This window comes from Pseudobacter ginsenosidimutans (assembly GCF_007970185.1).
Lineage (GTDB): Bacteria > Bacteroidota > Bacteroidia > Chitinophagales > Chitinophagaceae > Pseudobacter > Pseudobacter ginsenosidimutans.
In genome coordinates, this window is the sequence record NZ_CP042431.1 from 173,014 (window position 1) to 288,356 (window position 115,343).

Annotated in this window: 100 protein-coding genes (2 of these 100 only partly in view); 42 read left to right on the forward strand and 58 right to left on the reverse strand. The window is 46.2% G+C overall.

Features of this window, described 5'->3' with window-relative positions:
• The 3 genes in view from FSB84_RS00685 to FSB84_RS00695 are tightly spaced (at most 11 nt apart) and all read left to right on the forward strand, a layout consistent with a single transcriptional unit that may run on beyond the window.
• On the forward strand, nt 1-53 hold the final stretch of the coding sequence (locus FSB84_RS00685; RefSeq protein ID WP_158643733.1) for a SusC/RagA family TonB-linked outer membrane protein. The gene continues 3,298 nt to the left of window position 1, outside the view; the window shows 53 of its 3,351 coding nt (coding positions 3,299-3,351); its start codon lies beyond the left edge, outside the window; its stop codon occupies nt 51-53.
• 11 nt (nt 54-64) lie between these two features.
• Nucleotides 65-1,624, forward strand: coding sequence for a SusD/RagB family nutrient-binding outer membrane lipoprotein (locus FSB84_RS00690; RefSeq protein ID WP_130543485.1), 1,560 nt, complete (start codon nt 65-67; stop codon nt 1,622-1,624).
• 6 nt (nt 1,625-1,630) lie between these two features.
• On the forward strand, nt 1,631-2,311 hold the full coding sequence (locus tag FSB84_RS00695; protein ID WP_207234323.1) for an N-acetylmuramoyl-L-alanine amidase: 681 nt from the start codon (nt 1,631-1,633) through the stop codon (nt 2,309-2,311).
• A 63-nt stretch (nt 2,312-2,374) separates the two neighbouring features.
• Here FSB84_RS00695 and FSB84_RS00700 read toward each other — a convergent pair whose 3' ends face one another.
• The 4 genes from FSB84_RS00700 to FSB84_RS00715 all read right to left on the reverse strand — a co-directional run bounded on the left by FSB84_RS00700 (nt 2,375) and on the right by FSB84_RS00715 (nt 8,795).
• A complete protein-coding gene (locus tag FSB84_RS00700; RefSeq protein ID WP_130543484.1) occupies nt 2,375-3,121 on the reverse strand; it encodes a DUF4397 domain-containing protein in 747 nt (248 codons plus the stop codon).
• Nucleotides 3,122-3,297: 176 nt separating this feature from the next.
• Nucleotides 3,298-4,347 (reverse strand): sigma-54 interaction domain-containing protein, encoded by a 1,050-nt coding sequence (locus FSB84_RS00705; RefSeq protein WP_130543483.1) that lies wholly within the window; start codon nt 4,345-4,347, stop codon nt 3,298-3,300.
• A gap of 153 nt (nt 4,348-4,500) precedes the next feature.
• Nucleotides 4,501-6,489 (reverse strand): sigma 54-interacting transcriptional regulator, encoded by a 1,989-nt coding sequence (locus tag FSB84_RS00710; RefSeq protein WP_130543482.1) that lies wholly within the window; start codon nt 6,487-6,489, stop codon nt 4,501-4,503.
• A complete protein-coding gene (locus FSB84_RS00715; RefSeq protein WP_130543481.1) occupies nt 6,486-8,795 on the reverse strand; it encodes a sensor histidine kinase in 2,310 nt (769 codons plus the stop codon). Before FSB84_RS00715 ends, FSB84_RS00710 begins: the two co-directional genes overlap by 4 nt.
• A gap of 293 nt (nt 8,796-9,088) precedes the next feature.
• On the opposite strand from FSB84_RS00715, the gene FSB84_RS00720 reads away from it, so the two are divergent.
• The gene (locus FSB84_RS00720) at nt 9,089-9,475 is read left to right on the forward strand and encodes a nuclear transport factor 2 family protein (RefSeq protein ID WP_130543480.1); all 387 of its coding nucleotides are present in this window, start codon (nt 9,089-9,091) and stop codon (nt 9,473-9,475) included.
• 198 nt (nt 9,476-9,673) lie between these two features.
• Here the strand turns inward: FSB84_RS00720 and FSB84_RS00725 are convergent, their stop codons facing one another.
• Nucleotides 9,674-10,117, reverse strand: a complete 444-nt coding sequence (locus FSB84_RS00725) for a nucleotidyl transferase AbiEii/AbiGii toxin family protein (RefSeq protein WP_207234322.1) — start codon at nt 10,115-10,117, stop codon at nt 9,674-9,676.
• 4 nt (nt 10,118-10,121) lie between these two features.
• Nucleotides 10,122-10,589, reverse strand: a complete 468-nt coding sequence (locus tag FSB84_RS00730) for a HigA family addiction module antitoxin (protein WP_130543479.1) — start codon at nt 10,587-10,589, stop codon at nt 10,122-10,124.
• A gap of 222 nt (nt 10,590-10,811) precedes the next feature.
• Between FSB84_RS00730 and FSB84_RS00735 the strand changes: the two genes are divergently transcribed.
• Together FSB84_RS00735 and FSB84_RS00740 are read left to right on the forward strand one after the other, a co-directional pair.
• A complete protein-coding gene (locus tag FSB84_RS00735; protein ID WP_130543478.1) occupies nt 10,812-11,156 on the forward strand; it encodes a hypothetical protein in 345 nt (114 codons plus the stop codon).
• 198 nt (nt 11,157-11,354) lie between these two features.
• Entirely contained in the window at nt 11,355-11,762 is a 408-nt protein-coding gene (locus FSB84_RS00740; RefSeq protein ID WP_130543477.1) for a hypothetical protein, read from the forward strand.
• Between the two features lie 49 nt (nt 11,763-11,811).
• On the opposite strand, the gene FSB84_RS00745 is transcribed toward FSB84_RS00740, so the two are convergent.
• The 7 genes from FSB84_RS00745 to FSB84_RS00775 all read right to left on the reverse strand — a co-directional run bounded on the left by FSB84_RS00745 (nt 11,812) and on the right by FSB84_RS00775 (nt 18,429).
• Complete coding sequence (locus tag FSB84_RS00745) at nt 11,812-12,159, reverse strand: YciI family protein (protein ID WP_127126391.1); 348 nt, start codon at nt 12,157-12,159, stop codon at nt 11,812-11,814.
• Nucleotides 12,160-12,216: 57 nt separating this feature from the next.
• The gene (locus FSB84_RS00750) at nt 12,217-12,993 is read right to left on the reverse strand and encodes an alpha/beta fold hydrolase (RefSeq protein ID WP_130543476.1); all 777 of its coding nucleotides are present in this window, start codon (nt 12,991-12,993) and stop codon (nt 12,217-12,219) included.
• Nucleotides 12,994-13,034: 41 nt separating this feature from the next.
• Nucleotides 13,035-14,012: an alpha/beta hydrolase gene (locus FSB84_RS00755; protein ID WP_130543475.1), complete on the reverse strand. Its 978-nt coding sequence runs from the start codon at nt 14,010-14,012 to the stop codon at nt 13,035-13,037.
• Between the two features lie 92 nt (nt 14,013-14,104).
• Complete coding sequence (locus FSB84_RS00760; RefSeq protein ID WP_130543474.1) at nt 14,105-14,422, reverse strand: phosphoribosylpyrophosphate synthetase; 318 nt, start codon at nt 14,420-14,422, stop codon at nt 14,105-14,107.
• Nucleotides 14,423-14,458: 36 nt separating this feature from the next.
• Nucleotides 14,459-14,665, reverse strand: coding sequence for a hypothetical protein (locus FSB84_RS00765; RefSeq protein ID WP_130543473.1), 207 nt, complete (start codon nt 14,663-14,665; stop codon nt 14,459-14,461).
• Between the two features lie 216 nt (nt 14,666-14,881).
• Nucleotides 14,882-15,637 (reverse strand): SDR family oxidoreductase, encoded by a 756-nt coding sequence (locus FSB84_RS00770; protein WP_130543472.1) that lies wholly within the window; start codon nt 15,635-15,637, stop codon nt 14,882-14,884.
• A 161-nt stretch (nt 15,638-15,798) separates the two neighbouring features.
• Nucleotides 15,799-18,429, reverse strand: a complete 2,631-nt coding sequence (locus tag FSB84_RS00775) for a sigma 54-interacting transcriptional regulator (RefSeq protein WP_130543471.1) — start codon at nt 18,427-18,429, stop codon at nt 15,799-15,801.
• A 376-nt stretch (nt 18,430-18,805) separates the two neighbouring features.
• Between FSB84_RS00775 and FSB84_RS00780 the strand changes: the two genes are divergently transcribed.
• The 4 genes from FSB84_RS00780 to FSB84_RS00795 all read left to right on the forward strand — a co-directional run bounded on the left by FSB84_RS00780 (nt 18,806) and on the right by FSB84_RS00795 (nt 25,001).
• Nucleotides 18,806-19,348, forward strand: a complete 543-nt coding sequence (locus FSB84_RS00780) for an RNA polymerase sigma factor (protein ID WP_130543470.1) — start codon at nt 18,806-18,808, stop codon at nt 19,346-19,348.
• A 121-nt stretch (nt 19,349-19,469) separates the two neighbouring features.
• Entirely contained in the window at nt 19,470-20,540 is a 1,071-nt protein-coding gene (locus tag FSB84_RS00785) for a FecR family protein (RefSeq protein WP_130543469.1), read from the forward strand.
• A gap of 485 nt (nt 20,541-21,025) precedes the next feature.
• Nucleotides 21,026-21,838: a FecR family protein gene (locus FSB84_RS00790; RefSeq protein WP_130543468.1), complete on the forward strand. Its 813-nt coding sequence runs from the start codon at nt 21,026-21,028 to the stop codon at nt 21,836-21,838.
• 70 nt (nt 21,839-21,908) lie between these two features.
• Complete coding sequence (locus FSB84_RS00795; protein ID WP_130543467.1) at nt 21,909-25,001, forward strand: SusC/RagA family TonB-linked outer membrane protein; 3,093 nt, start codon at nt 21,909-21,911, stop codon at nt 24,999-25,001.
• Between the two features lie 15 nt (nt 25,002-25,016).
• Here FSB84_RS00795 and FSB84_RS00800 read toward each other — a convergent pair whose 3' ends face one another.
• The 5 genes from FSB84_RS00800 to FSB84_RS00820 all read right to left on the reverse strand — a co-directional run bounded on the left by FSB84_RS00800 (nt 25,017) and on the right by FSB84_RS00820 (nt 28,427).
• Nucleotides 25,017-25,658: a glycoside hydrolase family 19 protein gene (locus FSB84_RS00800; RefSeq protein WP_130543466.1), complete on the reverse strand. Its 642-nt coding sequence runs from the start codon at nt 25,656-25,658 to the stop codon at nt 25,017-25,019.
• A 10-nt stretch (nt 25,659-25,668) separates the two neighbouring features.
• Nucleotides 25,669-26,181, reverse strand: coding sequence for a hypothetical protein (locus tag FSB84_RS00805; RefSeq protein ID WP_130543465.1), 513 nt, complete (start codon nt 26,179-26,181; stop codon nt 25,669-25,671).
• 1 nt (nt 26,182) lies between these two features.
• The gene (locus FSB84_RS00810; protein WP_130543464.1) at nt 26,183-26,395 is read right to left on the reverse strand and encodes a hypothetical protein; all 213 of its coding nucleotides are present in this window, start codon (nt 26,393-26,395) and stop codon (nt 26,183-26,185) included.
• Nucleotides 26,396-26,458: 63 nt separating this feature from the next.
• A complete protein-coding gene (locus FSB84_RS00815; RefSeq protein WP_130543463.1) occupies nt 26,459-27,229 on the reverse strand; it encodes a hypothetical protein in 771 nt (256 codons plus the stop codon).
• A 349-nt stretch (nt 27,230-27,578) separates the two neighbouring features.
• On the reverse strand, nt 27,579-28,427 hold the full coding sequence (locus tag FSB84_RS00820) for an RteC domain-containing protein (protein WP_130543462.1): 849 nt from the start codon (nt 28,425-28,427) through the stop codon (nt 27,579-27,581).
• Nucleotides 28,428-29,041: 614 nt separating this feature from the next.
• On the opposite strand from FSB84_RS00820, the gene FSB84_RS00825 reads away from it, so the two are divergent.
• The 4 genes from FSB84_RS00825 to FSB84_RS00840 all read left to right on the forward strand — a co-directional run bounded on the left by FSB84_RS00825 (nt 29,042) and on the right by FSB84_RS00840 (nt 31,586).
• Nucleotides 29,042-29,446, forward strand: a complete 405-nt coding sequence (locus FSB84_RS00825; protein ID WP_130543461.1) for a hypothetical protein — start codon at nt 29,042-29,044, stop codon at nt 29,444-29,446.
• A gap of 495 nt (nt 29,447-29,941) precedes the next feature.
• Nucleotides 29,942-30,352, forward strand: coding sequence for a hypothetical protein (locus FSB84_RS00830; RefSeq protein WP_130543460.1), 411 nt, complete (start codon nt 29,942-29,944; stop codon nt 30,350-30,352).
• Nucleotides 30,353-30,419: 67 nt separating this feature from the next.
• A complete protein-coding gene (locus tag FSB84_RS00835; protein ID WP_130543459.1) occupies nt 30,420-30,878 on the forward strand; it encodes a MauE/DoxX family redox-associated membrane protein in 459 nt (152 codons plus the stop codon).
• 267 nt (nt 30,879-31,145) lie between these two features.
• The gene (locus tag FSB84_RS00840) at nt 31,146-31,586 is read left to right on the forward strand and encodes a hypothetical protein (protein ID WP_130543458.1); all 441 of its coding nucleotides are present in this window, start codon (nt 31,146-31,148) and stop codon (nt 31,584-31,586) included.
• Nucleotides 31,587-31,618: 32 nt separating this feature from the next.
• Here the strand turns inward: FSB84_RS00840 and FSB84_RS00845 are convergent, their stop codons facing one another.
• From FSB84_RS00845 to FSB84_RS00885, 9 genes are all read right to left on the reverse strand, one after another.
• Complete coding sequence (locus FSB84_RS00845; RefSeq protein ID WP_158643735.1) at nt 31,619-33,112, reverse strand: TlpA family protein disulfide reductase; 1,494 nt, start codon at nt 33,110-33,112, stop codon at nt 31,619-31,621.
• A gap of 171 nt (nt 33,113-33,283) precedes the next feature.
• On the reverse strand, nt 33,284-34,648 hold the full coding sequence (locus FSB84_RS00850) for a RagB/SusD family nutrient uptake outer membrane protein (protein WP_130543456.1): 1,365 nt from the start codon (nt 34,646-34,648) through the stop codon (nt 33,284-33,286).
• Between the two features lie 35 nt (nt 34,649-34,683).
• On the reverse strand, nt 34,684-38,154 hold the full coding sequence (locus FSB84_RS00855; protein ID WP_130543455.1) for a SusC/RagA family TonB-linked outer membrane protein: 3,471 nt from the start codon (nt 38,152-38,154) through the stop codon (nt 34,684-34,686).
• Between the two features lie 927 nt (nt 38,155-39,081).
• Entirely contained in the window at nt 39,082-40,275 is a 1,194-nt protein-coding gene (locus tag FSB84_RS00860) for a FecR family protein (RefSeq protein ID WP_130543454.1), read from the reverse strand.
• Nucleotides 40,276-40,425: 150 nt separating this feature from the next.
• A complete protein-coding gene (locus tag FSB84_RS00865; protein ID WP_130543453.1) occupies nt 40,426-41,034 on the reverse strand; it encodes an RNA polymerase sigma factor in 609 nt (202 codons plus the stop codon).
• Between the two features lie 530 nt (nt 41,035-41,564).
• Nucleotides 41,565-42,329, reverse strand: coding sequence for an arylamine N-acetyltransferase family protein (locus FSB84_RS00870; protein ID WP_130543452.1), 765 nt, complete (start codon nt 42,327-42,329; stop codon nt 41,565-41,567).
• 75 nt (nt 42,330-42,404) lie between these two features.
• Nucleotides 42,405-42,929, reverse strand: a complete 525-nt coding sequence (locus FSB84_RS00875) for a hypothetical protein (RefSeq protein ID WP_130543451.1) — start codon at nt 42,927-42,929, stop codon at nt 42,405-42,407.
• Nucleotides 42,926-43,270 carry a hypothetical protein gene (locus tag FSB84_RS00880; RefSeq protein ID WP_130543450.1) on the reverse strand — a complete coding sequence of 115 codons (345 nt, stop codon included), beginning with the start codon at nt 43,268-43,270 and terminating at the stop codon, nt 42,926-42,928. The genes FSB84_RS00875 and FSB84_RS00880 overlap by 4 nt, the downstream gene beginning before the upstream one ends.
• Nucleotides 43,271-43,327: 57 nt before the next feature.
• Nucleotides 43,328-43,903, reverse strand: a complete 576-nt coding sequence (locus FSB84_RS00885; RefSeq protein WP_130543449.1) for an RNA polymerase sigma factor — start codon at nt 43,901-43,903, stop codon at nt 43,328-43,330.
• Nucleotides 43,904-44,153: 250 nt separating this feature from the next.
• Here FSB84_RS00885 and FSB84_RS00890 point away from each other — a divergent pair, with 250 nt between their 5' ends.
• The gene (locus FSB84_RS00890) at nt 44,154-44,537 is read left to right on the forward strand and encodes a LytR/AlgR family response regulator transcription factor (RefSeq protein WP_127126431.1); all 384 of its coding nucleotides are present in this window, start codon (nt 44,154-44,156) and stop codon (nt 44,535-44,537) included.
• Here FSB84_RS00890 and FSB84_RS00895 read toward each other — a convergent pair whose 3' ends face one another.
• Both FSB84_RS00895 and FSB84_RS00900 read right to left on the reverse strand, forming a co-directional pair.
• Nucleotides 44,538-45,899 carry a hypothetical protein gene (locus tag FSB84_RS00895; protein WP_130543448.1) on the reverse strand — a complete coding sequence of 454 codons (1,362 nt, stop codon included), beginning with the start codon at nt 45,897-45,899 and terminating at the stop codon, nt 44,538-44,540.
• A 255-nt stretch (nt 45,900-46,154) separates the two neighbouring features.
• Complete coding sequence (locus tag FSB84_RS00900; protein ID WP_130543447.1) at nt 46,155-46,580, reverse strand: VOC family protein; 426 nt, start codon at nt 46,578-46,580, stop codon at nt 46,155-46,157.
• A gap of 361 nt (nt 46,581-46,941) precedes the next feature.
• Here FSB84_RS00900 and FSB84_RS00905 point away from each other — a divergent pair, with 361 nt between their 5' ends.
• A complete protein-coding gene (locus FSB84_RS00905) occupies nt 46,942-47,469 on the forward strand; it encodes a hypothetical protein (protein ID WP_130543446.1) in 528 nt (175 codons plus the stop codon).
• A 303-nt stretch (nt 47,470-47,772) separates the two neighbouring features.
• On the opposite strand, the gene FSB84_RS00910 is transcribed toward FSB84_RS00905, so the two are convergent.
• From FSB84_RS00910 to FSB84_RS00945, 8 genes are all read right to left on the reverse strand, one after another.
• Nucleotides 47,773-48,984 carry a glycosyltransferase gene (locus tag FSB84_RS00910; RefSeq protein ID WP_130543445.1) on the reverse strand — a complete coding sequence of 404 codons (1,212 nt, stop codon included), beginning with the start codon at nt 48,982-48,984 and terminating at the stop codon, nt 47,773-47,775.
• A gap of 1 nt (nt 48,985) precedes the next feature.
• Entirely contained in the window at nt 48,986-49,855 is an 870-nt protein-coding gene (gene rfbD, locus FSB84_RS00915; protein ID WP_130543444.1) for a dTDP-4-dehydrorhamnose reductase, read from the reverse strand.
• Nucleotides 49,856-49,861: 6 nt separating this feature from the next.
• Nucleotides 49,862-50,419 carry a dTDP-4-dehydrorhamnose 3,5-epimerase gene (gene rfbC / locus FSB84_RS00920; protein WP_130543443.1) on the reverse strand — a complete coding sequence of 186 codons (558 nt, stop codon included), beginning with the start codon at nt 50,417-50,419 and terminating at the stop codon, nt 49,862-49,864.
• A gap of 40 nt (nt 50,420-50,459) precedes the next feature.
• Entirely contained in the window at nt 50,460-51,524 is a 1,065-nt protein-coding gene (gene rfbB / locus FSB84_RS00925) for a dTDP-glucose 4,6-dehydratase (protein WP_130543442.1), read from the reverse strand.
• Entirely contained in the window at nt 51,524-52,804 is a 1,281-nt protein-coding gene (locus FSB84_RS00930) for a nucleotide sugar dehydrogenase (protein WP_130543441.1), read from the reverse strand. Before FSB84_RS00930 ends, rfbB begins: the two co-directional genes overlap by 1 nt.
• Nucleotides 52,805-52,907: 103 nt before the next feature.
• Nucleotides 52,908-53,891, reverse strand: a complete 984-nt coding sequence (locus FSB84_RS00935; protein WP_130543440.1) for a UDP-glucuronic acid decarboxylase family protein — start codon at nt 53,889-53,891, stop codon at nt 52,908-52,910.
• A 3-nt stretch (nt 53,892-53,894) separates the two neighbouring features.
• Entirely contained in the window at nt 53,895-55,229 is a 1,335-nt protein-coding gene (locus FSB84_RS00940; RefSeq protein WP_130543439.1) for a UDP-glucose dehydrogenase family protein, read from the reverse strand.
• Nucleotides 55,230-55,368: 139 nt separating this feature from the next.
• Nucleotides 55,369-56,502 carry a DegT/DnrJ/EryC1/StrS family aminotransferase gene (locus FSB84_RS00945; RefSeq protein WP_130543438.1) on the reverse strand — a complete coding sequence of 378 codons (1,134 nt, stop codon included), beginning with the start codon at nt 56,500-56,502 and terminating at the stop codon, nt 55,369-55,371.
• A 137-nt stretch (nt 56,503-56,639) separates the two neighbouring features.
• Between FSB84_RS00945 and FSB84_RS00950 the strand changes: the two genes are divergently transcribed.
• Nucleotides 56,640-57,896, forward strand: coding sequence for a 3-deoxy-D-manno-octulosonic acid transferase (locus FSB84_RS00950; protein WP_130543437.1), 1,257 nt, complete (start codon nt 56,640-56,642; stop codon nt 57,894-57,896).
• Here FSB84_RS00950 and FSB84_RS00955 read toward each other — a convergent pair.
• Nucleotides 57,869-58,594, reverse strand: coding sequence for a hypothetical protein (locus FSB84_RS00955; protein ID WP_130543436.1), 726 nt, complete (start codon nt 58,592-58,594; stop codon nt 57,869-57,871). The genes FSB84_RS00950 and FSB84_RS00955 overlap by 28 nt on opposite strands.
• 73 nt (nt 58,595-58,667) lie before the next feature.
• Here FSB84_RS00955 and FSB84_RS00960 point away from each other — a divergent pair, with 73 nt between their 5' ends.
• Nucleotides 58,668-59,237, forward strand: a complete 570-nt coding sequence (locus FSB84_RS00960; protein WP_130543435.1) for a thymidine kinase — start codon at nt 58,668-58,670, stop codon at nt 59,235-59,237.
• On the opposite strand, the gene FSB84_RS00965 is transcribed toward FSB84_RS00960, so the two are convergent.
• A complete protein-coding gene (locus FSB84_RS00965; RefSeq protein WP_130543434.1) occupies nt 59,238-60,143 on the reverse strand; it encodes a DUF6263 family protein in 906 nt (301 codons plus the stop codon).
• A 114-nt stretch (nt 60,144-60,257) separates the two neighbouring features.
• Here FSB84_RS00965 and FSB84_RS00970 point away from each other — a divergent pair, with 114 nt between their 5' ends.
• From FSB84_RS00970 to FSB84_RS00995, 6 genes are all read left to right on the forward strand, one after another.
• Nucleotides 60,258-60,896: a heme exporter protein CcmB gene (locus FSB84_RS00970; RefSeq protein ID WP_225980129.1), complete on the forward strand. Its 639-nt coding sequence runs from the start codon at nt 60,258-60,260 to the stop codon at nt 60,894-60,896.
• A 273-nt stretch (nt 60,897-61,169) separates the two neighbouring features.
• On the forward strand, nt 61,170-61,841 hold the full coding sequence (gene ccsA / locus FSB84_RS00975) for a cytochrome c biogenesis protein CcsA (RefSeq protein WP_130543432.1): 672 nt from the start codon (nt 61,170-61,172) through the stop codon (nt 61,839-61,841).
• A gap of 6 nt (nt 61,842-61,847) precedes the next feature.
• Nucleotides 61,848-62,069 carry a CcmD family protein gene (locus FSB84_RS00980; RefSeq protein WP_127126467.1) on the forward strand — a complete coding sequence of 74 codons (222 nt, stop codon included), beginning with the start codon at nt 61,848-61,850 and terminating at the stop codon, nt 62,067-62,069.
• A gap of 48 nt (nt 62,070-62,117) precedes the next feature.
• Nucleotides 62,118-63,527 (forward strand): Glu/Leu/Phe/Val family dehydrogenase, encoded by a 1,410-nt coding sequence (locus FSB84_RS00985; protein WP_130543431.1) that lies wholly within the window; start codon nt 62,118-62,120, stop codon nt 63,525-63,527.
• 72 nt (nt 63,528-63,599) lie between these two features.
• Nucleotides 63,600-64,022, forward strand: coding sequence for a GNAT family N-acetyltransferase (locus FSB84_RS00990; protein ID WP_130543430.1), 423 nt, complete (start codon nt 63,600-63,602; stop codon nt 64,020-64,022).
• A 2-nt stretch (nt 64,023-64,024) separates the two neighbouring features.
• Complete coding sequence (locus tag FSB84_RS00995) at nt 64,025-64,519, forward strand: GNAT family N-acetyltransferase (protein WP_130543429.1); 495 nt, start codon at nt 64,025-64,027, stop codon at nt 64,517-64,519.
• Here the strand turns inward: FSB84_RS00995 and FSB84_RS01000 are convergent.
• Nucleotides 64,516-66,924: a DUF2339 domain-containing protein gene (locus tag FSB84_RS01000; protein ID WP_130543428.1), complete on the reverse strand. Its 2,409-nt coding sequence runs from the start codon at nt 66,922-66,924 to the stop codon at nt 64,516-64,518. The two genes, FSB84_RS00995 and FSB84_RS01000, sit on opposite strands and share 4 nt — an antisense overlap.
• A gap of 59 nt (nt 66,925-66,983) precedes the next feature.
• A complete protein-coding gene (locus FSB84_RS01005; RefSeq protein ID WP_130543427.1) occupies nt 66,984-67,421 on the reverse strand; it encodes a type I restriction enzyme HsdR N-terminal domain-containing protein in 438 nt (145 codons plus the stop codon).
• 49 nt (nt 67,422-67,470) lie between these two features.
• Between FSB84_RS01005 and FSB84_RS01010 the strand changes: the two genes are divergently transcribed.
• Entirely contained in the window at nt 67,471-68,241 is a 771-nt protein-coding gene (locus tag FSB84_RS01010) for an AMP nucleosidase (protein ID WP_130543426.1), read from the forward strand.
• Between the two features lie 8 nt (nt 68,242-68,249).
• Nucleotides 68,250-69,950: an ABC transporter ATP-binding protein gene (locus tag FSB84_RS01015; protein ID WP_130543425.1), complete on the forward strand. Its 1,701-nt coding sequence runs from the start codon at nt 68,250-68,252 to the stop codon at nt 69,948-69,950.
• Between the two features lie 59 nt (nt 69,951-70,009).
• On the opposite strand, the gene FSB84_RS01020 is transcribed toward FSB84_RS01015, so the two are convergent.
• Both FSB84_RS01020 and FSB84_RS01025 read right to left on the reverse strand, forming a co-directional pair.
• The gene (locus tag FSB84_RS01020; RefSeq protein ID WP_147122003.1) at nt 70,010-72,562 is read right to left on the reverse strand and encodes a hypothetical protein; all 2,553 of its coding nucleotides are present in this window, start codon (nt 72,560-72,562) and stop codon (nt 70,010-70,012) included.
• A complete protein-coding gene (locus FSB84_RS01025) occupies nt 72,559-73,923 on the reverse strand; it encodes a TraB/GumN family protein (protein ID WP_158643736.1) in 1,365 nt (454 codons plus the stop codon). The genes FSB84_RS01020 and FSB84_RS01025 overlap by 4 nt, the downstream gene beginning before the upstream one ends.
• A gap of 284 nt (nt 73,924-74,207) precedes the next feature.
• On the opposite strand from FSB84_RS01025, the gene queA reads away from it, so the two are divergent.
• Both queA and FSB84_RS01035 read left to right on the forward strand, forming a co-directional pair.
• The gene (gene queA / locus FSB84_RS01030; protein ID WP_130543423.1) at nt 74,208-75,257 is read left to right on the forward strand and encodes a tRNA preQ1(34) S-adenosylmethionine ribosyltransferase-isomerase QueA; all 1,050 of its coding nucleotides are present in this window, start codon (nt 74,208-74,210) and stop codon (nt 75,255-75,257) included.
• 112 nt (nt 75,258-75,369) lie between these two features.
• Entirely contained in the window at nt 75,370-76,506 is a 1,137-nt protein-coding gene (locus FSB84_RS01035; RefSeq protein ID WP_130543422.1) for a glycosyltransferase family 4 protein, read from the forward strand.
• A 552-nt stretch (nt 76,507-77,058) separates the two neighbouring features.
• Here the strand turns inward: FSB84_RS01035 and FSB84_RS01040 are convergent.
• Nucleotides 77,059-77,487: a hypothetical protein gene (locus tag FSB84_RS01040; RefSeq protein ID WP_130543421.1), complete on the reverse strand. Its 429-nt coding sequence runs from the start codon at nt 77,485-77,487 to the stop codon at nt 77,059-77,061.
• A 188-nt stretch (nt 77,488-77,675) separates the two neighbouring features.
• Here FSB84_RS01040 and FSB84_RS01045 point away from each other — a divergent pair, with 188 nt between their 5' ends.
• Entirely contained in the window at nt 77,676-78,584 is a 909-nt protein-coding gene (locus FSB84_RS01045; RefSeq protein WP_130543420.1) for an alpha/beta hydrolase, read from the forward strand.
• Between the two features lie 60 nt (nt 78,585-78,644).
• Here the strand turns inward: FSB84_RS01045 and FSB84_RS01050 are convergent, their stop codons facing one another.
• The 4 genes from FSB84_RS01050 to FSB84_RS01060 all read right to left on the reverse strand — a co-directional run bounded on the left by FSB84_RS01050 (nt 78,645) and on the right by FSB84_RS01060 (nt 82,476).
• Nucleotides 78,645-79,880, reverse strand: a complete 1,236-nt coding sequence (locus FSB84_RS01050; RefSeq protein WP_130543419.1) for a carboxypeptidase-like regulatory domain-containing protein — start codon at nt 79,878-79,880, stop codon at nt 78,645-78,647.
• A 27-nt stretch (nt 79,881-79,907) separates the two neighbouring features.
• Complete coding sequence (locus FSB84_RS30890; protein WP_225979950.1) at nt 79,908-80,417, reverse strand: ACT domain-containing protein; 510 nt, start codon at nt 80,415-80,417, stop codon at nt 79,908-79,910.
• Nucleotides 80,414-81,229: an amino acid kinase family protein gene (locus FSB84_RS30895; protein ID WP_225979951.1), complete on the reverse strand. Its 816-nt coding sequence runs from the start codon at nt 81,227-81,229 to the stop codon at nt 80,414-80,416. The genes FSB84_RS30890 and FSB84_RS30895 overlap by 4 nt, the downstream gene beginning before the upstream one ends.
• A gap of 158 nt (nt 81,230-81,387) precedes the next feature.
• On the reverse strand, nt 81,388-82,476 hold the full coding sequence (locus FSB84_RS01060; protein WP_130543417.1) for an Ldh family oxidoreductase: 1,089 nt from the start codon (nt 82,474-82,476) through the stop codon (nt 81,388-81,390).
• 116 nt (nt 82,477-82,592) lie between these two features.
• Between FSB84_RS01060 and FSB84_RS01065 the strand changes: the two genes are divergently transcribed.
• The gene (locus tag FSB84_RS01065) at nt 82,593-83,009 is read left to right on the forward strand and encodes a hypothetical protein (protein WP_130543416.1); all 417 of its coding nucleotides are present in this window, start codon (nt 82,593-82,595) and stop codon (nt 83,007-83,009) included.
• Nucleotides 83,010-83,039: 30 nt separating this feature from the next.
• Here FSB84_RS01065 and FSB84_RS01070 read toward each other — a convergent pair whose 3' ends face one another.
• On the reverse strand, nt 83,040-83,918 hold the full coding sequence (locus FSB84_RS01070) for a sugar phosphate isomerase/epimerase family protein (RefSeq protein ID WP_130543415.1): 879 nt from the start codon (nt 83,916-83,918) through the stop codon (nt 83,040-83,042).
• Between the two features lie 84 nt (nt 83,919-84,002).
• Here FSB84_RS01070 and FSB84_RS01075 point away from each other — a divergent pair, with 84 nt between their 5' ends.
• Nucleotides 84,003-85,295, forward strand: coding sequence for a hypothetical protein (locus FSB84_RS01075; RefSeq protein WP_130543414.1), 1,293 nt, complete (start codon nt 84,003-84,005; stop codon nt 85,293-85,295).
• Nucleotides 85,296-85,691: 396 nt separating this feature from the next.
• Here the strand turns inward: FSB84_RS01075 and FSB84_RS01080 are convergent, their stop codons facing one another.
• A complete protein-coding gene (locus FSB84_RS01080) occupies nt 85,692-86,147 on the reverse strand; it encodes a single-stranded DNA-binding protein (protein ID WP_130543413.1) in 456 nt (151 codons plus the stop codon).
• Between the two features lie 98 nt (nt 86,148-86,245).
• The gene (locus tag FSB84_RS01085; protein WP_130543412.1) at nt 86,246-88,831 is read right to left on the reverse strand and encodes a M14 metallopeptidase family protein; all 2,586 of its coding nucleotides are present in this window, start codon (nt 88,829-88,831) and stop codon (nt 86,246-86,248) included.
• Nucleotides 88,832-88,928: 97 nt separating this feature from the next.
• Between FSB84_RS01085 and mnmA the strand changes: the two genes are divergently transcribed.
• Together mnmA and FSB84_RS01095 are read left to right on the forward strand one after the other, a co-directional pair.
• The gene (gene mnmA / locus FSB84_RS01090; protein WP_130543411.1) at nt 88,929-90,035 is read left to right on the forward strand and encodes a tRNA 2-thiouridine(34) synthase MnmA; all 1,107 of its coding nucleotides are present in this window, start codon (nt 88,929-88,931) and stop codon (nt 90,033-90,035) included.
• A gap of 61 nt (nt 90,036-90,096) precedes the next feature.
• Complete coding sequence (locus FSB84_RS01095; RefSeq protein ID WP_130543410.1) at nt 90,097-90,864, forward strand: hypothetical protein; 768 nt, start codon at nt 90,097-90,099, stop codon at nt 90,862-90,864.
• Between the two features lie 38 nt (nt 90,865-90,902).
• On the opposite strand, the gene FSB84_RS01100 is transcribed toward FSB84_RS01095, so the two are convergent.
• The 3 genes from FSB84_RS01100 to FSB84_RS01110 all read right to left on the reverse strand — a co-directional run bounded on the left by FSB84_RS01100 (nt 90,903) and on the right by FSB84_RS01110 (nt 96,236).
• Nucleotides 90,903-92,099 carry an RsmB/NOP family class I SAM-dependent RNA methyltransferase gene (locus tag FSB84_RS01100; protein WP_130543409.1) on the reverse strand — a complete coding sequence of 399 codons (1,197 nt, stop codon included), beginning with the start codon at nt 92,097-92,099 and terminating at the stop codon, nt 90,903-90,905.
• A gap of 85 nt (nt 92,100-92,184) precedes the next feature.
• Nucleotides 92,185-93,435 carry a 2-oxoglutarate dehydrogenase complex dihydrolipoyllysine-residue succinyltransferase gene (odhB, locus tag FSB84_RS01105; protein WP_130543408.1) on the reverse strand — a complete coding sequence of 417 codons (1,251 nt, stop codon included), beginning with the start codon at nt 93,433-93,435 and terminating at the stop codon, nt 92,185-92,187.
• Nucleotides 93,436-93,476: 41 nt separating this feature from the next.
• Nucleotides 93,477-96,236, reverse strand: coding sequence for a 2-oxoglutarate dehydrogenase E1 component (locus tag FSB84_RS01110; RefSeq protein ID WP_130543407.1), 2,760 nt, complete (start codon nt 96,234-96,236; stop codon nt 93,477-93,479).
• A 524-nt stretch (nt 96,237-96,760) separates the two neighbouring features.
• Between FSB84_RS01110 and rpsT the strand changes: the two genes are divergently transcribed.
• Together rpsT and FSB84_RS01120 are read left to right on the forward strand one after the other, a co-directional pair.
• Entirely contained in the window at nt 96,761-97,018 is a 258-nt protein-coding gene (rpsT, locus tag FSB84_RS01115; protein WP_130543406.1) for a 30S ribosomal protein S20, read from the forward strand.
• Between the two features lie 161 nt (nt 97,019-97,179).
• The gene (locus tag FSB84_RS01120) at nt 97,180-98,910 is read left to right on the forward strand and encodes a M14 family zinc carboxypeptidase (RefSeq protein ID WP_130543405.1); all 1,731 of its coding nucleotides are present in this window, start codon (nt 97,180-97,182) and stop codon (nt 98,908-98,910) included.
• 55 nt (nt 98,911-98,965) lie between these two features.
• On the opposite strand, the gene FSB84_RS01125 is transcribed toward FSB84_RS01120, so the two are convergent.
• From FSB84_RS01125 to FSB84_RS01135, 3 genes are read right to left on the reverse strand one after another with little or no spacing between them, the layout of a single operon-like run.
• Complete coding sequence (locus tag FSB84_RS01125; RefSeq protein WP_130543404.1) at nt 98,966-99,424, reverse strand: carboxymuconolactone decarboxylase family protein; 459 nt, start codon at nt 99,422-99,424, stop codon at nt 98,966-98,968.
• A 60-nt stretch (nt 99,425-99,484) separates the two neighbouring features.
• Nucleotides 99,485-100,324, reverse strand: a complete 840-nt coding sequence (locus FSB84_RS01130) for a sigma-70 family RNA polymerase sigma factor (protein WP_130543403.1) — start codon at nt 100,322-100,324, stop codon at nt 99,485-99,487.
• Nucleotides 100,325-100,332: 8 nt separating this feature from the next.
• Entirely contained in the window at nt 100,333-105,729 is a 5,397-nt protein-coding gene (locus FSB84_RS01135) for an alpha-2-macroglobulin family protein (protein WP_130543402.1), read from the reverse strand.
• Nucleotides 105,730-105,964: 235 nt separating this feature from the next.
• On the opposite strand from FSB84_RS01135, the gene pbpC reads away from it, so the two are divergent.
• Nucleotides 105,965-108,289, forward strand: coding sequence for a penicillin-binding protein 1C (pbpC, locus tag FSB84_RS01140; protein ID WP_130543401.1), 2,325 nt, complete (start codon nt 105,965-105,967; stop codon nt 108,287-108,289).
• Between the two features lie 93 nt (nt 108,290-108,382).
• Nucleotides 108,383-108,637, forward strand: a complete 255-nt coding sequence (locus FSB84_RS01145) for a hypothetical protein (protein ID WP_130543400.1) — start codon at nt 108,383-108,385, stop codon at nt 108,635-108,637.
• 69 nt (nt 108,638-108,706) lie between these two features.
• On the opposite strand, the gene FSB84_RS01150 is transcribed toward FSB84_RS01145, so the two are convergent.
• On the reverse strand, nt 108,707-109,429 hold the full coding sequence (locus FSB84_RS01150) for a head GIN domain-containing protein (RefSeq protein ID WP_130543399.1): 723 nt from the start codon (nt 109,427-109,429) through the stop codon (nt 108,707-108,709).
• Between the two features lie 127 nt (nt 109,430-109,556).
• Between FSB84_RS01150 and guaA the strand changes: the two genes are divergently transcribed.
• The 5 genes from guaA to FSB84_RS01175 all read left to right on the forward strand — a co-directional run.
• Nucleotides 109,557-111,092 (forward strand): glutamine-hydrolyzing GMP synthase, encoded by a 1,536-nt coding sequence (gene guaA, locus FSB84_RS01155; protein ID WP_130543398.1) that lies wholly within the window; start codon nt 109,557-109,559, stop codon nt 111,090-111,092.
• Nucleotides 111,093-111,145: 53 nt separating this feature from the next.
• Nucleotides 111,146-112,366 carry an ABC transporter substrate-binding protein gene (locus tag FSB84_RS01160; protein WP_130543397.1) on the forward strand — a complete coding sequence of 407 codons (1,221 nt, stop codon included), beginning with the start codon at nt 111,146-111,148 and terminating at the stop codon, nt 112,364-112,366.
• A gap of 9 nt (nt 112,367-112,375) precedes the next feature.
• Nucleotides 112,376-113,488: a ligase-associated DNA damage response exonuclease gene (locus FSB84_RS01165; protein ID WP_130543396.1), complete on the forward strand. Its 1,113-nt coding sequence runs from the start codon at nt 112,376-112,378 to the stop codon at nt 113,486-113,488.
• The gene (locus FSB84_RS01170) at nt 113,485-115,080 is read left to right on the forward strand and encodes an ATP-dependent DNA ligase (RefSeq protein WP_130543395.1); all 1,596 of its coding nucleotides are present in this window, start codon (nt 113,485-113,487) and stop codon (nt 115,078-115,080) included. The genes FSB84_RS01165 and FSB84_RS01170 overlap by 4 nt, the downstream gene beginning before the upstream one ends.
• Nucleotides 115,081-115,266: 186 nt before the next feature.
• Nucleotides 115,267-115,343, forward strand: the 5' end (the start) of a protein-coding gene (locus FSB84_RS01175; RefSeq protein WP_158643737.1) for a c-type cytochrome. 1,306 nt of this gene lie beyond the right edge of the window; 77 of the gene's 1,383 nt are visible here — the first part of the coding sequence; its start codon is at nt 115,267-115,269; its stop codon lies off the right edge, out of view.

Below are 115,343 nucleotides of genomic sequence, written 5' to 3' on the forward strand. Positions count from 1 at the left end.
TGGGTATCCCTGCAACACGTGGTTTCGATTTCAGTTTGAAAGTAACGTTCTAAAATTCCGGATCATGAAAAAAACAATCAATCATATCATATTAGCTGTTTCATTTCTGGCAGTGGCGGGGTCTTTCAGCTCCTGTAAAAAATTCCTCGATGTAAATAAAGACCCGAACAATCCCACACAGATACCGGCGCATACCAGGCTGATCGGAGCTATCACTACTACCAATGGAGCATCCATGTGGAGAGGCGCCCGGGAGATGGTTGGCGTAATGCAATATGGCGCCACCAAACTAACTACCGGCAGTAACCGAAATGCCGAGACCTGGCGCTTTACAGCCAGCTATTTCTTCTGGCAGAATGCCTATGTTTTCACGATGCCCAACTGCGTGGACCTGATTGTTCTGGGTAAGAAAGAACAGAACTATCATTTCGCCGGCGCCGGTTCAGTGCTGCTGGCCGTGAACCTGGGCATGCTGGCTGACCAATACGGCTCCATCGTGGCAAGCGATTATTATGACGGTGTTTCGCAGATCAACCTGCTTCCTAAAATGGACGATCAGCAAACCGCTTACAAATACATCGATTCATTGCTGACCGAAGCCATCAAATTCTTCGGTATGTCCAATACTACTCCACTCAACTACAGCGGCGGCGATATCATGTTCAATGGAGATGTAAACAAATGGACCCGTTTTGCCTGGGCGCTGAAAGCGAGATACCTCAATCACCTTTCCAAAAAAGGCAGCCTCTATGATCCCGCTGCCATCATCACGGCCTGCGGCAATGCTTTCAATGCGGACGGCATGGATGCACAGTTCCCCTATATAGCAGGCGCGCAACAAACAGATGAGAATCCATTCGCCAGCTGGGGAGGCTTCACCAGCGCTACCGATCCCCGCTATTTCACCTGGACCCAGTTCTTCGTAAACATGCTCACTAAATTTCCAGTAACGGAAACAGCCTACGAAGACCCGAGGATCAGCAAGATCATGAAACCTGCCGCTTCAGACAGCAAATACAGGGGATTGAGATCAGGCGCAGGTTTGGCCGGAGGCATGGATGGAACCGGCACTTTCACCAATGAAGCAGATTACGGCCCATTCAGCAAAAGCGGCTTTTATACCAATGTGACTTCTCCCTTCCCATTCATTACCTATTCGGAAGTGAAACTGATCGAAGCAGAAGCCAGTCTCAGGTCCAGTAAAAAAACAGAAGCACTCAATGCCTACCGTGAAGGAGTAAGCGCCAATATGAGGAAACTCGGCGTGAGTGCAGGCGATATCAATGCTTACTGGACAGCACAAAATGCCGATAACCTGGAAGCGCATTTCGATAACCTCACTCAGGGCCTCAGCCATATCATGCGTCAGAAATATATCACGCAGTGCCTGAACCCGGAAACCTGGGTGGATATGCGAAGAATGGATTACAGCAACGATATCTATGGTCCTTCCTTACGCAGGCCCGCCAATATCAACACTGTGATCTTCGATCCCGCCAACAATAACCAATGGATACGCGGCATGGTGTATGAAACCAATGAGCAGAACAGGAATCCCCAGGCAGTAGGGGATAATTCAGAAAAGTTCAGATTACTTACACCACTGTGGTGGGATAAACCCTGATCTTCAATGATGAAACCAATATTGATCGTTCTGCTGTCAGCATTGGCCAGCCTTGCATCCTGCTCAAAAGCAAGTTTCCGGGTGCTTGAAAAGCCAATCGTTTTTGATGAAGAAAGAAAGCTGCTTTCTCTCGCCTATATGAAAGAACGTCATGGTATCAATACCAGTGAACCCACCATCCAACCCAGGATGGTGGTGTTGCACTGGACAGCCATACCATCACTGGAACAATCATACGATGCATTCTATGCGCCCACATTGAAAGGCGGGAGAAAAGACATAGCAGCATCAGGCAATCTCAATGTATCTTCCCATTACCTGATCGACCGCGATGGCACTATCTTCAGGCAATTGCCCGATACCGTTTTTGCCAGGCATGTGATCGGACTGAACTATTGCGCCATCGGCGTTGAAAATGTTGGCAGCAATAAGGAGCCGCTCACACGCGCACAACTGAAAGCCAACGAGGCTTTGATCCGCCATCTCAAAAAGAAATATGCCATCGAATATGTGATCGGGCATTATGAATACACATTGTTTGATGGCGATCCTATCTGGAAAGAAACAGACAAGAATTATCGCACGGTCAAAACCGATCCCGGCAAAGGATTCATGAAGAAGATCCGCCACCGGTTGAAGGACCTTGACCTGAAAGGACCGCCCGCAGCATCTTCAGAAAGAAAGTGAATAAACAAAAGCGCCTCAGACAAATATTGCTGAGGCGCTTCTGTTTTTCATTGAATGGATTTCTTAGCTCTTTGCAGGATCGTCTGTCAAAGTCCCATTCGTTACAAATTTGATCTGCACTTTACTCTTCTCATCGGTTTGGCCGGGTACACCGGAAAGTAGAATAGTGTACACTTTTTTGGCTTCCACTGAAATGGTCCTGTTCACATCAACACCGTTATTGCTTTTCACTGCAACGGTGATCTCACCAGGTGCAACTTCTTTGAATTCGCTTACTGTTGCATACACTGCATTGTCGTTCACAACAGAAGCGCCACCGGATGTGATGGTCACATTGGCTGTATTCACAGAATCCGTAACAGCATTGATATAACGTACGAATGCTTTGCCTGATGAAGCAGACAGGCTGTCGAAATTGTCAGTGGAGATCACATTTTTGTACTTGCCATCCAGTCCCACTACAAAAAGGGAATAATATTTTCCCTGCTCGAAACTGTGATTGGTAGTAACCAATGGATTGGAAGCAAGATAATCGAATGCGCCCACTGAACGGTTACCTGTGTAAATGTTCTGATAAACACCTGTGAAACTCTGGTATGCCAACGGTGAATTTGTAAGTGAATTACCGGATAAGCGGATCACAAGTGATTGCTGGTCCGGTGCAAGATTGAAAGCCATCAGGCCTGCTGCAGGGATCTGGGAATTGTCGCCATCATTATCTTTCAGACAGGCTGAGAACAACACTCCTGCTACAACCACCGCCACTACCGGCAACAGACTTTTCCGGAAGCAAGAAAGGATCTTGTTCATGTACTAAAATTTTTTAGATGAATGAATTGATTAAACACTACCGTAGCAGAAGAAATGGCTGACAGGAACTTAGCATTGATAAGGAATGTAAAGTTACTGCATGGTACAAGCTCATGACAACAGAAAGAGGCTTCAAAAAGTTAACTGAATGATAAATATCCTGCACAGTCTGATTTTCAAGCCATTCGGGGGCTTCCTGCCATGAACTTTTTGCCGATCCCCAGTTTGTTCATGCGGGATTTAAGGGTGGATGCATTGATGCCAAGCAATTCAGCGGCGCCGCCGGGACCGTACAATTTATGATTGCAAATAGACAAGGCTTTCAAAATATGTTCCTTTTCATTTTCTGCGATCGTTTTGATAGCGCCGCCTGATGATGGCCCCTCCGAATAAGAAGATGACAGTAATGGACAACCGGAAAGTTCCTTTCCTGTACTCATCAATACACTTCTTTCTATCACGTTCTCCAGTTCCCTGATATTGCCCGGCCAGTTGTAATTCATCAATGCGGCCATATAACGGTCCGGGATCTTCGTGATCTGCTTATTTTCCCTCCCGGCAAACTTTTGCAGAAAATGAGCAGCCAGTGCAGGAATATCCGAACGGCGCTCCCGCAACGGCAACACGGTGATGGGAAATACATTCAGGCGATAATAGAGATCCGGACGGAACCTTCCCTGCGCCATTTCTTTTTCGAGATCGCGGTTGGTAGCGGCAACAATGCGAACATCCACTTTGATGCTCGTTTTACCTCCTATTCGTTCCAGTTCTTTTTCCTGCAGCACCCGCAATAATTTTACCTGCAGCTCTACCGGCATCTCTCCAATTTCATCCAGGAAAATGGTGCCGCCCTGTGCCAGTTCAAATTTCCCGATACGTCTGTCGAATGCGCCTGTAAAGCTGCCTCGTTCATGACCGAATAATTCACTCTCGATGAGATTGGCAGGCAGGGCAGCGCAATTCACTTTGACCATCACTTTCTGAACACGTGACGAACGGTTATGGATAGCCCTTGCTATCATTTCTTTTCCTGTGCCTGTTTCACCCAGGATCAGTACAGTACTTTCTGAAGGAGCCACTGTAGTGATCAGTTGCTGGATCTCTTGCAAGCCTTCGCTGTTGCCGACAATTTCTAATTTCTTTGGAATGTCACCGGAAGTTCTGATGGGATAGATCCTTTGCTGCGTTGGCAGCTCAGTGGGCATGTGCAGGTTTGAGTGTAACATAACGGGTCGATTTCAATTTGTACAATCTACCTTCCTATTAGTGTGCCAAACTGTAAAAGCCCGTTGCAAGGCTGTTTTGGAGCGAAGATCATCCGGTTTGCTATGAAATTTTCGGAGTAATGAAAATGACTCCGAAAAATCCGGAGGAATATTTCAGCTGCCTGTTTCTTTATCTTTCAGAATATGCATTTTTTTGATGCCGAGTTTTTCCATTCTCGATTCCAGTGTAGTGGGTTTCAGGTTCAGTAATTCGGCTGCGCCGCCGGCACCGCGGATGCGGCCATTGGTCTGTTTCAGTATTGATAAGATGTATTCACGCTCGGCCGCCAGTTGCCCCTCCTTTACATCATTCAGGGTTTTAGGCACCATCTCCACCACCAGTGATTCAGGGACCACACGATCGTTGTTCAATGGACGGCCCCATTGCAGCGGGCTTCTTCCATCATTCAATACGAAAGCCTGTTCCACCAGGTTCTCCATTTCGCGGATATTGCCCGGCCAGTGATAGCGCAGCATTTCGTCCATCGCTTCCGCTTTGATGCCATGAAAAGGCTTGCCGGTCTTACGTGAGAATTTATGTCCGAAGAAATTAGCCAGCAGTGGTATATCATCCTTCCTTTCGCGGAGCGGAGGAAGCGTTACGGGAAAAACATTCAGGCGATAATACAGGTCCAGCCGGAATTTGCCAGCGGCCACTTCCTCTTCCAGGTTGCGGTTGGTAGCGGCAATGATGCGTACGTCCACTTTAATGGTAGTGCTGCCCCCAATGCGCTCGATCTCTTTTTCCTGCAATACCCTCAGTAGCTTTGATTGCAGGTCAACAGGGATCTCCCCTATCTCATCCAGGAAGATGGTACCGCCCTGCGCCAGCTCAAATTTCCCGATACGTTTTTCCATGGCGCCGGTGAATGCGCCTTTCTCATGACCGAACAACTCGCTTTCGATCAGGTTGGCCGGCAGTGCGGCGCAGTTCATTTTCACCAGCAATTTATCTTTTCGCGAAGACAGGTTATGTATAGCCCTTGCCACCAGCTCCTTACCAGTACCGCTTTCTCCCAATAACAAAACGGAAGTGTCCACCGGTGCTACCTGGGTAACGAGGTCGAATACACGAAGCATCTTATAACTGCTACCTATGATCTCTTCAAAATTGGAGGAGGTTTTCACTTCTTCTTGCAGGTAGCTTTTTTCTCTTTTCAGTTGCTCTGTGAGTCTTTCTATTTCTTCGAAGGCCAGCAGCCGGCCGATGGAAAGCGTGAGAGTTGCCTGCAGGCGTTCCACCAGGTCAAGATGTTCACTGGTATACGCATCTTCTCTCCGGTTAAGAAAAGAGAAAAAGAATATTTCTCCATTTGCCATAGTGAGTGGCACATAGAGGTTGCTGTTCAATCCGAGTTTCTTTGACAATAGTTTCTTCACCGGCATCCGGTTACATTCTTCCTCGAAATCGGAACCGTTATGCAGTGTAGGGCCCTGTTTAAAAATATGATGGCATAGTTCCGCGAACTGTTCAGCCGATACTCCCACCATATTCTTCAGGTCCGGTAACATGATGGACTGGTATTCATTGAAACCAGTGCGGAAAAAGCTGACAGCCCTGGGCAGGTCTTCCTCTGCTTTTTTCAATCCCAGTACAATATAATCGAATGGCACAGCCTGTTGCAGGTGTATGGCCATTTGCAGCAGTCTTTCTTCCCAATGCAGTTTGGCGGCCATGATCCTGGCCAGTTCCACCTGCAGCGATTGTTCCTTACGAAGTTTGGCTTCCAGGCTATGCGCATGGCGGTAGTAGGCGATCTCCAGGGCTACCAGCACATCTTTTTCACGGAATGGCTTCACCAGGAATCCATAGGGCTGTGTAGCCTTGGCTTCTTCCAGAACTTTTTGATTATTGTTGGCGGAGAGATAAACGAAGGCTATGTCTTTTTCATGCAGGATCCTGGCCAGATCGATACCTGTCTTAGGCCCTTTCAGGTAAATATCCAGCAACACCAGTGTAGGTTGATGTTCTTCGATCATATCAAGCGCAGACTGGAAAGAATCAGCCATACCGCAAACCTGGTAACCGACCTTTTGCAGGATCAGCCTGAGGTCATTGGCCACTACAAACTCGTCTTCTACAATTAGCAGCTTTTTCTTCATTGAGCAGTTGATTTACTCCGTTCAAAATTAATTTTTATGGTAAGGCCATTCTGTTGCACTACTTCAAAAGTTCCATCCAGTTGCCGGCTCAATCCGTTCATCAGGCTCATGCCGAGAGAATCGGTATTCCTCCAGTCGAAATCACCGGGTAAACCGATCCCGTTATCACTGATCAGTAATTCTATTACTCCTCCGGTATTTTTGTACATGCAGATATTGATCTGTCCCTTGCTATTGCCGGGGAATGCATATTTCACGGCATTGGTAACAGCTTCATTGATGATGAGGCCGGTTGGTACAGCCTGGGTAACATCCAGGGAAATGGGATCGATGAAGAGGCCAAAGGCGATGCTGTTGCCAGTATCCAGATTGTCTGAAAGATATTCCACCACTTCCTTGATGTATGTACCCATATCGATCACCGTTAGCAGCTGGTCGCTCTGGTATAGTTTCCGGTGGATGAGGGAGATGGCATGAACGCGGTGCCTGCTCTCATGGATGGCGTTGAGTGCGGCTTCGTCTTTCAGGTAACTGCTTTGCGTATTGAGCAGGCTCATCACTACCTGGAGATTGTTCTTGACGCGGTGGTTGATCTCTTTCATCAGCCATTCCTTTTCAACCAGGAGCTTGTCTTTTTCTTCCGTGATCTTCTTTTCATCCGCTATCATTTTTTCCAGCACGGTATTTTGCCAGTTGATCTCTTCCTGTTTTTGCTGAAGGAGGAGATTGGCCTTTTTCTTTACACGGAACCTGTTCCAGGTAACAAGCAGCAAGAGCAGGAGCAGCGCTGATCCGCCGATCATGGCATTGCGAAGGTAACCGCTCTGCTGGATCGTTTCCTGCTGGAGGCGTGTTCGGTTGGCCAGCGTGGAAAGCTCGGCATTCTTCTGATCTGTTTCATAACGGACAGAAAGTTCTGCCAGACTTCTGTCTGCAATATCTTTCTGAACGGAATCCGAGAACTCCTTGTACCTGACATAGTGCTTCATGGCGGAGTGATGATCTCCTCTCATGGAGTCAACCTGGTATAACGTGAGACTGTTATCACGCATCACATCGTACGACTTATGCATTTCAGCGGCAATGTAGGCGCTGTCTGCATAGAGTGCTGCCTTGTCCGGCTGGCGCAGGTGCAGATAAACCTGGCCGGCTTTTGTGTGCACAAGGATCATGTATCGTTTTACAAAATCCCAATCGTTCCTATGGCTCATCAGCTGAAGCAGCTTTGCCTCTGCCTTCCTGAATTCACCCTGATCATAAAACAAAGTGAGAAAGGTGAAGTGAAGATAATCCAGCAGTCTTTCATCTTTCACCGGATGTTCTTTCAGGTAGCTGGTAATTTCGCTCCATGCCTGCTGGTGCTTTCCCTGCCGGATCAGGCAATCAGCTTTACCGGAGAGATTGGTCATGCTTACGATCGTATTCAATTCCGAAGCACCGGGTTTGTAAGCGCTGAGGGCCTTATCGAAATAGAAATATGATTTATCGAAATTATTCATGCTGTAATACAGGAATGCCAGCCGTTGATAGAAGGTAACGATCATGGCGGTATCCTTGTTTTCGCGGCTGAGGTCCACTGAACTGATAGCATACCGTAAGCCCTCCTTATGGTTGCGGCTCCAGGCATAGGCTTGCGCCAATGCGTCTGTTGTGAAATGTGTACGGTTATCTCCGATCTTCTTTTGCAGCTCCAGGGCCTGCAGGAGCAATTCTATCGCATGAGGATTATTGCCCAGCCTCTGGTGCATGGAGGCAGCAGCGCGCATGGCCTGGGCCTGTTTTCTCAAATCGCCGGCCTCACGGGCAAGCAGGATCGAAGAATCATAATGGAGCAGTTTGGCGGAATCTGTTTCTATGCCCGACCTCAATTCAGCCTTGAAGAAATGTGCATTGGCCAGTCCTTTTTTATCGTTGGTGGAGCGAAAAATGGAAAATCCCTGGTTGAGCAGTGCGTCTCTTTTTGGATGATCGCTTAACAGATTAAAGAAATAGGCATCCCAGAGATAGGTGGTTCCCCTGGCGTATGAATCTTTGAGTTGGATGCTGAGTGAACGGCAATCATTGATCGTTTTGCAGAAGGCCAGTGAGTCGGAGGCCAGGTTCCCGCCCAGGAGATAGCGTGTATATAGTCTTGGGAGAAGGCTCAGTTGCAAACTTGTTTTGCTGGTATCCGGCGGGGCTTTGGCAATGGCGCGCTGCAGACTGTCTATTTCATTGTCCAGTGCAGACTGTGCAGTTGCTGAAACGGAGAAAGCAGTCAGCAATAAGATAACCAGGTAAGAGGCTATGGGAAGCTTTGTTTGCACGATAGTAATTTAGATTATCGGTTGATCTGATTTTCACGTCTGCTGCACCTGTTTCGTACAAAGCCGGTAACAAAAAACCGGCCGCCTTTACAAGGGCAGGCCGGCCGGATCTTCACCACTAAAGATACAGTTATTTCGTAGTTTTTTTCGGAGTTCTCCGAATTTTCCGGAGTTGTGCAAGCCAGTTCTGATCCGGAGTTTCCATGATCATCAGCAAATTGCCTTTACTAATGTTGGTGGTACAGTAGTTGATAAACAGACGGTAATAAAACATGAAGGGAAAAATGACCGCTATGTCTCCGGCCTTACAAACGATCACTGATATATATGCTTCGATGGAACAAGGAAATATCGGGAAGCTACTGACTATTCTGGACGACTCCGTATTAGTGTACACGGCCCAATGCATGGGAGGCAATCGTCGCGGGCGGGAAGGCATTTTACAATTGATCTCCCTGTTTTACCGGCCTGGCAGCAGGGCACCCAAAACAGCCGGGCATTACATGGAACAGGGAAACACAGTGATAGTATTGGGCGATATCCGGATGAGAGACTGGGAGTCGATTGACAGCCCGATGTCTTTTGCAGATATATGGGTGTTTGATAATAACCGGATCATTTCGGTAGTGTTCTATTACAGGGATCCGGAATTGTTGTGCGAGTATTTGTCGAGGCAGTAAAGCCTTATCCAAGGCGAAGCCATTGAATCAGATCATACTTGACTATTTCCCAGTGCCTGCCACGCAGGCATAGGGGATCCAGATCGTCGTCGGCAACGGAGAAGTTCTGAAAACCTTTCCTGAGATCTTCTATTGAATACCCATATGGTTCACGTTCATGGTAAACCGAAATCATCTTAATAAAGCTGTAACGATCACTCACTTCATAAAGATCCCAAAAGTCTTTTTTTCTCCCTCCTGCCCAACAATATTCAATTTCATGGCTATTACATCTTCCTCATCAGCCAATCTGATCCCTTCCCGTTCAATTATTGGACGAACAAAGGTATCAGTGTAATACAAATCAACTTTTAAGAGGTCATCTTTTGAATGCCCAATATAATATGTTATACCAAATCCAATAGAACCAACATGATGAGTAATAACTATTGCATAATGATTGCGGAACCAATGATCGATCGATTCAAAGTCAATGCTTCCATATTCGGCATCTGTGAACAATTCTATATCTACTGAACTTCTATGTCCACATTGCAGGCTAAGTGAGGTTCCTCCAACCAATCGAAATTGATCAAAAATCTTTTCCTTCATTACAGCTTCCAATACTTCTTTTAATAAAGCAGTTACTGTTTCCCAATGCATAAATCTAGTTTGGTGATTTTAGATTTTCAGCAATAACCTCCTGAACTCTCTCTTGTCCATAGAATTCTATCAGTGCTTTCTTTTCCTGTTCATTACCTCTTTGAATAACCCGTAGAATGATTGCTTTGTATTGGCGGACCCAATCTATAGAAGCGAAATCAGTATCCCAAAAAAGTATCTTCCTGAATTTAGTCAGATCAGGTTTCTTCTCTTCGCGTTTTTTTGCCTGCTTAATATCATAGAAAACCTGAAGTACCATAAAATAGCCCTCTTCCAGACCAAGCGCTTTTTCAAGCTTCAGGGCCAGTTCTGTATTCATGCCCCTACGCCCTTTGGTAATGCTGGTAATTGTTTGAGGATACTCCCGAATTGCAAGTGCCAATTGGCCTTTTCGCAAGTTCATTTCCCTGATCTTTCGGTCAAGAACAAAACCTGGATGTACACCTTTTAAAATCTCCAATTCCTGTAGCATAAAACAAAAATAAACAATTTTGTTTACATCTTTTGTTGAAATCTATTCTATTAATTTTCAATTACTTAAAACAATAACTATTAACTACGGCTACGAAATATTTCATAATTTCTGTTTTCTTCTAAATAATAGAAAAATGTAATTATCTAATAATAATCTTCATAATTGAAGCTTATGACAATGAACTGCTCCACTTTAGTCAAAAGTATTTTCTTTACGATTATGGGGAAGACTTACACACAGGCCCAGTTGGAAAAAATTGAAGGAGGAAGACGATACGTAAAGAGCAGTACGAACGAAGATAAAGAGGTTTTATATTACGCCGTAGTCAATATAGGTCCATCACTTTTCGGATCACTCATTAACAGTAATTCGGATACAGTATGGTCCAGGGTGGAAGATCCCACCTCTTTCAAATATGAAGAGATGGAAAAATATGCTGAAGTTTTCCATATTACTCTCGAAAGATTTCAGGAAATCATGAGAAACCAAAGAGAGTTCAATGCTGAGGCAAGAAAAGCTGGTCTACCGATAGGCAGAGAAAAATATAAACAAAGCCGTTCCTGAATTCAGATCCGCGAGTGTAGCTAAAGTCAATAATTGGTTCCCAAAAATCTTTTTCCTTTCCGCAACTCCTTTCGTTCAGGCATTACCGCAAGCTTTACTTCCATAGACATGTGGTGGTAACAATTGAAATCTATTCCTTACGTCCTTACTTTCCTGGTTGAAGCAAATTTTTTATTACCAATTTATCATTTTGCTTTTATGAACAGTAACCTATTGGAACTGCTCAGGATGCTGGAAACTATTGAAAAGCCGGAATTACCAGGTATTCAATACAATGCCTCCATTCCTTCAGTCGATACTCTAAAAGAAATCAAAGAGCTGGAACCCGCTCTGCAAACCAGGCTTTTTCGATTTACAGAAGATGAAGCCGTCTTCAGAAGGTTCATGATACAAAGATTGGTGGACAAATCATTCAGGGCTGCACGCTGGAACCAGGTATTTGCATTGCTTGGAATCTGCATGATCAGTATTCTCGTTTTCCTGTTCATGAGGGAAGGTCATGCGCGTGAGGGAAAGTTCATTGCAATTGGAGTGATGGGGACCATTGCTTCATTGTTCATTATTCAAAAGTTACCTGGCATCCCAAATCGAAAAGAAAAAAAATAAACAAAGCCCCACGTATCCGTGAGGCCCTGTTTCAATCAACCTTTCAGCACTAAGCGGCAGGGATCGCCATCCTGACTTCAACTATTGCACCATATTGAATGATGGGGCATTTTCTGGCAATCTCCACAGCTTCGTCGTAGTCATTAGCCCTGATCACGAACAAGCCTCCGATCGATTTATGTTTCTCAGCGTAAGGACCTTCAGCAACATCACCGGCGCCGGTGATCACTCTTCCTTCCACATCCCATCTCTTCACAGGGGCCACCAGCCTTTCAGCAGCAGCAATACCTGCGATCCATTCCTGGTAAGGTTTCAGCGCATCGCGCATCTGATCTGGAGAGGGCACTGGATTCTTTCCGGTGAGGTCTCTGTGAATAGCAATTAAGAATTCTTGCATTTGATTTGTTTTACCTGATGAATAAAAAATTTGTAACTGTATAACTCAAGCGAAAGATCATAATTTCTGAGCGGCGCCTGCAATGAAGCTGGCCACTTTGGATGGCTGCGATACCATCGGTACATGGCTTGCTTTCAATTCAAGCACGGTAGCATTGATCATTTTTGCTTCTGCGCGTGCCAGATCGAGGGGCACCATATAATCTTCAAGTCCGATCACAAACCAGGATGGTTTTGTTTTCCAGGCTGCTTTAGAGATCTTATCGGTAGTACCTTTTACCGCCCAGGGCACTTGTGTGGCATGCACTACATTTCTTTCTTCCTTATTCAGGTCCTGCGCAAAATATTGATGGATCCCTTTATTGGATAGTGTAATGAAATTGCTGGCATCCACCTGAAACTCACTGCTACCGGGAGCTGGCGGAAATGCCGATGTAACGTCTACGGCAGACTGATCATCGTTGGGCACCAGCGAGCATACATATACCAGTCCTACCACTTTGGGATCATTGCCTGCTTCCGTGATCACCATTCCGCCATAAGAATGGCCTACCAGCAAAACAGGACCATCCATGGAAGCGATCACACGTTTGGCTGCTGCCACATCATCACCGAGTGATGTCAGCGGATTTTGAACTGCCATTACATTGTATCCTTTTGCCTGCAGCAGCGGGATCACCTTTGCCCAGCTGGAACCATCGGCAAATGCGCCATGAACCAGCACAATATTTTTTACACCTTCTGTCATTTTTTGAGATTTTGCATGTTGAGGAAATGAGAACATAGTTATTACAGCCAGCAGGATCACTGCCGGGGATTTCTTAGCGTTGAACATAATAGTTGATTTAAGTGCTTATTAAATAGAAAGACATTGAATTATTCAGCGAGGGCTTTCCGGATAGTGGCAGCCGCCTGCAAGAGTGCTGTTTGAACAGCAGGAATATTGGCGATGGGGTTCAGCAGGCCATAATCGTGGATCAGTCCCATATGCCTGGTGAGTGTTACGGGAACGCCTGCTTCATCCAGTTTGCGGGCATAGGCTTCTCCTTCATCGCGCAGCACATCATTCTCGGCGGTCTGGATCAGTGCGGGTGGCAATCCTTTCAGCTGATCGATGCTTGCCTGTAACGGAGATGCATAGATGTCTTTTCGTTTTTTCAGATCCGGGAGATAATTATCCCAGAACCAGATCATCATATTCCTGGAGAGGAACCTGCCTTCTCCCAGTTCTTTGTAGGAACCCGTTTCGAAATTGGCGTCTGTAACAGGCCAGAGCATCACCTGCAGTTTGATGGACGGGCCCTGTTTATCTTTTGCCATCAGTGCTACTGCTGCCGTCATGTTGCCGCCAACGCTATTCCCCACTATTGCAAGGTTCTTACCGTTAACGCCTATTTCCTGCCCGTGTTCAGCAACCCATTTTGTGGCGGCATAGATCTGATTGATAGCTACCGGATATCTTGCTTCCGGTGATGGCGTATAATCCGGGAATACAGCTACAGCCCCGCTTGACACTACCAAATCCCTTACTATTCGCCTGTGTGTAGGATAATCTCCCAACACCCATCCGCCACCGTGTACATAAATAAACACTGGCGCACCTGCCTTTGCTCCTGCCGGTTTTGTGATATGTACTTTTACCTGCACACCGTCCTGGGTGATGATTGCTTCCGATTCTTCGATACCGGAATAGTCTACCTGTACCGAGTTTTGCGCATCCGTCAATACCTGCCTGGCATCTGCGGGGCTGAGCTGTTCAATTGGTTTACCTGTTCCCGAATTGAGCGCTTTCAGGAAGGCTCTTACGGGAAGGAATATGCGTGGATCGTTCTCTGCTTTTAATTTTTGCGACATGACCAGATTATTTGAGTAAAGGAATATTATGGCGCATAGGAATGCACCGGAAATTTTGAACTGCATAAAAAATGATTGGAACGAATGGAGAATTATGGTTTGGGCGTAACGGGCTGGTACCGTAATTTCTTTGCCATTTCAAAATCCCAGTGCTGGGAGATGGCCTGTGAGGGATCTACCACCAGTCCTTTTACTCCATGTGCCGATGAGATCGCATATACCACAGCGTTATCATCAGGTTTGCCAATCTCTTCAAAATTGTAGATGGCATCCACATGGAATTCATCCGGGTTGAGCCGCATGTCCAGGTCGCTGCAATAGAGGCAGAAAGGTTCTGCATCGAATTCCGCCTGATAGCCTTTTTCCCTGAGCTCGGAAACGGCATCAGTGAGTGATTCAAACTTTTGCATACAAAAGATTTTAAGTGTTAAAAGATGTATGTAGGATCAGAACAGGTTTTCCGGATTGCCGGGAGAAACATTTATTTCCGTATACACAGGAATATAATCTTCCATTCTGAGTCCCTGGTCAAGGAACTCGCTTCCTTCCGTACTGCTGTGTGGTGGTTGGTGTTTATGGATGTCCGGGATATCAGTGGTAACCGTACTGACTCTCAGGTTCAGTTTGAATGGATGGATGAAAGAGAAATTCATGGTTATAGATTGAATAGTGAATAATCGGGGGACGAAAAAAAATGGTATGCTGCCTGTTGATTTGCCGTGTTGTTGACCGGTTTTCGCAGGGATCATGCGCCGGCGTAGGGAGATCCAGGTGCACGAACAGGTGGAAAGTGCACTCCCGTTACAACCGCCTCGGCAAGCTGTCACCCGTCGTCTTCGTTTCAACAGCCAGCATACCAGGTGGTGTTCTTAAGCGCCAGCGGGTTGTGCGGCCAGCCATGTTTCGAAGTTCACAGAACCCAGTCTGGCAGCGCCTGCAGGCACCAGTGATGTTTCAGTGATCTGTGCACCGTAATAGCGGGCATCTGTGTTGGGCACCACTTTGCGGGGATCGTTCAGTCCTTTGAGGTAGCGGTGTACCAGCTCGGGCATGTTGAAACGTTCCGGTCCAGCAATTTCAATGATGCCATTGGCAGGAGTTTGCAGCGCGGCTTCAGCAACAAATCCCGCAACATTTTCGGCAGCAATGGGCTGGAATTTCACGTTGGAGATATGGACCAGTTCTCCGTCTGTAGCTACCTGCGCAATGCCTCCGATGAATTCGAAGAATTGCGTGCTGCGCACGATGGTATAAGGCACACCTGATTTTCTGATCAGGTCTTCCTGCACCAGTTTGGCGCGCATGTAACCACTGTCCTGCATCAGGTCAACTCCCACAATGGAGAGGGCAACATGATGTTTTACACCTGCATTGATCTCTGCAGCCAGCAGGTTACTGCCGGCAGTCTGGAAGAATTCCAAAACAGCTTTGTCTTCAAAGGAAGGGGAGTTCGCAAGATCCACTACAACATCGGTATCGGTCATGGCTTCAGCCAATCCTTCACCGGTGATGGTATTGATGCCGGTTGCCGGAGAAGCAGCGATCACCTGGTGGCCCAGCTGACGAAGTTTGGCTACTACTTTAGATCCGATGAGGCCAGAGCCTCCGATGACTACGATTTTCATAATTCGACTTTTTTTAAGATTACATTTTCATCCTAATAGAGGCCAATTAAATGCCAAACCGTTAATCATCTAATTATCAAACCTATACATCAAAACAGCCCTGCTAAAAATCACTATATTCAGTGAAAGCACGGAATCTTTCACCATATTCAGGGATATGATCAGGCGAAATAATCCGCTTTGGTAATTTTCAGTTTTTTCATTTTTGAATGGAGAGTATTGCCGGGGACTTTGAGGATCTCTGCTGCGCCGCCTGCGCCGGAGATCTTACCTGAACAGCGTTTCAACACTTCGATTATATATCCCCGTTCTATTTCCTCCAGCGGCAGGTTGGCAATCTGTGCCAACTCCGGTTTATCGGCGCCGTTATGTTTGGGAATGAAAACATCGCGGAGTTGTCCATCTGTTGTGAGCAGTACGCTGCGCTCTATCAGGTGCTCCAGTTCACGCACATTGCCGGGCCAGGTGTAAGCGCGTAATTGTTGCAATACTTTGGGCGCTACTTTCCTGATCCTTCTGCCGGTGTTCTTGCTGAATTTTTCTATGAAGAAATGAGTGAGTGGTTCGATGTCTTCCATTCTGTCTCGCAGTGGTGGCAGTACGATGGGGAATACATTTAGACGGAAATAAAGATCAGCGCGGAATCGTCCGGCTTTCACTTCTTCTTCCAGGTTGCGGTTGGTGGCCGCGATCAGTCTCACATCGATCTTGATCGTTTGCTTCCCTCCCAGCCTTTCCAGCTCACGTTCCTGGATCACGCGCAAGAGTTTAGCCTGCGCTTCCAGTGGCAGCTCTCCTATTTCATCCAGGAATAATGTACTGTGATTGGCGAGCTCGAATTTGCCGATGCGCCTGTCGATAGCGCCGGTGAAGGCGCCGCGCTCATGGCCGAAGAGCTCGCTCTCGATGAGGTTGGCGGGAAGGGCAGCGCAGTTGACCTTGATCATCAGTTTCTCTTTTCGCGGCGAAGCATTGTGCAGGGCTCTTGCAATCAGTTCCTTGCCGGTACCCGTTTCGCCGAGCACCAATACTGTAGTGCCCGAGTCCGCCACCAGCGACATCAATCTGTACACATCCTGCATGGCAGCTGCATTGCCGATGATCTCGGAGAAGTTGTAGATATTCCTGATCTGTTCTTTGAGGTAGAGGTTTTCCTGTTCCAGTTGTTTTTTATAGGCCAGGAGTTTTTCATTGGCGAGAATATTGGCAATGGCGACGGAGATCTGCGCGCAGATGCCTTTGAGTACGAGTTGGCTGAGCCAGTCGGCCAGCAGCCAGATAGTGCCGATGATCTTATCGCCCGCAACCAGGGGAAGACTGTGCATATTCCTCAGTCCCGTGGTCTGCCATAGTTTCGCATAGGTATTGCCGCTATTGATCTCCTCCTCCACGTTGAACATTACCCCTTCTGTGCTGGCGAGTACTTTCGCAGTATATGGTTCATCGGATGTGATGAGGTGATTGGAGAGCTCATCGAAGAGGATACCTGCATTCTCAAACAATGTTCTATCGAACATGAATGGACGAAGATGGATGCCATCTTCATCAAACACCCTGATCATGGCCAGTTTGGTGTGCATGATCTTATCGAACACGCGGAATATGGCAGTTTCCAGTTCCGGTTTTGTTTTCACCAACGCAATATCCTTACTGAAATCCAGCAGGAATGCCTGCTCCTGTTGTGTATTCACGATCTGTTCATTGGCCATGATATTGGCCATGGCAATGGAGATCTGTGAGCAGATGCCTTGCAGTAATTGAATATTGATCTCATCAATGCCGAGCCATAAAATACCCAGATTGGTTTCGCCTTGGTGTAAACGGATACCAACAATTGTTTTATGTCCGATCTTTTTCCAGAAATGTAAATAGCTGGAGCTGATGCCGCGCTGGATCTCCCGCTCAACACTGAACAATAAAGGGATATAGCTATCCAGCACGCGGTTCTGCAATCCATCGTTGATGGGAAAACTGGTGGAGATCATTTCTTCCAGATCCGCATTGCCTGATTGCGCGAGTTGCTGATCGTAGATATAAGCGCTAAGTGTTTCACCATCTTCATTGATCTTTCTGATCACATAGCCGCGTTGTGCGTTGAGCTTGTAGAGGGCGGTGTGTACGGCGTTTGCGAGTTGCTCCCGGGTTCTGACCATGGCGATCTCGCTGCAGAAATCGAGGAGGAATGATTTTTCTTTTTCCTTATCCAGGATCTCTTCGTTCCTGATGATATTGGCGATGGCGGAGGAGAGCTGTGGCGTGATGCCTTTGATGATGCTGCGGAATTCATCCGTGAAACTGTTATCGCGGTCTGAGTAGATATGGATAAAGCCCATCGGTTTTTCTTTGTTCATGATTTTTGTCATGAGGATCTCTTTAACGCCGGCGCTGTGGTTCACGCGGAGGAAGGCGGGGCTTTGCGGTAGGTCCATCACCTCTTCAAGCAAAAAGGATATTGGGCCGTCTGCTTCCAGTACGGATTGGATCCAGGGATCGTTGAGCGAAAAATGAAAATCCACCATTTCCTGGTAACGGGCATGTGTTCTGATGGGAGATGATGTATTGTCCAGGAGGAAGGGTGTGTACGTTTCATCCTTTGCCTCGATGAGTGTGACGATGGTATGCGTGAAATAGAACAGACTTTTGATCCGTTTGGAGAAAAGGATGAGGAGATCGTTTTTGTCCCGCACGCGTGTGATGTCATTGCCGAGGTCCAATAAAACCTGCCGCTCCTGTTCGAGTGTGAGAACAGAAGGTATGGGCAATTCCGGGGAGAGGGATTTTGCCTTTTTCATGAGTAATAAAAGTTGGGGGACTTTTGAGGAGACAAAGGTAGGGAAAATAAAGGTTAGACGGTGAAAGGTAACCCAATACTGAAAAAAATCGGTGTGTGATCGGGTGAATTCACCCTTTTTTCATGATCAGCGTAACCACCTGCAGTTATGCATTTATGCTCAATGAATTGCGGTTTTTGTCTTTTCGTTTGTCCTTTATCGTTATCATCATTTTTTTACAAATTTTCCCGATTGCGTAAGTACCGTTACAGCATATGACCCGTTATAATGATACGGGCAACCATTAAGCATCCTTTATTGAACCTTTTCTGCTTAGTACAGATGCCGGTAAACTACCGGTGTGTGTACTTTAAGACATTAAACAACTAATCATGCTATGATCACAGTTTCCCAACCTAACGGAGATGAACCCATCTCCTCGTGTGCCCCGAAGCTCTTGTTTGAAAAGCTCTGGGTATTCCTGGTAGATTATGCGATTAAGTATACAAAGGATGAAGAGGATGCAAGAGATATTGTTTCAACAGTGTTTGTAAAGCTATTGAACACAAAGCGAACATTTCCAACCTTCGAGGATGGAAAAGCATACCTGTACGTTTCAGTAAGGAATGCTTGTTATGATTACCTGGTCAAAGCTAAAAAGGATAAAAAGCACAGTACACAATTTTCTTATCTCGCATACACAGCAGCCGATGATGAGTTGCTCGCCCTTCACAAAACTTCCATCTCCGATCAACACCTGCAGAAAGTACTCTCCACTTTATCAGAAAAGGATAAATTCTTCCTGGACTGTTGTTTAGACAATACTTTGTCGATGGCTGAAGTGGCCATTAAGACCGGCCATACCCTCAAGGGCGCGTACAATAAGAAATCCCTCCTGCTTCAAGACCTCAGGAATAAGCTTACAAAATACAGGCTCTAAGTCACACACTGATCCTGACAATTAACCACTTAGTTGTTCCGGAAAAATAATCTCATCAAATGCCTATAAAAACTGGCATTCCGGAGTTGTATACAACAGGAATACATAAAAATTGGGCTATATGCAAAACGAATTACTCGGGGAGATCCGGTTAAAGATCAGCGCCGGTACAGCCTCTGCAGCCGAGCTGCAGCTTTGGGAAGAATGGATCAGCCAGCCGCATATCCAGTCGCAGCAATTCGTGAGCGAAGAAGAAATTGAGCAAAGGCTCAGGATCGATATGGCAAAACCGGACTGGGAAAGTTTCCTGGAACAACAGAAGCATAACCTTATCCATTATGAAGAAACAGGGATGGCCCAACCAAACAACTCCGATGCTTTGTTGAGACGGACGCTTCCCGGCCGGCCAGCCAGAAATCTGACAGTTAAGTTGATAGCAGCCATTATCATCGGCATTATATTGTCAACGGCCGCCTACCTGAGCATCAGAAAAAAGGAGAAGGAAACCCATCTCCTGGCAGTTGTGGAATATAAGACCATCTATAGCCCAGTAGGCAAGACAACTGAATATACCCTTCCGGACGGATCGAAGGTTTGGTTGAACACGAATACCACCCTGCGCTATCCCGAAAAATTCACTGATTGTAACCGGAAGGTTGAATTGAATGGCGAGGCTTATTTCGATGTGGTAAAGGATGAAGAGCGGCCTTTTATTGTTTTGACAGACAGCAGCGAAACCCGTGTATTGGGCACCAGGTTCAATGTGGATGCTTATAAAGGATCCGGGATACTGAAAGTAGCATTGCTGGAAGGCGCTGTGCTGGTTGGAAAGCGAGATGAATCAGTTCCCAACAAACTAGAACCCGGAGAACAAATGGTATTCAACAACGGTAGTTTCAGCGTTGAAAAAATGAGTAAGCCGGAAGAGACGACCGCCTGGCAAAGAGATTCATTTGCATTCGACCAGGCAAGACTGGCTGATATCATGCATAAGCTGGCGCAGTATTACAATTTCAATGTACAAATTGATAAGGAGATAGAGAACGACAGGTATACTGTAGGTGTAACCGAAAGATCCGTACCTGTTAATCTTATCCTCAGAGGCCTTGCAAGAACAAAAGGATTCAGGATCTATCCAGAGAAGAATTCAATCTCCCCCGGAGAAACCATTATGATATTGAAGAATGAGTAAAGCTTACTACTCATCAGGCGCTTCACAGATCGAAATTATTGGAAGCCGTTACCATTAGACCTCCTATTTAAGTTTTTGGATGCCGGACCACCGCTTGGGTGGCCGGCATATTAGTTTTGTTTAAAAAAATTTCTAAACTCGGTAAAACGTTAAACAAATCTGCGTTACTTTTCTCTGATTTGTCCGTTTTATATTCGAATCAATCTAGTTAAATCTTACAAACATTTGTTATTTCAGCAAATCTGAAATACTCCTCCCATTAGACAAGGTACTTTTTCATTTGACTGCCGTTAATATTACGGGCAGATATTGCAATTTCATTGAATAATCAAGTCCTCTAATTACATCATTCTACTTTATTTCCTAAAAACTTTTATTAACTAAAAGGATCGAAAAAATCTTTGCCCTGGCCTGTGACTCCAGACCAGGAACAGGGATCTGCTATGCAATTCAATCAAAGTAAGAAACGCGTAAAAATTACTTAAATGAGTGCGAAAAAACCAGACGCTTCAAGACCTTCAATTGTGATCAATTTAAAACCTCGTCATGCTAAAAAGATCCTGGTACTTATCTGTACATTCTTATTCATTACTTTCCCGGGAAATCTATCTCATCAAAAATCTAAACTTACACCAGCCCCTGGCCACTGCGTAACCGCTACATTCGAAGCAGGTGAGCCAACCGAAAGAAAATTATCAGACGGTTCAGTAGTATATCTGTATGCTAATTCAGAATTAACAGAAATCCCTACAGGAACGGAAGACAGCATTCATGTTAAGCTAAAAGGTGAAGCATATTTTAAAGTTATTAAGAAAGCGATTGATCAAAAGTTTATAGTAGAATCGGAAGACCAAATATTAAATGTAGTTGGAACTCATTTTAAGGTTAATGCTAATAAAAAATTTACTAGTACCACTACTATTGAAGGAAAAGTAGAACTTATAGTTGGACAATCTAAGACAATACTAGAAGCAGGTCAAAAAAGTAATTATACTAAATCAGATGGACTTACAGTTAAACGATTTGCATCAGAAGATGAATCTAAAAAATGGCTAACTGATGATTATAGATTTATAAATTTATCTCTAGCTGAAATAATTAAAAGATTGAATGCCTGGCATGATGTAAATATAATTATTAAAGGACCTATCGATAATACAGCTTTCACATTAAACTGGACTAATAAGACTACTCTTAACTCTCTACTTGATATATTAGAAATTACCAGGCATTTATCTTATTCCCCACATTTTAAAAAGTACAATCATGGGGATACCATTCAATTAAAGGCCCAATAAATCAGTGTTATGGTGGAATCATAACAAGCTCCTGAAAAAGTTGGTTTTTTTAAGCTGGCTGATATTGGTTATGATCATTGGAATAAATGGAAAAGGATATGCTCAACAAAATTTCGTTGATACTGCTGTGGCTATTGTGATTGTAAAAAGCAATCCAACTGTCAGAGGATTGCTAAGGACGATTGAAAAGCAAGTAGGGGTTATCTTCTCATACTCCAACTCAGATATCGATATATTTAAGAGATGCGAGTTGCCCGCTTCTGTAGTTTCACTTGGAACAATTCTCAGGAAGATCACCACCATTTTCAATTCCTCCTATATTATCATAGGAAGAGATATTGTATTTACCAAGGCTGAGCAACCAGTTCATAAAGACCTGTATTTTGTTAAAGCAGAGGAGATGGAAAAGCGCTCGCTGGAGACCGCCCTCCAGGATGTAGTAGTAATCGGCTTTTCACCTGAAAGCAGGTCAGGTAAAACCAGCAGTGTTAGCTATGTTTACGGAAAAGATCTTTACGCACGTTATAACCCGGATCTTGCAGCAGGCTTGCAAGGTAAAATTCCTGGTTTACTGATCACAGAAACCAATGGAGCACCAGGAGTCAATTCCAGGATTCAAATACGGGGACAACAATCTATTGGATTATTGCCCGGCGCGGAAAACCTGCCGGTCAATAATCCACTTATTCTTATCAATGGCATCAACGCCCTGCCCAATAAGCTTGTATTGAATAAACTGAGTTCGATGGCTGGAAATCCAACCAATAACGGAAGTGGTGGCGGGATTAGCCTACTGGATCTGATAAACCCCGAGGACATTGAAGACATAACCATTCTAAAGGATGCGGACGCTACTGCTCTTTATGGAAGCAGGGGAGCTCATGGAGTAATTCAAATTCAAACCAGGAAGGAAACTCAAAACGGACCAGCGAAATTCTCTGCACAAATGGCAACAGGTATCGCCAGAGCCGCCTTCCGGCCAAAGATGATGAATACCGAACAATATGCTGCCATGAAAAAGGAAGCGCTGGCCAATGCAGGATTTGACAATAACCCTGTTACTGCGCCAGAGCTCTATCGCTGGCCATTGACCAGGTACACAGATTGGACTAAATACCTTATTGGCAACACCGCCCAGTTCACTCTACTTCATACTACTGTCAGAGGTAATATCGGACCATCTTTAAAATTTTATGCAGGATTAGGACTGAGGCAAGAAGATCTTATTCTACCCACCGATGACCAAAGCCAACAATATGGTTTACATATAAACCTCAACTACTCCAAAGGAAAAAAGCTTAATACCTCCTTTGATCTAACGTTGAGCAACTCCAGCAACACTCAACCATCTTTTGATCCAATGCCGCTATTGCGCCTGGCGCCCAACGCCCCCGCTCTATTAAATGAAAAAGAAAGGCCGGTCTTTGAAGAAAACGGCCTTAGTTTTACAAATATTCGTTCAGTATTGAGAAACACGTATTTTGCAAATACAGACCTGTTAATGAGTAGCATCAAACTGGATTATGCTGTAACCCAAAAGATAATCTTCAAGTTACAATTGGGAGTAAGCAGGATCAAGACATATGAAACATCACTAATCCCTGTGAAGGATTTTGATATTTTGTATCGAAGAGCAGGGTTATATGTGGATGCTACAACTTATTGGAAGAGTTTTACCGTGGAACCCCATTTGCAATATAGGGATTCATCTTACAATGGTAATTCCATTTCCTTAACTATCGGTACAAACTACCTGATCCAAAAAGAAAGTTCAACAATTACATACTACAATCATAATTCGGGAACAGGGCTTTATGGATTTCTTTCAGATAACGATATCCAAATACAAAATAATCACCAGGAATATAGATACCTGGGTATGTTTGGCGGCATGAGTTATGACATACGAAACAGGTTTAGCTTCAATTTTACCATCCGGAATGATGGCAGCAGCAATATAAGTTCTGCAGAACGGTTTACCATGTTTGGTGCATTTGGTGCAGGATGGAACTTCCTGTCCGGGAAGATTGCTGAAAAAATTGGATGGCTGAAATCCGGAAAATTGCGTGGCAGTATCGGGATAGTTGGCAATGATCAATATGGGGATTACAAGTCCGGGAATGAATTAACTATGCAGTCGCTTAACTCATTGCCACTACAGAATTTTGAACCCAGACCTTTCCGCTCCTCAACTTTGGATTGGGAAAAAACAACCAAGAAAGACCTGACTCTTGAGCTTGGTTTCGGAGAAAGACTATCCACTTCAATTGCCTGGTACCATAATATTACCAGCAAACAATTTATCTCAGTACCTTTATCAGGACAGCGTTCCGCATCTTTCGGTTATCCATCCAATCATCAGGCATCTGTGCTTAATACCGGTTTTGAGTTTTGGTTAGAAAGCAAACCAGTGTCCGGCAAAAAGTTTAGATGGCAAACATCTGTTGCCCTTACGCTGCCCAAAAACAAACTTCTTTCATTCAAAGACCTGGAATCTTCCATCTACAAGAATTTCCTGACACCAGGCCAATCATTAACTGCTTTTCCAGCATTGGTATTTACAGGTGTAGATCCTGCAACAGGCGAAGCAATGTTCCAGGACATCAATAAGGATGGCAAGATCAGCTTCCCGGAAGATCAAATCATAATCGGAGATCGCGCCCCCACCCTATATGGAAGCTTACATAATCAAGTATCATTTAAACAATGGGAATTAACTGTTTTTATTGAAGGAAGACAACAAAAGAATCTCGATCCGATTTATTTTGATTATCAATATTCTCCCGGTTCATTCAGAAAAGACATGCTTAGCAACCAATCCCAGTCATTCCTGCAGCGCTGGCGAGTTCCCGGCGATCAGGCTTCTCTTCCGAGGTTGGTGGCAAAGCAAGACGGGAACGCTTCCAGCGCGATCAATAACTTTATCAATTCCAGCAGAATGCTCACTGATGCCTCCTATCTGCGGCTCAGGACATTGATGATCAGCTGGAGTCAATCAAACAATTGGCGAAACGATCAGGTGCCGGGAAAGGTAAAAGTATTTATCGCCATGCAAAACCTGTTTACCCTGACAAGATATAAAGGTGGTGATCCTACTATTCAAAATCCAATGGAGATCCCTTCCGTGCGTTCTTTTATGTTGGGATTTGCGGTAAAGCTTTAGGGGTTCTGCGCTCTATTATTTGAGTATTTGTTTGCATAGGCGGTAATACTTGTTGCGCTCGCTTTCTCCTGTATATCCGCCATTGATCCTCTTAATGATTGTTCTCATTTCATCTTCCTCAGCTTCATCATTCAGATCCATATAAACGGAAAAGACCCAGCAGGCGGAGTGCATTCCAAACTCATGATCTGTACGAAGTATCCGGGCCCATTCTTGCGCTGCTTTGAAGATCTGGAACTCCAGGCCCATCCAAAATGCGAACCTTGTGAAATTCTCCCGGCCAGTGATCTGAATAGGGCCAGCTCCCCGGAAATCCCAACCATCCATCGGGTGAAAATTTCCCAGCCTCCCGTTGTACACTTTGCAAGCCAGCTTTTCCGGTTTTCTTGCGTATTGCTCTGCATCTGCCAATGTCTTAAATCTCGAAGGCCATACTTCCATGACCCGGGCTGCTGAATAGTTCAGGTTTTCCTCATATCTGGTGAACTCTGCCGATTCATGAATAACGTTAGCCAGGAATTCATGCAGGATATCAGTATTCATTCCGTATAAAGGACAAACCTTGTTGATTGCATCCGTAACCTTTATGGCAGTTTCTTCCGGAATCTGGCTGCAAATATTTTGTAGTTGTTCAACTGTTATTAGTGGAGTAGTCATAATTAGAAGTTTATCTTTTGAAAAAAACATTTGCTATCCGTCCTCTTTTCCAAAGAGCCAATACTCCCAACGCAATCGCAGCCAGGCTAACGATGTACCATTGTAATCCTTTTCTTTGCTTGAATACTGCGTGAGAGGAAACGGACTCAGCATCAGCACTCGCACGAATATTGCTACTATTTACTGCCAGTGAAGCTGACTCTTGAATAGTTGTCTGAACATTTGCTTCATTCATCATTTTACTTTTATCCGTACCAGCTTCAACGATCCGTCTTTTGACGAAGACTGCTTCACCGGCATCGATCTCCTCCTCTATGATCCGATGAAAACTAAAGTCGTTAAAAGTGAAAGCAGAGAAATCAATTTTCTTCACAGCCACACTATCGAGAAGGGATATTCCTGTACTATCATTTTGCTGATAATCCAGTTGAGAATTTTGAGTTTCACTACTCTGGCTCATTTTCTGAGATGAGCAGCAGGAAAGGAAAAAGGCACCGATAATTATTAGAAGGTATTTTTTCATGTCAGGATGATTTTGTTTTTGTAGTTGTATATAACCAACCGAAAATGCCGGCTACTATGGCTCCCTGCAACTGGCCGATATAATAGGTTGCGATCTCTTTATTATGTACCGGCAATTCTTTAAAGAAGAGCAGGAAGCCGATGGCGTTCAGGCTAATGATACAGATCATTGCTACCGTGATCTGAACCGAAACCTTGTTTATTTTCTCCCACATGGTTTTGTATTTGTTGATGAAAAGCTACTAACCAGAGCACTTAACCTATGGCAACTGGATCAATCAGGGATTGAATGGCGCCGGCACATCAACTTTGATGAGCGAAAAGGCGTTGAAGGATTTATCCTTCAGTAGGTACATCTTACCGTTTGTTTCCTGGTAGAACTCGATACCCAGGAGTAACAGCAATGGATGTTCGCTATTGGCCGGCAGCGTGTTCTGCAGGCTAATGGCTTCCGTAGGAGTTTCACCCAGGGCAATCTCGCCTGTGCTGACTTCCTTCACTTCGAATTTGGTATTCACAAAATCGATAGCTGCAGCGGCAGAGATGATCTTGAAATGCGTGGCGCTTGCATGTGCAGAGATCAGCTTCTCCGGAACAAATGGCGGGAACTCAATGCCGAGCTGGCCAGTGGCCCTATCGATAGTGGCAGCATAGCTACTGTATAACGTGTTGGCTAATACAGCATTTACGTTGAATTCAAAACCTTCCAGGAGCGACAGATCACCTGCGGCTACACGCCTGGCGCCTCTATCGTTTATGAGGTCGGTTTTGATAATGCTGAATAAAGCGCTTACCAGCCGGCTGGTCACCTGCCCATCGGACATGGAAACGAGCAATGACCTGAATGCCTGACGGATCAGCTTCCCAACAGCTCCGGCTTCGGCGAATTCAGACATATTTTCACGTGTACGTTTATACGCCGGATCCTTACTGATCCTGGCTTTGTCAACGCCACCGGATTCGCGCACCAGATGGCCGCGTTTTGTTTTGTAGTAGGTCAAGCCACCTACAGTGCCCTGCATTTTTTGCGGGCTTTTTTGTTTAGCCATAAAAATAGTTTTTAGAGTGATAGAATTGTTGACCGGTTCAACATTTGAGAGAAGAGTTGAGATATATCTGTTTGATAACGAAAAGAATGAATTGTCTGGAAGCATCAGGAATGTATGGTTAATTGCTGCCGGATGGGGGAAATACTGCTGAAAGTGTGCTGCCGGTGCTATGCGGAGGGTATCAGGGAGTGCTGGCCCCTTCACCTTTTCTATACGCAGGCTAACGGTAAGCCTTAACGATCTTTGGAGGAATTGTATAATCATAATGGAATGTTGTGAATGCAAAGCTGGACCAATCACAACATTCCATTGTCATATGTAAATACTAGTAGTATAAGATTTTTCAGAATTATTCTGAACCGGAGAGATTTTGGAGAAGGCAAATCCTCATAGCATCCACTGATTTGGTAGGTTCCATTTTTCTCATTTTGATATGCTGGAAGATGTCGGGATAACTGCTGATATCGATATTGAATATTTTCCCGAAGACTGTAGCGATGGTTTTAAGGTCAACATGACCGCCGTTGAATACACGCATGTAATGGAAGCCATACATGAACTCGACCAGGGCGGCTTTGCTGCCAGTCCATTGCAGTAGTTGTTCTGTCTGGCTGCTTTCACAGGTTTCTCTTGTGGGCGTTTGAAGCAGCTCGATCTGCTTTTCCAGGTAAGGTATGTAAGCAGTATTGGCAAGGAATATCGCAGCTTGAGTATCATACAAGGTATTGAATGCCGGATCATTTACAGCAAATAACAGATCGATAGAATGATCAGTAAACTGCTGGTCTCTTAAAAAATACTCGTGGTCCCTGATGGTGCTTTCTGATCTGTAATAGCAGCAGAAATCATCATTGTGCTGAAAGAACTGATAAATCTGCTCCAGTTCCTGTTCCAGGTATGCAAGCTGAACCTTTTTGCTTCCTAATGGCCAGCGACTATGCAATCTAAAGATCTTTATATGCAATATTAACTCGCTCAGAAAGCGGGGTTTGATTACTTTAAAGAAATGAATTTCATCCTGTTTGGTGATTTTTCTTGTGCTTTGAAATAGCTGGCGTAAGGATCGTAAGGAATCATGTACAAGCTGAATTATCCTTTCGCATTTCTTCAGTTCAGGAAGGGGTTGACTTTTCAGGAGTTCGATTTGATTGATCAATGAAGCATACAATTCTTCAGATAAGCTGAGTAAAGCTTGCATAGTGAGTACTTTAAATGGTTAAAAATGGAGCCTTACCATAAGATTCCGGTCTGATACCGCTGGATCAAAATTTGATCTCGCATGTTAGCCCAATTGCATGAAAAGACAAGGGGAAAAAAAACGCGATTTCCCGTTTTTTTTCCCCTTGCTATGTGGTTTACTTTTTGTATTGGATAGTGAATTTTACATTCCGGAAAGAAGGATCCTCCGCTTTGAGTTCTTAAGTACCTAAATTATAATTCTTCTAAAGAACTTGATCAATATATAATCACTTAACAAAAGAGTTTGTTGTAAGCCAGACATGGCCCTGGAACATACTTAAAAGAGTTCGATTGTATATAGTCGAAAGTAAAAATCCCTATTTCATAAATTACTTAGAATTCGACTTCGGAGCTTTGACAACATATTGAAACCTTTACTCGCAATTTCAATTAGGCCATTCCGAACAACAAAAAGTAATTAAAAACCAGCAACAAAAGTTCGCCGATAATCTAAGCCCGTTATTGATTATTTACTTAAATGTTTAACCTGTTTAAACAAAGAAAAAACTGTCTCTTCTTTCCTCCACGAAAATTGCATTAACTATATTTTCTCGATTCAAACAACAACCTCCAATGAAAAACATCCTAGTTATAACGATATCAATATTTCTAACGCTTATTTCAATTTTTGTTTTTGCTACTAAATCTACCAATTTTGATAAAAAAACGTTCGCTCTAAAATGTCACTGGTATGTTCATGCCAATAGCAACATTGTACAAGGACATACAGACTCCATTACTGAAAATCTTTTTAAGAGTGGGCTAAATTGGACATTAGCTGGTGATCCTACTTCAGTATGTGACCCAGTTCAATATGTTTGTGCAATCTGTTATGATGATACAAAATACACATTAACGCAAGCCTTAAATGCAGTATGGTCAAATGTATTAATAAATGGATGGCAACATGGTATAGATATAGATCCTACCGCTAGCACTTTAAAGATATACATCACAGACACCCATTTAATTCCATAGCTAAATATCCATAAGATTAACACTAAAAATAAGACAACTCGTGCGTGTGGCTAAACTCTTAAACCTTGAATTTGACAACCACTTCAATAATAACGAATCAAAAATAAATAATGATTTATCCATCTTACCAAATGAATCGAAACAGTCCACAACTCAAAAGTCTTTATCCCGAATTCGTAACAAACAATGTGGAATCACTACTATTTTTGATTAGGATAAAAACAAAAGCAGTCCTGCTATCTGCATAAGCATTTTCTGCTTCTGATGTCGATTACGGCTGCTTCCATTAATTAATAAAGGAAGATTAGTATCAGCCATAATTCTATTTTATCAATCTGTTTAGCTAATTATAGCCCATCTAAAGCATGCAGTTAATAGTCACAACATTTTTCTGCATCATCAAACGACTTTATGTAATTGATTCAGTACAAAAAAGGTCACGAGAAAATATTTGTTGATCTAATTGCAAATACGGCGATTAAATCAAGATAAAAAATGAAAAGCCTAGCAACAATATTGATTTCGCTTTTATTTGTCGCCAGCACGACCTATGCTTTTGCTTTAAATTCAAAATCATACAAAAAGCATGCATTTGGATTAAAATGCTTTGACTATGTAAATTCAAGGTTTGATAATTTAGATTATGCGAGCATCGATCAGATAACTTTAAGCGCTATTAATAATCCAGGAAATTGGGCAATTACTTCATCTAATCCTCAGGTAGAGTGTAACCCCTCGCATTTCTTATGTGCAATTTGCTTTGACGATACTCAACTCAGTATGTCACAAGCATTGACGATTACTTGGACGTTTTATGTTACCTATGGCTATTTACCACACGGATCAGATGTTGATCCCTCCGACAAAACCGTTCTTACCTGGCTTCGGGACATTGATAATCAATAAACCTAAGCAAAAATGAACTATTTACTATTGCCGCTCTTGAATAGAAAATAATAAATGCAAAATGCTCATGAAAAAGATAAAATTCTCAGCACACTTGCTAAAGAAGCTAGTTGTAAACATATCATTTATGCTTTTAGCAGCCCTTTTCATATACGCCGCATACAATAAGCTGGCAATATATCCAACTTTTGTTAAGCAACTTCGCTTATCACCCGCGACATCGGGATATGAAAATTTCCTAGCTTGGTTCATTCCAAGCATCGAAATAGCAATTGCCATCTTATTAATAATCCCGCGTTCAAGGCTTATTGGATTATACAGTTCCTTCTTCTTAATGCTAGCGTTTACAGTTTACGTCTATGTTGTTCCGCATTTTTTTCAACAACAGACTTGTTCATGTGGAGGGATTATTAGCACCTTCTCATGGAAAGAACATTTTTACTTTAACCTTTTCTTTACTTTCCTAGCTGGTTCAGGAGTTGTTCTCCTTTCTACAATCCAACAACAGAAAATAAGAAAGACATAAGCTTTTATCAGATAAAGTTTCAGCCTATGTTTCCTCATTTTTTTAACAAGAGGCCTTTTCATGTGGAGATATTATCAGATCTACTTCTGGAAAGAACATAAGCACTTTAATCATTCACTCACATTATTAACTCGCATAAAAGTCACTCTTCTTTCAATAATCTGAAAAAAAATATTTAAGATATAAACTCATTTATTGGCCAACAAATAGGAAAAATCCGGAGCCTGAAAGACCGGGTGCTAATTAATCATTAATAAACCTAAGATTATGAAAAGTTTGAAAATCGTTTTGGCATCTTTACTGCTGGTTGCAGGAGGAATAACAGTTTCTTCATTCGCAGTTGAGTCATATAACTCAAAAGCCTTTGCCCTGAAATGTTATACTTATGTAATTACAGACAAAGACAATATCACTTTCGGTTCAGCGGATCAGATTACTGAACTCGTTGTTAAGAATGAAGGATTTTGGGCTGTATCCGCTCATACCCCCAGCACTATCAGCACAATTTGCGATCCTACGAATTTCCTTTGTGCAATTTGCTTTGATGATTCAAAGTATACTTTAACTCAGGCTCTGACTGCAGTTTGGAACTATTACAACACAAACCATACATTTACTTCAGGTTTGGATATTGATCCATTAACTGGAGCAACAGATGTGCTGAGAGTATATATCAGAGACGTGAATGACACAAATCCTAATCAGTAATTTGTCCAAAATCAATGAGGAGCTATTGTTCCTCATTGATTTTCTATTATGTACAATCTGAAAAGATTGAACTTCTTTTTCGTAATTGTGAACCCATTCTTTCTTAGTCCATTTTCCAACTCGTTTAGCCCGAACCCGACAGGCAGTTCTATGAAACTTATTCTATCTAGATTGGAATCATTGATAAAGTAACTACCTTTCAAATCATCTTTGAGTTTAGAACCAAAATTATCAGATACGATATCAGAAATTGAAACATTGATATACCTTCGCATCTTTACATTGTTCCTCATAAAGTCTTCTAACTTTAATTCATCATTTTGTAGAGATTTAGATTTGACTTTAGCCATGTTTGAGTGAGTCATAACAAAGCCAAGCACACTATCTTCTTTAAAGGATATTTCGGCACCCAAAAACTGCGTCCCAAAAGCCTCTAGTTCTTTCCGCATGGAATCAATTAGCTGATCTTGAGTGTAAGACATAGGAGCTATCTGCTCGTAACAAAATCGGCCCCTGGCATATTGACTATCGGTCTTCTTTAGAGTATTAACGTAATAATCAGTGTATTTTGTAGTGTCTCGTACTTTCAATACTAATTCTCCCGGCAAGGGTGAAATAATTATTTTATCTTCATTTTCTCTTATTTCATTTTTCCAAGCCATCTTTAGCAAATTCAAATACGACTGATTAATTAATGTGTTTCTCCGTATCCCATTTACAGAATCGACTAAATCGAATACTGCACCGGGTTGCTGAGTCGCATAATTGGGATTGAATGGAGAAAGAAACGAATTATATCTATAAAAAGAAGGAATAACTTTTAGCACCTTAAAATAAGGCAAGGTAGGCTCAAACCTTGGCAAAGTACTTTCATTTGCTATATATGATACATCACCTCCTCGTAAGTATTTACTTACTTTCTCCTCATAAGTATTGTATGCACTTCCGAGTACATGTACTGCCCCGTTCTTGCCAATCCAAACATGATAAGGAATTGTTTGAATAGGGAAATAGGCAAGCAAATTTGTTGAGTTTATTATAATAGGCAATTTTGGAAGGACCGCACCTTTCGGAAAAAATTTTCTGATTTCCTCTTTTGATTGCCACGGATTGACTAAAAGAACCTTAACCTTATTTCCAAATTTTGCTTGGAGAGATTCCATCTTAGGAAATGAGGCAATACAGGAAAAACAATTCGTATTCCAAAAGTCCAATATTATCAATTCTGTTTCCTTTTCTTTCAAATCGAACAATCTTACGCTGCCTATTGAATCCATTAGTTCGCCTATTAACACATTGGGGATATTGTCTCCAACCTTCAACATTTTTTCTTTCCACCCGATACCTAATTGTTCGTCAAGCTGGGCCTTATATTCATTTCTCCAATCATTCGCCAAAAAGAGAGAATCGTAAATTCTCAAGAGCTCTGTTGCATTATACTGAACTCTATTCCCCTGCCCTAAGAGTATCGATGAAATCAAAAGGAACAAGATCAAATAAATACTTTTTTGTAACTCTTTATTCATGAATTTCAATATTTGCAGAATTGGATAATGTCTGAAATAATCAATTCTAAAATTTTGATATTCCACCCGATTTATTTCCATTAAGACTTAAAAGAAGTTATTGCTATTGGAATGGCTATGCATTTGGCAATCATATCATGGCAATCTGTTAGATATCAGATAATTAGAAGCTCATCTAATATTTTGTTCAATTCCTGATTTTATTATTTCTTCCTTGGGAATCAATAATACAGTTCGAGTGTCATTAGGTAACAAAGTATATGTTACACCGTCAATAATCCTTTTTAACTCAATCCCATGTCCTTCAAGATTCAGCCTTCGAATATCTGTCCAACGCTGGCCTCTAAATACTAATTCTTTTCTCCGTTCAGAAAGTATTATAGTAAGCGCAGCTTCAGGGGAAGACGCATCCAAATCTTCAAATGAGCTAGATTCAAAACGTTTTCTTAACAATTTATTTAGTTCGGCCATTGCTTGTGTAACATCTCCACCCCTCGCAAGGCACTCAGCCTTTATCAAATACATTTCACTAGTTGTTAATCCATTAAAAACTGAACCATTACTTATATTATAAAAACTACCTTTAAATCGATAGGTACCTTCATCAGGTTCTGAATTAGGCCTGAAATAGATATTTAAGCGTAAGTCATTAGGCAAATAACTTTTTATGAGGCTTGTGTCAATTTTAGCAACATTACGCCCTGTAAGTCCTTTATTTCTTAGTGAACTAAAAAAAATAATTTCTGGATTTTCTGCAAATGCTGGAATAATCTCACCTGCTGACATCAAATTATTAAAATCAAGTAATTCATTCTTCTCTTTTAGCGCTAAATCTGCATATTTAAGTGCATTTGAATAATCAAGCATACTAAGATAAACTCTCGCTAAGAGTGCCATAGCTGATGCCTTATTTGGTCTAAATGCGGTAACAACATCTTTGGGCAACAACTCAATTGCCTTTTTTGCATCCTCAATTATTTTAGAATAAGTCTCCTTAACTGAAGATCGGGCCAATTTACTTTCAACATCTGCATTCAAACGGAGTACAATTCCATTGTCCGCATCTGCTGAAGGACTAAAATTCTTACAATACAATTGCGACAATTGGAAAAAGGAGAATGATCTGAAAAAAAGCGCGCTTCCTTCAACATCATTATATTCATTACCGACTTTTTTTACTCTTCCTAATGCGTCCAAAACTACATTTGAATAATATATTGGTGACAAATATGGAAATCTCCAAGTATCAAAATCCTCAGCAGTTTCTGACCATATATAATTATCCCTATCAAATATTTCAGCGGCTTGCCAATCACTAGGTTTGACAAAATAATTATCAGAAACCAATTCTATCAACGCAGTCCCTGATTGAAAATTCATTACATTATTATTATCTAATAACGCCTGCAAATCTTGTGGTGTTTCAGGAACATAAAATCCCATTTGCGACTTCTTGTCCAGATATTTCTTACATGATGAACTCCCTATTAGAGTTAGTCCACAAATTAATAACACAATCTTTATCTTAAGAGACATAAAATTCCAATTTTCTATTAGTAAAATATTACTTTCTAGAGCCCTACATTAACTCCTATTGTAAATGTTTTTGGCGTAGGAATAATGTATTTAATTCCTCCAGTAAAATCAGGGTCATTCCCAGATTTGTCTTTTTTCCAAAGGATAATATTGAGATTATTCACATAGACAAAACAACTCATCTGCTTCAATATCTTTATTTGGTCAACATTAAGGGTATACTGAATCCTGAAATCCTCAAGTCTAACATTATCCCCCCTTAAGACATTTATTTCTGAGAACTGGTAGAAGTCGTCACGCCCTTGAAGATCAGATGAAATAGGGTAAATCATCGAAGGTACATTTGTTACTTTTTCGTCGCCTGGCTTTTGCCATCTCTTTGAATAATCACTTATACCGTCCCATGCAGAAAATAGTAGCCCGTAATTCAAAGCAGGTTTTCTATAATAAAAGTTTAACTTATACGAAATATTAAAAGAAGCAGTCAGGCCTTTCCAACTAAAAGTATTGTTTATAAAGCCAGAATATAATGGAATTGAAGATCCATGAAAAACTTGATTCCCTACGCTATCATTGAAAATATCAATGTAGTTCTTGCTTACTTTCCCATCTAAATATCCTTGCGGGTCACCGGTTAAAGCATCAAGTCCTCCCCAACTGTAGCTAGATAAACCATAAGCCAATTTCCCAACAGATGGGTTAATTCCAAAAGAAATGAAATCTGCAGCCCTATATAACCGAGGCAAAAATATTTTAGTTACTTTCATCCTAGCATGGCTCAATCCAAACTGAGTGACCCAGGAAATATTCCTTTTCAGGAGTGTTGCTTTAAGATTGATTTCAATCCCATTTCCCTTCAAGCTGGCTGAATTAACGAAATACGACAAAACACCCGAAGAAGAAGGTAAATCAATCGCAGAAATTAAATCCTTCGATTCTTTATTAAAAAAATCAACGCTTCCCTCAAATCGATTTTTGAATAGCGAAAAGTCAATCCCAATGTTTCGCACACGAACCTCTTCCCATCTCAAATCTGGATTTGGAGGGCTTCCGACATCACCATATAGTAAACCTGTAAACTGAGCAGGGTCGATATTGTAAGCCATGGTAGAATATCCTGTAGCAGAATTATTCACATTTCCGGAATAACCGTAAGAAAATCTTAGCTTAAGATTAGACACCCAGTTAACTGAAAAAAAAGATTCTTTGTTAATTTGCCATGACCCGCCGGCAGACCATAAAGGTTTCCATTTTTTGTTCGAAGTTATGCCGAAAATATTCGCGCCGTCCCTCCTGGCACTTCCATATACAGTATATCGATCCTTGAAAGTATAAGCCAAATTGGTTGTTAGTGAAACAAATCTATTAATACTATTCTCTACAAAAGCTCCTCTCTGAGGAACTTGAGCGAAGGATGAAGTGCCATACTGCTTAAATTGCCCTCTATAGTCAATATAGGAATCATAGGCCCCAACCTGATCATTGTATCCATAAAGTCTATTGCTGCTTGCAGAGGCATTTGTTTCAGAAATATCAGAGGCTATTAAGCCGGTTATTAAATGGTTAATTCCTATAGTTTTATTTATGCTAATTTGTCCTCGAAAGTTATATGATGTTGCTTTGCTATTTCCATAATCCAATATTCCTCCTCTAGGAATTGGATATCTCATTTGAGGATCAGAGTAATCTAAATTTGTATACCTATTTATTAGATCTCTTACAAAATAGGAGTTCTTATTGTACAAAGTCCTAGCGTCGCTACTATTTACAGAATATTGAGCTAAAAACTGGGTGCTAAGCCAGCTATTAATCCTATATGTGAGTCCAAGATTTAGATTAATTAGACGATCCATATTTCTTGAATCTGCCAATTTGATTTCATCCAAAGGCCTAAATTTCCAATCTAAAAGTTGCCCTCCACCAGCTGTATCAACGTAAGTAGCCCTAAAATCCTTGGCAATGATCGCAGAATTTCCACTACCATCTACAAGTTGTGCATAGGGATAAGAGCGAAACTGAGGAATCCCTGTTTGTCTACTTTGTGATTGACTAAGACTGATCCCTGCCAAAATTTCCAAATTCTTTATTAGTTTCAAGGCTACATTAGAATTAATAGTATACTGCTTATCGCCGTTTGTATTTTGAATTACTGGGCCACTCCCATTAAATCCAAGCGAAAGAGAATAATTTACAAAATTGCTTCCCCCAGTAAGGTTCACATATTGCTGATGAGATATTCTTTTCTTGTACACATAATCATTAAGATCGTTCCTTACATCATTTTTGCGCATTGCATCAATCATTTCTGTACCTTCCTTTTCGTCTATCAATCCTTTCTTAATTTTGTCTAATATTTCAACTACAGGAGTTACTACTGGCCATGTGTCTGTATTTTCTAGGGTTGTTGAATAAAAACCTTTTGAAAATAAGAACTTCTCAACATCAATAAAGTCAGAACTTGTAATTGTTGGGTATTTAAATAAATTAGGCTTCTCCTGAATTGAAATATTTGATTGAAAAGAAACTCTAATGGGTTGATTAAATTTTGCCTTTTTTGTCGTTATAACAATAACTCCATTTCCTGCTCTAGATCCCCATATTGAAGTTGCCGCAGCATCTTTCAATACGACGATATTTTCAACGTCATTGGGGTTTACAGTTGAGAGATCGTATGGATATGGGAAATTATCTAAAATTATTAGTGGCTTTGCATTGCTGTATAATGTGCTAATGCCTCTGATTTGAATGGAAGTTCCATTCTCATCTTTCTTATTGAAAAAAACCCCAGTAACAGTTCCATCAAGCCTATCCAAAATAGCCATTCCAGCGCGTCTATGAAAGCTTACGCTATCTAATTGGGAATATGCACCTACAAAGCGCTCATTGCTTACTTTATTATATCCAGTTGAAACAACGACTTCTTTCATCTGCTGCGCAGCAACATTCAACTTCACCATTAGATTTCCCCCAGTAATTCTTATTAGCTTCGTTTCATATCCCACATTTGTTATCATCAGCACCCCTCTTTCTTCCGCCTTAATTAAGAAACTTCCATCCACACCTGTAGCTGTGGAAGCGCCGGTAGCTCGAACAGTTACTGTCGCGCCTGCAACAGGTTTTCCATCCTGATCAACGACTTTACCAATGAGATCAATCGGATTCCCTGCCGTAGTATCAGCATCAAAAGCAATCTGCTGCGCAGATTGCTTCTTCTTTATTATCACGAACGCTTCTGATATCTCGTACTTAAAAGGCTGTTCCTTCATAATCATATCCAATACAGTTCGGATAGATTCATTCACAACACTCAAACTAACCTTGCTGGCACCCTTTAACTGATCGCCGGAATACACAAAGGAATAGCTTGATTGTTTCTGAATCAGCTTGAAAACATTTTCAAGTGATTCATCTTTTACTTTTATAGTTATTCCCTGGGCAAATGCATTTGCATGTGTATGCAAAAATGTCGTAGCAATCAGTAATAGCAGTGTAGCATAGTGTTTCATGTTGCAGTAGTTAGTGATGATTCATTACAGGGTTTATGTAATGTGGGGCAGTAAGGAAAACAAGATAAGGGTTGCGTTGATGGAACTGCATAGCTCTAAGGTTTAAAAATCATCACTTACACCAGGGCTTCCAGCCTATCGGGATCTATTTGGCTTCTGAAGATCCCAGCAGGCTGGAAGCACCCGGCAAGTCATTGTGAGCATGCGTATGAAAACGCAATGCTCTAAGACTATATGTTAGTTGCTTTAGGTTTTTACTGATTACTGGAATGCTGATCACTGTATAACAGTTCACAGCGGTAACTTTCTGAGACAAGGCAATCTTAAGGAGGTTTAATGGTAATGATTGCGCTTCATATAGATGGAGAGAATATCAATCACTCAAATAAAAAACCGCTTTCCGAAAACATAGGATAAAGCGGTCTCATCTCGTTTCATAGTGGCACAGGACGCTTCAATAGCATCACTAAAACTTCAGGGTCTACAATACTACAAAACAGATTAAAAAAAATTTCAACCAGGATACACTATTCAAAACCACACTTCAGAAATTCGATCATCAGATACCTTAAACCGTATATATTAAATCTTTACTACAGGGTTGGTTGTCCGGTGGGATCTGGAGGGGTATTCGTGAACTCCCCTCCTCCACACCGCTTGAAAAACGTTCTGCTTCGCAGAGGGCAGTTCTCAGGAAACGAAGCTTCAACATCTTGACAAGAGAAATTGTGCTAATGGAAATTGGACTCTTCAGTTTTTTCAGTCAGGTCAGAGTTTGTTCTTTCAAAACACTAAAAATCACATGAGAAAATCCAAAAAAAATCTTTTAAAGAGCTTAATCGAATGGCAGAATATGGACATACCCTGCCGTAAAATTGGGAATAACTATCTTGTATATACGAAGTAACGCTACTTCGTAAAAGAACTTCATGGCATTACGATAACTTTTCTATCATCGATCCGGAACTTGATCCGCTCGGTCTTCTGCAATACCTGCAGGATCCGGCTGATCGGCAGTGACCGGGGCATGATAGCTACAAAATGATCATCAGGAATCTTGCCCTGGTACTCGACATCGATATCATAATACCGCTGGAGCTGCTTCATGATGTCCTGTATACTGGCGCCCTCTCCCTGGAAAACGAATTTGTCGTTCCTCCAGCCGGTCACCTCTTCAAGATCTGCATTTTTTATAAGAGCTAGTGCAGCATCACCTCTCTGTGCCCTGGCCTGCTGACCAGGTTTCAATACTGCTTTATCGTTGATCGCCGGCATTCCTACTTCCACCTTACCTGTGACCAATGTGGTCCTTACTGAAGGTTCGTTTGAATAGGCATTCACATTGAACTGAGTGCCTAAAACGCGGATCTCGGAATTATCAGCCATTACAATGAAAGGTCGTTTGGCATCCTTCGCAACATCGAAGTATACTTCACCGGTAATGGTTACACGACGTTCGCTTCCCGTGAATGCTGCAGGATACCTGATAGAGCTCGCTGTGTTCAGCCAGGCTCTTGTCCCATCCGCCATCGTTACTGAGAACATCACACCACGTGGAGTGGTCACTGTATTCAGTACTTCCTTTGCAGCCTCACCCTGTTTGTATACAAGTCCGTCGGACTCATTACTGATGGAACTGCCACCCTGATTGGCGAGTGCCGGATTCTGCTTGCCATCGAGCGCCACCTTCCTGCCATCAGCAAGTGTTAAAATAGCAGTTCCTTCGGGAGGTAAAATATCCTGTTGTAAAAGATCTTGTTTTTTCCCTGCCACCACCGGATCATTGTTCCTGGTCATATTAAAATAGAGGTAAACACCACCTGAAACAACAATCACAAAAGAAGCGGCAATCGCAACCCTTTGCCAGAGTGTAAGCACTTTCTTTCTGAATTCAATACCTGGCCGCATACTATCCCATACGAGGGATTTGCGCTCATCTAATTTCTTGATGACTTTGATCTCCTCTACGAGATATTCTTTCGTCATTTTTTCAATGAACAAATTCACACCAGGAATTTTTCTCAACTCATCCAACTCCTTGCTCTGTTCTTCGGACAACTTATTTGTTATCTTCAAAACAATCAATTCCTTTACTCGTTCTTCAACGTTTTTCTCCATCATGTCAAACTCATTTATTGGGCTTCACCAACTCTCTTCACGTTATGTATTAATAACGGCAAGAAAAAAAGATGGTACTCTACAAAACAAAAGTATTTCGAAAAAAAAATACCACGATAGTGGTATGTATAATTTTTAATGAATGATCACGCATCAAAATAAAACAGAACTAACGATCGCTAGTACAAATTCAGCAACGTGCTTCTTCAACAGCGGTAAAGAATTCTTCAATCTGTTAGTTGCGATCCAGGTCTGATTTTTCACAGTCTGATAAGAAATTCCGAGCACCTCAGCAACCTTATTCGGTTCAAGCTGCTCAAAAACTCTTAACGTAATTACCTTTTGTGAAAGTGGTGGAAGCTTTTTTATTTCCTTGTGAAGTGTAGCTATCAGTTCTGCGTTCATCCGCTCAAAGTCAAGCGGGGAGCCGTCTTCCTCTTCCATGAAATAGAGGAATTCATAGTTGTTCCTGCTCCTGGTCTTCTCGCGTGAGAGATAATCAAAGCAGGCATTCCTGCTCGTTATATAAAGGAAGGATTTGATATTCGCAATACTCGGGAATGCAGTAGAGCGATTGAACACTTTCATGAAGGAATCAGCAACAATCTCTTCAGCCACTGCTTCATTATTCGTGAGCTTATAGGAGAAGTAAACGATCTCACTATAAAACTCATCAAATAAAAGATTGAAAGACCTTTCTTCCTTCAAATGAAATGCATGAATGAATTCAAGTTCATCTTTGTAGTAACCACCAATGATCATCTTATAGAGCCTTTTGAAAATCGGAAATATAGATTATGGTCTGATGCGGCTCACAGAGGATAAGATTGTAAAAGGTGTTTTTCATTCAATTTTGGCGCATTTGATATAGCGCAACAAAATAAGAAAACAATGTCACAATTGTGCAATTATGTGACGGAAGAAATGGCCGCATATTTTCAAAACGAAATTTACGTTCTGGCACAGATTACCAGATGTAAACAAAAGTCGACACAAAGGAAATAACGTACTTTTCCTCCACGGTCCTGTTCATCATCCTGTAGCTAACTGCAATAAGTATAAAAAAATTATGCCAGACAAGTGCTAAATCCTTTTAGACCGCAAGGCGACGTTCAATTGAATAGAGTGAATTCGGTAGGTATAAGATCAGAAAAAAATATTCTTTTACTGATTCTTGATACAATTTATGCAATTATCATATACAACAAAAAAATAATTAATCACATGGTTTATGCACAAAAACTGCATTTCGCTGTGTATTATCCTCTTCTCACATGCGCATCACCGTTATATCAGGAATATTGAAGATCGATCCCGAATTCCCTTTTCAACAACTCCTTCACTTCCTCCTCCGTTTCTATCTCCACTTCAAAATCACCCTTGCCATATGTTACCGTAAAAGTATTGCCGCTTAATGTTTTTCTGCCATTCTCCGTAGGCATCGTTACCAGCCGCTTCCTTGTAAACCTCGATCCGGGGCTGATTTGATGATACTTGCACATCTCCTCGAACTCACGCAACCTGCAGGGAGTATGCGTGAAAACATACAGCGGTTTGGCAGTATGATTCTCTATCCTGCTTACCAGCAGATCATTCATGTCATGTGTGCGCATCCGGTAGATATTGCGCTCATCATCCTGGTCCATCTGGAAGTCCAGCTCCAATGGCCGCATGGCAAAATCACCATAGCCCACATCCACCAGGTACAAAATATGGTGAACGTAAACCAGTATGCTCATATGATCATACTCGGGTTCAAAATTGCCGCGCTCATAATTATAGGTTCGCGCAGATACCATGATGGTCTCGAATTTCATGGCATGCAGCAATTGGTAGAACAGGCTGTTGAGCTCGTAACAGAAACCGCCTCTCCTTTTGCGCACCACTTTGTCGAACTGCGCCCCGGGATCGATGTAGATAGGAATGTTCCGGTGAATATCGAGGTTTTCGAACGGTACTGTCAGCAGATGTGCTTTCTGCAGGGCGATCAAAGTTTCCAGTGTTGGCTCGGATCCGCCGGTGTACCCGATTCTTTCATGGTAGGCTTTAATATCCATGCCCGGAATGTAGGAAGTTTTTATTGCATACGAAGTAGACAAATTTCGGCTTCCTGCCAACAAAAAGAGGATATGCTATTTCGCCTGGAGAGAGTCTGCTTTAGGCTGTGGTGGCTTCTTGCCCCAGGTCATCCGGTTCACGATCTCCGCAATCACAGTATCGAATTTCACCAGTTGCTCTTCTGTACAAAGGGCGCGCACCTTCTCGAAGTGATGGATAGTGATGAGGTCCAGCTGGCGCTGCAGGACAGTAACATCCTGGCCGCGCACTGAAAGAAGGGAATCATATTGAGGTTCCTGCGTGATCTTCATCAGGTCAAAGAACCTTTTCTTGGAAGCCCGGATAGAATCCAGCACGGGCTTTTGTTGTGCAATGAGAGTATCCCGCAGTTTCCAGTAAACGGTTTCCTGCTCGGGGCTCAGCTTCAGCTCATTCACCATGAACTGCCCCATCTTCTTTTCCTTGTCAGCAGCGGAAGAGGATACGGCCGCCTTCGCGGGCCTTTCTTTCAACCAGTAAAAGCTAAGGGTGAGAATGTTGGTACCAAGCAATATTACTACAAGCCAGAGAAGCCATTTCTGTTGCGGGAATTTCTTCATGGTTCGTTCGGGGTTTCGTCATACACCGCGTAGGTGTTTATGGATGAGTAATCCGCCACTACCATGGGAGCGGACTGGTCTGTTGCCTGAGAACTGGCCGGGCTCTGCACCATTTTCATGATCGTGGTGATATTCAGCAGCAAAACGATGGCTGCCAGGCCCAATGAAAGGGCCGGCCTGGTCAGGAGCCTTCCGAATTTACCGATGGAAGCTGTTTCCAGCTCCTGTTCCATCCTGGCCCGGAGCCTGGAATAAAAGAACTCCGGCGCCACGGCACGCTTCATTCCCCGGAGGCTGTCCAGGATCTCTTCTTGTTCTTTATTGTTCATCTCAGGTGACATACTGATGTGTTTTTCAAAACTATGTAGTTTGACGTTATTATTATAGAAAACATGCGACTATTTCCTGTTCTGACCGGGCTGCGACTCCAGCAGTTTACGGAGGTTCTGGCGGGCCCTGAACAGCAGGGATTCCACCGCCGAAACGCTCAGATTCATCACCTGGGCTATTTCCTGGTAGCTCAACTCCTCGGATTTCAATAAAATAAAGGCTGTTTTCTGGTTTTCCGGCAGCTGGTCTATCAGCCTGAACAGGATGGCGGCCTGCTCCTTCTGGTCCAGCACCACGCCGGGATGGTGGAAATTCACGGGGTCATGGAGCACTTCATTGTCCGGGCCAAACAGGCTGGTGATGAACGCGAACCGTTTCTTCCGTTTCCGGCTCCGGATCAGGTCAAGACTCTTCGTTACCGTGATCCGGTAGATCCAGGTGCTGAGACGGCTGTCGCCCTTGAACTGGTCGATGGAGCGGTACACCTGGATGAACACTTCCTGCGCCACGTCTTCCGAATCGGAAGTATCGTGCACAATGCTGAGGGCCGTGTTGTAAACCATATCCTGGCAGTCTTCCACCAACTTTTTAAACGAAAGCTCATCTCCACTGCGGAGTTGTTGTATCAGATCCTGTTCTGTCAAGCAAACGGCCGTTTAGAATTTAAGGCTACAACTTACGAAAACCTTCTGATTCCGCACACCACGTATCGGCCACACAATAAATTTTATCCATAAATAAAGGGTTTTCGCTGTCAGTTTCAGGGCATTCGCTTCTAATTGTAAAATAAAATAAAAAAAATGTACTAAGAGTAGTCCTAAATTCTCCTTTGTGTGTCTATATATAGTTTGTAGTAGAGATTAAATCATTGTAGACTCCAGAACCCTAATTGCTATGCAGACATTCTTTTTTGTTAAGGAACAGGGGCGTTACGTACGCGTGGATTTTGCTTCCATCTTATACATAGAAGCAAGAAGCAATTATGTGCAGATCGTTACCTCCTCCCGTGTGTTCATGTGCCTGGTATCGATGCGCCAGATTGAAAAATTATTACCGGCAGAAGGCTTCTGCCGCGTACACCGCTCTTATATCGTGGGAATTTCCAGCATCCAGAGCTTCGACAAGGAGAGGATCTATATGGAAGACCGTATGATCCCCATTGGAGACCGCTATCGCAGCGCCCTGCACCGCAGCGTTACCATGGTTCGCTGCAAGAACAGCGATGCTATGATGATGGATGAAGAAGATGCCATGATCCTGGTGGATGAGGAGGATTGATCACCTCCCTTTCATCCACCTCACCGGCCCGATATTGTACCTGCTACCCACAAAGCGCAGTGTATACAAACCTGCCGCCATTCCGTTCACCGGAACCATGATGTCCTGTTGACCAGCTTCCAGCTTCACTGTCACCTGGCTCAAAACCTGTCCTGAAAAATTACTGATGATCAGCTTACCCTGTTGCGCTTCACGCGTGATCAGCCTTACCGGCAATTGATTACCGCTGCAGGGACTGCAGAGCATCCTGATCTTATCCTGACTGGCATCATCGGATCTCACATAGATGATCTTCGAATGCTGATACCTTCCATCCCTATCCTGCATGCGTAACCGAAAATAAACGGCTGCCTGCAGCGGAAGGGTGTATTGATAGGATGACGGCCTGTTATTAGCCTGGACGAACGCCACCTGCGAAAAATTGTTTCCATCAGCACTTTGTTCAAGTCCGTACCCTTCCACATTATCTTCTGAGCTGCTCTTCCAGAGCACGCGGATCTGCTGTCCGCTGATCAATGCATTGAAAGATTCCAGCACCACGGGCAATACAACGGCACAGCCCGTGCAATTGGGAGTTACAATGGCAGCACCAAAGGTTCCCGCTCCACTGGTGGTTGCGCCTGTTGCCTGGCAAACCAGCAGGTTAGCCTCATCAGTGAGATCATTGTTGAGCAAAGCATTACCGGTATAGTAAATACAGGCATTACTGCCCACAGGACGCACAATGAATCCATCCAGGTCATTATTGATGATGCCATTGGTATTTACAACAGAATTAGGTCCCAGGCAAACATCAGCTCCTCCATTCACATCTATCACCCCTACATTGAAAGTTCCAAGGTTCACCATTTCGCCGGACAAATTCACTACCTGTCCGGGAGCATTGAAAACTGCCGTTGGAGATGCATTCACCAAATCTGCCGTGGTGGAAGAAAGCCCGAATGTTCCATTGATATTCGCTGTTCCGTAATTGATGAAAGCACCATCAGTCCCGCCCACATTCAAACTACCATTGATGGTAATAGTTCCATGATTGGTGATAGCGCTGCCAGCATTAAGATTTACACCCGGCAGGGTCAGGCTGCCGCCGGTCATCACCACAATCGCTCCGCCATTGAAGTTCAGATTCTGAATGGTGAGCGTTCCGCAAACCTGGATGGTGCCGCCGCTTAAATTCACATTGTTAAGAGTAGTGGCAGCGCCTGAGTAAGAAAAGATCTGGCCTGTATTTATATTGGACCCATCCGTTAAAGGAGTTCCGGTGCAGGCTCCGTCAGGAGTACCTGAAGGAAAAGGACATTGAGCCTGGATCTGCCATGAAGCGCCGCAAAGAAGGACTGTTACAAATAGAATTATTCGCATAATTACTGATTAGGTAGGTAATAAATAATCATGAAACCAGACTGGCTTATGGCAGGGCTAATCAGTAAAGGGAGGGGAATTGCGTTGGGGTAATAACGCTGTATTGAAATGATATATATAAAGTTATTAAAATGCAAAATGCCCGCCAAATAAAATTGCCGGGCACTTGCCATGGAAAATCGTCAGATTCGGTCAACCGTGACCGTTACCTGCGTAATTGAATGAAAGGAACAATAACTTGTATACAAAACGGTTTTATTTCTCGTCGAAGTTCACCATCCATTTGATACCGTATTTATCGTTGAACATCCCGAACCAGGCGCCCCAGGGAGCTTTATCATAAGGCACTTCCACAGAACCACCGGCAGACAAGGCATTGAAGAGCCGTTCTCCGTCTTCTTTGGAATCAGGCGTAATGGCCAGTGAAATGGCCGTACCATTAACAGCCTTATGTCCCTGTGATTCCAATGCATCGGTTCCCATCAGCATCACATCCTTATTGATCGGCAGGGCGATGTGCATGATCTGGTTCTTTTCAGCCTCAGGCAGATTGGCCGCCATTCCCGGCATATCGCTGAACCGGGTAACGTTTACGAACTCACCGCCAAATACTGATTTGTAGAAATTGAAAACCTCCTCCGTATTACCCATGAAATTAAGGTAAGGATGGATCGTTGCCATAATATTCCGTTTAAATATGTGAAAAAGTTGATTGGACTCAACAAAAATATGCTTCCCCCGGCAGATAGGTTGTTAATGGGGTTTTTGATGGCTCAAGGCGGTGTGTGGCCCGACGGCGGCCAAAATATACCGACGCGGGAGAATAAATTTGGGCTGTTGATCGGTTTGATCCAACTTTGTAACGCTAACTGAGTTCTTCGCTTATATTTTGAAGGCCGTCGTACCACACACTGCCTTTCGCCTCACACCTGTATTGGCAGCCAATCTGCTCCACCCCGAGGGGATTTCGCTTATGGTGTTCCAGGTGCGTCTTTCCCTTCTGCTCTTTTTTTCAAACCTTTTTCTAATTCATTATTGCCTTATGAACTCAACATTTTACAGGTCCTACAACATCTGCAAGAACAATCAACTGGATGAATTTTACAACACGGCCGAACTGGTCAGGTTCCTTAACCAAATGCCGGAACTCATCCAAACCAACGAACACCATTTCTCCAACAACAAAGATTTCAAACACTACCTCTCCATCACACTGCTCTGCGCCGCACAACACGATAACTGGTTCTACGATTCACCTGAATCACACGCCACCAACCTCATCGTTGTTGTTACCTCCCGCCTCAACAATGCACACCTCTTCGTGAAACCACTGCTCCTCAAAATCTGCCGGTTCCTCAACTGGGACCTCATGGGCGACGACGATGACGCCATCACTCCCGAAGACGAAATCAACCTCTCCCCACCCGCACCATTCCGCCGCCTCAACGATGAAGAAAAAGAAATTTATCAAGCCGATGATGCCATTGATAACGAAGAAGACAATGATAATGACGATGACGAAGAAGATGATGACCACTACACCCCACCCTTCCGATTCCATCCCAACTAGCCCAAACACAATTCAACACCTCACTGCAAACGCAACACAAAAAACTAACACACACAACCATCACAACCTAAACAACCACTACAACCAACCCAATCCCCCCAACCCAACAAACACAACTCAGTCATTCCTCTTTGTGTTGCACCTAATCTGTTGCACATAGGACCTCATGCAGTCGAGGGTTTAAAAAATACCGGTCTTCGAAACAAAAGCTCCACAGTCCAATTCATATTCCACAGCCCGTCCCAAACTACCTCAGCAAAACATAGATCCACCTGCGGTGGTTTGTTTCGACAACCGGATTTTTTAAAACCCGAGAATGCGCCAAAATTGAGAGACCCGCGCAGCCCAGGTATTTTGCGAAGCAACATCAACGCGTTTTTGCTGCAGTGTGGAATTGTTTTCATCGATAGCGGTATCGATAAGTTGCAGGAATTGTTCGTGTGAGTCAGCGATATACGCTACCTCCTTGAAAGTGTAAATGTCTTCGGAGAAATGAGTGGCGATAACAGGTTTCCCTGCGGCCAGGTATTCATTGATCTTGAGGGGATAGATGCTTTTGGTGAGCGTATTCTTTCGGAATGGGATGATCACGCAATCGAAGTATTGCAGGAAGGCTGGAAGTTCTGTGATCTTGCGCGGGCCGGCAAAGATCACGTTCGGCATGTTGGTGAGGCCGGCTTCTTCATGTTCATTGCCCTGGATGGGGCCAACGAAGAAGAGGATCTTGTCTGAATGGTGTTCAGCGATCTTTCTGAGCAGTTCGAAATCCGAGCGGTATTCGATGCTGCCTGTATATCCGATGATCTTTTTATTGGGATCGATGGATTGTAACGCTTCCGGTTTGGGAATTGTTTGCGTTAAGGCTGTTTTGAAAATATCGATGTCCGCCGCATTGGGATGGAAGAATACATTTTTTGAAAAAGGCGATTTCAATCTTGTCAGCTCTTTGGAGGTGCAGAGAGTGTAATCGAAATTGCTGATGATTGTTTCTTCCAGTCTGGTACCATGACGGTGCGAGTATGCCACCTGCGAAATATCATCCATCGACTGGTATACAGAAGCTGCCGTCAGTGCTTTGATATCATCCGGCAGTTCTTGTACAAAGTAGGGATCGAAGAAATTGAGATAGATAAAATCCTTCAGTTTGTAATCTTTGATGAGTTGACGGATGGTGCGCAGCACGATCCTGTTGTTCAGGGCAGCCATACTGTTGTAGAGGGCGCCCGGTGGCAGGAAATTGATGGGCCAGGTTAATCGTGTGGTCACCACCGTTAGGTTGGCAGGCAGGCCCGGAGGATTGCTGTAAGGCTCTTTGCCATGCAGCAGGGCTGGTTTCCTGCGTTTGATCTGCTCTGTATTTTTGAGCTGGTAATAATCTTTCCAGCTGAAAGGATGATCGATATAGAATACGCGGTTATTGCGTGCAAATTCTTTGGCAAGCGATAATGCCGGTGAGGAGATCTCTGAATCCCATCTGCTGAGGCTGAAACAAATGATATCGCGTTGCCTGTTCATGTTATGCGGAAACGTTTAGTTGCTGAAGACAACGCAGCAGGCTTTCTTCCCAGGCAGGTATCTGCAGCTGGAAGGCCGACTGTATCTTTTCTGTGTTCAGCAGGGAGAACGAAGGTCGTTTTGCTGGTGTTGGATATTGAGAAGTTGGGATGGGATGCACTTCACAATTGCTGCCGCTATGGTTCCTGATGGCTACTGCAAAATCGTACCAGCTGATGCGGCCCTGGTTGCTGTAATGATAGATGCCGGGTTTCCAGTTGCCCTTATCGATGATCTGCAGAATGGCAGCGGCCAGGTCTGCTGCATAGGTGGGCGCGCCGATCTGGTCGTTTACCACGTTAAGAGCAGGGCGGTCCTTCATCAGGCGCAGCATCGTTTTCACGAAGTTGTTACCGAATTCGGAATACACCCAGGCTGTGCGGATGATGATGCTGTCTGCGTTGTTCTGCAGGCTGAGCTCCTCTCCTTTCAGTTTGGATGCGCCGTATGCATTGATGGGATCTGTAGGGTCCGTTTCCTTGTATGGTTGGGAGGAACTACCATTGAACACGTAGTCGGTTGATACGTGTATGAATTTGGTGCCATGGGCAGCGCATGCCGCGGACAGGTATCCTGTACCGTTAGCATTGATAGCATAAGCCTGCTCCTGATCGGTTTCTGCTTTGTCAACGGCAGTGTAGGCAGCAGCATTGATGCAGTATGCCGGTTGATGCTGATTGAACCAGGCATTCACTGCTGCTTCATCCTGGATACTTAGTGCATGACGGTCCGTGCCGATGAACTGGTAAGCGGGATACTGCTGCTGGAGGGCCCTGAGCTCTGAGCCCAGTTGTCCGTTAGCGCCGGTGATCAGGATGATAGGTTTTGCCATACTGTGTTATGCGTGGAATTCGAAATTATTGAGGCATTCAGCAAAGGAAGAATTCAGCAGGTCTTTGGGTGAAACAATCACTTTATCTGCCGGTATCTTCCAGTCGATATTCAGTGAAGGATCATTGTAAATGATTCCTCCTTCTGCTTCCTTGTTGTAGAAGGTATCGCATTTATACAATACATCCGCTGTTTCACTGAGCACGGAAAAACCATGAGCGAATCCACCGGGAATGTATAGCTGCTTTTTATTTTCGGCAGAGAGTTCAATAGAGAATACTTTGCCGAAAGTGGGTGAGCCTTTGCGGATATCCACTGCAATATCCTGGATAGTGCCGCTGAGTACACGCACCAGTTTGGCCTGTGCATGAGGAGCAAGCTGATAGTGCAGGCCGCGGATCACACCATATTTGGAATGCGATTGATTGTCTTGCAGAAAGGGGCCTATCTCCATTTGTTCAAATACCTTGTCGTTATAGGATTCGAAAAAATAGCCACGATTGTCTTCAAACACCGCAGGTTCAAAAATGATCAGCCCTGGAAAATCTGTTTCAATGAAAGGCATTTTCAGTTGTTTGATGTTTTAAGTTTAGGGTTTGCAACTATTACTTCTTGTACTGTTCTTCGTAATAGTGCTGGTATTCTCCGGAGGTGATATTCTTTACCCATTCCTGATTGGCGAGGTACCAGTCAACTGTTTTCTCCAGTCCTTCCTCAAACTGGAGGGATGGTTTCCAGCCGAGTTCCGAATTGAGTTTGGTGGCATCAATCGCGTAACGGTGATCATGTCCGGGGCGGTCTGTAACAAAAGTGATCAGTTTGGCTGATTCGCCTGCGGGGCGGTTCAGTTTCTTATCCATGATGCTGCAGAGCAGGTGAACGATATCGATATTCTTCCATTCGTTGAATCCGCCTACATTGTAGCTGTCGCCATTTTTTCCGTTGTGGAAAATGGTATCGATAGCCGTGGCATGATCATTCACGTAGAGCCAGTCTCGCACATTATCTCCCTTTCCATAAACCGGCAATGGTTTATTGTTCACGATATTATTGATCATGAGCGGTATCAGCTTCTCAGGGAAGTGATGGGAGCCGTAGTTGTTGGAGCAGTTGCTCATTACGGTGGGCAATCCGTAAGTATGGTGATATGCGCTCACGAAATGGTCTGAGCTTGCTTTGGAAGCGGAGTATGGGGAGCGTGGATCATAGGGAGTGGTTTCTGTGAAGAAGCCTGTTTCTCCGAGAGATCCGTATACTTCGTCTGTGGATACATGGTAGAAGCGCTTGTTTTCCATGCCTGTTTTTTTCCAGTGCGCCTTACTGGCATTGAGCAGGTTTACTGTACCCAGCACATTGGTGCGAACAAAGGCCAGCGGGTCTTTGATGGACCTGTCTACATGGCTTTCTGCAGCAAGATGTATCACCCCATCGAAATCATATTTTTCAAAAAGGGCTGCAATAGCAGGTTCATCCAGGATATCCGCTTTTTCAAAAACATAATTGTTTTTGGATTCCACATCGCGAAGATTCTCCAGGTTGCCTGCATAAGTGAGGGCATCCACATTCACGATGAGGTAATCGGGATATTTGTTTACAAAGAGGCGCACCACATGTGAGCCAATAAATCCGGCGCCGCCGGTGATCATGATCTTTTTTGAATAGTTGGCCATTATAAACTCCAGTAATTTCTGCTGGTGATTTTGTTTTTGTAAATGCCTTTAAGGTCAGCCACAATCGCATGTGGCCTGGTGATGGAAGCAAAGTCCTCATCGGTCAGGCTCATATACGGAGCATGGGGAACGGTAACGATAACGGCATCATAGTCATTCGCCGCTTTCCTGGTAAGGTGGAGCCCGTATTCTTCGTATACTTCATCAGTCCCGGCATATGGGTCTTCCACATCCACCTGGAAATTGAAGGCCAGCAGTTCCTTCACGGTGTCAATGATCTTTGAGTTGCGTATATCGCTTACATTCTCTTTGAAAGTAACGCCTTTCACCAGTACTTTGGGCTCATTGGAGTTCCTGAGTACATGGGTGATGATCTTCCTGGCCACATACTTTGCCATATCATCGTTGATGAAACGGCTGGCGGTGATCACTTTGCTTTCATAGCCCAGTGAAGCCGCTTTGTAGGTGAGATAGTAAGGATCTACACTGATACAGTGACCGCCCACCAGTCCGGGATGGAACTTCAGGAAATTCCATTTGGTGCCGGCAGCTTCAATCACTTCAAAAGTGTTGATCCCCATTCTATCGAAGATCAGGCTCAGTTCATTCATCAGTGCGATGTTGAGGTCGCGCTGTATATTTTCAATGATCTTGGATGCTTCCGCCACTTTGATGGAGGAAGCGCGGTGTACACCTGCGTCCACCACCAGTTCATAGATCTTCGCAATTTCATCCAGTGATTCCGCATCGCAACCTGAAACTACTTTCACAACAGTTTTGAGCGTATTTTTTTTATCACCGGGGTTCAGCCTTTCGGGTGAGTAACCGAGTTTGAATCCGGTACCCATTTTCAATCCAGACAATTGTTCCAGTACCGGAACACAATCTTCTTCAGTACAACCCGGATAGGTAGTGGATTCAAACACTATATAATCTCCCTGTTTCAGAACCCTGCCTATTAATGTGCAGGCACTGATCAGGGGTTTCAGATCGGGCACATTGTATTTATCCACCGGCGTTGGCACGGCAACGATGAATACATTCGCGGTCCTGAGAATTTCTTCATCGTCTGTGAAAGTGATATCGCAATCCTTGAAATGATCCGCTTCCACTTCTTTATTGGGGTCGATGCCTTTTTGCATCAACTCTATACGCCTGCTATTGATATCGAAACCTATCACAGGGATCTTTCTGGCAAACTCCAAAGCTACCGGCAATCCAACATAACCCAGGCCTACAACAGCCAGTCTCGCTTTCTTATCTAACAGGTGCTGGTACATTGCCAAAAAATTGAAGAGTAAATAAATACAGGTTACAGAGCCTCTTTATCTACAATCTGGACAAGGGTTTCGCTAAAAGCGGCAAAAGGAACCGGATGGTTCCTTATTTGGCACTAACGAATTCTTTTGGTTGTTTGTACCACTCTTCTGAAGGCAACGCTTTGAAATAATCGTAGGTAACCTTCAATCCTTCTGCCCTGCTTACTTTGGGGCTCCATCCGAGAATTTCTTTGGCCCTGGTAATGTCTGGCTGCCTTTGTTTGGGATCGTCTACAGGTAATGGTTTGTATACGATCTTCTGGCTGGTGCCGGTAAGTTTGATGATCTCTTCCGCAAAATCTTTGAGAGAGATCTCATCAGGGTTACCAACATTCACAGGTTGTGCATAATCGCTCATGAGGAGGCGGTAGATCCCTTCCACCAGGTCGTCAACAAAGCAGAAGCTGCGAGTTTGTGATCCGTCTCCGAAAACGGTGAGGTCTTCACCACGGAGGGCCTGTCCGATGAAAGCAGGTAATGCGCGGCCATCGTTGAGCCTCATACGCGGACCGTAGGTATTGAAGATCCGAACGATCCTGGTTTCCACACCATGGAAGTTGTGGTAGGCCATGGTCATGGCTTCCTGGAAACGTTTGGCTTCATCATAAACACCGCGCGGACCAACCGGGTTTACATTACCCCAGTATTCTTCGTTCTGCGGATGCACCAGCGGATCACCATAGATCTCCGATGTGGAGGCCACGAGGATACGCGCTTTTTTGGCTTTGGCCAGACCCAGGCAGTTATGGGTACCGAGAGAGCCCACTTTCAGGGTTTGAATGGGGATCTTCAGGTAATCGATCGGACTGGCCGGAGACGCAAAGTGAAGGATATAATGAAGTTCACCGGGAACGTGGATGAACTTTGAAACATCGTGATGATAGAATTCAAACTGTTCCAGTTTGAAGAGATGTTCAATGTTACGGAGATCACCTGTAATGAGGTTATCCATTCCGATCACATGAAATCCTTCTTTGATGAACCGGTCGCAGAGATGGGATCCGAGAAACCCTGCTGCACCGGTGATGAGTACACGCTTTTTTGCCATGCTTTAATTTTTGTAAGTGCCGTTGGTGGGGATGGCAGTTGCCCTGCCCACGCTTTCGTAGTAAAATCCTAATTCTTTCACTGCATCGCCTTCGAAGAGGTTGCGGCCGTCGAAGATCACTTTATTCTTCAGGGCTGTAACGATCTTCAGGAAGTTGGGAGTACGGAATTCATTCCATTCAGTAGCGATGATCAGAGCATCGGCTCCTTCGAGGCAATCGTACTGGTTATCTGCATACTGGATCTTATCGCCCACCACTCCTTTCACGTTGGCCATAGCTTCCGGATCGAATACGCTAACGGTAGCGCCTGCTTTCAGCAGTTCATCGATCATGTATAAAGCGGGAGCTTCGCGGATATCATCAGTATTAGGTTTGAAAGCGAGACCCCAGATGGCAAATTTCTTTCCTTTCAGATCATCCTTGAAATACTTTCTGATCTTGGGAAGGAGGTGCAGTTTCTGGCGTTCGTTAACATCCATAACGGCGTTCAATATGCGGAAATCATAATCCACTTCATTGGATGATTTCACCAGGGCCTGAACATCTTTGGGGAAGCAGCTGCCGCCATATCCGATACCCGGGAAGAGGAATCTTTTACCGATACGGTCATCGCTTCCGATCCCACGGCGCACCATATCCACGTCGGCTCCGAGCCTTTCGCAAAGCTGGGCCACTTCATTCATGAAGCTGATCTTGGTAGCGAGGAAAGAGTTGGCTGCATACTTGGTGAGCTCGGCAGAGCGTACATCCATGTAAATAACGGGGTTACCTGAACGAACGAATGGAGCGTACAGATCGCCCATGAGTTTGCGGGCCCTCTCTGATGAAGCCCCGATCACTACGCGGTCAGGCTTCATGAAGTCGTCCACAGCAACGCCTTCGCGGAGGAACTCGGGGTTGGATACCACATCGAATTCACCTTTGTAGTTTTTTGAAACTGCAGCATGTACTTTTTCGGCTGTGCCTACTGGTACGGTGCTTTTATCAACAATTACTTTATAATCTTTCAGGATCTTGCCCAGGTGGTCAGCCACGCCGAGAATATATTTCAGGTCGGCGGAACCATCTTCACCGGGAGGCGTGGGCAGTGCGAGGAAGATGATCTCGGCATCTTTGATACCGTCTTCCAGGCTGGTAGTGAAACGGAGACGTTCTTCCTTTACATTCCGGAGGAAGAGTTTTTCCAGTCCGGGCTCATAGATGGTGATCTGTCCGTTAGACAGTTTTTCAACTTTCCCTTTGTCTATGTCTACACAGGTTACATCATTGCCAGTTTCGGCAAAACAAGTACCGGTAACCAATCCTACGTATCCGGTACCTACAACAGCGATTTTCATTTTGAATGGTTTTATAGGGTGTCAGGTTTAATGTGAAGTCAGCGCAGGCGGACGAAACCCTGACAATTACAACGTCATATCGTTGCATTGCGGGCCCATCGATCTTTAAGAACCTTTGCTTCTTCTATCAACCTGGAGCTTACCCTTTATTAATAAACTCCAAAACTTTGTTGGTGATCAAATTGAGTTGTTCTTGATCTAATTCGGTATGCATAGGCAGCGAGATCACCCGTTCTGTAAGCCAGTCGGTTATTGTAAGATCGAAAGCTGCTCCGCCAAAGGCATCAAACATTTTCTGACGATGGGCGGGTACTGGATAATAAATCATGGAAGGGATTCCGTTCTCTGCTAAAAATGCATTCAGTCCGTCGCGGTCAACGCCTTCCAGAATCAGGGTGTACTGATGGAAAACATGGTTGCAAAACGGGGAACGGTAAGGGGTCTTGATCTTAGGATGATTGGCAAATGCCTTATCATAATAATCAGCCGCTTGTCGGCGGGCTGCCGCATATTCATCCAGGTGAGGCAGTTTACAATTGAGTACCGCCGCCTGAATAGAGTCCAAACGGCTGTTACAGCCCACAATGTCGTGGTAGTACCGTTTGCTCTGCCCGTGATTGGCAATCATTTTTAACCGGGTAGCTAACGCATCGTCATTGGTGAATATTGCACCACCATCTCCGTAACAGCCCAGATTTTTGGACGGGAAGAAGGAAGTAGTGCCAATGGTGCCAATGGTGCCTGCCTTTTTGGTGGTACCACTGCTGAAGGTATAGTCTGCCCCGATTGCCTGGGCGGTATCTTCGATAACAGCGAGATTGTAACGTTTGGCTATGTCCAGGATGGCCTCCATATCAGCTACCTGGCCGAACATATGAACGGGCACGATGGCCTTTGTTTTAGGCGTAATAGCCTTTTCGATGGCCGCGGGATCAACACAGAAACTTTTGGGGTCCACTTCCACAAAAACTGGCTGCAGCCTCAGCAAAGCAATCACTTCTGTGGTGGCAACATAGGTGAAAGAAGGGGTGATCACTTCATCGCCGGGTTGCAGATCCAGCGCCATCATGGCAATCTGGAGTGCATCTGTTCCGTTGGCGCAGGGTATCACATGTTTTGCTCCCATGTATGCGGTAAGGCTGGCAGTGAAATCAGTAACGGCTTTACCATTAATGAAGGCAGCATTATCAATCACCTCCTGGATAGCAGAGTCTACCTCCTTCCTGATCTTTGCATACTGCGCCTTCAAATCAACCATTTGTATTGTCCGCATACTGGAATATTTCTTTTTAAACGGGCACAAACCTACCACAAAAAAACGGATTCAACAATCACATTAAGCGGGTAAAATAGAACAGGTTGTAAACATCCTGAGCAGTTCCCCTTACATTTGTTCATATTTTTTTGCCTGTGCACCTGTTTTTCTACAATATTTTCTGTTGGTTATACCGCTCCGGCATCCGGCTTGCGGCACTCTGGAATCCTAAAGCCCGTTTATGGACCAAAGGACGCGTAAATTGGTTCGAACAAATAAGAACACAATTTGATAATCCAGCCCACCAGTGGATCTGGATGCATTGCGCGTCCCTCGGCGAATTTGAACAGGGCCGTCCCGTGCTTGAAGCCCTCCGCGCGCAATACCCGCAACATAAGATCCTCCTCACCTTCTTCTCTCCTTCCGGATATGAAGTGAGAAAAGATTACAAAGGAGCCGACCTCATCACATATCTGCCGATGGATAGCAAAGCCAATGCCATGAAATTCATCAACCTGGTAAACCCCAAACTTGTTTGCTGGGTAAAATATGAATACTGGTATTATTATCTCACCATACTTAAAAAGAAACAGGTGCCGGTATTATTGGTGTCAGGCATCTTCAGACCTGATCAACCCTTCTTTAAATGGTATGGACGACTTCACCAGTACATGCTGGAAAGTTTCACCCAGCTTTTTGTGCAGAACGAAGCATCACGCCAACTACTGAACAGCATCGGTTTCAAAAAAGTTACGGTGAATGGCGATACGCGATTCGACAGGGTGGTGGAAATTGCCAACGGCTTTCAACCACTCCCTGCCATCGAAGCTTTTTGCGGAAAGTATCCGGTGATTGTGGCAGGCAGCACCTGGGATGCTGATGAAGAAGAACTGGATCATTATGCCAATACACATCCTGAGCTGCGTTTCATCATCGCTCCACATGAGATCGATGCGCCGCATCTCCACGATATTGAACAACTCTTCAAACATACAATCCGCTATTCCGAATGGAGTAAAACGCTGCAGGCTGATCCCTCAGTGAATACTTTGATCATCGATAATATCGGTATGCTGAGCAAGCTGTACCACTATGCCACTATAACTTATATTGGTGGGGGCTTTGGAAAGGATGGAGTACACAATGTGCTGGAAGCTGCAGTGTATGGAAAGCCTGTGGTATTCGGCCCTGTGTATGATAAGTTCATCGAAGCTGCTGAACTGGTGCAAGCAGGCGGAGGGATCAGTATTGAAACGGCCCTGGAGCTGGAAGAAGAGTTCAATGAATTATTGCAGAACACAACTGCTTACGAAAAAGCCGCTACTGCAGCGGCCCGGTATGTTGCTTCGAAAACAGGAGCCACCAATGCGGTGACTACTTATATTCAGGAAAACCGTCTTTTGACGAGTTGATAGAAATGGCGTGTAACAGGTTTTGTCTCGTCCCATCCCAGCTTTACTTTCAATTCTCTTTCAATCCAGTATTCCGCTTCAGGAAGGATACGGAAACCATTGATGGTTTTGATGGATCGTTCATACATCACTTCATCTCCACGGAACAATTCACTGATGAATACGAACCGGTCATTCACACCGATGGCTCGTTTGAGATCGCGTACAGGTGAGTCAGTGAGACGATGCCCCACTTCCACCACATCTTCTTTTAACTTATCATTAAGAGAGGATTGAGTGGCAAAAGCTATCGATTCATTGATTTCTTTGCCTGCAGCCTGGTGCGCCAGTGTTGGGATCTCTTTGATAGGATCGTAATGGTATCCATTGGAATGCCCGTTCATCACAGGCAGCTCCACCACCTCCGGTATGGTTTCTTCCTGCACAATTTCTTCTTCCACTATTTCCTGAACAGGTTCCGGTTGAGGCTCTTCTTTTACTGTCTTTACCGGTGGCGGTTGCACAGCAACAGGGAATGAAGAACGGCTGGAAGGCATAACCACAGCCACTTTGGAGGTACCCGGCACTTTCCGCGACGCAGCAGACAATTGCATCAGCTCCGACTCAATCAATTGAGCCGTTACTAATAGTTGTGATGGATCAGCATTTTGTTCAAATTGTTCATTTAATTTGCTGATCAATTGTGCTAAACGCTCCATAATCAGTGGGTACTTTTGTGGGTTATGTGTTTGTACCATAAAGTTAACAATTATTATACCTATTTCCGTTAACATGTTCATAGAACCTAACATATCCGGGGAACGGCGTGGAAGTATTGAAGTGATCTGCGGCTCTATGTTTTCAGGTAAAACAGAAGAACTCATCAGGAGATTGAAGCGCGCGCGCATCGCCAATCTTCGCGTAGAGATCTTCAAACCGAAAATAGATACGCGTTATCACGAACAACAGATTGTTTCACACGATGAAAACGCCATCCTTTCCACTCCCATCGAAAGTGCACAAACCATACTCTTACTGGCCAGTGATGTGGATGTAGTGGGTATCGATGAAGCCCAGTTCTTTGATGATCAGCTTCCCGATGTATGCGATCAGCTGGCATGGAGAGGCGTACGTGTGATCATCGCCGGACTGGATATGGATTATACTGCCAAACCTTTCGGGCAGATGCCCAACCTCTTAGCCAAAGCTGATTATATCACCAAGCTTCATGCCATCTGCGTGAAATGTGGAAATATTGCCAACTACTCTTACAGAAAAGTGATCAACCCCACGCAGTTGATGCTGGGTGAAAAAGATATCTACGAGCCGCGTTGCAGAAAATGTTATTACGAAGGGAAATGATCAGTTGAGCCTGCGGCAAACAGCTTTTACTGTTCCATCCTGTTTGAAGGGCTGACCATCCAGTTTTCCGGTGATCACTTCTTCCAGATACGCAGATTCCAGCATTCCGGTTTTTCTGTTCACGATCAGCTTCCCCTGTTGTTCCACTTTGAGGGAATGATCACTGCTTTCTTCCAGGAACCCGGACCCGCCCATCAGGAAGGCAACCTCTGTATCCGTTATCTCCGATACCTTGAACATCTGCACTATCACCAATGGCAGGCCATTGCTGTATTTATAAGTGCGGCCAACAGTATCGCCCACTTTCATCACTCTTCCTGGAAATTCAATGAACACCTGTTGCAGCAGGTCCTGCGTGGCGGAAGCACTGAACTGTGACGCAGCAATATCCAGCACGGTACTGAACCTGTCGGTTTGCGCCAGTGCGGAATCCTGCAATATTTTTTTGGCCAGCTCTGTCTGGAGCTGTGTGAATGAAGCTATTTTTTCGATCTTCCCGAGACTGTTCATCCGAAAGTTGAATGATAATCCCTTCACGGATTGCCAGACCCAGGGAGCCATCAGTGCAGGAGTATTTCTGCCGATGGAATCCGGAATGGGATGATCAGTATCCACCCTCAGCGTATCTTTTGGAAATAAGGCATCTATCTTAAATCGCTTATACGTGGCCTTTATACCGGCAGCATTGGTGTCCTTTGCTGTTTGCAGGTCCCATACATAGGAAATGAAATGCTTTTCAGTGGCGCCGTTCCTCACGCCGGTACCGGAACCTTCATAACTCAATTCATAGAGGGCATTATCATCGGGAACAAAACGGAGATCAACACTGGCATCCTTGCAGGAAACCATTACAATAGTTACACATACGATCGCCAACAGGCTTGAAACAGAGGATCTTAAAGTCATACCAGGTAGAGTGGAATTATGGAATAAAGTACGGAAATAATCAGCAGTTGACCGCTTAAATGTTAATTTCGCGCAACAATAAACGCTAAAACGATCAATTCATTTCAATCCATACTGGCGCTCGTAAAAAAAGACCTGTTGCTGGAAATCAGGCAGCAGTACACTTTTTATGGCGTGCTCCTGTATGTGGCCAGCACCATCTTTGTTCTGTACCTGGCCATGGAACATCCGGAAGACAAGGTCTGGAACGGATTGTTCTGGATGATACAATTATTCATCTGTGTGAATGCAGTGGCCAAGAGTTTCCTGGCGGAGAGCCGTGGCCGGATGTTGTATTTTTATACGATCGCCGGTGCAAGGGATTTTGTTTTGTCGAAGCTTTTGTTCAATGCCATGCTGATGATTGTGATGAGCCTGGTAAGCATGCTGCTCTTCATGGTGCTGATGGGCAATCCCATCAATAATCCCTGGACATTCACGGGCATCGTTTGCCTGGGCGGCTGCAGCCTCAGCCTGGTATTCACTTTCCTGGCGGCCATTGCAGCCAGGGCGCAACAGAATGCAGCGCTGATGGCCATCATGGGCTTCCCCCTCATCATTCCCCAGCTGATGTTGCTGATGAAGATCTCTTCCGTGGCTTTTGCGGATGTGATCCAGGCAGGCCTGGGTCAGCTGATAGCCCTGCTGGCCGGGCTGGATATACTGGTGATCCTGCTGACGGTGATCCTGTTTCCCTTCCTCTGGAAAGATTAACCCTCGCCTCCCCTGCTCAAATACAGCATTCATTCAAAAATATTCGGGAAACTGAGCTGAAAATTCAGCAAAACCGGCAATTGCTGCTATAATGATCAATCAATACCGGAAAATGAGCGGGTTTGTCCATTTTTCTTCTTTTAGCATTCATTATTTCGCATTTACTATCCCTTCCCCTAATTTTGCCCCACCTAATCAGGTAGTTGGCAATTACCCTATACCCTGTGCAAGAAGCATAATAGCCAGCGATCCGATAATCTAAGACCGGAATCTATGCGCCAGTACTGGTGGAAAATACTGAGTATCGTTTTACTGCTCTACACATTTATTGCAGGCTTTCTCATCAAAGTGCCCACAATCGGGAATTTGTATGAAACTATCCGCAACCTCTTTTTTCATGTTCCCATGTGGTTTGGACAATTGGTGCTGATCAGCGTTTCGCTGGTCTATTCCATTCTGTATCTCCGCAAGCCAAAGCCTCATTACGATTTCATGGCAACTGAATTTGCCAGAACAGGATCAGTGATGGGAGTACTGGGATTGCTCACCGGTATGATCTGGGCCAATTATACCTGGGGCGCACCCTGGAATAATGACCCCAAACAGCTGGGAGCCGCCATCGCGCTGCTGATCTATCTCGCCTATTTTGTATTGCGCAACTCCATGACAGATATCGACAAACGGGGACGGGTAGCCGCTGTATACAATATTTTCGCCTATTTCATTTATATACCCATGATCATGGTATTGCCGCGTATGGTGGAATCACTGCACCCCGGAGGTCAGGGCGTTGAAGGCAATCCCGGATTCGGAGGCAGCTCTCTGGATCCTACAATGCGACTGGTATTCTGGCCCGCCGTTCTAGGCTGGAGCCTCCTCGGCGTTTGGATCAGCACACTGAATGTGCGCCTCCGTACGTTGGAAGAAAAAAAACATTTCAGCTAATCTATCATGAAGAAATTTATCACAACCCTGCTTTCGATGATGCTGGTATTCATTGCCGGCGCGCAGGAACATATTGCTAACGATGCGTCGACCGCTGCTCAAACAGGATTGCGGGCCGATGGAAAGATTTATGTGGTTGTGGCAGTAATAGTAACCATCCTTCTCGGACTGTACATCTACGTTATACGGCTCGACAGAAAGATCAGCAGGCTCGAGAAAAACTCCTAGCCTTTTACTATTGCCACATTTACCATTTCACATTTAAATAGCTTAATCATGTCAGAGTACAGTTTTTTTGGAGCGGTGGAGAAAAGTTTTGACAAAGCCGCTAAGTTTACTAAATGGGATCCAGGTATCCTTGAACAGATCAAACAATGTAACGCTGTTTACAGGATGCATTTCCCTGTAAAGATCGGAGACAAGATCGAGGTAGTGAAAGCCTATCGCGTTCAGCACTCTCATCACAAACTGCCTTGTAAAGGTGGTATCCGTTTTGCCATGAGCGTTAACCTCGATGAGGTAATGGCCCTTGCCGCCCTGATGACTTACAAATGTGCCATTGTGAACGTACCATTCGCAGGCGCTAAAGGCGGTATCACTATCGATCCCAAAAAATACACACCATACGAACTGGAAAAGATCACCCGTCGTTACACGTCGGAGCTGATCAAGAAGAACTTCATCGGACCTGGCATCGACGTTCCTGCTCCTGACTACGGAACCGGCGAGCGCGAAATGGCCTGGATCGTAGATACTTACCAGAGCATGCGCCCTGGCGAGATCGACGCACTGGGTTGCGTAACCGGAAAACCAGTTACACAGGGTGGCGTTCGCGGCCGCCGCGAAGCTACGGGCCTCGGCGTATTCTATGGTCTGCGCGAAGTGTGCAACATGAAAGATGTAATGGAGAAACTCGGCATGACTACCGGTGTTGCCGGTAAGAAAGTGGTGGTGCAAGGTCTCGGTAACGTAGGCTACCACTCCGCCAAATTCTTCCAGGAAGCAGGTTCCAAAGTAGTGGCCCTCGCAGAATTCGAAGGCGCTATTTACAATAATGATGGTCTGGATATCGACGCCGTATTCGAACACCGCAAGAAAACCGGTTCCATCCTTAACTTCCCCGGCGCTACCAACTTCGCTAAGAATACAGATGCACTGGAATTCGAATGCGATATCCTGATCCCTGCTGCACTCGAGAATGTGATCAACGGAGAGAATGCTCCGCGCGTGAAAGCAAAAGTGATCGGCGAAGCCGCCAACGGTCCGCTGACTCCTGAAGCTGACGAGATCCTGGCAAAGAAAGGAGCCCTGGTGGTTCCCGATATGTACCTGAATGCAGGTGGTGTTACCGTTTCTTACTTCGAATGGTTGAAGAACCTCAGCCACGTAAGATATGGCCGTATGGAAAAACGCTTCACTGAAAACCTGAACAGCCATATCATCGGCCAGATCGAAGGACTCACAGGTAAGAAAGTGGCAGAGAATGAAAAAGAATTCATAATGCACGGACCAGAGGAAGTTGACCTGGTTCGCAGTGGTCTGGAAGAAACCATGATCACCGCTACCCGTGAGATAATGGATGCATGGAAATCAAATCCTGAGATCCCCGATATGCGTACCGCTGCTTATGTTGTTGCCATCAACAAAGTAGGCACCAGCTACGCTGAACTGGGCATCTTCCCATAAAGCAGTATTGCTTGTTTTACGAGATCATCCCATCTGCGAAAGCAGGTGGGATTTTTTTATTAAATTTATCTTATGTACGATATACGATTCATACCACCCGAAGAATGGAGCTCTATCCTCCCCCTGCTTCAGATCCTCAACAACTACACCATTTCTGAAGAGATACTCACTGAAAGACTGGAAGAAATGAAGAACCACCGTTACCAGTGCATAGGCGTGTATGATGCGGATAAACTCATCGGCATCACCGGTGTATGGATATTGAACAAATTCTATAACGGGAAACATATAGAACCGGACAATGTGATGGTGCTGCCTGAATACCGCAATCAGCAGATCGGGGAAATGATGATGCGCTGGGTGCATGATTACGGCCGCTCGCAGGGCTGCATCGTGTCTGAGCTCAATGCCTATGTAACCAACGAAAGAGGTATCCGCTTCTGGATCAACCAGGGATATAAGATCCTCGGTTTTCATTTTCAGAAAAAACTATAAAAATGAACATCCGTCACGCCACCCTTCAGGACCTTCCCACCATCGTGGCGATCTACAATTCAACCATCCCCGGCCGGATGGTCACAGCAGACCTGGAGCCTGTTACCACGGAGAATAAGCTGGTATGGTTCGATGATCATGATCCATCACGCAGACCATTATGGGTAGTGGAAAACGACACACATAAAGTGATCGCCTGGATGAGCTTTTCCGATTTCTCCGAACGCGCAGCCTACAATATCACGGCAGAGATCAGCATCTATATCGATCCCGCCGCCAGAGGTAACGGGCTTGGCTCCACGCTGCTGCAATATGCGATCGGCCAGGCCCCATCACTGGGCATCCAGAAATTGCTGGGAAAGATCTTCGCACACAATGAACCCAGCATCAAACTGTTTGCAAAATTCGGATTCGAGGAATGGGGTAACCTTCCTGATGTTTGCCTGCTGGACGGCATCCTCAGAAGCGTACTCATACTCGGCAGAAGCACTCCTTAAGACGAAGGTTCATCTTTCCCGAAAAGCAGGTCTTTATAACGGTTATACAAATACGAGATCAGTAGCAATATACCGCCCAATGCAATATAGGAAATAGTGCGGGTGAGTGTATTGGCATGGCTAAGATCAAAAACTGTCACTTTCAGCAAAGTGATCACCAGCATGATCATGGCGGAATAACGAACACCCCGGTGTTTCTTCCAGATACCATAAGCAATCAATGCCAGTGCATACAATCCCCACAGGATACTCAATCCGTAAGTGTATTGATTGTTCGCTCCACTCACTTTTGTCCAGAGTAAATATTCGAAACTCAGGAACAGGATCAGGGATACCACTATCAATTGGGGCCACAGCACTTTCATCAGGTTCCGGTTGGACTCGCTGCTGAACTTAGGCTGAAAATAATACAGCAGGCCGGCGATGGGCAATAACATCAGGTACCTGTTGAACAGGTTCCAGGAACCGAAATACAGTCCAGTCTGATCTTTCTCAAAATAATTAACCGTCTGTATATTGAGTATTCGTAAGAAGATCAATGCCCAGAAGATCAGCAGGATCATGAACACACCAAATGAAACACCCCTGATAGCAATGGATTTGATCCAGCGATGATTGATTGCCGTTAGCACCAGTACAAACACAAAAGAATACAGCAGCAAGGCCAGTATCTGAGCCATCCTTACTTCCTGGTCCCAGGGACCAAAACTTCCGTCCGCCCCTCTCATCGTTTCCCTGATATTATTGAACCAGCGGGATATTTCGAGGAATAACACAAAATAGCTAAGCGTAATGGCAGCTGCAGGCAGCAGGATATCATAGAACGCATGCAGGAAGTTGGTCTTCGCCGGATCAGTTTCACGATATTTATTGCGGTGCAGGAATATCAGTCCGAAACTTGCTCCCAGTACTAAGAACGCCGTATAAAAATTACCATTCAGAAAAGCATCCGGACGAATGACCAGCTTACCATGGAAATTACCCAGCTTGTACATTTCATACGCGTAATTGAAGCACAACGAACATAGGCCCAGCGTGATCAATGCTATACTGAAATTGAGGTACAATCCTGTTTCCCATTTTCTGCCGAGCAGATACAGGATCACCGCTTCAGCAGCCCACAGCAAGGTGATAGCTTTTCCATCGAACGTTACGGGTACAGCGATTGCCATGAACGTGATCACCAAACCTATCAGCAGTCCGAACAAATGATTGTTCTTTCCGATGATCCTGCTCACAAAGAAAGCCACAGCGCCATGGATCAATGCATTCAATACAGTGAAGCCTCCCTGCCCCCAGCCGGACACCTCATCCCTGTTCAACAGGTACAGTCCCAATCCGAAAAAAAGGAAGGCATTCGGGATCAGCAGCAATACATCTCCGAAATAAAATTTCTCTTTCCTCACCAGTTTGTAGATCAGGAAGCTGGCATAGAACAAAGCGAAGTAGAGACTGAGGAAGAACCAGGCCACCTGCGAGAATCTTTCTTCATCGGAGACGATGCCAAACCAAAAAACGAAAATGAACCAGGTGATTCCGAAAGCAGCATAGAGAAGGCTCTTCCAGTATTTTTTCAAGGAGATCACCAGCATTCCGGCATTGATGATGGCTATATAACTGAAGAGCGCTGAATAGTTCCCGGAGTTATCGCTCAACAGGAATGGAATGGCGTAAGCGCCCACCTGCGCCAGGTGAGCAATGATCACCCTGTTATATAACAATGACCCATATACGATAGCAGCCGTAACCGCCACCATGATGCCAAAGGCCACCATCCGCGGGAACATCTGGTAATAAGTGAAAGCTATATAGGTAATGAAATAGCAAACGCATAATCCTCCTCCCAGCAACACTGCACTGTAGGCAGGATATTTCTTTTTGAGCCTCAAGCCAAGCCCCACCAGCACCAGTCCTGATAAATAGCCGAGCATGATGCGCACCTGCCGGCTGATGAGATCATGTTCGATGGCATACTTCGCACCGATGAAGATCCCTATAACGGTAACGAGTATCCCCACTTTGCTGGCCAGGTTCTTACCCAGGAATTCCTCCAGGTTGCTGCTTTCATCTTTTGCAGCAGTTAAGGGCTTACCGGTATCTGTCATCTCTTTCTGTTGTGCCGGTTTTTCCGGCTGAACAGGTATAAAGGGAGATACTGGCTTTACAGGAGGCGTTGAAACAGGCGGAAGCTCCACCTTGTTTACAACAGGCTCTGGTATTTCTGTTTTTATAGAGGAGGCTTCAGGAGCCTGACCAGTGATCAGTTTTTCTTTGGCGGCCAGTGCTTTCAGCAGGTCGAGCTCCTGCATCAGTTCGAGCAGCTTAGCCTTGAAAACATTTTGTTGCGACGCAAGATCCTGTATGCGCACAGTGAGCAACGCAATTTTTTCTTCGATGCTATTCATAGAACGCAGTTAATTCAATTAAAGAAACAACAAAATAGTGGAAATAACCAACGCTATGCTCAACCGAAGTCGGGTATTACATCAATCGGCTGAAGTTCAATACCGGATTTAACAAATCCTGCACAATAATCACCGTTGGTGATCACGAGGTAATCAACCGGCACTGCAATATTGTAACGCAATACCTGCATCAGCACGGATTCTTCCAGGGGCACTCCAATGGCCTTGCATTCCACCATCAGCCAGGGTTTATGCTGCTGGTTGTAAACCAGTATATCGAATCGCTTTTTCAATTCCCCCAGTCGCAGTTCTTTTTCCACTGCTATGAGTGAAGCGGGATATTGTTTCACTTTCAAAAGGTATTGCAGGAAATTCTGCCGCACCCACTCTTCCGGAGTGAGCCTCACCCAGCTTTTGCGGAATTCATCAAAAATGAATTCCTTCTCATCTGTTTTCTTGAACCTGAATGGATGTTCGGGATAATCGATGCGGAGCATAGCGCCAAAACTAGTTCTTTATATGAATTAAATACACGAAATTTAAGTTATGAAGACCAAAGAGGAAATCGTACAGAACTGGCTGCCCCGCTACACCGGAGAGCAGCTGGAGAATTTCGGTAAATACATCCTGCTCACCAACTTCAGCAATTATGTTGGATTGTTTGCAAAATGGAATAATGTACCGGTTATTGGCGAAGGCCGTCCGATGCAATGCGCCACGGCAGACAATATCACCATCATCAATTTCGGAATGGGAAGCCCTGGCGCCGCTACGGTGATGGACCTGCTCACGGCCATCGAGCCCAGTGCCGTACTCTTCCTGGGCAAATGCGGTGGGCTGAAAAAAAGGAATAATATCGGCGACCTCATCCTGCCCATCGCCGCCATCCGCGGAGAAGGTACTTCCAACGACTACTTCCCGCCTGAAGTGCCTGCCCTGCCGGCTTTCGCGCTTCAGAAAGCAGTCTCCACCACCATCCGCGATTATGGAGTGGATTACTGGACAGGCCCCGTGTACACCACCAACCGCCGCGTCTGGGAACACGATGACGGCTTCAAAGAATACCTGCAGCGCATCCGCGCCTATGCCATCGATATGGAAACGGCCACCATCTTCACTGTTGGCTTTTACAACAAGATCCCCACCGGCGCACTGCTGCTGGTGAGCGATCAACCGATGTCCCCGGAAGGAGTGAAAACCGAAGCCAGCGATAAGCTCGTTACCACCAACTTCGTGGAGCGTCATGTGCATATCGGTATCGACTCGCTCAAGCAACTGATCAACGACGGCCTCACAGTAAAACACCTGAAATTCTGATCCAGTCAATGCCCTACCCTCTTTTACAGATCGATGACCTGCAGGTGGATTTTATCAGTGAACTGGGAACCACCACCGCCGTGAAAAATATTTCACTGGAAGTGAACCGTGGAGAGATCGTTGCCATCGTGGGCGAATCAGGCTCCGGCAAATCCGTTACTTCCCTGAGCATACTGCAACTGCTGCCATCACCGCCTGCCCGGTACACTGCAGGCTCCATCCTGTTTTCAGCCGATGGACAACAACAGGTGAATATGCTGGAACAATCGGCAGAACAGTTGCGAAGTATCCGCGGACACAGGATAGCCATGATCTTCCAGGAACCCATGACCTCTCTCAATCCTGTTTTCACCTGCGGCTCGCAGGTAATGGAAGCCATCCGTCAGCACCAACAGGTATCCACAACCGAAGCTAATGCCCGCACACTGGAACTTTTTGAAAAAGTGAAACTGCCCAATCCCGCATTGCTGATGGACCGCTACCCGCATCAGCTCAGTGGCGGCCAGAAACAAAGGGTGATGATAGCAATGGCTATGAGCTGCAATCCCAGCCTGCTCATCTGCGATGAACCAACTACTGCATTGGATGTAACTGTGCAGAAGACCATCCTCCAACTGATCCGTGGCTTACAGGAAACAGAAAAAATGGGCGTCATCTTCATTACCCATGATCTGGGTGTAGTAGCTGAAGTGGCCGACCGCGCCATTGTGATGTACAAGGGCGCCATCGTTGAACAGGGCAGCACCAAAGACATCTTTCATTCACCGCAGCATCCTTATACCAAAGGCCTGCTGGCCTGTCGTCCCATCCTGCACAAGAAAGGGGAAAGACTGCCGGTGGTAAGTGATTTCCTCGAAGGCAGAACAATTGTAAAAGAAAAATCAACCGCATCCATTATTCCATTATCCGACGATGCAGCTCCACTTTTGAAAGTGGAAAACCTGAAAGTATGGTTTCCTGCCCGCAAAACATTTTTCGGCAAGCCGCTGGACTATGTGAAGGCAGTGAACGATGTTAGCTTCACCGTCCGGAAAGGAGAAACGCTCGGGCTGGTAGGCGAATCCGGTTGCGGAAAAACCACGCTGGGCCGCAGCCTGCTGCGCCTCATCGATCCCACCGGAGGAAGCATCTGGTACAATGGACAAAACATAACGGCCATCAAAAAAGATGCATTGAAAGATCTTCGTCAGAATATTCAGATCATCTTCCAGGACCCTTATTCTTCTCTCAATCCGCGCATGACCATCGGCGATGCCATCGTAGAACCGATGAGCGTGCATGGCCTGCATAAAAATGGGAAAATGAGAAAGGAATGGGCGATGGAAATGCTGCATAAAGTAGATCTCAAACCGGAACATTTCAACAGGTATCCACATGAGTTCTCAGGTGGACAAAGACAGCGGATCGTGATCGCCCGTGCGCTGGCCCTGGGCCCTACTTTTGTTGTCTGCGACGAATCCGTGTCTGCGCTAGATGTGAGTGTTCAGGCACAGATCCTCAACCTGCTCAATGACCTCAAAAAGGAATTCGATCTCACCACAATCTTCATCTCTCATGATCTTTCCGTTGTCCGATATATCAGCGACCGGATCATGGTGATGAATAAAGGAATGATAGAAGAGATGGGCAATGCAGAAGATATCTATTCCAACCCGCAAAGAGATTACACAAAACAACTCATTGCATCTATTCCGAAGGCCGCCATTTAAATAGAATGCCGCCAGTCGCCCGCCTTCCGGCGCGTGACTGGCGGCACTTCGAAACAAAATCAATCCTGGTATCTCCTACCCTTCACCATTTCGGAGAGCATGTTTTTGAATTTCGCATAGCGTCTTGCCTCATAAAATTCTTCCGCACATGGATGAAGCGTGATCAGCATTTCTTTCAGCACTTTCTTCAATTGAACATCCACCGGTTGATCATTTTCCAGCGTGCGACCTTCTGCCTGCATGAATTCACTGGGCAATACATCAACGGAATCTTTGTTTAACGGCTGCATACCGGCTACGGCAAGCGACCAAACATCATCATCACGCATCTTTTTGTATTTGTAGAAAAAGATACGTCCTGCCTGTCCTTTGTAATTCACCGGCAGGGTATCCAGGAAAACCAAAGTATCAGGCAATTTGTAATTACCGATCTCTTCCAGCAGCATGCTTTTCACCATCGCCATCTGGTTCTTTTCAGCTTTCGGAAAATTGTCCAGCTTGTTCATATCCTTCAGATCTGTATACAATTCCACCCGGTAGCGATCGAGAGATGCGAATTTTGTAAAAAGAGAATCCGGTACAGGCTCGTTGTTGCGGAGCAGCAGGATGAAACTGTTGTACAACAGCCTGCGGTCGCTGGTGGTCATCAACTGTGTGAAATAATTCTGGATGCCCTGGTGCTTTTTGCGGAAAGGCAGGAGCAGCACGGAATACTGATCTACATCACTGTTGCCTTCGTCAAGGTCCTCATCTTCCTCTTCATCATCGTCCCTGTTGGTATTGTAAAGACTGGAAACATCTTTCCTGGTCATCTTCTGCATATTCCTCTTGTTCTCCGTCGCGATCTGCTTTTTGAGCAACTGACGGCCATCGAGATAGAGCTTGCTGAGATAGGACTCATAATCGGCCCCTTTCAGAAAACCGCTGTCTGCCAGGGTATGCATCAGTTCCAGTGTTTCTTTTTTGAAATCATCGATGTTGAGGAACTGGAGCATGTCCGGGAACAAGGTCCTGGTGAGTGCAAGGGAATCATACAACTGGTGCCAGTTGCCGCGGTAATTGTAATAGGAATATGAGGTACGCGCTTCCGGCGCCGCCAGGATAATGTCCACCGAACGGTTATTGTTCCTGCGGTAGTTGTTAGTGTATCCGTAATTGTTATTATCGGACTCGATGATGGGCGGTTCCTGCAGCATCAGGTCTTTGAACGCCTGGAAACCGGCTTTCGTTTTCTGCGACAACAAGGCTTTGAGGATGGTCTGCTGCAGATCAGAAGTGTCTTTTATTTTCCAGTAAAGATCGGTGAGGTAAGCCACTATTGAAGGATCCTTCAGGTAGCCCAGTTCCTTGATCAGGTATTCTTTCACGGCCATGTAATTCCGTACGCCCCAGTTGAGGGAACCGATAGCGTTCTTCACCAGCGGCACATCGGAGGAATCCAGGTCCATCCGGAAAACCTGTTTGGCTGCGCGTTTGGCAACGGCGCTGTCTTTACTGAAAAGGTCACGGATGTATTCGCTGTTCTTTTTGTTGAGCAGCGAACTGCTTTTTAGCGATTCATTGGGTGCAAAACTGGAATAGAATGCTTCCAGGAAATCGCTTTTTCGGGTGACAGTATCAGTTAGTGAGCTGAAAGAGAATACATGTCCATCTTTATAATACAATCTTGTAACCAGTAATCGGCTGCTGCCTGTATCGGTTACGGAGAAATCATATTGCCGTGATCCGTCCGGCAGTCTTTTGGTTGAATTGCTTTTAAAGAGTAAGGAGCTGTCCTGGTTCCAGGTATCGCCGAACATGCCTTTCCAGAAGCCGAGACTGTCTTTGTTCCAGGCTTTTTTGGAGAGCTGCGAGTAAGTGACCCAGATCTTTTCACCGAGAGTATCGTTGCCGATCAGGAGGGTTTTGTAGCTGGCCTGGTCGTCTTCTTCTGAATCATCTTCGTCTTTGTTCAGGTTGGCCATGAACTGGATCATTTCAGCATCTTTCGGATCAACCTTACTGAGAGGCACAGGGCTCTTCACGGAAAAACGCATAGTGGTATCCGTTTGGAGGGTGGCTGCCGGGTAAATATTGGGCGTGAGCTGGAAGGATTCCATGAATTTCTTAACAGCAGGATTTTCCTGCTTGTAACGCGCCAGCAATGCGTAATAGTTGGGACCCTGGATAATATATTTCACGGTGCTGAAGCTGCCGTCCTTGTGTTTGTAGGTACAGTTGAGAGATGGATAGCCTTTGAAAGAAGTGAAGCTGCGGGAAACCGGCTTGTCCAGATACCCTGAGTACTGGTAGCTTTCATCCATGAGGTTCAGTTCGAAGGTATCTTCTTCGATATAGGAATAGTTGTGAATATTGCCTTTCATCACCAGGTAACTGTTTCCATCTTTCCTGTCTGTGGCGGCGTATTCAAGGCGGTTGTTATTCCACATTTTGTCGTGCAGCATGCTGGGCGTATGCGGCATCATCACGCTGAATCCTCCTGCAGGCGGCTGGTAGCTGATCCATTCGGGAGCGGGCGTATATTCTTTGAGTGAAATGGAATTGAAGAATTTGCTGGCCTCTGTTCCTGAGCTTACAAAATCAGCGTTGCCACTCATTTTGAAGAAGATCATCTCAAAGGGGTGATAAAGATCTGGTAGCGTTGGATATCGCCCCTGCGGGTGCGGTTGGTAATATCGAAACCGGGAAAGCCGTTCCTGGTGATGGCTGTTTTCTTGATGATCTTACCGGGAATATTTTCGTAGAGAGCTGCATCGATCTTATTGGCCACTTTGGAAGGATCATCGCCCCAGAGTGAACTATTGGTCTTTACACGGGTCACCAGATAGTAGGCGCCATTCACGAGATCTGCGTATTGCACTACATCGATACCGCCGCCCATATTGGTGAACTGGTAGAATTTCTTACCGGGGATAGACACTTTGTAAAATCCATCACCGGAAGTCTGCTGCTGGAAGGCGTGCTCCACGCGCATTTTATCGATCTGGTCTTTTTGCAGGCTGTTGCGGTTGGTCATCATCACGGGTCTAACGGTATAGCCCATATGACGGAGCATTTCGATCACGCCGCGTTTACCTGGCAGGTGTGCAGCGCCAACGCCAACGAAGAGACTTGATTTGCGCAGGATACTGTCGATCGAATTGGCCTGGATCTCATTCCTTTTGTACAGGAATTTTTCCTGGAAAGCATCGGATTCCACGGAGAGGGCCTGGAGGGAATCGAGGAGGTCCAGGTCTCCATCGCGGTAAGCGTCTTCCACTCTTTTGGGATTGTTCATCATCCCTTCATAGCTGTAGCTTTTTTTCTTTTTGTTTTTATCGCGAGAGGCATCGCGGTAAGCTTCGGCCACCAGTTTTTCGCTGGCTTCAAAATCTTCCACCCCACTCACCCGTTTGCCGAGTTTGCGGCCTACCTGGAAGATATGCATATCGAGGAAAGTGTTTTCTTCAAAATCGTTCGAGTTGCCTCCATAGGTCCGGTAGAGCATTCCATTGATCATGGAGGGCTCCAGGGCCAGGGAAGCCTTGGTCAGCTCTTCATAACTGTCAATAGCAAACGAAGTGATGCTCATGGTCTGCATGGGAACATTCCAGTTGCTGCGGCTGAGACGGAGATAGGACCTTTCATCGCCGTAACCGTTGCGCATCAGCATACTCCTGCTGTAATCGTCCTGCCATGTTTCCGGATTGGTTTCCAGGGCCACTACATCCACGGTACGGATAGCATTGTAGAAGCTGTCGCCCAGGTTGAAGGCCAGCTTATTGCTTACGTGCATGGTGCCAAAGAGGTAGGATGGTTTTTTGAGGCCGTTCCCGGTGATCACCCAGAGCAGGCTGGGGTATTTCTTGCCGGCGCCAATGGAAGCCGCAGACGGGGTGGAAGGCTTTTTCGGTTGAGGTTTTGTCTTATTGGATTGGGCCGTCAGACTGTAAACACATAAGGTACCGAGAAGCAGGAACAGGATTCTTTTCATAATAAAGTTCTGAAGGGGTTTGTATTTCCAAATATACGCCAGCAAATACAGCATTCAAGCGGATTTTAACCCAATGGATGCGGGAATCTGCGCCAATCCATGCCATATAATTTTTTTCTTTGTACAGTTTTTTTTGTACCTTCGCCCGCTTGAAAATGAAGCTTTACATGTTATCAAACCTGGTGCCGTAAGACCTCGTTTGTACCGGTCCCCCCGATGTACCCGTCTCTTACTCCATGTTTTGGTACCATGTGGCGCGCTTTAAACACAATTTAATAAGCTGCATGAAACTTTCACAGTTCAGATTTGATCTACCGCTCAACCTTATTGCACAACATCCTACCAAGAAACGTGAAGATGCCCGACTGATGGTGGTTCACAGGAAGACTGGCCAGATTGAGAACAAGTATTTCCGTGATGTAATGGATTACTTCGACGACAAGGATGTATTTGTTGTGAACAATACCAAAGTGTTTCCCGCGCGCATGTATGGCCGCAAAGAGAAGACCGGCGCCAAGATCGAGGTTTTCCTTTTGCGCGAACTGAACAAGCCCAACCGTCTCTGGGACGTGATCGTTGACCCGGCCCGTAAGATCCGCGTTGGCAACAAACTCTATTTCGGAGAGAACGATGAACTGGTTGCAGAAGTGATCGACAATACCACTTCCCGCGGCCGTACCATCCGCTTCCTCTGGGATGGCACCGACGAAGAGTTCCGTCAAATGCTCGAATTCCTGGGAGAAACTCCCCTTCCAAAATATATCAAGCGCAAGCCTGAAGCAGAAGACAAGGAAAGATACCAGACCGTTTACGCCAAGCATGAAGGAGCGGTTGCCGCCCCCACTGCCGGCCTGCACTTCAGCATCGAGCTGATCAAACGTCTCGAGATCAAAGGCATTCGTTTCGCTGAAGTAACGCTGCACACCGGCCTCGGCACTTTCCGCCCCATCGAAGTGGAAGACCTCAGCAAACACAAGATGGATGCCGAGTACTACCGCATCGAAGAAGGCGCCTGCAAAGTGGTGAACAAAGCCATTGAAACCGGCCACCGCATCTGTTCCGTAGGTACCACCACCATGCGTGCACTTGAGTCTTCCTACACTGCAGAAAAACATTTGAAACCGTCTGAAGGCTGGACCAATATCTTTATCCATCCTCCTTACCAGTTCAATATTGCAGACTCCCTCATCACCAACCTGCATCTCCCTAAAACAAGCCTGCTCATCATGACCTGCGCCTTTGCCGGTTATGAACTGGCCATGGAAGCTTACAGGAAAGCGATCAAAGACAAATACCGCTTCTTCAGCTACGGAGACGCCATGCTGGTGATCTAAACTTTACTATTTACTATCTCAGATACAAACTCCGCTTCTACGCGGAGTTTTTTATTTATGATCAAATCCTCACCACTACCGGCCTTGCAGGATTATAAGTACATTCGCACCGATGAGCAATAAAAAGATCAGGATACTGGAAACCATCCGCCAGGGACAGATCGGCGGTGGAGAAAGCCACTTACTCAGCCTCGTAGAAAACCTGGACCGCAGCCGGTTCGAACCGGTTGTTCTCTCCTTCACCGATGGTCCCATGGTAGACCGCCTCAAACAAATGGGCGTTCAAACGGAAGTGATCTATACAGAAAAACCATTCGACATCAGTAAATGGAAAAAGGTAAAAGCGTTCATTCAACAGAATCATATCAGCCTCGTACATGCGCATGGGACCCGGGCCAATTCCAACGTGTTCTGGGCAACCCGCAAACTCAAGCTGCCGCTCGTTTACACCATCCATGGCTGGTCCTTTCACGATGACCAGCAAGCGCTGATCCGCAAGATCCGCGTGATGGGTGAACAACTGCTCACCAGCAAATCCGATGTGAACATTTCCGTTTCCGCCTCCAACCAGGCAACAGGAAAACGCTATTTTCCCAAATTCAATTCGGTGGTGGTCAACAATGGCATCGATCAGAAAAAATTCGATCCCAGTCGTTCATTCAAAAATATCCGCCAGGAGCTCAACATTCCCGAAGATAACATCCTGGTCCTCTTCGTGGCCCGTTTCATTCACCAGAAGCAGCCACTCAAACTCCTTGAAGCCTTCGCCAAAGCGCAGCAACAAAATCCGCAACTCCAACTCCTCATGGTTGGTGATGGCGATCAAAAACCCGCCGCCCTCCAACTCGTAAAGGACCTCCAAATAGAAAACAAAGTAATCTTCCAACCCTTCCGCCAGGATGTTCCTGATGTACTCGCTGCGGCTGACATTTTCGTACTGCCTTCACTCTGGGAAGGTCTGCCTATCGGACTGCTCGAAGCAATGTCCATGCGCAAGGCCATCATCGGCACCCTGGTCGACGGCACTTCCGAAGTGATCCGCCACAACGAGAACGGCCTTCTCATCGCCACTGATGAGCTCGCCAGCAATCTCTCCGAAGCATTGCTCACCCTGGCATCAAACGCCAACATGCGCCAACAACTCGGTAATGCCGCGCAACAAACCATTAGCAGTTCGTACAGCGCATCTACTATGACGAGAGAGATCGAAGAAATTTACACCTCCCTCCTTAGTCGCTCTGGGGTATGAAATGGACGGCTGCAAAACATACCGCCGCGGGAGGATGTTAATTGAACTGGAGTAAGGAAAGATGGGGCTTTTGTATTTCTGTTGTTCTTCATCGCTTATGTTTTGAAGGCCGCCAGTTTCATACCCCTTCGCTCCATGAACCGAGAACGCATCAGTGTTTTTGAATAGCAATTGATAGCGTTCATCATTGCGGAAGACTTGTTGCTTTCCCTTATGATCACACGTAATTGAAACTTCCTTAAATACTGCTAATACTTCAAACATCACATCACATTACATCACATCACATTATATCACATTATATCACATTACATTACATTTCACCTACTGTCACTATTCATTTTACTACAGCAACATTGGCCACAGGTGCCGCACAGAGGCGGACGCATTAGCGAAGGGATTAAGAAACCCAGGCCTATGAAACGTAAGCGATACAGCTCAATCATATTCTTCCGTCCCATCTTCCCATAAAAAAGCGCGGAAGAAATTCTCCCGCGCTGGTTCGTTTCATCAGCCTGGTTTATTAAATCCCGGAGCGAATTCCCGGAGCGGTTAGCGTCTGCGGAACTGAAACGTATACGTTCTCGCTCCATCATAAATATAGGCTTCAAACCTGTTGGTGCCGGTAAATATCATTTCGTCGAAATACTCTCCCAGCACAATTCCGGTTGCTCTGTCAACACAATATACCTTCAATGTTTTGATGGTGCCATCGGCTGTATTGATGCGACGGATGTCCCAGTCGCCTTCATAGTAACCGCCATAGCCATCCTGGTAATCCAGCTGACCGGAGGCATAGAAGGTGAACAGACCGCCATCGAAAGCCAGGTCGGAATGACCGAATCCTGTTTTGTAAACATCAACCAACTCCCAGGTTCCTTCGAGTCTGTCGTCGTAAGGAGCCAGCCAGCTTTTTTTGGAACAACTGGTAAAGAGAAGCGTGAGCGTAACCAGTAAGGTGAAGGAGTATAAGTATTTCATAAACTAGCGTTTGGTAGTTAGACTCCCAAACAAATGCCATTGTTACTTTACACTTCACGCTTTAGAAAGCATTTAACTTAAGGAACTGTGAAAGCCGGCTTGGAACAATCCTGCTGAAAGTTTACATTTGGAAAGCCGCTGCCGGACGGCTTATTTTGAAACTGTAACGTATCTTAACAAACGAAACTATGAGATCACTTACCCTTGCCCTGCTTTGCAGCTTTTCCCTGGCAGCGGAGGCACAAACTGAAATCCCTTTGTACGACGTCATTCCCAATTCCATTCCAACAACCAATCGCGAAAAATCAGTCACCGACCATGTTGGTAAAGTGCGGATCTCCAAAGTGAGTGAACCCGGTCTGACTGTATATCTTCCTCCAAAAGAAAAAGCAACAGGCACAGGAGTGATCATTGTTCCGGGTGGAGGTTATTCCATTCTCGCCATCAAACATGAAGGGCATGATGTGGCCAAAGCCCTGAATGAAATGGGCATCGCTGCATTCGTACTGAAATACAGACTGCCTGATGATACCACCATGATCGATCGAAGCATCGGGCCGGTGCAGGATGCGCAACGCGCGATACAGATCGTGCGTGAAAGGGCAAAGGAATATGGTGTGAAGACAGACAAAGTAGGCATCCTCGGTTTCTCTGCCGGAGGGCATCTCGCTTCCACCGCAGGCACCCATTTCGATACACATTATATCGATGTTCCCCGCAAAACCAACCTGCGACCGGATTTCATGGTGCTTATCTATCCCGTGATCAGTTTTACCGACAGCCTCATGCACAAAGGCTCACGCACCAACCTGATCGGAGAACATCCTTCAGCAGAAAAGATTAAAACCTTCAGCAACGACCAGCGCGTAACCGCCAAAACACCTCCTACCTTCCTCGTACATGCGAAAAACGATAAAACGGTACTGATACAGAACAGTCGTCAATTCTATGCCGCCTGCCTGCAACATAAAGTACCTGCAGAGTTGTATGAGTTTGAAGAAGGAGGACATGGATTCGGCATGATCAATCCCGGCTCCGATGTAAAATGGATGGAATTACTGCACAAATGGCTCCGCCAAAACAAGTTTGTAAAATAAACGTACGCTGCCGCCAGCCGCTCGCCTCCGGCGAAGCATCATGCGGATAGACCAACTACCCTATAGCCGGTCAGGCTGATAATCCCAGGGAAGCATATGCGAAACCTTTTCGCTCCAACCCCAGTAATCGATGGTGAAAACATTCTGTGGCGGAAAGAATAGACCGCTGCGCTGGATCACTATGGGTAATGCCGGCGTCAAACGGATCAATGATTTCTGAAAACCCGCTGGTCTGAAAATGCGATAATCGTAGAGATATTCTTTTTCTTCCTGCGCTTTTCTGTACACCACCTGGAGATAATCCTGGAAGAAGATGGTCTTCGTGGAATCGATGCCGGTAGTGATAAGGCTGTCGGCATTCAGGAGGTATTTGCCGATCAATGCGAGTGAATCATCCTGTTTCAATATCTGCTGGAAGTAATTGAGACTGTCTTTCTGCACTTTGCCCTGCGTGGGAAAACTGATGCGACCGCCTTGCACGATCTTGTGCTGTTTTTCCATTTCGTTGAGCTTCTGGATCCTGAGCTTTTCCACGTTGGGCACTTTGCGAAGACGGCGAACTTCAAAGCTGTCCTGGGATAGCCGGTCATTGTACAGGCTTCGTATGAAGTGCATCAGCGAGCCCTTATATACCTGCTTCCGCTTCTCTTTCCATTCCTGTTGCTTTTGCGGGTTGCCCTGCAATTCCTCGAAGAAAGAGTAACCGGTGAATACCACTGTGCGCAATTTCCAGTTGCGCGTAAAGCCTTCCAGTTGGTAAGTGATGCGATATCCAAGCGCTTTGTTCTCGATGATGAGCGGTTCATCGGCCATCACTTCCAACACCTTTGCTTTGGAAGCATAGCGGAAGCGCAGGGCTTTCTTGTTCCTGATCTCACAGTCCTGCGCAGCCGCCGATGTTCCTATGAATCCTTCAATGAATGTTCTGCCATATTTCTTCCAGCTGCCCCTTTCCCAGGGCATCACGGTAACAGACTCCAGCTCCTGCATACGCGGCTGCAGCCTGAGCTCAATTGCGATGGGTAATGTATCGGAGGACAATTGAAGTACGAGTGTTTGAAAACCCACTGAAGAAACCACCAGTTCGAAGCTGCCCTTATTGATACCGGTCAATTCAAATCCGCCATCCGACCGGGACACCGTGCCTTTGGATGTACCATTGATAAATACACTGGCATTCGGCACCGGCTGCCCAGTGCTGTTGTTGAGAATGGTACCGGCAATACGGTTCCTGTCCTGTGCAAATGCAGAGAGGACGAGGCTAAGGCATAATGCAAGTAGAGCAGTTAACTTCATATGGTTGCGCAACGCACAACGCTGACGCTATTCCAAACCAAACAGACCTTTGTTCAGCAGTTGTAACGTTTGAGTTTTGTAAGATGATGGCACCAAAATGCTCACATTGTGCTTACTGCCACCATAGCTTACCATACTAACGGTAACGGGCCTGAGTGCATCAAACAGCTTGCTTAGTACATCAGGAGTTTGCGCGATCTCATTACCCACCACGGAAATGATGGTCTGGTCCGTTTCCACTTCGATGGTGCCGAATGGTTCCAGTTCTTTCACAATGGCTTTCAGATGTGCGCCGCTGTCTATAGTAACAGACACGGCTACTTCTGAAGTGGTGATCATATCTATTGGAGTGCGGTACTTTTCAAATACCTCGAAGATCTTGCGCAGGAAGCCATAGGCCAGCAACATGCGACTGCTCTTGATATTGATGGCGACGATGCCATCTTTTGCCGCTACAGCTTTCACGCCTACAGAACCGGCTTCCTGTGTGATCACAGTGCCAGCCGCATCGGGCTGCATGGTGTTGAGCAGTTTCACCGGAACCTTCTCCTGCTGCGCAGGCCAGATACAGGTGGGTGCAGGATCTTGGCTCCGAAATACGCCAGCTCGGCTGCTTCTTCGAAGCTCAGTTGCTCGATGGCCACGGTCTTCTTCACCACGCGGGGATCATTGTTGTGCATACCATCGATATCTGTCCAGATCTCGCAGACAGATGCATTGGCAGCAGCAGCAACGAGGGAAGCAGTATAATCGCTTCCTCCGCGTTTGAGGTTATCCACTTCGCCCCTGGCGTTACGGCAGATATAACCTTGTGTGATGAAAAGCTTTTTGTCTTTGTGCTGGTCCAGCAATGCCATCAGTTTTGGACGGATAGCGGACAGCTGGGGCTCTTCATGGATGTCGATGCTCATGAACTCGAGTGCAGGGAGCAGTGAATGCGGAATGCCTTGCTCTTCGAGATAAACGCTGAAAAGTTTCGTGCTTAACAGTTCGCCCTGAGCGAGGATGTCTTTGCTCAGTGCTTCACTGAAGGAGATTTTCAGGATGATATTGAGGAATTCGAAATGTTCGCCGATAATTTGCTGCGCTTTGGTTTGCGCAGCGCTGGTCTTGACAAGCTGAGGAATGAATTGTTTGTAATGTGCTTCCAGTGTATCGATCTTCTGTTTGGCTTCTTCGCGGTTTCCTGCTGCCATTGATTCTCCTATACCTACCAGTGCATTGGTAGTTCCACTGAGTGCGCTCAGTACAACGATGGTGGGCTCTGCATCTTTAGTGATCAGTTGAGCAACCTGGTGCATGCGCTCTGGTTTGCCTACTGACGTGCCACCAAACTTCATTACTTTCATGTTACCCTCTCTTGTTCCGCTTCTACGCGGGTTTTGGTTTTGAATGGATGTAAAAATTACGCCTGCTCTGAATTTCAGGCAGGCGCAAAGATAAAGGTTGGGAAGATATTATGGAACAGTTCCCCACTATTTAGTGACTAACAATTATTCGTTTTCTGTTACTGCAGCTCAAAACTGATCCCCAGTTTTGCGGCCAGTTGCTGCAGGTCTTCCGCAACAGGCTCCAGCAGCGGGATGCCGTGCTCCATCCGGCTTTGCTCCATCTCACGCTCGGGATCGCCGGGCACCAGCACTTTCTCCTCCCCTTCAATGGGTTTGGCGCTGCGGAATCGATGCAGCCAGTTGTCCATATTCTCTTTAAACTCCGATGCCGGCCTGAACGCATCCACGCGCATGGCGCCGAAGAAATGACCGATCCCCTTGCCGGGCATGGATTGCGGCATAGGCACATAGGCCGGGAATGGCGGCACCCAGGGACCGTAGTTGGCGCCGCTAAGCACGCCGCAAAAAATATCAACCATCGCGCCCAGCGCATAGCCTTTATGACTTCCATGCTCTCTGTCGCCACCCAACGGAAGCAGCGCCCCGCCTGATTTCAGCGCATGTGCATTGGTAGTGGGTTGTCCGTTTGCATCCTGTACCCATCCCAAGGGTGTATCCAGGTTCTTGCGTTGCAGGATCTCCAGTTTGCCATTGGCTGCAGTAGTGGTAGCGAGGTCGGCAACAAAAGGAAATTCCTTTCCTGCGGGAATGGCCACGCAGATCGGATTGGTACCGAGCAATTTTTCAGAAGAGAAGGTAGGCGCCACCAATGGACTGGCATTGGTCATGGCGATACCGATCATATCGTGCTCCAGCGCCATCATTCCATGATAGCCTGCAATGCCGAAATGATTGCTGCCTTCCACACTCACCCATCCGGTTCCCACATTCTTTGCTTTATCGATAGCCACCTGCATCGCGTATGGCGCTACTACCAGACCAAGGCCACTGTCTCCATCCACCACCGCCGTGCTGGGTGTTTCATGAACGATACGGATATCAGGCTTTGCATTCACGCGCTTCGCTTCCCACAAACGAACATACCCGGTAAGCCTCGCTACTCCGTGTGAATCCACACCACGCAGATCTGCACTCAGCAAAACCTTTGCAGCCGTTGCTGCATGTTCTTCACTGCATCCGATCTGTTTGAATACATTCTGCGTAAAATGAAGCAAGTGCTGGTATGAATAGATCCTTTCTGCCATAGAAGAGATATTGGTAAAAAGAAGGGCAAGTTATTGATTTATTGGAAAAGCTTTCCCGGGGTTATTCAACCCGTAAGACATATATTTAAAATAACCTTTATAACAATCCCATTATTATGCGCTCTCCTTCTACTTTAAATATCTTCTCAGTAAAGGCAGACCTGCTGCTGAAGTCGGCTCCTTATGTAATGCTGTTACATCTGATTTTTACAACAGGCTATTTCCTGCTTGCAGATTATTTATTGAAGCGAAAGATCAGAACCAGCTTTGTTCACATGCTCCCTTTTTTCTTGTTCATCTACCTGGTGATGCTGCTTCATGTAAGTTATTCCGAAACATTGAAGGTTATGTACAAAGAACCAGCACAACAAATTACCTTCCATTACGGGGATTCCCTGAAAGTGTCTACAGGAGCGGATCTCCTGTTTGCAGGACAGACGCACAATTATTTGTTCCTGTATAATAAAACAACAAAGACCTCCCAGGTATTTTCCCGTGATAAAGCTGACCAGCTTCAATTCACGGCAAAGTAGGAGGTCCTTGACTAAATATTTTAAACAATGTTACTTCAACGCTTTCACCTGCGTATGGAAGAAATCTGCGATCTCTTTCACATCCTGCGTATTGTTCAGCCAGTTGCTCTCATGCTCGATACTGAACATACCTTTGAAGTTCTGGCGTTTGAACTCGGCAAACACTTCAGGGAACTTGATCACGCCCTTACCGGGAAGCGTATCCGCAGCTTTGGTATCATTGAAGGTAACGATGTCTTTCAGATGTGATCCGATCACGCGGCCTTCCAGTTTTTTCAGGCATTCCACCACATCCAGTCCATTTCTCGCCCAGTGGCCTACATCGGCGCAGGCATATAAATTGGGATGACCTTTCATTGCATTGATCACGGAATCAGGATGCGCATAAGCATTGGGGTATGGGTGATCATGAATGGCAATTGGAATATTATAGGCGCCTGCAAGACTATCTGCTAAATGAAGATGTTCTTTCTTCGGCTCTGACGTGATGTATTGCACGCCCAGGTCTTTTGCCAACTCGAAGGTTTGCTTCCAGTCCTCTTCAGATTGCGGCACCACTACCCCGAAAGCCACCATGGTAATGCCTTTGGCGGCCAGGATGGATCTCACTTTCTGACGGCCTTCAGCTGAGAGGCGGATATTCAGTGTGTCTTTGGAATCCCCACCGATGGGTTGCCCGAGATAGGCTTCAATGAATTTGATACCGGCGCTGTCGGCTTTTTCAACAGCAGTGGTGAAAGGGAACAAATGGAATGTCCAGAACTGAACGCCCAGCTTCCATTGTGAGGTCACGGAATCAGTTGCATTTGCATTCATAGTGGTGTCCGTTGGTTTGGCAGCCTGATCGCCGCAATGAACAAACAGCATCATCAGTGAGGATACTGCCAGGGTAACAAACATTCTTTGCATCGCTAAATCGGTTTAGTATGAAGTTGTTAAGATACGTTCTTTTTACACATTTACATGATGAATCTGAACCATTACATTTGTATCATGAAAATATGGGCAGTCATCATCCTATTGATCAGTACCGCTGAAAGTGTGGCGCAACAAAGGCGCGAAGACATTTTCAGCAGCTTCGTCACCTACGACAAACGCATGAAGTTCGATCACGAATTACGTCAGCGCGTAGTGGCCAATACTTTCGCGATGGAGCCCGACAGCTCAAATGAATACCGCTTCGAATCAGCCTGCAATGCCATCTCACAATACCAGCTAACCGGCGATTCCATCAAAGCAGGACTGCAAAAATTATTCAACCGCTATCAGCAACTCGAATACGATACACGCCGTGCTTTATTGGAAGCCGTCTATGCTGTTTACCCTGATGAATTTTTAACCGAAGTAAATACAACCTTATCCAACGCTGTTTTTCCCAAACTCTTTGCGATGAGCGCTGCGTATCTTTTCCGTAACGACAGCAGCATCAACAACGGCAATCTCATCAAGATCTCGATGGTGGAACAATTCCCCGGCTACGATACCATTCCCCTCTTGTCGGAGCTGGAAAAATTCATCAACTTCCGAAACCAGCAACTGATCACCAATATTCCAGATCTCGCATCCCTCTTCCGCCACAACCGGAATGCAAAGCGCAAAGTGATCTATTCACTTCAACGCTGGAACCGCGATTACCCGGGTCTTGCCATCGTTCAATATGCAGATGGCCGTTTTGCGCGTCATCCCGATGGCCGCCTGATGATCTTTGAGCAACTGGCGCGCTCCGCCTCCAACCTGCCATACTTCATCACCAATGGCAGTACACCCCAGGGCGTATACAGCATACAGGGCGGCGCCGTTTCCCGAAACCAACTCATCGGCCCCACACCCAATTTTCAACTGACCATGCCCTATGAAGGCCGCTGGCAGCAATACTTCCAAACGCCCGACAGCATTCCCTGGGACAGCACCCGCAACGTCGAGGCCATGTACAACCAGCTGATGCCCTCTAACTGGGCCGGCTATGCGCCCATGCAGGAGGTCTTCAACGCAGGAAAAATCGGCCGCACAGAGATCATCGCCCACGGCACCACCATCAATCCCGAATACTTCAAAGACAAACCCTACTACCCGCTCACGCCCACCATGGGCTGCCTCTGTGCCAAAGAGCTCTGGAACATCAGCAACGGACGCCTGCTCATCAGCGAGCAATACAACCTCGTCAGTACATTTTCGGCTACCCCCGGTAGTAAGGGCCTGTTCTTCGTCATCAACCTGAACAACCAGCAAAAGCCAGTCACCCGTGCCGACATAGAAGCAATTGTAAAAAGATATGAAGCCGAATAATTTTCATCCCTCAAACAAAACCTAACCGCGGCTCCTTCATAAATTCCTCGCCAGCACAATGAATGCCTGAAAGAATGCATGCCAATTGATCCGGCGCTATTGATTAACATACTGCACATATTTTCTTCCGCATCCTGCACCTACCCTGCCGCACCTCCAACCCATCAAGCGAAGGGTGTATTGAATAGCTGGCCTTGAAAACATAAGCGATAAACCCCAATAGTATTCCTACATCCCCATCCAACCAACCAAAGCCCATCATACATCCTCCCGCGCCGGTTTGTTTTCCAGACAGCTTTCAAAACCCCTGAGCGCAAATACCCCTTCGCGCGAACTGCAATAAAAAACCCCGGCAGCTTTCACAACCGGGGTCTATCAAAAAATAATTCCAATCAATTAAAATGGCAGGTCATCGTAGCTTTCATTTCCACCTGCTGCCGGAGCGCTGGCAGTCTGCGCTGGAGCTGCATTGTAACCGCCGCCACTGTTATAGCCGCTGTTACCTGCATTGTATCCGCCACCTTCACCGCCTTCAGCACGGCCACCGAGCAGTTGCACGCTCAGTACACGGAGCGTGAGTGAAGCACCGGTTGTGCCATCATTCTTCGGGTATGTGCGTACTTCTGGAGTGCCTTCCACATACACCTGTGTGCCTTTGCGGAGGTAAGGAGCGATACCGGTGCGTTCTGTCCAGTAAGCACAATCCACCCAGATGGTCTTGTCTTTCTGGTTGCCCTGGGCATCCTTGAATTTTTCTGTATGCGCTACGTTGAAGTTGATGACATTTTTTCCGTTCACTGTGTTCGTCACGCAATCTTTGCCAAGATTGCCTATAACCTGAAGTTTAATCATAATGATGAGTTTAGCTGCGTACTTAAATAGTTTCTATTAAAGCGGCAATTTACACCATCTCTCCTGCGCAGCAATACAGGTGAACGATGTGGGGAAAACTATTCGTTACGCGCAGCGGCTGCATCAATATTCCTTCCGAAGAAGATCGCATTCAGAAAGAGTTTGGTACCTCCCAGCCAGTAAGCCCTGAAAACAGGATTGTCTGCAATGGAGATGATCCTCCCTGTTCCCGATGAATTGACCAGTACCGCACCGGAGTTCTTCAAGAGCTCATAATTCTCCCGTGTAATAAAGCCACTTTGCAATGGTTTGTTACCATATACGTAAGGAGTGGCATAAGGGTTCTTATTTTTTTCGGGAAAAACTCCATTACTCTTAAAAAGATCTACTGTCGGGTGATGGTAACCGTAAGCAAGAGGATGACTGAGATCCACGCTGGCCCTGAAGATAGCGCCTGCCATGCGTTGCGCACCATCGCGGAATTCACGCTCTGCATAGGCGCCACTTTTCAAAGTATCTTCCTTTGCTTTCTTGAAACTGACAGTGGTAAGACCATTGTTGGCCGCCCACTGCACTGCTTCTTCTGTAAGGATCAATGTACCGCCACCCTGCACCCAGCTTTTCAGTTTGTCTTTGTTGAGATCGTTATAGTTGCCGGGAGGCATGATGATGGTATTGTATTTATTGAGATCGATGCGGTTGAACATCGGGATCTCCAAATGTGTGGCGGGAATATTGAAGCGCTGGTCCAACAGGTGCCAGATCTCGCCCGCATCGGTTGCGCTCACGCCGGTGCCTGTGAGCATCGCGATGCGCGGCTGCGATACTGGAGCCATCTTCCCACTTCCCAGATCACTGCCACTGATCACATTGCCGGTGTTAACAGCAGTGATCTCAAGACCGTTCTTTTCAGCAATGGATTGCATGATGCCTGCCAGTTGCTGTGATGTGATGCGTTGCAGTCCTACCGGAACAATGATAGTACCATAGTGGAACTGCTTAGGCCCATTGCCGGTCTCTATCTCGAAATTGGTAGTGCTCACTTTGGTAAGGATCCCGGCTTCCTGCAATTCGTACAATGCACGGGGTGCATAGAATCCATCCCAGGGAAAGAGATACGCGTAGTTGCTGCTGCCGCCGGTTATTTTTCCTTTCGGCGCTTCAGCTGTAGTGATGCGCGCGCCGCGCTGTGCCGATGCAATCTTTGCAGCATCCAGCTCGGCATAGGGCAATCCGAAGGCAAGCGGCATGGTCCAGGCCGTGATATCGTAAAAAAGGCTGTCCTTATACGTTAGTGTCTTATCGAATATGCCATGTATCAGCCTTGTCTGTGGCTGATTGGCGGGCACCAGGTAAGCTTTCCCTTTCTCGAATTTGTAACCATCTGCACTCATATCATTGTTCAGCGAATACACTTCGATCTGGTGACGCAGCAGCATCTCCGCAAAAATGGCTGAACGAACGGGGTCTTCAGCATCGCCAAAAACATATCCTTTCACCGGAGCGGTAGCCGCTTCACTGACAGCGCTTTTGTAGAAATCACGCTGATAATCCAGGAATTCTTTTCTCAATGCCTTCGCTCCTTCCAGTGTAGACAAGGTGGTCACAAACTGGTTGCGGATCGTAAAAGGAAAACGAAGCACGCCATTGATGGTTTGCTGTGCGTGGCCTCTTGAAGAACCTTGTTCAAATAAGATTCCGATGCATCCCTGCACATCGGGATAGGTGGAGCCTTTACCATAATAGAAATCATCATAGCTCTCTTTGGTGAAATACAAACTGCCGATCCTGTCGAGGTAAGCTGCATGGAACTTACCGAGTTTGGCTGTCAGCTCCTGGTTCTTTGCAGGCGTGAGCGGATTCACCCGACTGGGAACGCCGGGTTGAAAAAAGAAGGAAGCATTGCTGCCCTGTTCATGATGGTCTGTAAGGATATTCGGTTTCCAGGCATGGAACCAACCGAGACGGTTCTGGCTTTCCACGTGTACTGCCGGGAGCCAGTCGCGGTTCAGATCGAACCAGTAATGATTGAACCTTCCTCCGGGCCACACTTCATTGAACTCACGGCTATTGGGATCGGTAACCAGGTTCTTGCTTTTATGCTGGTTCACCCAGGTGGAGAAGCGTTGCAATCCATCGGGATTGAAACTGGGATCGAAAAGCACCACTACATTGTCCAGCAACTCCTCCACTTTCGGTCCCTGACCGGCGGCGAGATAATAAGCGCTGAGAAGGGCAGCATTGGCGCCGCTGGGTTCATTGCCGTGAATGGAATGACCCACGTACACAACAATCGGCATATCATTCGTGTTAAGAGAGGCCGACTTTGAAGGATCGGTCAGCTGAACGTGCTGCTGGCGGATCGCTTCCAGGTTGCGGTGGTTCTTTGGAGAAGTGATGATGAGCAGTACCTGCGGACGTTGTTCATAGCTGAATCCCATGGTTTCCAGCTTGATCCGGTCCGGCGCGGCCGCGGCCAGCGCTTTCATGTAATTCACGAGGCGATCGTGGGTTACATGCCATTCGCCCGGTTCGTGGTAAATAATGTCCTTCGGTTTGGGAATGGCAGGGTTATACTGCACAGAATCAGGAAGATAATAAGATAAGGTGATGTCCTGGGCCTTGCCGGCAAATGGCAGAAAGCCCAGCATTGCTATCATCGAAATAGATAGTAATTTTCTCATATACAATGGTTTTGGGGAACTGTCAGGGGAAATTACATAAAAGTTACCAACCAGCTCCCCCGTCATTTGTATCTTTGCACGTTCTATTTTAATAATTATGAGCAGGAAAGGAAAAGTTCTGGTGGCTATGAGCGGCGGTATCGACAGTACCGTGGCTGCGCTCATGTTACACCACGAAGGTTATGAAGTGGTTGGCATCACCATGAAAACATGGGACTATGCCAGCAGTGGTGGTAATGGTAAAAAAGAAACCGGCTGTTGCAACCTCGACAGCTTCAATGATGCCCGCATGGCTGCGGTGCAACATGGGTTTCCACATTTTGTGCTGGACATCCGTGAAGAGTTCGGTGATTTTGTGATCGAGAATTTTGTTGATGAATACCTCGCAGGCCGCACGCCCAATCCCTGCGTGATGTGCAATACCCATATCAAATGGCGCGCACTCCTGAAAAGAGCCGATGCCATGGATTGCGATTTCATCGCTACCGGTCACTACGGCGTGATCAATCAGCATACCAATGGCCGCCACTATATCAGTAAAGGCGTTGATGATACCAAGGATCAAAGCTATGTACTCTGGGGCCTGCAGCAGGACCTGCTGAGCCGCACCCTCCTGCCGCTCGGTAAATACCACAAAACGGAGATCCGCCAGATGGCTCACGATTACGGATACCCGGAGCTGGCCAAAAAAGCAGAGAGCTATGAAATTTGTTTCGTTCCCGATAATGATTATCGCGGCTTCCTCAAACGCAGAGTGAACGGACTGGAAGAAAAAGTTGCCGGCGGTAATTTCGTTGACAAAGAAGGAAATATTCTCGGACAACATAAAGGCTATCCTTTCTATACTATCGGGCAAAGAAAAGGGCTTGATGTTACTTTCGGTAAACCCATGTATGTAACCAATATCATCCCTGAAACCAATACGGTGATGCTGGGCGAAGAAAATGATCTGAGCCGTCAGGAGATGATCGTGAGCAAGATCAACTGGCTCAAGTACGATGGTGTAACCGATGGAATGGAAGCCACTACGCGTATCCGGTACAAAGACCGTGGTACCACCTCCAACCTCTACACTCATGAGAATGGCGTGCTCGTTCGTTTTTATGAAGATGCCAAAGGTGTGGCTCCCGGACAAAGCGCTGTTTTCTACGAAGGCGATGATGTGATCGGTGGCGGCATCATTCAAAGAAGCCATCTGCTCTGATCCAAAGCAATAATTCCTACGTAAATTCGTTGGATAGATAACAGTAACTAACTGGTTTTGTATGAAAAAATGTATCAAACTGCTGGCTCTGCTGGCTGTTCCGGCCTCCGTACTGCTCAGCAACTGCGACAAAAAGGAAGATTACAAGACTGACCTGGTTTCTGATTATATGATCCTTTCCCCGGGAAAGTATGTCACTTATAAGATGGACTCACTCCGCTTCACCGAGTTCGGTCAGAACGAGATCATCGTCAGCTACGAAGCCAAAGATGTGGTGGACGCCAAACTCGAAGGTGGTGAACCCAATACCTGGCGCATCATTCGTTACTACCGTCCCTGGGGCAATACCAACGAAGAAAGCTGGACGCCCCAGATCGCATACCAGGTTACTGTTCTCAATGATGGCCTGAAAGTACTGGAAGACAATCTTACCTATACAAAACTCAAACTCCCTGTAAAAGAAGGATTGTCATGGTACGGCAATGCCCTGCTCCCACTGCATCCGCTGGCGCCAAGATACCAGTTCAGCAATGATGGAAATATGCGCGACTGGGAATACATTTATGAAAATGTTGACCAGCCTGTTACCATTGAAGATGTGGACTACGCCAATACAGTTACTGTTTTCCAGGTGGGTGATTCACAGAATGCACCTGTTACGGAACCAGACCTCATCGGCTATCGCAACTACTCCACAGAAACCTACGCGAAAGGCATCGGCCTCGTGAGCCGCGAAACCATCATGTGGGAATATCAGCCGAAGAATGGCGACAAGCCTGCGTTCAAAACAGGTTTCGGCATCAAACTTTCTATTACAGGACATAACTAAAAAAGCAAACCCGGCATTGCCAAAATCCTGCGCTGTTCCTATGGCCTTTTGAAGAGAGCGGCAAACATGGTATCCGCCTTCCGGTGATATCCCTTCAGCACTTCCATTTTCACCAGTTCCAGCCCGGTATTGGCCTGGATATGCTCTACCACTTCTTCATTTTCCTTCCTGAAAACAGAGCAGGTGATATAAAGGAAGTAGCCGTTATCCGCCACATGCGGGGCCGCGTTGATCACGATCTTTTTCTGCAATGCGCTATAAGTATCGATAGCAGCAGGATCGAAGAAATGCAACCATTCCGGCGTTCTGCCCCAGGTGCCTGAACCGCTGCAGGGAACATCCGCAATGATGAGATCGTAATTGTATTTGGAAGGATTACGTCCGCTGCCAATAGCCATATCTGCCAGTAACGACTGGTATTGCCCGATCCCCGCTTCATTGAATCTTTTAGCCAGATTGACCAGTATCGGTTCTCGTTTGTCCGATACTGTTATGGTCAGCTTTTTGAAAGTATCAAAAGCCAAAATGGTTTTCCCTCCACTCCCTGCACAGCAATCCCATAGCCTGATACCAGCCGGTGTGGAAGGCACCAGCTGAATGAGCTCCTGCACTTGTTGTGAACTAAGGTCTTGCACAACCGCTTCAGTATTGAGTTTGATCACCTCATCGATCTTTGAGCTATTGGGCATTGCAAAAGCAGTAGGTGGAATATGTTGAAAACTGATTGCTGCTTTTGTGAGTTTATCGGCTACCTGTTTCTCTTTTCCCGGCCTCGCGCGCAAGAAGAGATCAGGTTGTATGAAGAAAGATGCCGTGAATTGTTTTGGATCGATGGGCTCACTGAGTTGATCCAGCCAGGGGAAGATAGCTGTGCCCGCTTTATCCCAGGCATCGGTATCGCCGGTGATCGATGTGAATTTTTCAGCGATGCTGAGATGCAGTGCTGTATTCCATTCCGGTTTGAGTTGTTCAAGAACGGGATCGGAAGCATTTTCTGAAGAAGGATTGACGCAGAGAAAATGTCCTGCAAGTATTCTGTCATCAATAGAAAGCGTGTTCAATGAGCCTCCCAACCGCCAGTAAGCGTAGCACAATCCGGAGATCTGCTTCCTGTCGCGGCTCCCGAATTTCTTATGTTGCGCAAAGAAGGTACGGATGTACCGGTGGAAAGGCTCTTTTCCGTTATAGCCTTCAATGATCTGCCGGGCGGATTGGAGATGTGAGTAATACCTCATGGATGCAAAAGTACTATGCTATTTTAAAAAAGAAGGCGAAGCTTCGCAGCTCCGCCTTCGATTATCTTTACTATCTCTATAAAACTTACAGTTCCAGCAAGCTCTTCACAGGATCTCTTCCGATCAGCAGCTGCTCAGGATTTTCCAGCAACTCCTTCACGCGAACCAGGAAGCTTACAGACTCACGACCATCGATGATCCTGTGATCATAGCTCAAAGCTACGTACATCATCGGCCTGATCACCACCTGACCATTGATGGCCATGGGGCGCTCCTGGATCTTGTGCATACCCAGGATAGCAGACTGAGGAAGATTGATGATAGGTGTGCTCATCAGGCTACCGAACACGCCACCATTGGTGATGGTGAAGGTTCCGCCCTGGAGCTCTTCCATTGTGAGTTTATTGTCTTTGGCTTTACCAGCCAGTTCAATCACTTTCTTTTCGATATCAGCCATGCTGAGGCTTTCCACATTGCGGATAACCGGCACAGTGAGACCGCGGGGTGTTGATACAGCGATGGAAATATCGGCATAATCATGATACACCAGTTGGTCGCCATCGATATAAGCATTCACCGCAGGCCATTCCTGCAATGCAATGGAACATGCTTTGGAGAAGAAGCTCATGAAACCGAGGCCCACGCCATGGATTTCCTTGAACTTGTCTTTGTATTTGGTACGGATCGCCATGATATTGGTCATGTCCACTTCATTGAAAGTGGTGAGCATGGCGGTTGTATTCTTTGATTCTACCAGTCTGCGTGAGATGGTCTTACGCAGCTGGCTCATTTTTTCACTTCTCTTATCGCGGTTGAACAGCGCCTTGCCTCCGGTAACTTTTCCGGGATTGCTGAGGGCTGCCAGCACATCGTCTTTTATGATCTTTCCCTGGTAGCCGGTAGGCGTAACAGACTTGGGGTCCACTTTTTTGTCGGCAATGATCGCAGCTGCAACAGGAGTAGCCTTGATATCATTGGGAACAGATGCAACAGGAGCAGCGCTTTGTGCAGGAGCAGCTTCTTTTTTGGGAGCAGCAGCTTCAGCAGCTTTTCCGTTGGAAGCAGCAGCAGCGGGCGCTTCGGCCTTCTCTGGCTTCGCAGCTGTTTCATCGATGGTGGCCAGCACGTCTCCGATCTTCAGGGTATCACCTTCGGCAGCGCCTCCGGTTTTAAGTACACCTGCTTTCTCGGCATTTACTTCAAAAGTAGCTTTCTCGCTTTCCAGCTCTGCAATCACTTCGTCTCTCTCTACATAATCCCCGTCTTTCTTCACCCATTTCAAAAGGGTTACTTCACTGATAGATTCGCCTACTGTAGGAACTTTAATATCGATCATAAAATTTGTTTCGTATTATCTGTATCTGTAGTGTTGATCAATCAAATTGAAAAGGCTGTATCGATGATCTCTGCCTGTTCCTGTGCATGCACTTTGGCATAACCGGTAGCAGTAGCCGCACTTGGCTGACGGCTGATCACACCATAGTTGATGCTGGTCAGGTTCATTTTCAGGAAGCTGGCCGCGCCCATGTTCAGCGGCTCTTCCTGAACCCAGAACCAGGTAGCCTTGCTATATTTCGCATACAGGGCTTCCAGTTGTTTCAGTGGCAGCGGATACAATTGCTCCAGGCGGATGATGGCCGTATCTTTCTTACCTTCTTTCTGCTGACGGTCCAGGAGATCGTAGTAGATCTTTCCACTGCAGAACAGCACTTTGGTTACTTCATCTGCATTCACAAAGGTATCATCGATCACTTCCCTGAATCCTCCGTTCAGGAACTCATCCATTTTGGAATAAGTGCCGGGGTGACGCAGGTTTGCCTTGGGAGCGAAGTTGATCCATGGTTTGCGGAATGGCCATGCCAGTTGCCTGCGCATCGCGTGGAAGAAGTTGGAAGCGGTAGTGATATTGGTCAGTACCATATTCAGTTCAGCGCCCATTGCCAGGAAACGCTCCATACGGGCGGAACTGTGCTCGGGGCCCTGTCCTTCATATCCGTGGGGCAGCAGCATCACCACACCGTCCATGCGGTTCCATTTCTGCTCACCGGCAGAGATGAACTGGTCGATCATGGTCTGTGCGCCATTGCTGAAATCTCCGAACTGCGCTTCCCAGAGCACGAGGCTGTTGGGATTGGCTAACGCGTAGCCGTATTCGAAACCAAGCACAGCGTATTCGCTGAGCAGGGAATTGTAGATCCTGAATTTTCCGGTAGCGCCGGGGATATTGCTGAGACGGCTGTATGACTGATCGGTATTCTCATCTCTCAGTACAGCATGACGGTGAGAGAAAGTACCGCGACAAACATCCTGTCCGCTCATGCGAACATCGTTGCCATCCACCAGCAGGCTTCCGTAGGCAAGAAGCTCGGCTGTGGCCCAATCCACTTTTCCTTCTTCAGTGAATAGTTTGATCTTGTCCTGGATGATCTTCTCCACTTTCTTCAGTGGCTTGAAGTCTGCAGGCCAGGTCATGAGTGCGTCGAATATTTTTTTGAAGTTCTCCTGGTTGATAGCTGTATCAGGGCTCTGATCGAAATCTTCGGGAGTTGCCTTACGCAGGCTCTTCCACCAGAGCTCAGGTTGCTGATAATGATATGGAAGAGGATGTTGTTTTACTTCATCCAGTCTTTCCTGGAGATCGCTCCAGAATTTCTTTTCCATTTCCTTCGCCAGGTCTTTGGCATCGGCCTCACCATTCTCCAGCAGGAAGTTGGTATACACTTCACGTGGATTGGGATGTTTATCGATCAGCGAATACAGTCCGGGTTGGGTGAACTTCGGATCATCGCCTTCATTGTGACCATGTTTACGGTAGCACACCATATCGATGAAGAAATCTTCATTGAATTCCTGGCGGTAGCGGATGGCGATCTCTGCGCATTTCACTACTGCTTCGGCATCGTCTCCGTTCACATGCATCACCGGGGCCTGGATCATGGCGGCGAGGGAAGTACAGTAGTCGGAGCTTCTTGCATCATCGAAATCGGTGGTGAAACCGATCTGGTTATTGATCACGAAGTGAAGCGTACCACCGGTATAGTAACCTTTAAGGTCGCTCATCTGGGCCACTTCATATACAACACCCTGACCTGCGATACTGGCATCGCCGTGGATCAGGATGGGGAGGATCTTGTCGTAATCGCTTTCGTAAAGCACATCGGCTTTTGCACGAGCGAAACCTACAACTACAGGGTCAACCGCTTCCAGGTGGGAAGGGTTGGGCATGAGTTTAAGGTGGATGGTTTTGCCGTCTGGTGTATTCACTTCACTGCCGTAGCCGAGGTGATATTTCACGTCGCCGGAGCCCATGGTCTGGTCCATTTTTGCAGTGCCTTCAAATTCGCTGAAGATCTGCTCATAGGTTTTGCCCATCACATTGGCCAGTACATTGAGGCGTCCGCGATGCGCCATACCGATCACCACTTCCTGTACACCACCTTCTGCAGCGGAGTTGATGATGGCATCCAGTGCGGGAATGGTGGTTTCGCCACCTTCCAGCGAGAATCTTTTCTGACCAACATATTTGGTATGGAGGAATTTCTCGAACATAACGCCCTGGTTCAGTTTTTCCAGGATGCGTTTTTTCTGCGGAAGGCCGAGTGGCTTCGCAAAATTCCTTTCCATTTCATTGGTGAGCCAGTCCACCTTTTTCTGGTCGCTGATGTATTTGAATTCGAGGCCCACGTGATTGGCATAGGTTTGCTGCAGGTGGGCAAGAATGTTCTTAAGCGTGGTAGTGCCCAGTCCGATAAGGTTACCGGCCTGGAAGGACTTATCGAGATCCGCATCGGAAAGGCCGTAGAACGACAACTCCAGGTTGGCGCCGCGATCCTTGCGTGGGCGGATAGGATTGGTTTTGGCAATGAGATGCCCCTTGTTGCGGTAACCGAGGATGAGGCGGTATGCACCGACTTCTTTCTTCCAGTCGATACCAGCACCTGCAGTTCCTGTCTCAGTGGCTACGCCATTGGCAGCGTGTCCGTTAGAGCCGGCTTTACCTTCAGCTACAGCAAAATCAAAACCTTCGAAAAATTTTCTGAACTCGGGATCTACACCTTCTGGGTTTTTCAAAAAATCCTGGTATAGGCTCTCAATAAAGGCAGGATGAGAGTTAGTGATATACGAAAAGTCCTTCATGAAGAAGCGGTTGAATCTAAATGTTTAAAATTCGGGCTACAAATATAACCACGATTGGTCTGATTAACAGGAGATCAGGTTATTTTTTGCATTAAAGTTAGGGCAATAATCAGGCCGCGGGCTGAAATGGCCGCTGGTGTGACATTTCAGCAGATTTGGAGCTCTGATCGATGCCCCCGATATTAACAAAGTCAGAAAGCGGAAAGTTTTGACGCAGGTTTGATCTGACCACGAATTGTACAATGCAATGCCTGGCCATTTTCACGGCTGTACAATCTTCAGGCGCCCGCTGCCAAAGGTTTCCGGTTGACTGTTCCACAGAAAGGGCAGGAAATTTCTGCCCCGAACAACATTTTTTGATTACCTTTGCCGCTCATTTATCACCCGGTAAATGGCTAAGGATCTGAAGTTTGGATCTTAATCCCGGATCGGTTCCGGGGAAAAGCCCAACAACTTTTTATTAAACTTGTTTGGTTAGTATCCCTTCAACTCTTACCTTTGCCGTCCTTAATTTTAGAAACGAAATGGCAAATCATAAGGCTACCAAAAAAGATGTGCGTCAGGCCGCAAAACGTCGCGAAAGAAATAAATATTACGGAAAGACCACCCGCAATGCAATCCGTGACCTGAAGGCATTGAAAACAGGTAAGGAAGCCGGCGAGCAACTGCCTGAAGTGGCATCTATGATCGACAAGCTCGCAAAAAGAGGCATCATTCACCGCAACAAAGCAGCGAACCTGAAAAGCAAGCTCGCCAAGAAGGTGAATACTCTGGCAAAATAAGCTATCGAACGTATTTTAATATACCAGTCCCGCTGACAAGGCGGGACTTTTTCGTTTTCCACCAGCCCCTCCTCTTCCCTTCCCTATTTACTACCCTTCGGCATTTTTTCCGCACCGCCTTTCCAGCGCTTTACTATTTTTATTGTCCAACCCGGTTAACTATGCGAAAATCTGCTTTACTCATCGTCACCTGTATTATTTCACAATTGATCATGAGCCAAACCATCACTACAACTTTTGAAGCAACTGATGGAAAAGAAACACCCACCTATTCCCAGATCATTGCCTGGTGGAAGCAGCTCGATCAAAAGTTCGCTGAAGTCAGCATGCTCACCATGGGCCCCACAGATGCCGGCTTTCCCCTGCACCTCGTGATCCTGTCAAAAGACAAAGACACCAACCTGGCCAGCCTCCTCAAAAAGAACAAGCGCGTTATCCTCATCAATAACGGCATCCACCCCGGCGAACCCGATGGCATCGACGCCAGTATGCTGCTGGTCCGCGACTATATTACCGGCAAACATCAACTGCCTTCCAATGTAGTGCTTGCCATCATTCCGGTTTACAATATCGGGGGATGCCTCAATCGCAGTGAATACTATCGGGTAGACCAGGAAGGCCCAACAGCTTTCGGTTCCCGCGGCAATTCACAAAACCTCGATCTCAATCGTGATTTCATCAAATGCGATTCCAAAGAAGCCCGCTCCTTCGCGGAGATCTTCCATGCCTGCGATCCGGATGTTTTTGTAGACAATCACGTAAGCAATGGCGCCGACTACCAGCATATCATGACGCTCCTCAGCTCGCAGCATAATAAGCTCGGCGGCGCCATGGGAGAATTCCTGCACAAGACTTTCGAGCCAGCCTTATACAAAGAGATGAAGGAAAGAAATTTTGAAATGGTGCCATATGTGGACTTCGCCGGTAAAACTCCGGAAGAAGGTCTCAATGCCTATTTCGATGGGCCACGCTACAGCAGCGGCTTTGCCACGCTCTGGCATAGCTTCGCCTTTGTGCCGGAAACACATATGCTCAAGAGCTATCCGCAACGTGTGGCTGCCACTTATGCGCTCATGCAATGCTTCATCAACTTCACATCCAAACACAGCGAACAGATCAAAACAATCAGGGAACAAACGAAAAAGTCCACCATCACCCAATCTGCCTTCCCTATCGCCTGGGAGGCTGACAAGCAGGTGTCCATACCCGTTACTTACAAAGGATATGGTTCAGGTATGAAGACCAGCGAAGTATCCGGACTGCCCCGTTTGTATTACGATCGCAGCCAACCCTGGACCAAGGAAATTCCCTACTTCCATCAATACAATGTCAAGACCACGATAGAGAAGCCCAAAGCATATATCATTCCACAGGGCTGGTGGAAAGTGATCCAACTGCTGAAACTGAACCATATCAAAATGCGCCGGCTTACCAACGACAGCACTGTGAATGTGGAAGCCTACCGTATCGAAAGCTATACTGCTTCTCCCCGCCCATACGAATCTCACCATAACAATAGTGAGGTAAAAGTCAGCAGCCGCAACATCACCAAAACTTTCCGAAAAGGCGATTACTATATACCGTTAGACCAGGCGGGCAACCGTTTCCTGGTGGAAGTGCTGGAACCGCATGCGCCGGATTCCTATTTTGCCTGGAATTTCTTCGATGGCATTTTATCGCAGAAAGAAGGATTCAGCAGTTATGCTTTTGAAGACAAGGCAGCAGATTACCTGAAAGAACACCCGGAGCTGAGAACAAAACTGGAAGAAAAAAAGGCCGTGGATACGGCCTTTGCGAAAAGCGCTTACACGCAACTCGATTTCATTTTTAAAAATTCACCTTACTATGAACCGGGACATATGCAATACCCCGTATTCCGTGTATTGAAATGACATGCAAGGCTGCCAGCCGCTCATCCCCCAACGTGCGACTGGACAGCGTCTCACATTATTTATGATCACCAGGTTGGTATACACCAGGTTTTGGTCCGTTTGAACGTACAAACCTGTTCCACATATTGATGGCAATAACCGCCATGGTTATCTTGCCAATTTCATCCTTGCTGTAATATTTGTTCAGTTCGTCGTGGATATTATCGGCATTCTTGTTGGCGGGTAAATAAGTGAGCTCTTCTGCAAATTCCAATACCGCTTGTTCCTGTGGCGTGTAGTAAGGAGTTTCCCTCCAGGCTGGTAAGGAATACAAACGCTTCGCATCTTCACCCGCCACGATCGCATCTTTATAATGCATATCGATGCAATAAGCGCAGCTGTTGATATAGGAAACACGGAGCTTGATCAGGTGGACCAGGGAATGATCGAGGCCGGAATGATCTACAAAACCCTGAATTCCTGCCAGTGCAGCGTATGCTCCCTTGGGCAATTCGCTATAACTAATACGTTCCATATGATAATTATTTACTTGTTTGATATAATAACAAACAAGCATCCCGGAACGTGACAAGTTCTATAAACTTTCCTGTAAGATTTTGAGTTTGTCAGGATTACGCATGAAGTAAACATTCAGCAACTGGCCATTTTCGATCACAAAGACCATGGCCGTCACCAGTTCATCGCCCTGATAATAAAAAAGTGCAGGCTGGTGGTTGATCTCTTTTTGTACTTCGCGAAACTGAGCATAATATTTATGCTTGATGGCCATAAGGAGTTTGGCCACATTTTGGATACCGGCCACAGGGTTCCTGAACGCCACAGCTTTTCCACCGCCATCGGAGATCACAACGATGTCTTTATGCAACAGTTGTTCAAGCTTAGAGGTATCGCCATTACGGATCACTTCCATGTATTTGGAAACGTAGTCGGCAGGAACGGTAGAGTCCGCTTGCGGAGCGGGCTCGCGGAGTTTTGATTTGGCGCGGCTGAGCAGTTTTCGACTATTCTCTACTGTGAGATCAAGCGCCTGAGCGATCTCCTCATGCTCATAATCGAATGCTTCTTTTAGTATGAAGACGGCCCTTTCTTTTGGATTGAGTTTTTCCAGGAGCACCAGGAGGGAATAACTCAACACATCTTTTTTATTGAGGATGGTGTCAGCGGCATCGGTAGCTACCATTTCCGGCAACCATTCGCCCGGGTAGCTGTCGATCAGTTGCTGCTGGCGGTTCTTCAGATTGATGGCCAGGTTGATGACGGTGCGAACAAGATAGGCTTTCTTGTTTTCGATATGCTCCGTATTGGCCTGCATGAATTTAAGATAGGCATCCTGCACGATGTCTTTCGCATCGTGCAGGGAGCCTAAGATATTATAGGCGTACGTGGTCAATAAAGGTCGTAACGCGTCTGTCAATTTCTAATTTATTGCGTCACCCTGATGGTGCCTGCGCCATGATAGCTGTGGAATTCTCCGTTGTACATGGCATCTGCACTTACAGGGCCCATATGGAATACGCCCGGTGAAACGGCGCGCACTGCATAGTAATAGGTTTGTCTTTGACTGTAAAGATCCACAAAGAGATTGATCCTGTCGTCACGCACATCCAGCGCAGTAGGCGTTGATGCATCTTTGATCCAATCCATTCCGGGGATCTCTTTCGTACGTGGGTTCTCGATCTCGAATCCGGCAGGGATCAGGTCGGATACTGCAATGTTCTCGATAGAACCTGAATAAACTTTCTCCAGTGTGATCTTCACCACTACCAGGTCGTTCTGTTTGAAAGTATTACCGCTCACTGCACGGCCATAGCGATCATAGAAGCTGCGGCGCACGCGGATGAAATTATCTTCTTCCTTGTAAGTACCGCTTACGCTGATACCTTCACTTTGCCAGAAGTAATACAATCTGCCTTCGCCTTTTGTTACGATCTCCACATTTGTTCCGCCAAGTTGTGCAGCGCTGAGCCTGATAGCGCCATTCTCGTTCGTCTTGCCCACTACTTTTCCGTTCACTTTCACTTCAGCCACTGCAGTGGATTTGTTAGCGGCTTTCGCCATTTTACCCAGTGCGATAAAGCTGAATGCACATTCCTGTGTGCTGTACCAGCTGCGCGCTTTCATCAGGTTGGCAACATGACCGGCCATCACTCCTACCTGTGCATTACCCGGATCGGCATCTATCAATGCGCTGAGCGCAATGGCCTCATCGCGAATATCGGAGTAGAAGCTGCCACCAGTCTGTGCTACGGAGACCTCACCAGAAAATGAGCCCGGCAGGAACTCTTTGAATTTGGCTTTATCACCTGCAATGGCATAGGCTACCGAAAGCAGGTATTTGGAATCCAGGCTCAGCAATTGCGGATTGGATTTGTAATAGTTCATCACCGGTACATTGGGCTTGCCAGCCAGGGCCAGTACATATAAGGAGTATGCCACTTCTTTCGGAGCGATCTTTTTCTTCTGGCTCTGATTATAATAGTATTCGATGGTTTCCCTGTTCTTCAGTTTGTTGTTGACATAGCCCAGCACGCCACTAAGCACATTCTTGTTCACATCGAATCCCGCTTTCTGCGCTTCCACCAGGAAGTGCGCAGCATATACACTTGTCCACCAGTTCTCGGTTCCTTCTCCATCCCAGAGAGTGATGGCGCCTGAATACAATTGACGGAGCTTGATCTTGCGGATCGCTTCCAGCACATTGTAATTGGCGTTGGATTTTGCCACACTGCTCTTCATTTGCATTTGCTCAGCAAGATCGCTGTAATACAATTGCGGGAAGGCGGCAGATACCGTTTGCTCGGTACATCCGTAAGGATATTGCACGAGGTAGCGGAATTGTTTGCCGAGATCGAGCGCCGGTGAGCGATTGATCACGAGCGAATAATCCGTACTGCCCGGCATGAAATCATTGAGCGGGATATTGAGGCGTTGTACATTGCTGTTCAATATGGATCCGCTTCCTGTTTGCACTTGCAATGGTGAAGCAGGACGCACACTGATCTCGGTTTCGTCGGAGAATTTCTCCCCCAGTCCCTGCACATCCACGCGCACTTTGCCCACATTCACACTGGGCGCAGCCACTACCTGGAACACTGCCCTGTTCTCGCTGTTGGCGGCCAGTGAAACGCTCTGGCTCTTATCGCCCACCACTTGTAAAGGACCGCTCACACTGAGTGTGGCAGAAGCAGTAGTGGCTTTGGCGGTGGTATTGGTGATCACCACGGGAACGGTAACTGTATCTTTTGGTGTGAGGAATCTCGGTAATGCAGTGCTGAGCACGATCGGATCAGCCACTTTCATATTGGATTCACCACTACCGAAACTTTCATTCTTATAAGCAACAGCCATCAGTCTCACTTCACCACTGAATTGAGGCAGATCGAATTCGAAGCTGGCTTCACCACTTCCATCGGCCTGTTTGATACCACTCCAGTAAGAAACGATCTTCACGCGTTTGGCCGGCATGGGGTTGGTGCGTTTGTTCATGTCCATTTCTCCGTCACCACCGGTACTGCTTAAGCGCGATCGCAGTTCGGGGAAGAGTAATGGATAGAGATCATATGCATTCACTTCCAGTGCGCGGTTCGCATAGAAGTGACCGTAAGGATCGGGTGTTTTGAAGTCGCTCACCTGCAATACACCATTGTCAACGGCGGCCAGCGTGACCATACTACCTGGTGCAGCTTTCACTTTTATCACCTGGTGAGTGCGGCTTCTGACGGCCTGCGGCGCTTCGATCTTCACAGGGATCTTGCGGCTCGCCTCTTCCACGCGCAGGCTCTGGAAGCCGTGCGCCACGGTGAGCGGCATATCACTGATCTCATGCGGCTTGATGAGCGTGGCTGTTACATATACGTTGGGCAGGTGCTCGGCAGTGATCTTGAGATCAACGGAGGCTGTCCTGTTTTCTACATTTACATATTGATGCGAGATCACATGATCTGTTTCCATGGTCACCAGCATCCGGCCGCTGAACGGTGTTTTGAAAAGCACTTTCGCGCTCTCGCCGGTCTGGTAGCTGGTTTTGTCTACGGCGATATCGATATTACCTTCTGTATCCACTTCAAAAGAGGTATTGTCGCCACCCCAGAAACCATAACTGTAAAAATCTTTGCTTACATAGGCCGATGCACCGGGGATGGATATACGCAGTTCGTAGTTGCCCGGAGAACGCGGTGTATAATTATAAGAAGCCTGATCGCCGGTTACAGAGATCTGCTGATCGGCCACGATCTTATCATCACGTTGTGAAGTGTAACGGAAATAATCGCCGTCTTTGGTGAGTACGGTCCTGTATTCTTTCTTGATCACTTTCACCTGCGCTTTGGCACCGCTGAGTACGTTCTCGTTTTTATCCAGTGCAATCAGCGGGAAGCGGATCGCCTGGTTAAGCGGATAGTACCAGTAACCATCTCCACCAATTCCGAAGAACTGTGATTGAGTAAAGATATCTGTGCTGGTGATCTTGCTCACCGGTCTGCCGGTTTCGTCAAACACAGTGGTGTAAAAGGTTGCCTGCAATACGCCGGCATTCAGGAACATGTCGGGAACGGAATAGGACACGGATGCTTTGCCATCGCCATCGGTACTACCTTCCTTCACATCCTTATCCATGGACACACCGATATTCTGGATACCGAAATCATAGTTCCTGTATTTCTTCGGACTGAAATATTTCGATCTAACCTGTATTTCTGCTTCATACTTCCTGTTGGCTGCAGGAGGTCCGAAGAAATTCTGGGCATTGATGGCCAGGTTGGTGGTCTGACCAGGCGCCAGCGGTGATTTATCCAGTGTGGCATTCACCTTGATCCTGTCCGGAACAAACTCTTCGATATTGAAAGCCTTGCTGCCGAGCAGTACATCATTGCTGGTGTATACCTCCAGTACATAGTTACCTGTAATGGCGGAAACTGGCATTTCGATATCACCTTCCAGCGATCCCTGGTTGTTGAGGGATTTGCGGAAGCTCTTCATCTCTTTACCATTCGGCATGAGGAATTTCAGCTTCACCGGAAGTTCGCCCGGAGATTTCCATTGACGATCGCGGATGATCACGGAGAAATTCACTTTCTCACCCGGACGGTAGATATCGCGCTCGGGATAGATGAAAGCATCCAGTCCGGTGCTGTTGGTGCGTTTGCCACCCACTTCGAAGCGGGATGTATTTACTGCTGTTGTATTGAAAGGAAGGAAGTTGAAATCTTCTGCTGTTTTCGCAACGATCATTGCGGGTCTGAAACCGGCAAACTCTTTCCTGCTCAATGCAATCTCGGCAACACCTTCCGCATTGGTAGCAGCAGTACCGAGCACCTGGTTATTGTTTCCGTAAGCCACTACGTTCACGCCATTCACGGCCTGTGCGGTTTGAATGGAATTGGCGAACACGATGATCTTGCCATTACCTTCTTTCGCAATCAGACCGAGATCCGATTTCGAGATCAGCCTGCTATCGCTCACCCAGTAATCAGTACCGGAGCGGATCATGATATGGTAGATGCCTTTGAATTCCGGCAGCCTGTCTTCGATATTGAAATTGAAAAGACGGCTATTGCCGTATTTCGGGAGTGATCTTGTTTCGATCTCCTTTTCATAGATGATATCACCCATGGTGAGATTATTGGAATAATCTGCATAGTAATAATCATCCTCTTCACTGTAACCACCGCGGTTCTGCGGATAGTATCCATAGCGTTGTGCAATCAGGATATTGCTCTCATAAATTTTGGAGATGGTCACTTTTACTTTCTGCACGTTGGTGATGCGTACTTCGATATTCTGATTGCCTTTGGACGAAAGGTACATGCCTTTCTTATTGGTGAAGCTCACGCCGGGCTCCAACTCACCGAAAGCCACATTGCCATCGAATTGCTCGCGGAGTGTACCGCCGATGCGGCCTTTCATGCCTTTGAGCAAAGTGATGGTGTAAGATTTATCGGCATTGAACTCATCGCTGCTAATGGAGAAGCCGTCATCGGTTTGCGCTACCGTGAATTTCACGGCTGGATTGAACTTGATGGAAGCAGCGAGGTTCGCCATCTGGATCTGTTGGCTGGTGCGCACATACACGATACCACCTGAGCCATCATGTTCGGCTGAAACATCGTTCACTGTTAAGTTATAGGGAGATGGAACGAAGATATTGTTCTCGATCACGGCAGCCGTTCCGTTGGAACCACCTTCGGGTACCAGTCCTTTATCGAGCGCCAGTTTTATTTCCAGGTCCTTGTCTTCCATTTTCAGGTTCTGCAGTTTCAGGCTGATGCGACTGTCGTTGCTGAGCGTGATCACGGAATAGTTCACCGGGTTTCCACCCAGTGTGAGTTTCAGTTTATCCTTTATGGTGTTGGGATTCACCAGGTAATTGAAATAGAGATCCACCTGCGGGGTTACGGAAGTATTGCCATCCACTACCCAGGTAACATTGGAATTGTCCAGTTTGAGTGATGGCGTGGAGAACTTCACATCGGCCTTACCTATGCGTCCGAGTTTAGAATATTGCAGGAGATCATTTTGCAGGGATGCGGTAAAACTGGTAGCCGGCGGTAATGGTTGCGCAGGAGAGAACACCAGTTGGTCCGGTCCTTCCCAGCGGAAGCGGCCTTGAATTTTGGGAGAGAAGGAAACGTATTCTGTGGAATCCCAGCGGTTGAGCAGGGAATCGGGAACCAGGGATTTGTCGAAACGGAATACAAGGTTGCCGAGGGGCGTCACTTCATCTTTTGCATTGGTATAATCAAGATTCACGACGCTTCTGTTACAGGCAGCCAGCAAGGTTACCAGCAGCAGGGTTGTAACTACTGACAAGAGGTTACGCATATAGGTAAGAATTAAGGGCCAAAAATATGTTTTTGTTGATGGTTAAAAGTAATGGGAAAGCGAATGTGAATAACTAAGGAGGAAGGCTGGTGTGGCCCATAAAAAGAATTGTGATGTTAAGTTACATAACGGCTATAGGCAGGTGCAAATTTGCGGAGATAAGTATTTGTTAATTCATGAAAAGAAACCAGCGAAACAATGATAACTTGCATCTGTATCACAACGCCCCTTTTTAATGAAACAAAAGTTGAGCAACCGGCTGGTAAAATGGTCTAAAAGGCTTGTCCTGACTGGCATTGCCGTGTTCCTGCTATTCCTCCTGCTCAACTGGATCTTCCCAGTTCCCGACAATGTGGATTACTCCACCATCATCACTGATAATAAAGGAGAAGTGATACATGCTTACCTCACAAAAGACCAGCAATGGAGAATGAAAACAGAGCTGGATGAGATCTCCCCGCTGTTGCGGAAAACCATTGTTGAAAAAGAGGATAAGTATTTCTATTACCATCCAGGCGTGAACGGAGCTGCCATCCTGCGCGCCATGGCAAAGAATGTTTTCCGGCTGAAACGCACGTCCGGCGCGTCTACCATCACCATGCAGGTGGCAAGGGCGCTGGAACCGAAACGCAGGACCTACTTCAATAAATTCATCGAAATGTTCCGTGCTTTCCAGCTGGAATGGAAATACAGTAAGGACGAAATACTGCAGCTCTACCTGAATCTGGTACCCTACGGCGGCAATTTGCAGGGCGTAAAATCCGCTTCCACACTGTATTTCAAAAAGAACCCCGATCATTTGTCGCTGGCGGAGATCACTGCTTTAAGTATCATTCCCAATCGTCCTTCCTCCCTGGTTATGGGGAGGAACAATGATAAGATCGTGGAAGAGAGGAATCGCTGGTTGCGGAAATTTGCGGCCGATAATGTGTTCACGGAGAAAGAGATCCGGGATGCACTGGAAGAGCCGCTCACCGCCACCCGTGGCGAAGCGCCCAAACTGGCGCCCCATCTGGCTTACCAGCTTCAGAAAAGCGGCCATGATATCATTGAGACCAATATCGAGCTCAATACCCAGATGAAGATCGAGAAGATCGTGGAGGACTACAGCCGCTCCCTAACACTCAAGAATATCCGAAATGCAGCAGTGGTGATCATTGACAATCACACGCATAACGTGATCACTTATGTGGGTAGTGCCAATTTTTACGATACCACCGATGGCGGCCAGGTGAATGGCGCACGCGCTATCCGACAGCCAGGCAGCACCCTGAAACCATTATTGTATGGGATGTGTATCGATGAAGGACTGCTCACGCCCAAGGCCGTGATCACAGACGTGGCCGTGAATTACGGAGGGTATGCACCAGAGAACTACGATAAACAGTTCAACGGTTTTGTAACGATGGAATACGCGCTGGAGCATTCGCTGAATATCCCGGCAGTAAAAGGACTGGAATGGCTGGGTAAAGATAAATTCATTCAAACCCTTGCGGGCTGCGATTTCCAGCAGATCCGTAAAGACCAGAAGAAACTGGGTTTGTCGCTGATCCTCGGCGGTTGCGGCTCTAACCTGGAAGAGCTTACCGGGCTGTACACCATCTTTGCGAACAACGGAAAATACATTCGTCCCAATTATACCAAACGCGATAGCACACAGGCTGCTTTTACCAGGAACGTGCTTTCCCCTGCTTCTACCTTCATGATCAATGAAACGCTGAGCAAAGTGAATCGTCCCGACTTCCCCCTCAACTGGCAAAGCACTGAACGAATGCCGAAGATCGCCTGGAAAACCGGCACCAGCTATGGCAGACGCGATGCCTGGAGTATTGGATATAATAAGAACTATACAGTAGGTGTTTGGGTAGGCAATTTCTCCGCCCTCGGTATTCCTGAGCTCAGCGGCGCCAATGTTGCAACACCACTACTCTTCCGAATCTTCAATACCATCGATTATGACAGCGACCAGGAATGGTTCAAACAACCGGATGATTGCGATATCCGGATGGTTTGTTCCGAAACCGGTTTGCCTCCCGCCGATCATTGCAGCAGTACCGTTACCGATTATTTCATTCCGCTGATCTCCGGAACGCAATCATGCAACAACCAGGAAGAGTTAGCCATATCACCTGATGAAAAAATTTCTTATTGCAAAACCTGTCAGCCGCAAGCCGGATACAAAAAGAAATGGTATAAAATAGTGAGTGCGGAGATGCAGCATTATTTTGAAGAGCATCATATAAGGTACGCTCAGATCCCGCCACATAATCCGAATTGCGAGAGATTGTTTGCCGGCGGAGCGCCTGTGATCACTTTCCCGAAGAACGGCGCGGAATATCTCATCAGTAAAAAACATCCCGAGCCATTGCAGCTCACCTGCAATGTGGGCAATGATGTAGGTAAAGTGTTCTGGTATATCAATGACCAGTTCTATAAATCAACAGATGCCAAAAGCAAACAATTCTTTGTTCCTGATGAAGGGCCGGTGAAGATATCGTGTACCGATGATAAAGGCAGGAACCGGAATATCTGGATCAGGGTGAAGTATGTGAATTTGTGAGGGGGCCGAAAACTATGAAATCTGAAAGTCAAACTTTCAAATTTCACATTTTTGCAATTAATCGAATCATGAACCCAAACAATTAAACCTTTCATGAAAATCCGCAAGTATGTCTACCTGGTAATGGGAATACTACTGGTCCTGGTGAACCTCATGATCACAATACCTCGGGTCAGCGAAATCAAAAGCCAGCTCACTGACCCGGCCCGAGGTATCGGTTACCTGATTGGCACTCACTTTCTTTTGATCATTGGCGTTTTCCTTTTGTATGGCGCTTACAGAGTACAAAAGAAAATCAAACGCAAAGAACAGCAATCTCTTGAAAATGCTTTCCTCGCAGAGGATTGATAATAGCCTTTAAAATAAATCACCCACCTGCAAAGCGGATGGGTGATTTATTTCGATATCAAAAATTCATTACTCCAGTTTCGTTACGCCACCGCCTCCGGTGATCTTGCTATCAACAGTTGCATTTCCCTTATACCTCACATCACCACTGCCCGTTACTCTAACGGTAAGCTTCACACTGGCAAACACACTTACATCGCCACTACCAGTGATCTTCACTTCGGTTTCTTCGCTCATCAGGTCCAGTGCGCGCACATTGCCGCTGCCACTGATCTTTGTCTCAAATTTTTTGGTGGCGCCTTTCAGATCGGTATTGCCGCTACCGCTGATCTCGGATTCCACTTCGGGTGCATCCACTTCCAGGTTGATATCGGCGCTGCCGCTAACACTCAGGTCCAGCTTATCATTGGAAATGATCTTATTCTGTCCGATGATATTACCAGATCCGGAAGAATGGATCTTATTGAAAGTAGGATTGGTCACAAATACTTTCACGTTTTTGGTGGGGCGAAGACTGAATCCATCTTTTGTACGGATGCGCAATACGCCATCATTGATATAGGTCTCGATATATTCGAGGAGATTATCCTCCGCTTCGATCTTTACTTCCTGCGGGCCGGAAGACACATAAATATCAAAAGATCCGCTGGTGCTTACGCCACTAAACTGGGTGACAGAGCGGCTTTCTGTGCGGACTTCGCCCTTCCCGCGCACTTTCTTTCCTCCCACAAAAGAGCAGGAGCTGCTGACAATAAGAGCGATCGGCAATAATAATACAAGTAGATTCTTCATGTTCAGTTTGGTTTTAGCCTTTCAAAGTTGGTGAATAATTACCGGCATTCCAACCCATTTGACGCAAGCTTCCCGAAAAAGTTACAGCGTTTGAAAGCTCCTGCTGTTTTCTTACCTTCGCAGCACCATGACGGAAAAGATACTCATTTTAGACTTCGGAAGCCAATACACTCAGTTGATAGCCAGGGCCGTACGTGAGGCCAATGTTTATTGCGAAATTGTTCCTTTTCACAGTAAGATCCAGTTTGACCCTTCATTAAAAGGTATCATCCTCTCCGGATCCCCCTTTTCTGTGAACGATCCCAATGCACCGGATGTAGACATCCAGGGCTTCAACGAAAAAGTACCCGTTCTGGGAGTATGTTATGGTGCACAGCTCACCGCCAAAAAATTCGGCGGCCGCGTTGCAAAAAGTGATAAACGCGAATACGGCCGTGCACTTTTCCACAAAAAAAATGCAGACGACGTTATCCTGAAAGATATCATGGATGCTTCCCAGGTTTGGATGAGCCATAGCGACTCCGTTCTGGAACTGCCCGAAGGATTCTCTGTTCTCGGCACTACGGAAGACATTCCCTATGCAGCCTTCAAGAAAGATGGCAGCGGCAATCCGCTCTACTGCGTACAGTTCCACCCCGAAGTGTACCACAGCATCGAAGGCAAAAAACTCCTTAAGAATTTCCTCGTGAATATCTGCGGATGCCACCAGGACTGGACCCCTGCGCATTTCGTAACAGATACCATCAATAATCTCAAAGCACAGATCGGTGATCGTAAAGTGATCATGGCCCTCAGTGGGGGTGTTGACTCCACTGTTGCCGCAACGCTGATCCACCGTGCCATCGGCGACAGGCTCTTCGGCATCTTCGTTGATAATGGCGTGCTGCGCAAAAATGAATTCCAACAGGTACTCGATATCTATAAAAAGATCGGTCTGAATGTAAAAGGTGTAGACGCCAAAGAACTTTTCTATGGCCAGCTCGCCGGCAAAACAGATCCTGAAGCAAAACGCAAAACCATCGGAAAACTCTTCATCGATGTTTTCCAGGATGAAGCAAAGAAGATCGAAGGCGTGGAACTGCTCGGACAGGGCACCATCTATCCCGATGTGATCGAAAGCGTATCTGTTCACGGACCTTCCGTTACCATCAAGAGCCACCACAATGTGGGCGGCCTTCCGGACATCATGCACCTGGAGCTGGTAGAACCACTCCGCTTTCTTTTCAAAGATGAGGTAAGACGTGTGGGTAAAGAACTGGGCATCCCCGCCGATCTGCTCAACCGTCACCCCTTCCCCGGACCAGGCCTGGCTATCAGGATCCTGGGTGAGATCACTCCCGAAAAGGTACAATTATTGCAGGATGCTGATTACCGTTATGTACAGGGATTGAAAGATCATAACCTGTACGATCAGGTATGGCAGGCAGGAGCCATTCTCCTCCCCGTGAAAAGTGTAGGTGTGATGGGAGATGAAAGAACCTATGAATTCACTGTTGCACTCCGCGCAGTGACCTCCGTAGATGGTATGACAGCTGACTGGGCTCATCTTCCCTACGATTTCATGGCATTTATTTCTAATGATATCATCAACAATGTGAGAGGCATCAATCGCGTTGTATATGATATCAGCAGCAAGCCGCCTGCAACCATCGAATGGGAATAACCCATCTATGGTAACAGGAGCCCTGGAATCCTGGAAATACAAACCGATCGCAGATGAAAAGAACAGGCATCATTGCATTACTCACCGTATGTGCATTATTGCAGGCTATTGTGTCATTGGCCCAGGTGGATACTGTATTCAACCCCGAGCCAATACAGGACACAGTGATCAAAGAAAAAGAACGGAAACGTATCGCTTTCTTTACACCACTCTATCTCGATTCCGCATTCGATGCCACCGGCAATTACCGTTACGCAAAGACCTTCCCGAAATTCATCAATTCCGGTCTTGAATTCTGGGAAGGCGCACAACTGGCCATCGACTCCCTCCGCAAAGAAGGTGTTAAAATAGAAGTGATGGTGTACGACACCCGCAGCAGCTCCAAAAAATTCAACGATGTGCTCGCCAGCGATGAAGTGCGCGATGCCGACCTCCTGATCGGTCATGTGAATGTGAATGAAGCAGCTCAACTGGCCAATCTCGCAGGACAGCTCAATGTGCCCTTCATCAATGCCAACCTGCCCAATGAAGCAGGCGTGAGTAACAATCCAAATTATGTGATGCTGAATTCCACTCTCTTCACCCATTGCACCGGCATTTACAAATTCCTCCAGCGCAATTACTCAGTTTCCAATATTATCGTTTTCCGGAAAAAAGGCGCCACGGAAGACAGATTGAAATCCTACTTCGAAGAAATAGAAAAATCGACCGCCGCCATCCCCCTCAAACTCAAATACGTTACGCTCGCAGATAATTATACAGTAGCCAACCTGCAGCAATATCTGGACAGCAACAAAACCAATGTAGTGCTGGCAGGGAGCCTGGATGCAGCTTTCGGCCTCACACTGGCGCAACAGCTCGCCGGGCTCAGCAACAGCTATACCACCACGCTCATCGGTATGCCCACCTGGGATGTGCTGGATTTTGAAAAGACCATCTACAAAGGCATCGAGATCATTTACAGCACACCTTTCTATCTCAACCCCGCTGATAAACTGGTGAACGCAACCACAGAACATTTCAAATCTGGTTTCTATTCACGCCCTTCGGATATGCTTTTCCGTGGGTTCGAAACATTATATCATTTCACACACCTGCTGCTTACGCACGGTACCAACCTCGGATCCAGCCTCGGCGATAAGAGCTACAAGCTCTTCACAGACTTCGACATTCAACCGGTGCTGGACAAATCCACCATGACCCTCGACTATTTTGAGAACAAAAAACTTTACTTCGTTAAGAAGGTAGACGGCGTAGTGAAAGCGGTGTACTAAACACCCGGAATGCCTCTCATTGAATTCTCAGATAAAGGTTTGTTTTGCCGCCAGGGCAATTTTTATATCGACCCCTGGAGACCGGTAGACTATGCCATCATCACCCACGCACACAGCGATCACGCCCGCTGGGGGATGAAACATTATCTCTGCCATACACAGTGCAAGCCCTTGCTGCAATTGCGCCTCGGCGACAATGATTACCAGACCCTCGAATGGGAACAGACCATCTTCATCAATGGCGTTATCGTTTCCCTTCATCCTGCCGGTCATATGATCGGTTCCTCACAGGTACGGCTGGAATACAAAGGCGAAGTGTGGGTGGTAAGCGGCGATTATAAAGTGGAGGACGATGGCCTCAGCGGCCGCTTCGAGCCGCTTCGCTGTGATACCTTCATCACAGAATCCACTTTCGGTTTACCCATCTACAAATGGCAGCCACAGCATATGATCTTTCAACAGATCCAGGACTGGGTCCGTCATTGCCATGAAGCCAATAAAATTCCCATCCTCTTTGCATACAGCCTGGGCAAGGCACAACGATTGCTGCAATGTCTTCCGGAAGTGAGCCCCAACATCTATGTACATGGCGCCATCTACAATGCACAAAATGTCCTGACCAAAGCAGGATGGGCCCTGCCGGATGTACACCTGGTGAGCGATGCCACTCCCCGCAGCATGATCTCCGGCAATGTAGTACTCGCTCCGGGTAGCGCCGACGGATCGCCCTGGCTCAAACGGTTTGGCGCACACGAAATTGGCGTATGCAGCGGATGGATGCAGGTGCGAGGTAATGTCCGCAGACGCAATGTGGATGCAGGCTTCGCACTGAGTGATCATGCCGACTGGCCGGGATTGTTACAGGCTATCCACTCCACCGGCGCCTCCAAAGTATTTGTGACCCACGGCTTCCAGGCAGCTCTCAGCCGCTACCTCACAGAACAGGGCATCGAAGCCGCAGAAGTGAAAACAGAATTTGGAGACGAAGAAGAAGGACTTGCAGTCAATGAAAACGAATCCGGATCAAACCAGCCAAACAGCGCGGAACACGATAACAACGATCCCGGAAATACAGCAGAAGTAAACAAACCGAACAGCGAACCAGATAACCTTTCAACTTGAAAGCCTTCGCGCAACTCATACAAAAACTGGGCAGCGCCACTGCTACCAACGACAAGCTCGAAGCGCTGAGCGGTTATTTCTCGGGCGCCAACGACAAAGACAAGGTCTGGACCATCGCACTCTTCAGTGGCCGCCGCCCCAAACGCGCCGTGAACTCCACCTTACTTTCACAATGGTGTATCGATCTCATCAACTTACCTGCATGGCTATTCGAAGAATCCTATCATACTGTAGGTGATCTCGCAGAAACCATTGCCCTGCTGCTTCCACCCGCTACGGATGAAGCAGCCTCTCTCCCGCTTCATGTGTATTTAGAAAAGCTGGTAAGCCTTGCAAAAGCACCTGAAGAGGAAAAGAAAGCGTTCATCGTGAACAGCTGGATGAGCATGAGCCAGGAAGAAAGGTTTGTGTTCAATAAATTCATCACCGGAGGTTTCCGCATCGGCGTATCACAAAAGACCATCGTGAATGCACTGGCACGCAGCACCGGCCTCTCCGATTCCGTTATTGCCCATCGCATCAGCGGCAACTGGGATCCGGCCACCACGCCCTACGATTCTCTTCTCAGCGAAGAAGCTGCAGCAGCAGATATCTCGAAACCTTATCCATTCTATCTCGCCTACGCGCTCGAAGACCCACTCGCCGATCTCGGTGAACCTCATGAGTGGCAGGCTGAATGGAAATGGGATGGCATACGTGGACAGATCATCAAGCGCAACAACCAACTCTTCACCTGGAGCCGTGGCGAAGAACTGATCACGGAGAAATTTCCCGAATACGATACCCTTCAGCAACTATTACCCAACGGCATCGTACTCGACGGCGAGATCCTTCCCTATGACGGTAACCGGCCATTACCATTCAGTATTCTTCAAACCCGCATCGGCCGCAAGAACGTTACCAAAAAACAACTGCAGGAAGCGCCTGCCGCTTTCTTCGTGTATGATCTGCTGGAACTCGATGGCGAAGACTTCCGAGAACAACCTCTCTCTGTTCGCAGACAGCAACTTGAAAATATCGTCATCCGGATCAACCACCCCACTCTGATACTCTCGCCCACCATTGCTTTCAGTAACTGGGACGAATTGGCTGCACTCCGCAACAATGCCCGCGATCTCGGCTCCGAAGGCCTTATGTTGAAACGTCTTTCTTCTTTCTACCAAACCGGCCGCAAGCGCGGCGACTGGTGGAAATGGAAGATCGATCCCCTGGTGATCGACTGCGTGATGGTCTACGCCATGAAAGGTCACGGAAGAAGAAGTAATCTTTACACCGACTATACCTTTGCTGTCAAAGACGGCGATCAGCTCGTCACTTTCACCAAAGCCTATTCCGGTCTCACCGATGAAGAATTTGCGCAGGTGGATCATTTCGTCAAAAACAACTCACTCGAAAAATTCGGACCTGTGCGCACCGTAAAACCCGAGCTCGTCTTCGAGATCGCCTTTGAAGGCATTGCCGCCAGCAATCGACACAAATCTGGTGTAGCCCTGCGTTTCCCACGCATCAGCCGCTGGCGCAAAGACAAAAAGCCCGATGAAATAAACACCCTTGAAGATCTGAAAAAGATGCTGGAACTCTACGGCAAGTAGCCACATCCACCACACCACTGCCGCACCCGAATCCGAAATGATGCAACCTCATCTGTAAAGACGCACGCTCGGCCCCATGTTTCGACGGGTTAAAAAATGATAAATATTCTCCCGCGCCGGTTCATTTCACAGCCTGCATTTTTAAACCCAGAGAAACTACTAACTTTAAGGATAGAATCTCTGCGCATGAAGAAGTGGTTAGTAGTCATATTCATTGTGATCAGTGGCGCAGCCTTTACAAGAGTGCTGGACCTGATTCCTTT

Coding starts and splice junctions, on each gene's coding strand:
- rfbC (WP_130543443.1), bottom strand. CDS start 50,419: ATGCCTTTCATTGAAACAGATTTTCCAGGGCTGATCATTTTTGAACCT.
- FSB84_RS00800 (WP_130543466.1), bottom strand. CDS start 25,658: ATGACTACTCCACTAATAACAGTTGAACAACTACAAAATATTTGCAGC.
- FSB84_RS00695 (WP_207234323.1), top strand. CDS start 1,631: ATGATGAAACCAATATTGATCGTTCTGCTGTCAGCATTGGCCAGCCTT.
- FSB84_RS00750 (WP_130543476.1), bottom strand. CDS start 12,993: ATGTTCAACGCTAAGAAATCCCCGGCAGTGATCCTGCTGGCTGTAATA.
- FSB84_RS01095 (WP_130543410.1), top strand. CDS start 90,097: ATGAAAAAATGTATCAAACTGCTGGCTCTGCTGGCTGTTCCGGCCTCC.
- FSB84_RS00820 (WP_130543462.1), bottom strand. CDS start 28,427: ATGCAAGCTTTACTCAGCTTATCTGAAGAATTGTATGCTTCATTGATC.
- FSB84_RS01110 (WP_130543407.1), bottom strand. CDS start 96,236: ATGAAGGACTTTTCGTATATCACTAACTCTCATCCTGCCTTTATTGAG.
- FSB84_RS00935 (WP_130543440.1), bottom strand. CDS start 53,891: ATGGCAAAAAAGCGTGTACTCATCACCGGTGCAGCAGGGTTTCTCGGA.
- FSB84_RS00860 (WP_130543454.1), bottom strand. CDS start 40,275: ATGATGGAGAAAAACGTTGAAGAACGAGTAAAGGAATTGATTGTTTTG.
- FSB84_RS00865 (WP_130543453.1), bottom strand. CDS start 41,034: ATGATCATTGGTGGTTACTACAAAGATGAACTTGAATTCATTCATGCA.
- FSB84_RS00690 (WP_130543485.1), top strand. CDS start 65: ATGAAAAAAACAATCAATCATATCATATTAGCTGTTTCATTTCTGGCA.
- FSB84_RS00705 (WP_130543483.1), bottom strand. CDS start 4,347: ATGTTACACTCAAACCTGCACATGCCCACTGAGCTGCCAACGCAGCAA.
- FSB84_RS00810 (WP_130543464.1), bottom strand. CDS start 26,395: ATGTGGGAGAAAATAAACAAGGTTTCGGTTCAGATCACGGTAGCAATG.
- FSB84_RS01005 (WP_130543427.1), bottom strand. CDS start 67,421: ATGCTCCGCATCGATTATCCCGAACATCCATTCAGGTTCAAGAAAACA.
- FSB84_RS00725 (WP_207234322.1), bottom strand. CDS start 10,117: ATGCATTGGGAAACAGTAACTGCTTTATTAAAAGAAGTATTGGAAGCT.
- FSB84_RS01135 (WP_130543402.1), bottom strand. CDS start 105,729: ATGCGTAACCTCTTGTCAGTAGTTACAACCCTGCTGCTGGTAACCTTG.
- FSB84_RS01165 (WP_130543396.1), top strand. CDS start 112,376: ATGCCTCTCATTGAATTCTCAGATAAAGGTTTGTTTTGCCGCCAGGGC.
- FSB84_RS01035 (WP_130543422.1), top strand. CDS start 75,370: ATGAGCAATAAAAAGATCAGGATACTGGAAACCATCCGCCAGGGACAG.
- FSB84_RS00850 (WP_130543456.1), bottom strand. CDS start 34,648: ATGTCTCTTAAGATAAAGATTGTGTTATTAATTTGTGGACTAACTCTA.
- FSB84_RS00875 (WP_130543451.1), bottom strand. CDS start 42,929: ATGAAGAAATTCCCGCAACAGAAATGGCTTCTCTGGCTTGTAGTAATA.
- FSB84_RS00910 (WP_130543445.1), bottom strand. CDS start 48,984: ATGAACAGGCAACGCGATATCATTTGTTTCAGCCTCAGCAGATGGGAT.
- FSB84_RS00825 (WP_130543461.1), top strand. CDS start 29,042: ATGAAAAACATCCTAGTTATAACGATATCAATATTTCTAACGCTTATT.
- FSB84_RS00730 (WP_130543479.1), bottom strand. CDS start 10,589: ATGCTACAGGAATTGGAGATTTTAAAAGGTGTACATCCAGGTTTTGTT.
- FSB84_RS01070 (WP_130543415.1), bottom strand. CDS start 83,918: ATGCAAAGAATGTTTGTTACCCTGGCAGTATCCTCACTGATGATGCTG.
- FSB84_RS00710 (WP_130543482.1), bottom strand. CDS start 6,489: ATGAAGAAAAAGCTGCTAATTGTAGAAGACGAGTTTGTAGTGGCCAAT.
- FSB84_RS00965 (WP_130543434.1), bottom strand. CDS start 60,143: ATGACTTTAAGATCCTCTGTTTCAAGCCTGTTGGCGATCGTATGTGTA.
- FSB84_RS00775 (WP_130543471.1), bottom strand. CDS start 18,429: ATGAAAAAGGCAAAATCCCTCTCCCCGGAATTGCCCATACCTTCTGTT.
- FSB84_RS00760 (WP_130543474.1), bottom strand. CDS start 14,422: ATGCAAAAGTTTGAATCACTCACTGATGCCGTTTCCGAGCTCAGGGAA.
- FSB84_RS00700 (WP_130543484.1), bottom strand. CDS start 3,121: ATGAACAAGATCCTTTCTTGCTTCCGGAAAAGTCTGTTGCCGGTAGTG.
- FSB84_RS00745 (WP_127126391.1), bottom strand. CDS start 12,159: ATGCAAGAATTCTTAATTGCTATTCACAGAGACCTCACCGGAAAGAAT.
- FSB84_RS00980 (WP_127126467.1), top strand. CDS start 61,848: ATGAAGAAATTTATCACAACCCTGCTTTCGATGATGCTGGTATTCATT.
- FSB84_RS00770 (WP_130543472.1), bottom strand. CDS start 15,637: ATGAAAATCGTAGTCATCGGAGGCTCTGGCCTCATCGGATCTAAAGTA.
- pbpC (WP_130543401.1), top strand. CDS start 105,965: ATGAAACAAAAGTTGAGCAACCGGCTGGTAAAATGGTCTAAAAGGCTT.
- FSB84_RS01080 (WP_130543413.1), bottom strand. CDS start 86,147: ATGATTAAACTTCAGGTTATAGGCAATCTTGGCAAAGATTGCGTGACG.
- FSB84_RS01150 (WP_130543399.1), bottom strand. CDS start 109,429: ATGAAGAATCTACTTGTATTATTATTGCCGATCGCTCTTATTGTCAGC.
- FSB84_RS01015 (WP_130543425.1), top strand. CDS start 68,250: ATGCCCTACCCTCTTTTACAGATCGATGACCTGCAGGTGGATTTTATC.
- FSB84_RS00870 (WP_130543452.1), bottom strand. CDS start 42,329: ATGGATATTAAAGCCTACCATGAAAGAATCGGGTACACCGGCGGATCC.
- FSB84_RS00930 (WP_130543441.1), bottom strand. CDS start 52,804: ATGTACCAGCACCTGTTAGATAAGAAAGCGAGACTGGCTGTTGTAGGC.
- FSB84_RS01125 (WP_130543404.1), bottom strand. CDS start 99,424: ATGGAACGTATTAGTTATAGCGAATTGCCCAAGGGAGCATACGCTGCA.
- FSB84_RS01020 (WP_147122003.1), bottom strand. CDS start 72,562: ATGATCTTCTTCAAAATGAGTGGCAACGCTGATTTTGTAAGCTCAGGA.
- odhB (WP_130543408.1), bottom strand. CDS start 93,435: ATGATCGATATTAAAGTTCCTACAGTAGGCGAATCTATCAGTGAAGTA.
- FSB84_RS30895 (WP_225979951.1), bottom strand. CDS start 81,229: ATGAAAGTAATGAAGTTTGGTGGCACGTCAGTAGGCAAACCAGAGCGC.
- FSB84_RS00790 (WP_130543468.1), top strand. CDS start 21,026: ATGAGTGCGAAAAAACCAGACGCTTCAAGACCTTCAATTGTGATCAAT.
- FSB84_RS00985 (WP_130543431.1), top strand. CDS start 62,118: ATGTCAGAGTACAGTTTTTTTGGAGCGGTGGAGAAAAGTTTTGACAAA.
- FSB84_RS00740 (WP_130543477.1), top strand. CDS start 11,355: ATGAACAGTAACCTATTGGAACTGCTCAGGATGCTGGAAACTATTGAA.
- FSB84_RS01010 (WP_130543426.1), top strand. CDS start 67,471: ATGAAGACCAAAGAGGAAATCGTACAGAACTGGCTGCCCCGCTACACC.
- FSB84_RS00735 (WP_130543478.1), top strand. CDS start 10,812: ATGGGGAAGACTTACACACAGGCCCAGTTGGAAAAAATTGAAGGAGGA.
- FSB84_RS00815 (WP_130543463.1), bottom strand. CDS start 27,229: ATGGCTAAACAAAAAAGCCCGCAAAAAATGCAGGGCACTGTAGGTGGC.
- FSB84_RS00890 (WP_127126431.1), top strand. CDS start 44,154: ATGCAGACATTCTTTTTTGTTAAGGAACAGGGGCGTTACGTACGCGTG.
- FSB84_RS00880 (WP_130543450.1), bottom strand. CDS start 43,270: ATGTCACCTGAGATGAACAATAAAGAACAAGAAGAGATCCTGGACAGC.
- FSB84_RS01045 (WP_130543420.1), top strand. CDS start 77,676: ATGAGATCACTTACCCTTGCCCTGCTTTGCAGCTTTTCCCTGGCAGCG.
- FSB84_RS01160 (WP_130543397.1), top strand. CDS start 111,146: ATGAAAAGAACAGGCATCATTGCATTACTCACCGTATGTGCATTATTG.
- rpsT (WP_130543406.1), top strand. CDS start 96,761: ATGGCAAATCATAAGGCTACCAAAAAAGATGTGCGTCAGGCCGCAAAA.
- FSB84_RS00805 (WP_130543465.1), bottom strand. CDS start 26,181: ATGAAAAAATACCTTCTAATAATTATCGGTGCCTTTTTCCTTTCCTGC.
- FSB84_RS00855 (WP_130543455.1), bottom strand. CDS start 38,154: ATGAAACACTATGCTACACTGCTATTACTGATTGCTACGACATTTTTG.
- FSB84_RS00990 (WP_130543430.1), top strand. CDS start 63,600: ATGTACGATATACGATTCATACCACCCGAAGAATGGAGCTCTATCCTC.
- FSB84_RS00720 (WP_130543480.1), top strand. CDS start 9,089: ATGTCTCCGGCCTTACAAACGATCACTGATATATATGCTTCGATGGAA.
- FSB84_RS00840 (WP_130543458.1), top strand. CDS start 31,146: ATGAAAAGTTTGAAAATCGTTTTGGCATCTTTACTGCTGGTTGCAGGA.
- FSB84_RS01145 (WP_130543400.1), top strand. CDS start 108,383: ATGAAAATCCGCAAGTATGTCTACCTGGTAATGGGAATACTACTGGTC.
- rfbB (WP_130543442.1), bottom strand. CDS start 51,524: ATGGCCAACTATTCAAAAAAGATCATGATCACCGGCGGCGCCGGATTT.
- FSB84_RS00960 (WP_130543435.1), top strand. CDS start 58,668: ATGTTCATAGAACCTAACATATCCGGGGAACGGCGTGGAAGTATTGAA.
- ccsA (WP_130543432.1), top strand. CDS start 61,170: ATGCGCCAGTACTGGTGGAAAATACTGAGTATCGTTTTACTGCTCTAC.
- FSB84_RS00940 (WP_130543439.1), bottom strand. CDS start 55,229: ATGAAAATCGCTGTTGTAGGTACCGGATACGTAGGATTGGTTACCGGT.
- FSB84_RS01000 (WP_130543428.1), bottom strand. CDS start 66,924: ATGAATAGCATCGAAGAAAAAATTGCGTTGCTCACTGTGCGCATACAG.
- mnmA (WP_130543411.1), top strand. CDS start 88,929: ATGAGCAGGAAAGGAAAAGTTCTGGTGGCTATGAGCGGCGGTATCGAC.
- queA (WP_130543423.1), top strand. CDS start 74,208: ATGAAACTTTCACAGTTCAGATTTGATCTACCGCTCAACCTTATTGCA.
- FSB84_RS00995 (WP_130543429.1), top strand. CDS start 64,025: ATGAACATCCGTCACGCCACCCTTCAGGACCTTCCCACCATCGTGGCG.
- FSB84_RS00945 (WP_130543438.1), bottom strand. CDS start 56,502: ATGCGGACAATACAAATGGTTGATTTGAAGGCGCAGTATGCAAAGATC.
- FSB84_RS01085 (WP_130543412.1), bottom strand. CDS start 88,831: ATGAGAAAATTACTATCTATTTCGATGATAGCAATGCTGGGCTTTCTG.
- FSB84_RS00755 (WP_130543475.1), bottom strand. CDS start 14,012: ATGTCGCAAAAATTAAAAGCAGAGAACGATCCACGCATATTCCTTCCC.
- FSB84_RS00835 (WP_130543459.1), top strand. CDS start 30,420: ATGAAAAAGATAAAATTCTCAGCACACTTGCTAAAGAAGCTAGTTGTA.
- FSB84_RS01120 (WP_130543405.1), top strand. CDS start 97,180: ATGCGAAAATCTGCTTTACTCATCGTCACCTGTATTATTTCACAATTG.
- FSB84_RS00955 (WP_130543436.1), bottom strand. CDS start 58,594: ATGGAGCGTTTAGCACAATTGATCAGCAAATTAAATGAACAATTTGAA.
- FSB84_RS01050 (WP_130543419.1), bottom strand. CDS start 79,880: ATGAAGTTAACTGCTCTACTTGCATTATGCCTTAGCCTCGTCCTCTCT.
- FSB84_RS01075 (WP_130543414.1), top strand. CDS start 84,003: ATGAAAATATGGGCAGTCATCATCCTATTGATCAGTACCGCTGAAAGT.
- FSB84_RS00900 (WP_130543447.1), bottom strand. CDS start 46,580: ATGGCAACGATCCATCCTTACCTTAATTTCATGGGTAATACGGAGGAG.
- FSB84_RS01060 (WP_130543417.1), bottom strand. CDS start 82,476: ATGGCAGAAAGGATCTATTCATACCAGCACTTGCTTCATTTTACGCAG.
- rfbD (WP_130543444.1), bottom strand. CDS start 49,855: ATGGCAAAACCTATCATCCTGATCACCGGCGCTAACGGACAACTGGGC.
- FSB84_RS00895 (WP_130543448.1), bottom strand. CDS start 45,899: ATGCGAATAATTCTATTTGTAACAGTCCTTCTTTGCGGCGCTTCATGG.
- FSB84_RS00765 (WP_130543473.1), bottom strand. CDS start 14,665: ATGAATTTCTCTTTCATCCATCCATTCAAACTGAACCTGAGAGTCAGT.
- FSB84_RS01065 (WP_130543416.1), top strand. CDS start 82,593: ATGCGCTCTCCTTCTACTTTAAATATCTTCTCAGTAAAGGCAGACCTG.
- FSB84_RS00830 (WP_130543460.1), top strand. CDS start 29,942: ATGAAAAGCCTAGCAACAATATTGATTTCGCTTTTATTTGTCGCCAGC.
- FSB84_RS00780 (WP_130543470.1), top strand. CDS start 18,806: ATGATCACAGTTTCCCAACCTAACGGAGATGAACCCATCTCCTCGTGT.
- FSB84_RS01025 (WP_158643736.1), bottom strand. CDS start 73,923: ATGAAAAGAATCCTGTTCCTGCTTCTCGGTACCTTATGTGTTTACAGT.
- FSB84_RS00785 (WP_130543469.1), top strand. CDS start 19,470: ATGCAAAACGAATTACTCGGGGAGATCCGGTTAAAGATCAGCGCCGGT.
- FSB84_RS01100 (WP_130543409.1), bottom strand. CDS start 92,099: ATGAGGTATTACTCACATCTCCAATCCGCCCGGCAGATCATTGAAGGC.
- FSB84_RS00845 (WP_158643735.1), bottom strand. CDS start 33,112: ATGAATAAAGAGTTACAAAAAAGTATTTATTTGATCTTGTTCCTTTTG.
- FSB84_RS01040 (WP_130543421.1), bottom strand. CDS start 77,487: ATGAAATACTTATACTCCTTCACCTTACTGGTTACGCTCACGCTTCTC.
- guaA (WP_130543398.1), top strand. CDS start 109,557: ATGACGGAAAAGATACTCATTTTAGACTTCGGAAGCCAATACACTCAG.
- FSB84_RS00905 (WP_130543446.1), top strand. CDS start 46,942: ATGAACTCAACATTTTACAGGTCCTACAACATCTGCAAGAACAATCAA.
- FSB84_RS00795 (WP_130543467.1), top strand. CDS start 21,909: ATGATCATTGGAATAAATGGAAAAGGATATGCTCAACAAAATTTCGTT.